The following is a 115,343-nucleotide window of genomic DNA, read 5'->3' as shown; positions in this document are numbered from 1 at the left end:
TGGTAACGATCAACCTGGGTGGAACCATTCCTGGCGTTCGTCGAAGGTGTGGTGAATGAGGTCGAGCAGGGTTTGTACTTCGGCGATGTGTTGCGAATCGGCATTCACCGCCAGCCACGCCTGCAATCGCATCGGCTCCTCGAACAACCCTGGCAGCGCCACCAGTCCACGGTCATAGCGGCTCATGTACATCGGCAGCAAACCAATGCAGGCACTGCACCGGATCATCTCCAGCATCAGCTCGTAGGATTGCATCTGCACCACGCCGGCAAGGCGCTGTTCGACCAGATTGTTCCAAGGGCGAAAACTGTCGATCTGCTGATCATGTTGCCATTGCACCAGCATGAAATCGGCGAGGTCGTCAGGGCTTTCGGGGCGCGCGGTAACGCGAGAGTAGCGTTTGGCGATGTGTGGCAGGTAGTCGAGGCTCGCGAGTCGCTGTGGTTCGCTGGTGGCGAAGGTCGGGCCGGGATGCGGGGTTTCGCCGTGGGCCAGCCACAGGACGACATCGGCGCTGACGGCGCGCAGCGACAGTTCGCTGTCGAGGGCGATGATTTCCAGACGCACGCTGGCGTTACGCCGCAGCAGCGCAATCAGGTCGCGGCCGAGGATGTCGTGCAGGATCGATTCGGCGACCGCCAGGCGAATCAACGGTTGTTCGACCACTGGCAGTTTGCGCTCATTGGCCAGAGCAACTAGTTTGGCCTGAAGTTGCTGGCCTTCGCGGGTCAGGCTCAAGGCGCTGCCATGAAAGCTGAACAGGGAATGTTGAAGTTCTTGCTCCAGCTGCGCCAGTTGTTTGCGCAGCAGGGTCGATCGAACGTTAAGGCTGCGCGCCGCTTGCATGAAGCAGCCGCAGCGGGCGCTGACCAGAAAGTATTGCGCGATTTCGGTGTCGATCATCGCGGCTTGCCCGAGCCAGGGTTCACTTTCGTCCTGCGCCCAGCGAAATTCGGCGCTGCCCTGTCGTCCTGCGGGTTCGGTGAATGACATCGATGACTCCCTGTCGATCTTTGTACTGGAAACGCCTCGGTTTAAATGTGGGAGCGAGCCTGCTCGCGAATACGGTGCGTCAGGTACCAACGATATTGGATTGACCGACGCTTTCGCGAGCAGGCTCGCTCCCACAGGGGATCTGCGGTGAATCAGGACTATTGTTTTTCCTCGAGAATTTTGTTCAGTTCAGCCCCATCAATACTCAACGTCGCGGTATTGAGCATCCCATCCAGATACGCCTGGGCAATCTGCTCCTGACGCTGGGCTCGTAAAGCCTGGGTCAGTTGATCACGCAGTTCATCGAGGGTCGCGGTACGCGCCGGTTGCTGCTCGGTGAGTTTGATCACATGAAACCCGGCCGCGCTTTGCACCGGATCGGAAATCGCACCAACCTTCAGTCGCGCCACCGTGCCGCGCACTTCCGGTACCAGTTGCTGCAAGGGTTGCAGACCGGTATCGCCGCCACGTTCAGCCGTCACGCGATCCTGCGAATACTGGGTCGCCAGCGCCGCAAAATCCCCCGGTGTCGCCTGAGCCTTTTTGCTCAGTTCCGCCGCCAGTTTGCGTACTGCTTCAAAATTCTGCGGTTCATTCACTCCAAGGAAAATCTGGCTGACCCGATACAAAGCCGGGGTCTGCCAGTTCGCCTTGCCCGCGTCATAGGCTTTCTGCAAATCGGCCGCACTCGGGTAATCCGCCGGCACTTCGCTGACCGAACGCAAATAATCGCGAAAGACAATCTGCTCAGTCGCCGCACGGGTCTGTCGCGCGACGTCCGGACGCTGTGCCCAACCCTGGGCATCGGCCTGTTCCAGCACCGCTTTCTCGGCCAGACGCGCACGAATCCAGCGCTCCAGCGCTTCACGATTACCGCGCAGTTGTTCACGGGTTTCTAGCGGGACAGTGGCCAGCAATGTCTGCAATTCCTGCGGCGACACCTGCTGATTACCCAACCGCGCCACCGCTGGCCCCGTAGCAACCGCCGCCACCGGCGACGATTGCTGGGCGGCGACCGGGTCACTGCCCGGTCGCACCACCAGCGCCACGGCCACCACCAACAGCGCCACTGCTCCAGCGCCGATCACCATGGCAGGCTTTTTCACAGGGCGACTTCCTCTTGCTCGGCGACGGCCACTTTTGCAGCCGAGGCTTGAGCGGCCTGACTGAAGTCACGCAGGTAAACGATGAACTCCTGCAACAGGCGATCCCACAACTCCAGATTGCCGCGCAGGTGATCGTTGCTGACGCCAGCGGCCAGCACCACGTCCATTTCCATCACCAGAAACTCGCCCTGCAACGACAACCGGGCAAAACGTCGAGTCGCGTTCCACTGCTCGGCCACACCGACTGGCAACTCACCCTGCACCCGCAGCGCACAGCTGAAAGTGAAATCGACATAGCTACCCTGCTCCGCCGCCGGGTTGCCGAAGCGCACGGCGTAGCCGATGCCCTGGCTGGCGCTGAGCAACTGGACGATGCCGTTCTGTTCGGTCTGATTGACGCGATAACCGGCCGCTTGCAGGACGTCGGTCAAAGATTGCGGGGAAACGTGGCTGATCAATTGAGTCATTGTTTCTTCCTTGTTTATCAGTCTTTTAAATCAGGCTTTTTAATCAGTGCGAGAGCGCGGCTTGCGGCGCGTCGAATTGAGTCTTGTAGAGGTCGTCACCCAACCCCTGGGCCAGTTCATCGAACTTGACCCGGGCGCTGCCAGCGAAGGGCTGGCGGATCTTCATCACCTCGGCCACATCGATGTTTTCGTAGGCAGTGAGGATCTGTTTGGCGACGCCGTACATCTGCTGATTCTTGACTGAACATTGCTGCACTTGTGTGTCACGTTCAGCCAATTGCGCTTGAAGCTTAGACCGTTCTGTCTCTTTGGCACGGGCCATGACCAACAGCTCGTCATAGGCCTTTTTGAACTTGCCGGTTTGCTCGTTACTGGCCGCCACTTGCGCCTGAGCCTGGCTGTGCAGGCTCTGCTGCTGCCCGGCGAGTTGCTCGGCGACGCCTTTGGCCTTGGCCAGTTCGGCGCTCAATTGCTTGATTTGCGCCTGGGCGGCTTTGGCCTCGTTCTGCGCCGCCAGTTGCGCGGCGCTGGCCTGGGCCTGCTGACTTTGCAGGGCCTGTAACTGCTGGGTAGTGCTGCGCAACTGGGTGCGCAGGCGCTCTTCCATGCCTTCGGCGCTCGCCCCGTGCGCGATGAAAAAACTCAGCCCCAACAGTAAAACTCGTGCGTGCATGATTGTTCTCCCGGCGCCTTAGAAGCGCGTGTTGATCTCAAGCTGCAAGACGTCGATGTCGAAAGGCGCGCCGTACACCGCCTCGGTGCTCATCCAGCGACCGGTGGCGTAGACGTTCTTCGCCAAGCCGTAATTGCCACCGATGAAATAGCCCTTGGCATTGGTGCCGCCGAGGTGGAACGACGAGTCGTTAAAGCCGTCCGGCAAGGCATCCGGCTGGATGTACTTGTAGCCGGCGAACATATTCCAGTCGCCCTGCTTCTTCAGGTCCAGCGCGTTGCCGAGGGTGAACTGCACCATCCATGCATTGGCGCCGCTTTCGATGTCGCCGTTGCTGTCGAGGTTGTTGACGATCTGCCCGGCGGACCGCTTGCGCATGTCGCCTTCGTCGTAGCTGAGGTTGTGGATGTAGTTGCCTTGGCTGCGCAGTTTGAAGTCTTGCGGCAGATCGGCATCCCAGACCATGTTCAAGTCGAGCAGGTTGAACTCCGACGCCAGACCGACGAATTGCGGTTGCGGCGTGGTGGTCGGGTTAAGCGGGTTCGGCGTGATGTCCCGTAGCAGGAACACGCTGTTGCCCTTTTGCATGAACGCCGCGCGGCTGCCATCGCTGTCGCAGCCAGGTGCGCCGGCCCACGGCTCGCAGGGGCCGGAGCGCTGGCCTTCGATGTCGTCGAAGCGGTAATAAGCCAGTGCGCCCTTCAAGCGGTTGTTGCTGTTGATCGCCCATTTGGCGCCGATCTGCGCGCCGTATAGCCATTTGTTGTCGCTCTCTTCCTTGTCGAAGCCATTGCTGCTGGTGGTGTCGTTGGTGTAATCCACCGGGAACGCGCCGACGGTGCCGAACACGCCCCAATCACGGTTGAGCTTGTGATCGAAAATCGCCGCCACGCCGTCGAAGTTGAGGTCATGGGAATAGAGCATGTCGGTGGACATGAACGGGTTGGCAAAGCGGCCACCGGTCAGGGTCAACTCGTCCGTCGGCTTCCAGTTCAGGTAACCCTGATCGAGCCAGATGTCTTTCTTGGCGAAACCGCCGCCCAGGCTTTGCGTGGTCGATACAGGGTTGTTGTCGGAGCCGGTGCCGATGCGAATGCCGGCGGTCCATTCCGGCGAGATTACCGCTTTCATGCCCAGCCGAGCACGAATGCGGAACTGGTTGGTGCGGTCTTCACGGGTGTTGAGCAGCGGTGGCAGGCTGGTGCTGCTGTTGGGGTTTACGTCGTACGGGCCGTTGTTGTTGAGTTTCGCAAAGTCGACGATTTCGTTGCTGTTGCTGTCCGAGTAATAGCGCGACTCGTTACGCAGGCGAATGTCGCCGTCAAAGCTGATGCGCGACGCCCAGTCCGGGAAAGTGTTGGGCGCTGCCCAGTTTTCCTGCTTGGCGGTGGCCATGACTTCGGCTTTGACCTGATCGCGGATCTGGTCGCGTACTGCGGCTGGCACGTATTGCACACGCACATCGCCCGGTGCAGCAACAGGCCCTGCCGCCACGGCTGTGGTGGCGGCAGCCTGTTTGGCTTGGGCCGCTTCGTTCTGCGCCTGAGCGATCAGCGCATCAGCCTTGTCCTGTTTCAAAATGCCCTGCTCGACCAGCAAGCGGATCAGATTGATCGTGGCGTTCTCCGAGGGCGCAGGCGCTGCCACGGCCTGACCGACCAGGGTCGCGATGACCATGCCGACCGCCAGGGACAATCGATTCACGTTGGAAATCATCTGCACACAACTCCTTTTGGCAAAACTTTAAGAATTCGGTTAACCCGGACGCCGCCCTTGCAGGGACAGGCGCACAGGCAAAGTCATGGAGGCCGGTGGCCGTTCGCTTAAGTGCGGCGCATTGCGCAGCGCCGCCAAAACCTGGGTATCAATCTCGGGATTGCCGCTGGACTTGATCAGCTCGACCCGGGTGATCTCGCCAACGCTGCTCAGCCACACATCGGCCTGCAAGGTGAAGGCGAGGTTGCGCAGCTCCGGGTTCTCGCGCAGCAGCTTCTGAAAGGTGAACGCAAGGAACTGGCTGTAAGTGCCGTTACCCACGCGCCCGCCTCCAGCGCCGGCCATGCCGCCGCCCTTGCCCGCACCGATGTTGAAGGCGTCGTTGCCCGACTGTGCATCGCCGTCCATTTGCATCGGGTTGGCCAGATCGTCCGCTGGCGATGGCGGCGCCTCTTCTTCAGGCTTGACCTCCTGCGGCTCGGGCGTTGGTTCCGGTTCGACGATTTTTTCTTCCACCGGGGTTTCCGGCTCCGGCGGTTTCTCGGGTGGCGGCGGTGGCGGTGGCGGCAACGGAATGATCGTCGGCACCTTCGGCGCTTCGCGGCGGATGCCACTCATGTCGTTGGCCCACTGCCACAGGAACCATGCGGCGAGCGCGCCAACCAATAGCCCGGCGCCCCACTTCACAAAGCGCATCGGCGACTTTTTCACCGGCAGCGGCTCGATCGGGAGTTGTGCGGTCATGACTCAGCCCTGACTCGGTTTGCCGGTCACAAGACCGACCTGGGACAGTTCGAGCCGGCGCAGCAGATCCAGCACTTCGATGACTTTCTGGTACTGCACCGTCGCATCACCGCGCACGATCACCGGGAAGTCCGGGCTCTGTGCTTTCTCGATGCGCAGGCGCTCTTCCAGCTCGGCCAGCGTCACCGGGTAGGCATCGAGGAACACCTGGCCGCCGTCGTTGACCGAAATCGCCTTGGTCTTGGCTTCCGACAGCGACACCGATGCACTGGCCTTGGGCAGATTGATCTGGATGCCGGAAACCTGCGCGGTGGCGGTGAGGATGAACATCACCAGCACCACCATCAGCACGTCGACCAGCGGGGTGATGTTGATGCTGTCCACCGCGGCATCTTCTTCATCGTCGTGGGAGGCATTTACGGACGCCATGTCAGTGCTCCTCAGGCCGGTACGGAATGGTTGGCGTGATGGCCGCGCGAGTGCGATGCCTCACTGAACTGGCTCTCGCCGTGCATCTCCGCCAGACGGGTGATGAACTCGTCGACGAACACGCGCATGTCGGCGCTGACTTCCTTGTTACGCGTGATCAGGCGGTTGTAGCCAAACAGCGCCGGGATCGCGACGAACAGGCCCATGGCAGTGGCGAGCAGCGCGGCGGCCATGCCGGGAGCGATCGCATTGATGTTGACGTCGCCGGCCATCGCCGTGCCGAGGAACACCACCATGATCCCCAGCACGGTGCCGAGCAGACCGATGTAAGGACCGCCGGCGATGGCGTTGGACAGGGTCGAAAGCTTCGAGCTGAGGGCCTGGTTTTCCCGGGTGCGCACGCCGTCCATCGAGCAACGGATCGCTTCGATGGTCGCCGCTGAAACCGAGGAGGTGTCGGCACCCTGCTCGCGGCGGGTGCGGATTTCTTTCACCGCCACCAGATACAGGCGCCACAGCGATGAATGCTGCAAACGCTGAGCGAGCTGCGTGTCATCGGCAAACATTTCCAGGCGTGTACCGACCTTGGCGAACTGCTCGCGGAAGGCTTCGTTGGCCTTGCTGACGCGGCCGAGGGTACGGTTCTTGCGCAGCATGATGATCCACGACTGGAACATCATCAGCACCAGCACCGCGATGATCACCCAAGCGTCGACTGGCACCGCGTTGAGCAGGAAACCGAGGCTGCCGAAACCGTAACCGGACTGTTCTTCATCAACGCCGTAGGCCACCAGTTTCGACTCGGCGCCTTGCGAGGTGGCGTCGGCCAGAATCAGCGGCGCAGCACGCGCGACTTTCGACAGACGCAGCTCGTCGACAGCGCCCACGAATGGCTGCAAGGCGCTCGCGGAAAGGTCCGCGCCGATGGCCATGACCGAGTTGAACGCCGGCATCGCTACCGCCAGTGTCGTGCCTTCGCGACCATTGATGTACAGCGTGACTTTCGAGCCTTCGGCAGTCAGCGCGACGTGCTGCCATTGACCTGGATTCAGCGGCTGTGTGGCGACTGCGCGTTGGCCGTCAATTTCCACGAACGGCACACCCTGATTCACACCGACCAACAGACTGTTGGCACCTTCACGGCGGGCCAGAATCAGTTGCTCGCCATTAGCCTGATCCAGACGCAGCCAGGCACTGAAGGTGAATGCGCTGCCGGCGTTGTGTTGCAACGAGGGGCTGGCCGGCAGTAGCAATGGCTGACCGCTGAACTGCAAGGCACGCCCCACTACGCCGTCAATCGCCGCGCCGGTCGCGCTTTGCGCGGTGTTGCCATACGCGGTGGTGTCTTTGGCCGGCGTGCCGGTGGCGCCGTCGAAGTGATACAGCGCGGTGTAATTCGGGTCGAAGGTCAGTTGACCGTTGCCGGTGGCCGGGGCTTTTTGGTTGCCGTAATACATCCAGATGTCCTGACGCTGACCGCCCTCGACATTCGGCACATCAACCCAGATCAGCGCCATGCCCATCAGCGCATCGAAGCTTTCGATCTGGTGATTGAGCACGGTCTTGTCATCGGCGCCGACAAAGCGCAGATCCGAGCCGTCTTCTTTAACGCCATCGAAGGTGAAATTGCCGGTGTGCAGGCGCACCAGCAGCGCAGTGCGGCCCAATGCCTGATTGATCGCCGCGCCCTGCGGCGTGGTGTCGACGGTGATCTGTTTGCGGTAGTGCCAGTCGTCCTGCCACCAGGCCTGAGCCGTGGCCGGGAGCACGAAGCCCAGGCAGATCAACAACGAAAGGAAGAGGCGCTGCATGTACGTGCTCCTTTAGAAAGTGGCTTGAAGGTTGAAGTGCAGGCGCGATTCCTGTTTCGAGGTGTTCGGCCCTTCGAGTAGCGGATAGCCCCAGTCGAGGCTGCCGGACAGCCATTTGCTCAGGCTGGCGCGGGTGCCGAGGCCGACGCTGGCCAGGGCGTAATTGGCGTCCTGATCCGGCAGTTCGTCGCGCAGGTACAGTTGCGCGCCTTCGGCGAAGGCGTAGAAGCGCCAATCCTGCATCCAGGTGCCGGTGTACTTGGCGAGCGACGGCGTGCGCAGTTCCTGGCTCAGCAGGTAACCGTCATCAGCCGTGCGTTCGGCGGCCAGATAGCCGCGCACCGACGTCGCACCGCCGGCGGAGAATTGCTCGTTGGAAACCAGCGGCCCTGAAGCCAACTGGAACGCCGCTTTGCTCGCGCTCTGCCAGTCGTTGGCGAAGGTCCAGGTGAAACTGGTGTCGCCCTTGAGCACGGCGAAACTCGGGTTGGCGCGGTAGCGTTTGTAGTCGAAGTCTTCGTCGGAGCTGCCATAACCGAAGAGGCTGCGGGTGGCCGCGACCAGGCTCAGGCCGAGGCCGAGCTGGCTCTTTTCGGTGTAGCGATAGCCGTTGTAGGCGAAGGTGAACGGCGCGTATTGCAGCGGCACCTTGTCGCTTTCGCCGGACAGGGTCAGGCGTTCGTCGAAGTCCTTGAAGTCGATGCCCGCTGACAGCGAATTCGACCAACTGCCGCTGGACGGCAGTGTGTAGATCGCCGATACCCCATAGGAATGGCCCTTGCCCAGCACGTTGCTGCCGCCGATGGTGGCGACGTTGCTGTCGGACTGATAACCGGAGAACTGCACGCTCCAGCGATCAGTCAGCGGCGCGGTATACGAGCCGGACCAGACCTTGGCGTTGTCGGTGTCCTGCGGCGCAGTGAAGTAGGTCAGCGAGATGCTGTGGCCGAGTTGCCAGAGGTTGTTGTAGCCGAGGCTGGTGACGGCCCGCAGTTTTTCGGTGTCGGCGCTGTAGTCGTTGTTGAGGCCGACGCTGGCCGTCCAAGGGTTCTGGTCTTCGACCTGCAAATCGACGTCCATGGTGCCGGGGCGCTGACCTTCGCGAACCAGTGGCATGACCTGGCGGCCCGGGGTTTTGTTGAGTTGCGCCAGTTCACCCTGAACCTTGGCGAAGTCCGGGACCTCGCCCTCCTTGAGCGCCGGGACTTCGTCGCGGATGTCCAGTGGCGAATAGTGCTTGGCGCCCACCACGCGCACGCGGCCGACCTTGGTTTCGCTGACTTGCAGATAGACGATACCGTCCGCCACCGCTTGCTCCGGCAACTCGACGAACACCGATTGATAGCCGCGCTCCTGATAGGTCTTCTGCAACGCGTCGCGCGCGCCTTCGATATCGCTCAGGGCTTTTTGCGGGCCGAGAAACGGGTATACCGCCTCTTCGATCGCCCGAGCATCGAGCACGGTGTTACCACGCACGAAGTATTCGTTGACGTCGACCAGACGCTGCGCGGCGGTGGTTTCGGCGGCCTCTTCGGCCAGCGCCGGCTGCACGCCCGCCGTCACCAGCAGCCAGCCCCACAGCGCCAGCCGTGACGTAAAAATCTGTTCCACACTACCCCCTGAATTCGCGATGACCTGTTGGCGCTGTTGCGCGCCTTGTGTGTTGCTTCAGTTGCTGGCTGTCGAAGCGCAGGCGTGTTTACCGAGCCATGTGTGCAATAGCGCGAAGTTCAACGAGAACTCGGGCATTTGCAGCAAGGCACCGCAGAACACTTCGCCGATGATTTTCTGAATGAGTTGCACCGCACGCGGGTTGTTGAGCAGCGTGGCGATATCGCGACTGAGGGCGTTGAAGCTCCAGACTTTCTGTTGCAGGCCGAGGCCGACGAACCAGCGGAACAGCAGGTTGTAGCTGAGCTGTTCATAGAGCTGCTGCTCGCTAGGCACCGAATACAGCAGTTGCAGGAGCAGAATGTGCATGACCGTTTGCGCGGGGATCAGCCGGCCGGGCTCGGCATTGAGGTCGTGCAGAAGGTCGCGATGGGCGTCGAGCAAATCGTCGATCTGCGGGCGTAGCAAGACCAGCGAATGACCTGGCGGAATGTAGCTGGAGACCTCTTTCAAGGCGCCCTGCCAGTCATCCTGCGAGACGATCCAGACCCACGGCGCGCCGTAGCGATACACCGAAACCGGCTTCTTGCGCGCGGCTTCGACGATCTTCGACAGACGTTGATCGAGTTCCTGCATGCCCACTTTCGAGTAGCGTTCCATAGTCCCCACTGCCTCACTCCCGGCGTCCCGCCTCGGCTTGTGAAAAGCGCCCTGTTGGGCCCCTCAAGCGCGTTACATAGGCATGACCGGACTGGCGATGTGCTACCGAACTTTTGTCATAAAAGCTTCATTAGGGGAGCGTTTTGATAGAGGACTAAGGATGTTGTGTGTAGGGGCTAAAGACTTTCTAAGTTGGTGCCATGGGGAAACTCCGATCGCCGACCCGCATGGCGCCAACTGACAAAAAGAAACCTCGTCCGAATATACAATTGTTAAATTGGTTCCCTTCGCCCCCAGTTAAGGGTTCTTCAGATCAAAAGATCCATTAACTTCTACCTTTGCAGGGCCGGAAGGAACGGGACTGCCAACCAACTCCATCCAAATTTTAATAGTACCTTTGGTTTGCCGAGGTGAGTCCTGATACGAGACCGAGACCGTCCCCTTATAGGCAACATATTCATAGCTGTGATCTTCTGCGAACTGCTTGTACGTCGCAACTTCTAGATCACCGACGTCATATTCTGCGGACAATTTATCGGGAAACACTAAATCAAAGAATTTTTTTGTCGGCATGTTCCCATTAGGATTGTCATAAACTGAGACTTGAAAGCCTTCGCCGACCTCCTTGAAACCAAGGGTGAGAGGATGAATTTTTCCAAATTCTTCCAATTCCACATCGAAAGTACCCTCTGTCTTTGTTGCGATTTCCTCAACCATTTTTTTGCCCCTTCTGAAAGAATGTATCTCTCACTCGAAAGAATGAAAGTTGAATAAAATAGCTCACTAAAAACTTAAAAGGTCAGCTAACGCCGCTATTGATAATCCTGATTTAACAAGTTGTCTACTGTCAAAACTGACAGTAGACAACACAAAAAATTGTTCATAAGCAGGAAAAAGTGCTTAGCCATTTAGCTCAGGAATACACAGGCCAGATATCAACGACCCTGCCGCCGCGCACAGCCAACAAATCACCGAATTGCAGCAGCACCGCTTCGGTCTGGGTCGGGCGCAGGAAGACTTGATCTTCCACGGTCAGACCCACGGCATTCGAGCCATTGACCATCTCCTGATTGGAGCTGCGTCCGTAGACCCCATTACTCTGCAAACCGGGTGGCGATTCGAACTCGGCCATCCAGTTGCCGCCATACACGAAAAAGGTCTGCCGCTGGTTCGTATCCCACCACGAAAACAGCTTCGATTTGTCATCCAGCGCCGGAATGTTCACCGCGCCCGTGCTTTTCAAAACGGGCGTGGCGATGTAGGTGGCGGGCACATGATCGACCAGCGATGGCAAGTCGTAATGCGTCGGCTTGAGCATCGCTGTGCCCACCGACACTTCCGTGCTCAGCTTTTCGTTTTCATGGATGCGATAGCTCGGGCTGCCGGCGGTGTTCAGGCACAAGCCGTCATGCCACAACTGCGGAAACTGCTGGCGGGTGAAATCGACGCAGCGCTGATAGATCACCATGACCTTGGCGAACAACTCTTCAGGCGAACCGAGAATCCCCGGCACGCCCATGCCCACGAAAGGGTCGTAGCCCATGAACCCGGCAAACTCCAGATGCTGCGGGTTGGCGCTGATCAGTGTGAGCATCTGCCCTAGCGCTTCAACGTCACTCACGCCGCCACGATGCAGGCCCACATCGAGTTCGATGTTGATGCGCATCCGCGTGCCCAACCCCTTCGCCAGTGCGAGGTATTGCTGCAAACGTTCAGGGCTGTCGAGCAGCCATTGCAGTTGCTTCGCCGGATCAAACGGGCCTTTGTGGGTTTGGTAGAACAGTTCAGCCGAGCGCACCGGCAGCGGCTTGCCGAGCAAGATGTCGGATTGCGGAAACTTCACGGCATCGTGGTTGAGAAACGGCTGATGAAATGACATCAAGTTCTGCGTTCCTGCTTTTTGGGCGATGTAACTGAGCAACCCCGGCGACGGCAGCGACTTTTCCACCAACCTCAGCTGCTTGCCACCGCGTCTCACCGACTGCATCACCACATCAATATTGTGATCGAGGCGATCCAGATCGATCAGCAGCACCGGGCGCATCGGGCCTTTTTCCTTCAGTTCACGGTTCAGTGCCTGGAAGTATTCGCTGTACGGCCCGCCGCGATCCCCCGGTCTCAGCCAGGCACCAACGCCCACCAGCAACGCGCCGACACCCAGTGTGCCAAGCAGAAAATTACGTCGATTGACCGCCATCAGCTCACCCCCAGAATCGACGACAGATGCGCATTCAAAAACTTGCCGCTCGGATCAAGCGCCTGGCGCACCTCGACAAACTCGCGCAAGCGTGGATACAGCGGCTGCAACGTTCGCGCATTGAGCGTGTGCAATTTGCCCCAGTGTGGCCGGCCGTTGTACTTCCAGAAGATCGGCTCGATGGCAGCGAATAGGTTGTGATGGTCCATCTGATAGTGCTGATGCACCGAGATCGAACAACTGTCGCGCCCCTCGAACATGCTCAACGGAATGTCGTCAGCCCTGACGTAGCGGTACTCGATGGGAAACCAGGTGCGCAGGTCCTTGTCCTGAATCAACTTGAGGATTTCGCGCAGGCAGGCCGGGCCTTGTTCGGTGGGCACGGAGTATTCCATCTCGTTGAACCGCACCGTGCGCACGTTGGCGTAGATGTCGAACGAGTCGCCCACCCGGTCATCGAAACTCGCCAGATGCCGCAGGCTGTTGAGCATTGTCCGGCGCAGGTCGGGAAAGTCGCTGCCGTACTTGTCGATCTTCTCGATCAGGTTAACGAACTCGTTGCCGCCCTCCTCTTCAGGGCTGATCGGCGGCGTCGCCGGGTCAGTGGTTTCGTTGAGGGCGATGGACAAGGCGTAGTCGGAATGGGTGACGACGAGCATTTCCCAGTGCTGGTTTTCCCGAGTGTTCTTATCGAGGTCTTCGAGCAATTCTTCGGTCTTGGCGATCCATTGGGTTTCACGCAGGCGATAGGCCGGGCGGTTTTGCAGGCGGATTTTCGTTGCCACGCCGAGTGCACCAAGTGAGACGCGAGCGGCGTTGAACACCTCAGGGTGGCGCTGACTGTCGCAGTCGAGCACCTCACCATTGGCAGTGACCATTTGCAGGCCGCAGACATGGGCCGAGTAGGACTGGAAGTTTTTGCCGGTGCCGTGGGTCGACGTCGCGATTGCTCCGGCGAGGGTCTGGTAGTCGATATCCGCCATGTTTTGCAGGGCCTGGCCGACGTCTTTGAGCGGCACGCCCATGCGCGACATCGGCGTGCCGGCGGCGAATTCGGCTTGCAGGGTTTTCGGGTCGTGGTCGAGCAAACCGTTGAAGTAGCTCAGCGACAACAATGTGCCGTCGGTGGGCACCAAGGCGCTGAAGGAATGTGCCGAACCGACCGGACGAACTTTGCCTTGGGCCTGACGAATCACCGTCGTCAGCTCATCCAGATTTTTCGGCGCCAACCGTGCTGCCGGCAGGCAACTCTGCGCGCCCGACCAGTTGCGCCAGGGAATCAGCCGTGGCGCGCGCATCAATTGACCCAGGGCCGGGTTGCTCGCCAGCGCGCTGAACGCGCCGACGATGCTTGCCCGTTGCAATAACTGACGCCGTGTCAGATCCATCGTCATGCGCGCACCTTATTGAGGGAGAGGCTGGTCGGCCATGAAGCCGATCAATTGCAGGAACTGCTCTTGCGAGCACTCGACGCACTGGCCCATCGGCGGCATGCCGTTGTAGCCGTTAATGGTGTGGTCGAGCAGCGTGTCCACACCCTGCTGGATGCGCGGCGCCCAGGCTTTGCGATCGCCAGTGAGCGGTGCGTTGGCCGCCGGATTGGCGTGACAGAGCTGGCAACTGTTGATGTAGATCTGTGCCAGTGCCGAGTCGGAGGGTGTGGCGCTGCTGGATGTCACTGACGGTTTTGCTTCGTCGCCACAGCCCGCCATCGCAGCGACCAGAGCCAGCAGTAAAGTGAATCGGATTGCCCGCATAACGATCCTCGCGTGGGGTGCGGCTTATTGTTGTGATCACACCTTAAGACAGCGGCACCAGACGACTGAGGGCATTGCGGGACAGTAAGGGGGGCAAACGGGGCCAGCCTTCTCTCCAATGATCGTTCCCACGCTCTGCGTGGGAATGCAGCCCCGGACGCTCTGCGTCCGCTTGGAACGCGGAGCGTCCCTTGAAGCTCTGCTCTGCGCCTTTGCGTGACATTCGGGTGACATTCGCGGGTTTAAATTTCGGCGCATTCAGGCGTATAACCTGTAAAGACTTTTTTGATTGCACGCGGACATCCAACACGGGGTAGCGACATGACCACAGCAAACATCCTTGGCAACCTGTTCCCTTCTGTCAGCGACATCCCGGAAAAATACCGCCCAGGCGCTCAGGTCGAGCAACGCGAATACCTCGTCGACGGCCAGTTGCGCCGCTGGGACGGCCCGCTCGCCACTGTACGCAGCCCGGTTTATCTGCACGGTGAAAATGGCGACGAACAAGTGATTCTCGGCAGCACGCCGCTGCTCGATGCCGACACCGCCCTCACCGCCCTCGACGCCGCCGTCCGCGCCTATGACCGGGGCCAGGGCCTGTGGCCGACCATGCGCGTTGCCGAGCGCATCCAGCACGTCGAAGCCTTCCTTGGCCGCATGCGTCAGCAACGCGACGCTGTGGTGAAGCTGCTGATGTGGGAAATCGGCAAAAACTTAAAAGACTCGGAAAAAGAGTTCGACCGCACCTGCGATTACATCGTCGACACCATCAACGCCCTCAAGGAACTCGACCGCCGCTCCAGCCGTTTCGAGCTGGAGCAGGACACGCTCGGCCAAATCCGCCGCGTACCGCTCGGCGTCGCGCTGTGCATGGGGCCTTACAACTATCCGCTGAACGAAACCTTCACCACGCTGATCCCGGCGCTGATCATGGGCAACACCGTGGTGTTCAAACCGGCCAAGCTCGGCGTGCTGCTGATCCGCCCGTTGCTCGAAGCGTTCCGCGACAGCTTCCCGACCGGCGTCATCAACGTCATCTACGGCAGCGGGCGTGAAACCGTCAGCGCGCTGATGGCCAGCGGCAAGATCGACATTTTCGCGTTCATCGGCACCAACAAGGCCGCCAGCGACCTGAAGAAGCTGCACCCGAAACCGCACCGCTTGCGTGCCGCGCTGGGTCTGGACGCGAAGAACCCCGGCATCGTCCTGCCGGAAGTCGATCTGGACAACGCCGTCAGCGAAGCCGTCACCGGTTCGCTGTCGTTCAACGGCCAACGCTGCACCGCGCTGAAGATCCTCTTCGTCCATGAAGATATCGTTGACAGCTTCATCGAAAAATTCAACGCCAAACTGGCCACGCTCAAACCGGGCATGCCTTGGGACAGCGGTGTATCGCTGACGCCGTTACCGGAATCGGGCAAGGTCGATTATCTGCATGGTCTGGTGGCGGACGCGCGCAGCAAGGGCGCCGAGGTGGTCAACCCGAATGGCGGTGAATCCCGCGAGTCGTTCTTCTATCCGGCGGTGCTGTACCCGGTGAATCCGCAAATGCGCGTCTATCAGGAAGAACAGTTCGGCCCGGTCGTGCCTATCGTTCCGTACCGTCACCTCGATACCGTGATCGATTACGTGCTGGAATCGGACTTCGGCCAACAGTTGAGCATCTTCGGTACCAACCCGGTGGCGGTCGGCCGACTGGTCGACACCTTTGCCAACCAGGTCGGCCGGATTAACCTAAACGCTCAATGCCAGCGCGGCCCTGACACGTACCCGTTCAACGGTCGCAAGAATTCCGCCGAAGGCACGCTGTCGGTACACGATGCGTTGCGGGTTTTTTCAATCCGCACGCTGGTGGCGACCAAGTTCCAGGACAGCAACAAGGATCTGATCAGCGAGATCATTCGCGGACGCGATTCGAGCTTCCTGACCACCGACTACATCTTCTGACGAGGGCCTTGCACTGAGTACGTTCAGCACCCACAGATTGCCTCCGTTGTTGCGCCGAATCCTGCGTCCGCTGCTGGACCCATACCGGCGCTACCGCCACGCCCGACTGATCCATGCGGTGCGGGTGGCATTGGGGTTGCTGGCGACGATTTTGCTGACCACCGGCATCAATCTACCCCACGGTGAATGGGCGTCGGTGACCATGCTGGTAGTAATCGGCGGTTTGCAGCACCACGGCAACATCGGCAAAAAAGCCGCCGAACGCGCTACCGGCACCTTGATCGGTGCCGGCGTCGGATTATTGCTGGTGGCACAGCAGGCCTGGCTCGGCATGCCGTGGCTGACCTACTTCGCCATGGCCGTGGTCTGCGGCTTTTTCTCGTATCACGCGATCGGCAAGGGCGGCTATACCGCGCTGCTCTCGGCGATCACCGTATTCATTGTTGCCGGGCATGGCGACAACCCGATCACCGATGGCTTGTGGCGTGGGGTCGACATCCTGATCGGTATCGCGCTGGCATTGGCTTTTTCCTTCGCCCTGCCGTTGTACGCGGTGTACTCGTGGCGCTACAACCTGGCCGATGCCTTGCGCGACTGCGCCACGGTGTACGGACGGATCATCAGCGGCCAACCGGTCAGCGCTGACGAGCATCTTAAATTGATGAGCCGTTTGGGCGCAGTGATGGTGCAATTGCGTTCGCTGATGCCATCGGTGTCCAAGGAAGTGAAAATCTCCATGACCGAACTCGATGCCATCCAGCGCAACCTGCGCATGTGCATCAGCACCCTGGAGATCCTCGGCAACACCCGCCCCGATGCCAACGACCCAGAGGCCATGGCTCATCTGCAATCTGCGTTGAAGGCCGAGCACCGGGTCATTCGCGTGCAGTTGATCGGTATGGCCCGCGCGCTGAAATCCGGCGCGGCACAGCGACTTGATCGGCCAGTGGAATTGCAGGAGACCAGCCTTGACGCGCCGGTCTACAACGCGCTGGATGGCTATCGTTTGTTGACCCGTCAACTGGCCGCGAACATCGGCGAGATGCGCCAGCGCCTGGCGAAAACCGCCCCGCGCTGGAACATCTGAGGCTTACTGCGCGGCCAGCCGCCGCGCCTTGAAGCCCCAGCCCTGTTGCATGCCGGCCGCCGCCAGCAGAATCGCCGCAACGCCAACCCATTGCAGGATTTCCAGGCGATGACCGAAGGCAAACCAGTCGACGAAAATCGCGGCAATCGGGTAGATGAAGGACAGTGCGCCAGTCAATGCCGTCGGCAGCTTCTGGATCGCGCCGTACAGCAGCACGTACATCAGGCCGGTATGAACAATGCCCAACGTAATCAGACTGGCCCATGCACTCGGTGCCTGCGGCAGTGCAGAAAAGTGTGCGAACGGTGCGAGCAACAGCACACCGGTGCAGACCTGAATCAGTGCGATCAAGTGCGGTGGCGTGCCGGTCAGACGCTTGATGATCAACGCCGCAATCGCATAGAGAAACGCCGCGCCCAACGCCAAGGCAATCCCCACCAGATAGTCGTTACCGCCCTCGCCTTGCTGGCCATGGGCGCTGACGATCGCCAGCATCCCCATGAAAGAAATCGCCAGCCAGAACAGCTTCTGCACAGTGATCTTCTCGCCGAGAAACAGCGCCGCCAATCCGACCAGCATGAACGGCTGCACGTTGTATACGGCTGTACCAATGGCAATCGAGGCCCGAGAGTACGAGGCGAACAACAGCACCCAGTTACCGACAATCGCCACGCCGCTGAGCACGGCCAGCAAAAATGTCGTGCGAGTCAGAATGCCTGGGCGCAGAAAGCCGAATGCTGCGCAGATCAATAACAAGGTGCCGGCACCGAACACGCAGCGCCAGAACACCACATCCAGCACCGGTTGCCCGGACACCAGCACGAACCAGCCGATCGTCCCGGATATGAGCATGGCAGCGGTCATTTCAAATGACCCGCGACGCAGTGTGTTGTCCATCATTATTCTCCTGTGTTTGTGGCAAAAGTATGCCAAGCCGCCACAGGGCCACTCCAGCGCATAAAGCAGGCTAAACTCACTTTCTGCCTTTTTTATCGGGGGTAGTTCTCACCAATCGCCTAATGCGGGAGTTTGTTCATGACCGACGATATCGACCAGATCCTCATCAGCGCATTGATGGAGGATTCGCGGCGTTCGCTCAAGGCGCTGGCGCAGATCAGCGGGCTGTCATCGCCCAGCGTGGCCGAGCGTTTGCGCAGGCTGGAGGAGCGCGGCGTGCTCAAGGGCTACACCGTCGAGATCGATCCCAAGTGCTTCGGCTATCAATTGCAGGCGATCGTCCGGGTACGGCCGCTACCGGGGCAACTGCAGGAAGTCGAGCGTCAGATTCAGTCGATTCCCGAGTTCACCGAGTGCGACAAGGTCACTGGCGAGGACTGCTTTATCGCCCGTCTGCACGTGCGCTCGATGGAACAACTGGACACCCTGCTCGACCGCCTCAATACCTTGGCCGAAACCAATACCGCAATAGTCAAGAAGACCCCGGTCAAACGCCGCTTGCCGCCGATGGCTTAGGTGCTTTTTCTGCAAATTCGGCTTAGATTGACGTTTTTCCAGCGAAGGATTCGCGGTATGAAGATTCAGGCAGTAATTCTGGCGGCGTTGATGCTCGTTGGTTGCGGGACTGTGCAGACAGTCGTTCGCAGCGATCAGGACGCCGCGGCCTATCTGAAAGAGAAAAAATCCCACTGCGGCGCTGTTCCGCGAATCTACAGCGGCGTGACCTATGACTTCTGTTTGCTCCACGCAGAGCGTCCGGATGATGTCGATGCGTTCAATTACAACAACGCGACACCCGGCGTACTGGTAGATGCTGCATTTTCAGGGGTACTCGACACGTTGCTGTTGCCTTATACAATCTACAAGCAAAAGGCCGATGGCAGTATCGTCATCAATTGATAGCCTTTTCTGCAGCCAACAAAAAACCCGCCTAGGCGGGTTTTTTGTTGTTTCAACGAGTGTAATCAGTCGTCGCGGCTCATGATGCCGAAGATCTGCAACAAGCTGACGAACAGGTTGTAGATCGATACATACAGGCTGATGGTCGCCATGATGTAGTTACGCTCACCGCCGTGGATGATGGCGCTGGTCTGGAACAGGATGCAGACGGACGAGAACAGCACGAAACCTGCGCTGATCGCCAGTTGCAGACCGCTGACCTGGAAGAAGAAGCTCGCCAGCGTTGCACCCAGCAGGACGAAGAAACCGGCGGTGATGAAACCACCGAGGAAGCTCATGTCCTTGCGGGTAATCAGCACGTAGGCCGACAGACCACCAAACACCAGTGCAGTCATCGCGAACGCCGAGCTGACCACTTCAGCGCCGCCCTGCATGCCCAGGTAACGGTTGAGTATCGGGCCGAGCAGGAAACCCATGAAACCGGTCAGGGCAAACGCCGACACCAGGCCCCACGCGGAATCACGGAGTTTGTTGGTGAGGAAGAACAGCCCGTAGAAGCCGATCAGCACCACGAAAATGTTCGGGTAGCCAACACGCATCTGCTGGGCAACGAACGCCATCACGCCGCTGAATGCGAGGGTGAGAGCGAGTAGACCGTATGTGTTGCGCAGGACGCGGCTAACCTCTAGCTGCTCAGCCTGCACGCCGTTATTAACTGCGTAATCCTGTTCGCGCATGGCGACACTCCTGTTGGTTTGAAACGTTCAGTCGCAAAGATCATAACAGACGCTCTGTAACAAGCCATGCAGAGAGTTTGACAGTGTGTTTCATTCAGGTATTATGGCGCCCGCAACGCAACGGAGGTGTGGCCGAGTGGTTTAAGGCAACGGTCTTGAAAACCGTCGACTGTAACAGGTCCATGAGTTCGAATCCCATCGCCTCCGCCATCTTATATACGACAAAGCCCTGATTTTTCAGGGCTTTGTCGTTTCTGGCATTCAGAAAATTGGCTCCTCTCTCTACGGATCGTTTCCGCATCTTTTCGGCCATTTCCGCAACCCTGCCCTTCGACACTGGTGCGTACCCTTAAATTTAGTTGATTCGACCACGAAGCTCATGGGGATGCGGTTGCATTCGATACGCAGCTTTCGGCCATAATCGGACAGTGGTCTAAACGCCCAATGGCCAACAGAATCGTCAATGCGTACTAGTCATGTGCCCCAATTGGCTAGAGGCGGCGGTTACTTTCTTGGAAAGGAATCGTTTCTTGTCTGAAATAACGAAATGAACCTGCCGATTGTCATCAACAAAAATACAAACGAACAAGACCCGAATTCAAAGATCCGGGTCCTATTCGCTTTATTTCAAACTGCCTTCAGGAGAGGCTTTTACCAGGCGTAGCGGTAGCCTACGTTCACCGAATAAGGCTGTTCGATGCCATCGCCCTTGGTGTATTCCGCATCGATGAAGAACTTGTGTTTCTCGGCGGTTTGCAGGATCACCCCCCCACCGATTTCCGCCCGCGAACCTGGCAATTTGCTGTCCAGACTTACATCGTTGACGCTCACCTTGCTGTCACCGGCATGTTCGGTAATCCACGATGCTTTGGCGTATGGCTGCACTGACATACCGTTATTCAGTTTCATGTTGCGACCGAACAGGCTGCCAACTCGGCTCTGAACGGAAGTAACGGCGTCCTGTTCGACTTTCAAGCCATTGCTTGCGGTGTAATCGCCACTGCCCACGCGGAACGCTTGCACTTCCAGTTGTGGTTCGACGAACCAGCCTTGTCCAAGATCGATTTGCTTGCCAACCTCTACGCTCGCCGCGATTGCGTGATTCTTGTATTTGCCATCCACCTTCTTACCCATATTGCTGGTGATGTCGACCTTGTTATCCAAGTGGGTATATTTCAGCACGCTGTCAACGTACACGCCGTTTTGGTCGATGTAGGTTGCATAGGTGCCGAGCATGGCGCTGTCGATCTGGCCTTTGCTGCCTTCGCCGAAGTTCTGACGAGCCTCACCTTGTCCGGCCATACCGCCGATGTACAGCTTGCCGTTGTAGAAAGGAATGGCCTTGTCGGCGCCGATCTCGAAACCGTTGACCTGCTGCTCAAAGGCACGGCTGGAACCTGTATCGATGCGCTGCTCCTTGCCGAAGCCACGAGTCCACAGACCACCCTCATCATTGCCCATACGCAACTCGCCCAGTCGTTTGGTCAAGGCATTCATCTGCGCACCGATGAGTCCTGTGGCCGCCGCCTGTTGAGCGATGGCAGCGTTTGCGCCCTTACTCAGGTTCTCTGGTTGAGGATTGCTGATAATGGGGTCAATGGGCGCAACGATACCTCCGGCACCGCCACCGGTATCACCCACTGGACCCTCGCCACCGCCCGCATCCTGTGCAGTGCCGGCCAGGTACCAGTCATCGCCACGCTGCTCGAGGCCATAACGGAAGGCACCCACGTCGACTTTACCGCCGTACAAATCGAACTTCCCCGCGCCACCGTTGGTATCCACCAGCATCAGTGCACCACCTTGTGCCTGGTGGCCGGAATCGGCAACGATCAGCGTGTGCTCCCCGTCAACTTGCCCTTCAACCTTGAGCAAGTCGCCTTGTAGCGTCGCCAGGTCAGTGTTAAGCAAGAAGCTGCCATTGCCGCTCAAATTGCCCACCGTCAGCGTTTTGAACAAGCCGTTGGAGTGGTCGAAATTGACACGGCCGTCGTTCAACGAAAGAGCGCTCACCGAAGAGTCGCCAGTCATATTCCACATACTGCCACCACGGAGGCTCAGATTATGTAAACCAGTCGATGCGCCTTTCCAGGTAGAAGCTTCGTTAAGGTTAAGGCTGCTGTCGAGGGTGTAATCACGGTCGATCTCCACATCCCCTTTAAGTCGGGAGCCGTTAGTGGCGCTCAGTGCTACGCTCACAACTTGCTGTCCTCCCGATTCGGCGGTCCCGCCGGCCATTAATGTTTTACCTTCGATGGTAGAGCTGTCAGCAGTCACATCAAAAGCAACGGAGTCGCTCGCCTTGATAGCTACATTATCGGAACTGACCACAGTATTCTTAAGCAGGACGTTTTTCTGATCCGCTCCGTAAGCGCCAATAGCAGTGGCAAATTTGCCATTCACCTTAATACTTGAATTATCGAAGCTAATATTGGAAACAGGTGAACTAGAGCCCAGAGCCAGGCCTATGTTGTCCTCTTCGTCTCTATCATCAGCAAGACTCATAGCAATATCGACGTTATTGCCCACAACGGTGCCCCCCCAGCGGGCGGCAATCCCCATACCACCTACTTCGCCGTGAATACGAACGTTATCGAGGGTTACATTTCCAGTATCTGCATAGATACCATGCCCCCCCGACATTTCAATATCGCTGTTGACAAGATTCACATATGAATCAGTAAACGCCCAAACCATTGGCGGACGCGCGCCGCTGTTTTTAATACTCACATTGTTCGCATTGACAATGCCTCCACTTGCGACAGTGATGGCAGTACCCGTTGAGTGCAGGTTTGACGACTCAACATTCACCGTCCCTCCAACGTCAGCCCTTATCGCTTCGCTTTTAGAGGCAATGTCCATGTTATTGACATCAACGGTCCCCCCTCCATAAGCATGAACTCCGTAACTAGTACCAGTTCCGCTTGTGGTGATACTGCCGCCGTCCACGCTTATATGAGCAGCCTCTCCGTTGGCCTGCATTCCAATACCATTGGCGCCCGAGGTACTGATCACGATATCGTTCGCCACCACCGTCCCGCCTGGGTTGGCGTATATTCCATAGCCCCTGTTATTGGTGGTTTTAATGGTGGCTCCGCGAACGTTGACGTTACTGGTTCCTAATGCTGCAATTGCAAATCCGAAAGATCCGTGGGTAACAATATCGAGATTGCTGACATCGGCCGTCGAGTTCGTCACGAGCAGGCCCGAGCCTGTGCTGTTGATCTGCACATGGTTACCAAGTAGCTGGCTTGCTTCTTTGACATCCAGCGCGACGCTGTTGCCCAGTGTAGCGACCTGGGTGTTCTGAAGGTTTACCGTAGAGCCGCCAGACGCCATCAAGCCAGACGTATTGGCCATGAGGGAATTTACGGTCATGCCGATCAAATTCAGCGTGGAGTTGGTTTCTACCAGCACAGCGCCCAAGCCAGTGCCTGAAGCGCTGAGAATACCGTTGCTCCAAGTCGCCTCACCGACATTCATAACCCGCAATACAGGGGTGTTGTCACCTGATGTCGTCATTGTCCCGGTACCGTTATAGATCGTACCGTCGACGAGCACAGCAGCGGCGTGCCCCATGCTGGAAAAAGCCAACAACAAGCTGGCAGACAACGTGCTCAAGGGAAAAGCCGGCGCTTTTGAAGATAAGCGCGCAAGGCTGTTGCGCGATTTTAATACGTCAGACGCCGACTCCGACGGCAACATAAAATAGGTACGTGTGCGATTCCATATAGCTCGGTAGATGCTGTTCATAAATCTCTCATTCATTGATTTTTTTCAGGACCGGCTTAAACAAGCCAGAGCTCGAAAGTCATTGAGGAGAGATTTGAACAGGAAATTTAGCGGCAAAAATTCAGGCTTTTCCGACTGGGCTGTAGGAAAATTCCTACGAGCTGGCTGCTCTTTTTGGTACTCAGCAACTCTTGTCTCCGTCTACTTTCAGATGAAACCTAACGGAGTTGAGTAGTAAGTATTGGTCGTTTCCAGCCCTTGGTGATCGGCGCCAATGGGGCGGATCGCGACGGTCTAGCATCGACCGTCGCAACGGGTGGTTAAACTTCCGTCTGTTCAGCCATTCCAAGACATCTTCGTCCTCCGATAAATCAGCGATGCTTTGGTTTTCCGTAGCGAATGAGTACCGTACATCGTTGCGTCAAGGCCAATAGCTGTTACCCACGCTTTGACTATCCGAGCGTACTGTCTGGTGGAGAGATGTTGTTCCAAGGCTGATGGCTGTAAGTAGCAATAGTGCTCATGGCCTGTCCTCCACGTTCAGGGAGGACAAGGGTGGATCACTCACAATGAGTGGTGGTCGCTATTCGACCACTACAATCCGCCCGAAAGCCGCTTCGAAAATCAGCGATGTGGGTGACGCCAGCCTGCTGCTTGGGCACACAAAAGGCGACATTACCGAGCGGGTTTATCGCTGCGCTGGCGGAGTTCGAGCCCCATCGCCTCCGCCATCTTATATACGACAAAGCCCTGATTTTTCGGGGCTTTGTCGTTTCTGAAGTTCGCGATTTTTCGCCTCATACTCTCTGGATCGTCTCAGGCATTTCCGCAACGCTTCCCTTCTGATACCGGCACTGTCTACTCAAATCAAATTGCTCGCGACCAGATGTTCAGGGTGTTTGGCTGTGCTCTGTACGCTGCTCTCGTCCAGATAAAGAGCCAGCGCTTCCCCCAAGGCTTCGAATGTTCTGGCGATGCGCCCAACTTTGCGCAGGTCACTGTGCATGGCAATCCAGACATCAACGTCGAAGCCAAAGCTGTCAGGCAATAACTGGATCAGACCATAGGTCGCTGCGACGGTGGTAGCGCATAAGCCAAATCCGAGGCCATTTCTGAGTGCGGCGAGTTGAGCAAGGTGGTCATCGGTGGCGATAGAGAACGGCTGGTCTACTTCGCACAGACCCACCTCGACCAGTCTGCGTAAGTCAGCGGTACGGCGATCTGGTCCAATCAATGGCGCGCGACGCACCTCTTCGAGATTTGCAGGCTCGCCATAGCGCTCAAGGCAGTGGGCACTTGCGAACAGGCCCACTCGTAAAGCACCAGCGCGTCGCACGACTATTTCAGCTTCTCTCGGGCGTACGAGGCGCACAGCGATGTCTGATTCCTGTCGGGCGATGTCTTCCAGCGAATCGTTGATACTGAGCTCAAGTTTCAATGCTGAATGCTTGTAATGAAACTCACGCATCAACCCCGGGAGCACCTCGACGCCCAGAAAAGCGCTGCTTGCGAGCCTGACGGTGCCACTCGTGACCTGCGTTTCAGCGCTGGCCATGCGATTGAACGCCTCGGCAGCCATCGCCATGGATTCGACATGGTGAACCAGCCCACGTGCCGATGCTGTAGGCACGAGCCCCGAGGAGGTTCGTGTGAATAACTTCACGCCCAGACCCGCTTCAAGGCTGTCGAGACGTCGACGAGCCGTTGCCTGCGCAATTCCCAGCAACCTGGAGGCGCCCGATAGGCTGCCACTGCGCAGAACCGCCAGGAACACTCGCTGGCTTTCCCATTCCAGCCCGCTCATCTATTCCGTACCAACGGTTGCTCCATTAATTGTCTTCTGGTGGATTCGAGAAGCATGGATGATGAACCCCTGACTCGTAGCGCAGCATTATAAGGAGCAACATCATGGGTTTCACCGGCCAATGCCGATGCGGACAAGTGCATCTTCAACTGCAGATTGAAGCACTTGCACCTATATATGCATGCCACTGCCTGAACTGCCAGCGATGGAGCGGCAGTGCGTTCGCATTGCATATGCTCTGTCCCGCTCAGGCGATTGAGGCGTCGGGGAGCATGCTTACATACCTGCATGAAGCAGAAGAGCACTCGTCGACGCAGTACGCCTGCAGTAAGTGTTTCACACGACTATTCAATGAGACCGATGCTGCCCCGGGCATGCGTGTATTGCGGGTTGGCGTACTCAATGGGGCCGACCGCTTGACGCCTTTGGCACACATCTGGACCAAGCGTAAACAGCCCTGGATTTCGTTGCCTGAAGATGTAGCCCAGTGGCCGGAAAGCCCAACTCCCGAAGACTTTGCCTTGGCGATCAGTCAACAGACACCAAAAGCTGCAAAGTAATGTTGGAAATAATATATCTGCTGAGATAAGCGAAAAAGGCGCCAGATTGGCGCCTTGAACATTATCAAGCGATTTTGATCACCACCTTCTCAAATGCTCCCCTCGCGAGATGCTCGTAGGCTTCTCGTTCAATCCAGGCGCCAGGTATCACCGTGGCCGAGCATCTGGACAATGGCGGTTTGGTGGAAATTCTAAAGCCCTATCGCCCAGCCCTTCGGTGGCATGGCGACCCGCTAGCCAAGCAAGCGCAGAAGCGGCGACCAACACGGCTGCGCTGAGCTCGAATGTGGCCTTGTAACCGCTCAGATCAAATGCCAGGCCACCAATGATTGCACCGCCAGCGATAGCCAGTTGGACGATAGCCACAAGCAAGCCTCCTCCGGCTTCCGCATCATCAGGCAGCGTTTTCGCCAGCCATGTCCACCATCCGACCGGAGCGGCCGTAGCGACCAATCCCCAGAGGCCAAGCAGCACAGCGGTCAGTACCGGCGATTCGCCGAAGTTCACCAGAGCCAGTGCGATGCCAGCCATGATCAGCGGGATAACTGTCAGCGTGCGGTACAGGCTGCTCCCCATAAACCTTTCGATCAGAAAGGTGCCGATAAACCCTGCAAGTCCCAGCCCCAGCAGCATGAAGGACAACGTTGAGACACTGACGCCAGTCACGCCCTCAAGAAATGGCCGCAGATAAGTGAACAGCATGAACTGTCCCATGAAAAACACGCTCACCGCGACCATCCCCAATGCGACTGGCAACTGCTTCATCAGCCGCAGAACGTTACCGCTACCTGCCTGGCGCTCAGCACTGAACGACGGCAGGCTGATCAGCAGCCATACGGCTGCAAGCACTGCAACAGGAACCACACAGAAGAAAGCGCCGCGCCAGCCTATCAGCGAGCCAAGGAAGGCGCCCGCCGGTGCGGCGATGACCGTGGCCAGAGCGTTACCGCCATTGACGATGGCCAGCGCTCGGGAAACCTGATCAGGCTTTACCAAACGCATTGCCGTCGCCGCCGACAATGACCAGAAACCGCCGATGGCTATGCCGATCAAAGCACGTCCGATCATGAATGAAGGATAGCCTGGCGCGAGCGCGACGACCGTGCCTGATACGATCATCAGCAAGGTCAGACACAGCAGCAACTTCTTGCGTTCTACGCGAGCGGCGATCGATGCAATGACCAGGCTTGTGATCAATGCAAAGACACCGGACACGGAAATACCCTGCCCTGCCTGGCCTTCCGTGATGTGCAGGTCTGCCGCAATGGGTGTCAGCAGGCTGACGGGCATGAACTCTGAAGCGACCAGGGCGAATGCGGCCAACGACATGGCAAGCACCGCGCTCCAGCCGCGTTTTTCTGTAGAGGGAGAAGTCATGGGAACTACCTTTGGTGCGAAAAACGTGTGGATGTGATGCGCAGGGGTTCAAGCAGTTTGTCGCCCATACGGGCACTCCCCTGTAACAGATAGACACATTCTCCCGGTCGATCCGCCTCTGCCCTAGTGCATTCCTCTTGAATGCTTGCCTGATCCTCTGAGGATGCAGGGTGGTGGATAGGAAACGCCTCTGCAGCGGATTAGAGTTCGGTCAACAGGAGCGACCCGCCATGATGGATACCCCCATGCGCCATGAATCACCTTTGGCGTTGAACATTGACCCGCGCGTGAGCGCACCGGGTGATTTCGTCACGTCCATACCCGGGCTGTCGCTGTTTCGTCGCGACCAGCCGGCACCCCCTGTCGTGTGCATGATCGAGCCAAGCCTCATTCTCGTAGGCCGTGGGGAAAAGCGCTTGTGGGTCGGTGGCGAAGGCTACCGCTACGGCCCTTCGCGGTTTCTGGTCACGTCGCTGGACCTGCCAGCCAATTCCGAAGTGATGCTAGCCAGTCCCGAACAGCCTTGTGTCGGGCTCGTGCTGAAACTGGATGTGAGCATGCTCGCCGAGGTCATCACCAAGGTTGGCATGCCTGCGAAGCGACAACCCTCCACCGGCACAGGCGCAGGCATTGGCACTATGTCGACCGCCCTGGAAGGTGCGCTCGATCGCCTGCTGGCATTGCTCGATGAGCCCGAGGCGATCCCGGTGCTCGCGCCGCTGATCCTGCGGGAAATCCACTATCGGCTGCTCTATACCGATCAAGGGGCACGGCTGCGGCAGATCACGGCTGTCGATGGCCAGGGTTATCGCATCGCCAAAGCCATCGACTGGCTCAAGGTCAACTTCACCGATGCATTGCGCATCGATGATCTGGCGGCGCGAGTGCAAATGAGCGCTCCCACCTTTCACCATCATTTCCGCCAGCTCACCGGCATGAGCCCGCTGCAATACCAGAAGTGGCTGCGGCTGAACGAGGCCCGTCGGCTGATGTTGATGGAGCGTCTGGACGTTTCGCGAGCGGCATTTGCTGTCGGGTATGAAAGTCCTTCGCAGTTCAGCCGCGAATATGGCCGCCTGTTTGGGACCGCGCCCAGTCGTGACATTTCGCTGCTGCGTGGCCAGCCATTCGAGGCGCAAGCGCTCGACAACACGGTCAGTTGAGCGAACGACACGCTTTACCGGTGATGCGCCTCGCAGCGTTTCACCGCTTATAAAAATTCACGTCAACCGATGATCAAGCGGGTGAACCATGGAACTACGAATCAACCAGAAGACCTATCAGGTCGATGCCGACGCCGATACCCCCCTGCTGTGGGTGATCCGCGATGATCTGGGCATGACCGGTACCAAGTACGGCTGCGGACTGGCGCAATGCGGCGCCTGCTCCGTGCTGGTGGACGGCAATGTCGTGCGCTCGTGCGTCACGCCAGTGGCTGGTGTGGTCGGCCGCGAGGTCACCACCATTGAGGCCATCGAAGCCGATGACGTGGGCAAAAGGGTCGTCTCGACCTGGGTCGATCTGCAAGTCGCCCAATGCGGCTACTGCCAGTCCGGCCAGGTGATGGCCGCCACGGCCCTGCTCAAACAAAACCCCAAGCCGAGTGATGCACAGATTGACGCCGTGATGGTCAACCTTTGCCGCTGCGGCACTTACAACGCCATTCATGCCGCGATGCATGAGCTTGCCGGCAAGGGAGAAGCGTGATGAATGTCCGTATCGACCCTCCCCAGGAAGTATCAGCGCTTGATCTGCACGATCCGGTGAATGTGTCGCGCAGACGTTTCTTGACCGGTACCGCTGTGGGCGCACTGGTGCTCGGCTTTGGCCTGCCGCTCGGTTCGACACGTGTGCAAGCAGCAGCGGCGGCGACTGCACCGCTCGAGCGCGGCACACAGGTTCCCGCGTTTCTGGAGATCCGCCCGGACAACCGCGTGCGTCTACTGTGCCCGTTCATGGAAGGCGGCCAAGGTACGTTCACCGCGATGGCGCAGATTGTCGGCGAAGAACTGGATGCGGACCCGTCGACCTTCCTGGTCGAAGCCGCACCGCCCGGCGAGGCCTATGTGGTGATGGAAAACGGCATGCGTGTCACCGGCGGCAGTATGTCGGTGCGCATGAGTTACCCGGTGATGCGGCGCCTCGGCGCACTTGCCCGCGCCATGCTTTTACTGGCGGGTGCAGAAAAGCTTGGCGTGCCGGTCGCCGAGTTGACCACCGAACCTGGCAAAGTCGTACATGCCAAGTCGGGCCGCTCGTTGACGTACGGTGAATTGGCCGAGCGCGCGATGGATCTGCCGGTTCCCGATCCGGCCTCTGTGAAGCTGCGTGATCCGAGCCAGTTTCGCTGGATCGGTAAACCGGTCAAGCGCGTCGATGCCTATGACAAGTCCACGGGCAAGGCGCTTTACAGCATCGATCTGAAGGTCGACGGCATGCTCCATGCCGCCGTTCAGCATGCCCCGCGCCTGGGTATGACGGTGGGCAACCTGCGCAACGAAGATCAGGTCAAGGCAATGAAAGGCGTGCATTCCGTGCATCGTCTGCCAGGTGCCGTGGCGGTAGTCGCCGAGCGTTGGTGGCACGCAAAACGTGCGGTGGAGGCGATTCAAGTCGACTGGCAAGAGCCTATGGCCGACAGCAAAGTGCGGCCGATGCCCGCCGACTTTTCCAGCGATGCGTGGCTCAAGCGACTCGCCGACGACAAAGGGCCAGCCAGAGATGATGAAACCCAAGGGGATGTGGCTTCGATTCTTGGCGATGCCAAGTCCCGCGTCGATGCCACCTACCACAACCAATACCTGAACCACGGACAGTTGGAACCGCCCTCTGCGCTCGCCAGATTCAATCCGGACGGTTCGCTGGAAGTCTGGCTGCCTAATCAGGCACCGGACATGTTCCGTGCGGATATCGCCAAACGCACAGGGCTCGATGCGTCTCGCATTACCTTGCATTCGCCATTGCTGGGCGGATTCTTCGGTCGGCATTTCCTCTACGACTCAGCCAGTCCTTATCCTCAGGCGATCGAATTGTCCAAGGCGGTTGGCCGCCCGGTCAAACTGATCTGGAGTCGAGAAGAAGAGTTCCTGCGAGATGTGCTCCGTCCCGTTGCCGCAGTGAATTTCCGCGCGGCGCTTGATAGCGACGGATGGCCGCTCGCAATCGAAGCGATCAGTGCCACCGAAGGTCCGACCGAAGCCCTCGCCGGCAAGCAAGGTGAAAAGCTCGACCCTACGGCGCTTGAAGGGTTGTCGGGCAAGTCCTACGCAATCCCCAACAAACGGATTGCACAGATCTACGTCAAAGGTCCGGCGATGCTCGGTTACTGGCGTTCGGTGGGCAATTCCCTCAACGACTTCTTCTATGAGTCGTTCCTTGACGAACTGGCCGACAAGGGTGGCAAGGACCCGTTCGAACTGCGCCTGCATTTGCTGCGCGACAACCCGCGCCTGACCACGCTGCTGCAAGCAGTGGGTGAGTTGTCGGGCGGCTGGAAGCGCGGGCCGTTTACTGCCGAGGACGGCAGCAAACGTGCGCGAGGCGTTGCGATGGCTTCGCCGTTCGGTACAGAGACGGCCGTGATCGCCGAGGTGTCCATCGAGAATGGCCAGGTCAAGGTCCACGACATCTGGCAGGCGATTGACCCCGGCAGCATCGTCAACCCGGCGATTGTCGACGCTCAGGTCAATGGCGCGGTGGCGTTGGGACTGTCCCAGACGCTGGTGGAAGAGTCCGTGTGGATTGATGGTAAACCTCGGGCGCGCAACTACGACTTGTATCCGATCCTGCCGCCAGCGCGGATGGCACGGGTACACGTGCGTGTCATCGAGAGCGGGGAAAAAATGGGCGGTATCGGCGAACCACCGTTGCCGGCCGTGGCGCCAGCCGTCGCGAACGCAGTGGCAACGCTGACCGGGCAACGGGTCCGCAGCCTGCCCATGAGCCGACACACCTTCACCTGATCAACGCCGGAGCGTCCATGAATAACAGCCGATTCGCAAGAACCGCTGGCTGGCTGGCAGTGCCGTGCCTGGTCGCGGCAGGCCTGCTGGCCTGGTATGTCACCCGCGAGCCCGCCTCGCCCCTTGAAAGCCAACCGATCGCTGCGGCCGACATCGAACCGACGCTGGTCGCCCGTGGCGAATACGTCGCCAGGCTTAGCGATTGCGTGGCTTGCCACAGCGTGCCAGGTGGTGCGCCGTTCGCCGGCGGCCTGGAAATGGGCACACCGCTGGGCGCGATCCATGCGACCAATATAACCCCGGACACAGAAACCGGCATCGGCCACTACAGCCTGGCGGACTTCGACCGTGCCGTGCGCCACGGCGTGGCATCCGAGAGCCGACGTTTGTACCCGGCAATGCCCTACCCGTCTTACGCCAAGCTCAGTGATGACGACGTGCGAGCGCTGTATGCGTTCTTCATGAAAGGCGTGGCGCCAGTCAAACAGGCGAACATCCCGAGTGCCATTCCCTTTCCGCTGAACCTGCGTTGGCCGATTGCGCTGTGGAACGGTGTGTTTGTCGACGCCGAGCCCTACGTGGCCAAACCGTCGCAGGATGAAGTGTGGAACCGCGGCGCTTACCTCGTTCAGGGCGCCGGGCACTGCGGCAGTTGCCATACGCCGCGTGGCTTGGCGTTCAACGAGAAGGCGCTGGATGAATCCGGTACGCCTTACCTCGCTGGCGCCTTGCTCGATGGCTGGTACGCGCCGAGCCTGCGCGATGACCACAACACAGGCCTGGGTCGATGGAGCGAACCGGAAATCGTGCAGTTCCTCAAGACCGGTCGCAACAGGCACGCGGTGGTCTACGGTTCGATGACCGAGGCTTTCAACAACTCCACGCAGTTCATGAGCGACGAAGACCTGACGGCCATTGCCCGTTATCTCAAGTCGTTGCCTGGGGACCGCCAGCGCGACGGGCAGCCATGGCAGTATCAAGAGGTCTCGGCAGCGACGCGCCTGAATGCGCCGGGCGCCCACACCTACGAGACGCGCTGTGCCTCCTGCCACGGCCTGGACGGCAAGGGACAATCGCAATGGATGCCACCGCTGGCGGGTGCCACTTCTGCGCTGGCCAAAGAAAGCGCCTCGGCGATCAACATCACCCTTAATGGTTCGCAGCGTGTCGTGGCTGCCGGTGTACCGGACGCCTATCGCATGCCGGCATTCCGCGAGCAGTTATCGGATCAGCAGATTGCTGAGGTACTGACATTCATGCGCAGCACCTGGGGTAATCAGGGCAGTGCTGTTGATGCACAGGCGGTTGGCAAGCTGCGCGAACACACCGATCCGGCCAGCAGCAGCCCGATCATCCTGCACATGCGCTAAGAGGAGAGCCTGATGGAAAGCATCGACTTGCTGGTCCTGCGCACGGCGCGGGACTGGCTCGCCGCCGGCGAGCGTGTACTGCTCGCCACGGTGGCGCGCACCTGGGGTTCTTCGCCGCGCCCGACAGGGTCGATGATGGCCTTGCGTAACGACGGTCGAGTGGTGGGCAGCGTGTCCGGGGGCTGTATCGAAGACGATTTGATCCATCGCTATACCACGGCCCATGGCGGCAGTGGTTTTGACGACAGCGCACCGCAAGTGGTGCGCTATGGCGTCAGCGCCGATGAGGCGCATCGATTCGGCTTGCCCTGCGGTGGCACGCTTGAACTGATCCTCGAGTTCAGCCCGTCCTGGCAGTCGCTCGATGAACTGCTGATCCATCTGGATGGCGGGCGGCTGGTGCGCCGCTGCCTGGCAGTGGCGTCCGGCCAGGTGACGCTCGCACCCACGGCGACCCCGGAGCAGTTCACGTTTGACGGCCAACAGATGCTAAATACGCTGGGACCGGGCTATCGGATGCTCATGATCGGTGCCGGCGCATTGTCCGAGTACCTGGCCACCATGGCGTTGTTCAACGGCTTCAAGGTAGCGGTTTGCGATCCACGTCCGGAATACATCGAGACTTGGGCGGTAGACGGCGTGGAGCGCATCGTCGGCATGCCGGATGACGTGGTCCGCGACTTCGCGGTCGATCTGCGAACCTGCATCGTCGCTTTGAGTCATGACCCGAAACTCGACGATCTGGCGCTGCTCGAAGCCCTCCATGGCCCGGCGTTTTACATCGGCGCCATAGGCTCGCGGCGCAACAGCCACCTGCGTCGCGAACGCCTGATCGAACATTTTGGTGAGACCCAAGCCTCGCTGAAGCGTTTGCACGGACCGATCGGCCTCTACATCGGCAGCAAGACGCCTGCGGAAATCGCCGTCAGTGTGATGGCCGAGATTCTTGCGGCCAAGAATGGTGCGAGCTTGCCGAGTGAGCTCAGCATCGCCCAAGCTAAACATGCCATTGAATCTGTGGCCTCATCGGCCGGAAAAGCTCTGGTGACAAAAACCTCACCAGGATGTCTACGCTGAAGATATCAAACCGGGATATTGGATCTCGACATTCAACGTCATCAGCCCCCCTTTCCTCAGTCATCAGATTTGCGGCGACTCTGGCGAGACTGACGACGGGCTCTATCCCAAGGCGGTATCGAGAAACATCATCACCCCGAATCCAAGCATCAAGCCAAGCGTCGCAGGGGTTTCGTGGCCATTGCGGTGGGTCTCGGGAATCACTTCGTGGGACACCACGAAAATCATCGCGCCGGCAGCCAGACCGAGGGCGATGGGATAACCCAGCGCGAAGCTGCTGGATATACCCAGGCCGACAATAGCGCCGATCGGCTCCATCAATCCTGACCCGACGGCGATCAGCGCCGCGCGCAGTGCGGAAATGCCCGTCACGCGTAACGCCAACGCGACAGCCAAACCTTCGGGGATGTCTTGAATGGCAATGGCGGTGGTCAGAGGCAAGCCCACCTGCATGTCACCGTTGGCGAAACTCACACCGATGGCCATGCCTTCCGGCAGGTTGTGCAGCGTGATCGCCAAAACGAACAACCAGACCCGATTGATGCGCTTGGATTCAGGCCCGCGACGGCCACTTTTTTCGTGCTCGTGGGGGACGAAACGATCCAGGCCAACCATCAACCCCACGCCCAGCGCCAACCCTGCAACGACAACACATGCGGCAAGCAGTTGATTGCCGCACAGCGCTTGCGCCGCCTCGATGCCGGGAAGGATCAGCGAAAAAGAACTGGCGGCGAGCATCATGCCGGCGGCAAACCCGAGCATGGTGTCTTGAGTACGTGCAGCGATATTGCGCAACGCAATCGCTGCAACGGCACCGGCCGCTGTCGCGGCGAAGCCGGACATTCCACCGAGGAAGGCAAAATACAGATTTTGTTTGTTGGCACCGACGAAAGCGCCATAGCCGCTGATCAATAGCAAAACAGTTACGCCAATCAGCACTGCCCAGAAAACCCGTCCGCCCCATCCAGGGCCTGAGAATCGGGCGAACCAGGTTCGAAAAGGCGCGTCGGACGAGGTCAACGGTTCGGGCATGACGATCTCCTGTTTTCTTGAATAGCTGCGACGTTCCAGGGTTCCGACATCGCCATGAACGCAAATGCTTCAGTGATAGTCCTCTCCGGCGACCGCTCGCGGACCCAACTGATGAGTCAGCCTCCTATGTCCATGCCGATTTGACCATCCAATGCCTGCCTCACCTACCAGACCAAGCGTCAAGACTTCGAGAGCGCTGTTGCCGAGTTTGCGCTTTTGCATAGGAGATCTCCCTGATGAGCGGGGCTCGCGCACTCACGTAAACCAGAAAAGAAATCGCTCCGCCCTTTCATACCCCTTCTCGCTGGCAAAAAAACACAGCATGTCGAGCATAATGCCCGTCACAGCGAACACGACGCCTTGGCCAACCGCGTCGAAGATAATCAGGAAGATACCCAAAACAGTAAAAGCACAGCCAAGCGCTGCCAGCATCCTGCGGCTGTTGGTTTGACTCGGATACTTGTTCAGCATTTCTCACCGGCTGAAGTCATCAATTCCATGGCTGAAACTGTAGACCACGCTGCTGCGCACCTATCCATACCGTCTTTCAGAAAGGGCCATTGCAAGGCGTCTACTCATGAATGACCTTGATGTAATCGTTCAACTTTGAGCGCCGCAACAGCACCCAGTCGCTACTTTGCAGGCCAAAACATCTAGAAGTGTTTTGCTCGACCAGATCGGGCTGTCATCAAGCGCCAAAGTTGAACGCTATGGAAATCCGCGGTCTCGCCCCTTCATAACGCGTTACTGAGTGCATCAACCACGATGGAAACATGAGGAACGTTCCACTTTGGGCGGCACAAGTAATACTGAAACCGGCGGTAAGGCAATCTTCAACTCGCATGCGCAGCGCCGGGTTGTAGGTCGATGCAACCATGCCGCGCGGGTCGATGAATTCCAGATCTCCGCCAACGCCGGGATCTTCCTCCCGGCCGCCGGCGTCGACCCAGTAAACCCCAGACCAGAACGCACCGGGATGGCCATGAAGTGCATTGCTGTGGCCGGCCTCGTTCACGTTGGCCCATGCATTGAGTTTCCAGTCGAAAGCAGGCTCGGTCAGGCCGTATTGATCGCTGTGCACCGCTGTCAGTTGAGTGGCAAAGTCAGTGGCGAATCTCACCAACGCATTGCACGCCGCCCCTCCCCATGCGGAGAAATCGCTCGACGATTGCCAACCACCGTCATTGCTGTGGTGTGCACCACTGCGATCTTGCGCCATACGACGGGTGACGATGGACTTCAACTCGGCATTTAGTCTTTCTGCATCAGGGTACTGAATACTCGCCAGGGGTGTTGCGAACAGTCGCCGGATCTTTATAAGTTCGGGATCTATCAGATTGTTGCTCGACTGCATTGCACTTTCTCAACTTGCGCTAGTTGCAACGAACTATATCGAGCGAAGTGATAGACCGATGTAAACCTTTGTTAAAACTATAATTGAAAAAGTTAAAAGTGCATTTAAGCACTCTCGCTTTCAACTTCCCGGCGACCGGTCATCGTGCTAAAACTGCACAACTCCGCAAAAACTCGCAGGACAGTCACGCAATGCCCAAGAAACCGCCGGTCAGTAAAGAGGCCGCAACCGCCGCAGAAATCGAGCGCTCCATTCAGGCGTTGAACAAAATGGCCGAACGCCTGTGGGGTGATGGTCGAGAAGCCGAGGCCAAGGCGCTTCTCGACGCGCTTGATGCATTAAACCGGGCGCTCGACCGGATCAGAATTGGCGAGAGTCGCAGGATTGTGACTCTCCATTAACCTACGGTTTGAGAATCAGCAGCGGCTCGCCCTTCTTCACAATGTAAGTCGCCAGTTCAGAAGCCTTCTCTTTGCCGACGTTGCTGGCGACATGCGCAACACCCGCCGGAATAAACAGCGAATCCCCGGCCTTCAGCGTCACTGCCGCCCTGCCCTCAAGTTGATATTCAAATGTCCCGCTGATCACGTAAGCGACTTCCACGCCCGGATGCGCATGCTTGGGCGAGGTCACGCCGGGTTCGAAATCGACCCGTGCCTGAATCACCTCACGGTCGGCAGCGCCGAGATCCTGGCGAACCAGATCCGTGCGGCTCAGGCCTTGTTGCCAGCTCTTGGGTTGCGTGTCAGCGGCGTGTGCGATTGCGGTCATCGAAGCGAGTACTACAGCGGTAGCCAGAAACAGTGGACGGCGCATGATGTTGCCCTCTTGTACGTAGTGGTGTGGTGACCGCTACTTTGCGCGGGGCATGTATGGCTGATGTGTCTTAAACCCGGTGTTTGTTATTGGCGTGTGTACACGGGCGTGATTGATACACGCTTATACAAACCTTTCGCTGTTCTGCTGCTGCGCCAGCAACCATGTCCGCAAGGCGACGATCTTTTTAGAGTCGGCGGTTTCATGAGGTGTCACCAGATAGAAACCCAGATCATCCTTCAAGCGCAGAGCAAAAGGCGCCACCAGTCGCCCGGCCCGCAGGTCGTCGTCGACATAGGTCGAGCGCCCGATGCAAACCCCCTGCCCGTCAACGGCGGCCTGTACGGCCATCATTGCCAGATCGAAGGTCAACCGTGGTCCTTGGGCCAGTTGCGCTGGCTGGCCCGCTGCGCTGAGCCAGACGCTCCAGTCTCCGCCGGTCATACCGCTAACTTGCAGCATCGTGTGATGGGCCAAATCAGCAGGCGTATTCAAGGCCTTTGTCCCGCCGAGTAACGCCGGGCTGCACACGGGAAAAATCTCATCGGACATCAAAAAATCGGCACGCAGGCCCTTCCAGTCACCTCGGCCATAGCGAATCGCGGCATCAATGCCACCCTTGCGAAAATCCACCAGATCGGTAGAAGCGCTGACTCGTACTTCAATCTCAGGAAATGCCTGCTGAAATGAAGGCAGGCGCGGCAGCAACCACTTGGATGCCACCGACACCAAGGTGCTGATGGTCAGCACGCTGTTGTTGCGCGACGCCAGCAATTGCTCCGTTGAATAGCGCAATTCGTGAAACGCCGAACGGATGCCGGGCAAGTAGGCATGCCCGTCTGTCGTGAGCGCCAAACCGTCCTTCAACCGCAGAAACAGAGGCACGCCAAGCTCATCTTCGAGTCGACGTATCTGATGACTGATCGCGGTTTGCGTGACGTTCAGCTCCTGCGCAGCCAAAGTAAAGCTCATGTGCCGAGCAGCAGACTCGAAGGCTCTCAAACCATTCAAGGAGGGCAATCTGGCGACCATATGACGTTCAATACTCATGAGATTTTGTCATACGCTAACACTCGAAATGACCTTTGCGAAACGCTCAGTGACATTGGATCCTGGCGTCCTTTCTCCACAAGGAACTGCCATGAAACTGTATTTCGCACCGATGACCTGTTCTCTATCACCGCACATTGTGCTCCGGGAACTGGGGCTGCCGTTCGAGCTGATTCGCGTCAACAACCAGACCAAACGCACCGCCGACGGGCGTGATTTTCGTGAGATCAATCCCAAGGGGTATGTGGCAGCGTTGGTGCTGGATAACGGCGAGGTGCTGACGGAGGGGCCGGCGATCCTGCAGTTCCTTGTCGACCAAGTTCCAGGTAGTGCGCTGGCGCCGGCCAATGGCACGTGGGAGCGTTCGCGTTTGCAGGAACATCTGAACTTCATCAGCAGCGAAATTCATGGCGGCAGTGCGCCGCTGTTTAACAGTCAGATCCCGGAATCGATCAAGTCGCTCTTCAAACACAAACTGTTTTCGCGTTTGGAGTTACTGAGCCAGATGCTCGCAACACAGGACTATTTGATGAGTACCTTCGGCGTGGCCGACGCCTACCTGTTTACCGTCCTCACCTGGCTACCGACATTCAACATCGATATTGAGAACTGGCCGGTGCTGGCCGCCTACATGAAGCGCATCGCCGACAGGCCAAGTGTGCGGTTGGCGATGGCGGCAGAAGCGGCCACACAGCCGGTCTGATCCGTGCCGTTTGCGCGAACGGGCCATGTCGCCAGTGAATCTGTAAACTGGCGCAAACTTTTACTCACTCAAACAAGAGATCAGCATGGCCAACCAAGACATCACTTTCACTCCGGACCCGGACGCCGACTCGATTTCCTCCGACGTCGCGACCTTTGGCGGGATCATGGTCTCCACGCAGATTCCGACCCGTGCCGATGGCAGCCTGGAACTGGGTGGTATTACCGAGCAAAGCGAATGCACGCTGCAAGCGCTGAAAGTCGCACTGGAAAGTGCCGGCAGTTCGATGGATCGGGTGATGCACCTGACTATCTACCTCACCGACATGGCTGATCGTGCGGCGTTCAACGAAGTGTACAAACGTTTCTTCGCCAAGCCGTGGCCAGTGCGTGCAGCGGTGGGCGTCGCCTCGCTGGCCGTCGAAGGCATGCGTGTGGAAGTGACTGCGATGGCCGCCAAGGCCTGACGTCACACCCTAACGCCCTGTAGGAGCTGTCGAGTGGAACGAGGCTGCGATCTTTTGATCTTTGAAATCAAGATCAAAAGATCGCAGCGTGCCGCAGCTCCTACAAAAGCGAGACCAGGTCTGCAATAGCCATCGGGCAGCACAGGCGTGCCGGGCGCGCGTTTCGCGGGTAGAATGCGCGCCTAACCGTGACAGCCTGACTAAAAAAACTATGTCCTTGCCCAAGCATCATCTGGAATTGCTCAGCCCTGCCCGCGATGTCGCCATCGCCCGTGAGGCGATCCTGCACGGCGCCGACGCCGTGTACATTGGCGGCCCGAGCTTCGGCGCGCGCCACAACGCCTGCAACGAAGTGAGCGAAATCGCCGAACTGGTGGAGTTCGCCCGCAAGTATCACGCGCGGATCTTCACCACCATCAACACCATCCTGCACGACAACGAACTGGAGCCGGCGCGCAAGCTGATCCATCAGTTGTACGACGCGGGCGTCGATGCGCTGATCGTCCAGGATCTGGGCGTGATGGAACTGGACATTCCACCCATCGAACTGCACGCCTCGACCCAGACCGATATCCGCACCCTTGAGCGAGCGAAGTTCCTCGATCAGGCCGGTTTCTCGCAACTGGTACTGGCTCGCGAGCTGAATCTGCAAGAAATCCGCGCCATCGCCGACGAAACCGATGCTGCCATCGAATTCTTCATCCATGGTGCCTTGTGCGTGGCCTTCTCCGGCCAGTGCAACATTTCCCACGCGCAGACCGGCCGCAGCGCCAACCGTGGTGACTGCTCGCAGGCCTGCCGTTTGCCGTACACCCTCAAAGATGAAAAGGGTGGCGTGATCGCCTACGAAAAACACCTTCTGTCGATGAAGGACAACAACCAGAGCGCCAACATCCGCGCCCTGGTCGAAGCCGGTGTGCGTTCGTTCAAGATCGAAGGTCGCTACAAAGACATGGGCTACGTGAAGAACATCACGGCCTATTACCGCCAGCGCCTCGACGACGTACTCGAAGACCGCCCGGATCTGGCCCGCGCTTCCAGCGGCCGTACCGCGCACTTCTTCCTGCCGGACCCGGAAAAGACTTTCCATCGTGGTAGCACCGATTACTTCGTCACCGATCGCAAAATCGACATCGGCGCCTTCGATTCGCCGACCTTCACCGGTTTGCCGGTGGGCACGGTCGAGAAAGTCGGCAAGCGTGACATGCAGGTCGTGACCCACGAGCCGCTGTCCAACGGCGATGGCTTGAACGTGCTGGTCAAGCGTGAAGTGGTCGGTTTCCGCGCCAACATCGCCGAAGCCAAAGGCGAGTTCGATGAAGACGGCGAGAAGCGCTACCGCTATCGCGTCGAGCCGAACGAGATGCCGGAAGGCCTGTTCAAGCTGCGTCCGAATCACCCGTTGAATCGCAACCTCGATCACAACTGGCAGCAGGCACTGCAAAAGACTTCTTCCGAACGCCGCGTGGCGCTGAGCTGGTTTGCACGCTTGCGTGAAGAGCAGCTGGAAATCACCGCCACCAGCGAAGAAGGCATCAGCGCCAGCGTCACCCTGAACGGCCCGTTCGGCGTCGCCAACAAGCCTGAGCAGGCGCTGGAACAACTGCGCGATCTGCTCGGCCAGCTGGGCACCACGCAGTACCACGCCACCGACATCAAACTGGATGCACCACAGGCGTTCTTCATTCCTAACTCGCAGCTCAAAGCCCTGCGCCGTGAAGTGATCGAAGCGCTGACTGCCGCACGCATCGCCGCTCACCCACGTGGTAGCCGTAAAGCTGAAACCAGCCCGCCGCCGGTGTACCCGGATTCGCACCTGACCTTCCTGGCCAACGTCTACAACCAGAAGGCGCGCGACTTCTATCATCGTCACGGCGTGAAGCTGATCGACGCCGCGTACGAAGCGCACGAAGAACCAGGCGAAGTGCCGGTGATGATCACCAAACACTGCCTGCGCTTCTCCTTCAACCTGTGCCCGAAACAGGCCAAAGGCGTGACCGGCGTGCGCACCAAAGTCGCGCCGATGCAGTTGATCCACGGCGATGAAGTGCTGACGCTGAAGTTCGACTGCAAGCCGTGCGAGATGCACATCATTGGCAAGATGAAGGGCCACATCCTCAACCTGCCGCAACCGGGCAGCGTGGTCGGCCACATCAGCCCAGAAGACCTGATGAAAACCATCCCCCGCGCACCGCACTGAGTGGTTGGCGAGTGCGGTGCTTCGGCGCTGTACTCGCCCGCCCTGCTCTACCGGGTCAAATCGCAGGCATAAAAAAACGCCAACTTCTTGCGAAGTTGGCGTTTTTCAATAGATGGCAGGGGCGGCTGGATTCGAACCAACGCATGGCAGGATCAAAACCTGCTGCCTTACCGCTTGGCGACGCCCCTACAGCTCTTGTCAGCGGCTCCGTGAGGATCGCTGCGAGAACGGGGCGCAATTTAACAACATTCGTTACGTTTGTGAAGCGCGAAGTGAAATATTTTTTGTTTTAAAACAGCGACTTATTATTTTGGCCGAATTCGGGCCAGTGATCAGTGGGTTTAGCGCGGTGTATCACACTGTGTACGAACCCCGCCGCGATACAGCGCCTTTCAACAACGCCCCACTTCGACACAGGCCAGATACGTCCCTACGCTTAAATGCACTGAAGATTTCAAGGATTCATACAGAACCCTTGGCCAAAGGCTCGCACAGGAGACGTCACCATGAAGATGGCACTGCACACCCGCAAAACCGGCATCGCGCTCGGCTTGTCGATTCTCGCTTTCTCCTTGTTTGGCGCCTTCGGCACAGCTCAGGCGCAAACCTCTGAACCTGCAGCAGTAAGCTATTCCGCACCCTCGCCCTTCGGCCCGTTGAAACATGTGAAGGCCGGCGTGCTCGACGTCGCTTATGCCGAAACCGGCCCCGCAAACGGCCCGGTGGTAATTCTGTTGCACGGCTGGCCGTACGACATTCACAGCTACAACGAGGTCGCGCCTTTGCTGGCGGCCAAGGGCTATCGGGTATTGATGCCCTATGCGCGCGGTTATGGCGATACGCAGTTCCTCTCCAAGGACACCCTGCGCAATGGCCAACCGGCGGCGCTGGCCAGCGATGTCATCGACTTCATGGATGCCTTGAAGATCAAGCAAGCGGTGCTCGGCGGGTATGACTGGGGCGCACGCTCGGCGGGCATCGTCTCCGCGCTGTGGCCGGAACGGGTCAAGGCACTAGTGGCGGTCAGCGGCTACCTGATCGGCAATCAGGCTGCCGGCCAGAACCCGCTGCCGCCCAAAGCGGAATTGCAGTGGTGGTATCAGTTCTACTTTGCTACCGACCGGGGTCGCGCCGGCTACGCGAAAAACACCCACGACTTCGCCAAGCTGATCTGGCAACTGGCGTCACCGCAGTGGAAGTTTGATGACGCCACGTTCGACCGCTCAGCCAAAGCCCTGGAGAACCCGGATCACGTCGACATCACCGTGTTCAACTACCGCTGGCGTCTGGGCCTGGTGCAGGGCGAAGCGAAATACGCAGCGCTGGAGCAAAAACTGGCCACCGCACCGTCGATCAGCGTGCCGACCATCACGCTGGAAGGCGACGCCAACGGCGCACCGCACCCGGCGCCTGAGGATTACGCCAAGCGCTTCACCGGTAAATATCAGTTCCGTTTGATCAATGGCGGTATTGGCCACAACTTGCCGCAGGAAGATCCGCAGTCGTTTGCCAAGGCTGTGATTGATGCGGATCACCTGTAAAAGCGTCTTATCCTGGCGCAAACAAAAAAGCAGTCAGCCGCAAAGGCTGACTGCTTAATCATTAACGTGAGTGGTTAGTCGATTGGCACAACGTTATCCAACGCCTTGTTCACCGCCAACTCCCCCAACATGACCACTTGTGCAATGCCCAGCAGGGTATTGCGGTTCGACCCCTCCAGCACACCTGCAAAATTACCGAGCATGACCGCGGCGGACGCCAAGGAACCGCTGGCATTGGTCAGCAAGGATTCGGTGTCGGATTGCGGGTTGACCGTAAATAGAGTGCTGGGCGTATAGGGTGTGGCCATGATCACGGCCGCCGGCAGCAGGCAATCCGGATCGGTAACCGGTGGTTCGGGTGTCTTGGACATCAGCTGAAACTCCCAACTAGTGCGGCAAGCGCTGGTTGTCGAGGACTCGACCGACCACCAGCTCACTGAGCATGATCACCTGTTGCAGGATCAGCATCTTTTTGCGCTGTGAAGGGTCGATCGAATCGGCGAGTTCACGCGCCATGTCACTGGCTGACGATAAGGTTTCAGTCGCCTCGACGAGCAGCGTTTCGTTATCGACCGTGGGATCGATGAGGTAGATCTTGCCGGTCTTGCGGGTGGTTATTGAAGTCTTCGGTGCCGCAGGGTTGAGGTAGAAGTTGATCGCGTGTTCTGTAGCCTTTTTGATGTTTTGCACATCAAGGGCAGGATCGTAGGGGATTGGATCGATTTCTGGTGGGTTCGGCGTGATTTTGAACATAAAGGACTCTTTGTCTTAAAAGAATTGAAGAGCCGTCACTTTCGCTACCAAACGAAGGGTGGCGGCCACACGTGGGTTGGTAGACCGGTCAAGACAGAGAAAAACCCCGGCGCCCCCGAAAGGGCCCCACGCATGGCCACCATATAAAAACTGAGCCCCAAAAAAGAGACTGCATAAGGTGTGACGCCATACGGTTGTCGAGAAACGGGCTACCAAACCCGATCACTGTTTTTGCAGTGACAGGGAAACGATACAGCCCGCCTCATAGCGCGTAAGCCGGCGGATTCTGGCGTACGCGTAGGTAACGGCGCAAGGTGTTGTAGCCGTTATGGCGTAACAGCTGGTCTAACTTAAACGCCTGTGCCGAGTGATGTTTAAAGGGGACTATCAGCTTTCAGATGACAAGCACAATGCTGGGTAATCCGTTCACCTGGCGTGTTTATTAATCTGCTTTGAGCACGAATTCGAATCCGATACCCACGCCCTTCAGTGTCTCGGCAACACGATCTATAAGTAACTCGCCTTGCTTGGGTAACGCGTACTGACCTTGAACACGGATGATCGGTGATTTACCGCGTGCACCGGGTATCTCTATGTAGATTTCACCGCTTTCGATAAAGGCGATGTAGTTGTTGATTTTCTCTTGTAGCACCAGCAGGTGCTCGCCTTGTTCGGCCTTGTCGCCCCATTCCAGATGATCAGCGATGCCCAAAATGATCTTGTTGTTGTCCCATTTTGGGATGCCCCACATGTCGATGGTTTTGGCGTCCGACACGGACATTTCAGTTCCTTTATTCCATGTAATTTTACGGTGGTCCGCGCGATTCAATCTCGCCCCGGCGACTAGTTGCAAGCCGCCAAGTCGTCTTTGAGCACAAATTCCATTTGAATGCCCACGCCTTTGAGCACCTCGGTAACGCGATCAATGAAGGTCTCACCTTGTTCGGGTAATTCGTACAGACCGTTGATACGAATTTTGGGATTCTTGCCTTTGGCTGGTGGATAGCTTTCCAACAATTCGCCGCTCTCAATAAAGGCGATGTAAGTGTTGATCTTCTCTTGAAGCAACAACAGGTGCTCACCCTGCTGGGCTTTGTCACCCCATTCCAAATGATCGGTGATAACGAGTACGACATTGTCGGGTTCCCATTCAGGTACTGCGATGATGTCGACGACTTTTGTTTCGGTGATAGACATGTCTGCTCCCTCAGAGGGTCGGGTCAGGTCGAATGATGTCGACTCTGGTAGGTGGAATTCTGGTGCCTCCGGTGAAACCGGGTTTGCCTTTGCCGACGACAGTTGCGCCGGATTTTTCTATCTCTGGAAAGCCACGTTTTTGGTTGCGGGTGAGCGGCGCCGTTTCTGAAGATTTGCATTCGACGCATGAGATATTGCCATCGGAATCGCGGCCCATCATATCAATACGCGTGCGAACACCGCTGTCGGTTTTGACGGTGACCTCACGGGCGGCTTCAGGTTTAGTCTTGCTGAATTCTTCAAAGGACGCTTCTTCAAAAGCCTTGCCCTTTTGTTTGTTCTTCTCTAGCTGCGTGCTGAGCACGATGTAGATCGGTTCGAGACCTGCTTCATCGGGAAACCAGATGATTGCGTCCTGGAACTCGGGAGGATGCGCAGGATTGGCCAGAAGCGTGTCTGACTTTTCTGTCGGGGGGTATACCCACACGGGAGGTAATTGGGGCGCACCCTCCAGCGCTGGAATACCCAGTACACCGTCCGGGTTTGCTGCGGGCGTCCAGGTAAGCCCAATGCCGTTGCCTATGTCGGCGATGTATTTTTCGCCGTCCTTTTCCGCTTTGATGACGGGAACATTTTCCCAGTCCTTTTTGCCACCGGTGTAGAAGCCGTAAGCATTGACAGAGCCATCGGGCAAGGTCTTCACGTTGACGCGGACACGCGTGCGCCCCGTTTCGAGCGTGGCGTATTGGTCGTTTTTGTAGAAGGCGCTGTCCGGCGCAATGCTGGTGTTCGGCATCAGTAGCGCGACGGTGCCTACGGCGGCGCCTGCTGTTAGTGCACCTGCACTTTCGAGCAAACCTAGCGCGAGGGAGCCACCCAATCGTTGAGCGATGGCGCTGCCAGTTGTGGAGCCTCCGACCAGTTGAAGAGACGTACCTTCTGCGGTAATTGCTGCCCCTGTCGCCAGTACGGCCCACAAACCGTAGTCCGCGAGTTTCTCTACGGGGACGAATCCAGTTTGGTTGGAGTGGTTGATTTCGCCGTCGGGCAGGTTGCAGCTTTTGGCGAACACGCAACCCATGGGGTCGGATTTTGTGTCTGGCGCTGCAGGGAGGTCTTTGTATTGCGCCCAGTGTTGGGCGTTTACGTCGACGGGTTCGACGCCGCTGTTGCGGTAACCCTTGGGTGGGTTGGGGACATAGCCACTCAATCCTTGATTCCTTGTCCTGATCCTTTGAACGAGGCGCAGGGTGACAGGTGGGGTTTAGAGTGACAATCGGTGGCACTTTGACGCCATCTTCAACGGCTCGGAGGGACGAATCCACGAGCGTACTACCTGTGACAGGCTGGTGTACTGGAGAAAACGGCGGGGTTCAGTGATGCGGATCATTTTCAATGATTACCCTCACCCTAGCCCTCTCCCGCAGGGAGAGGGGACTGACCGAGTTGAATGGGAGAGGTACGCCGACGTGTGAAACCGCGTTGAATTCGAGTGAATGGACGGTTTGAGTTATTTAACGAGGCGTTTTTCTTTTGACGGTCGATAGCCAAAATACGAGCTGTAGCACTTGCTGAAGTGGCTCGGCGAAACGAACCCGCACGCCACCAGCACTTCCACTTGCGACAACTCGGTGTGTTGCAACAACCGTCGCGCTTCGGTGATGCGCAATTCCAGGTAATAGCGCTGCGGCGTGGTGCCCAGTTGTTCCTTGAACAGGCGCTCCAACTGGCGGCGGGACCGACCGGCGTAGACCGCCAGTTGCTCCAGCTCCAGCGGTTCTTCAAGGTTGGCATCCATCAGCTTCACGACTTCACGCAACGGCGCGCTGACGCAGATGTTTTCATCCGGTTTGATCCGCCGATACCGCGACTCTTCGAACGCCAGAATGTCTTCGACGCCCTCCACCAGCGCCTTGCCGTGCAGGCCTTTGATCCAGTCCAGCGCCATGTGGAAAGCTCCCGACGGGCTGGACGCTGTGAGCCGGTCGCGATCGATCACGTAAGGCTCGCTGCTGACGTGAGTGGACTTGGCGATTTCGGTGAGCGCCGGACGATGCTCCGGGTGGATCGCGCAGCGGTAACCGTCAAGCAATCCGGCGCGCCCGAGAAACCACGCACCATTCCACAGCCCGGCAAGACTGACGCCCCGCTCCGCCGCTGCACGCAACAGCTGGATCAACTCATCCGTCGCTTTCAACTCGGTTCGATAACCACCGCACACCACCAGCAGATCCAGTTCCTGAAGCGCCGCCAGATCAATCCGCGCATCCGGGCGAATGACCAGCCCCAGATCACTGACCACCTCGCCGTCACTCAATGCCAACGTACGCGAAGAAAACAGGCCCGGACGGAGCAGGTTGCTGGTGATGATCGTGTCCAGCGCCTGGGTAAAGGCCGGCAGTGAAAAGTGTTCGAGCAGCAGAAAACCGGTGCGGGTCAAGCGGGTGTCAGCCGATTGCTCATTCAGATAGCGGAGGTTTTTGCCCTTCATGCCCCCGCTGAATTGGCGTCGTTCGATCAAGGTCTGGTCCATCGGTCATGTTGTTATTCGCCGATAGTTGGCCTGAAGCGCCGAAGAGTCAATCGCGCCTGCGGCAGGTGTCTGCTTGCACCAGATCCGCTACGCCATCAACTCCACAATCCAATCAATAAAAACCCGCAACTTCCGGCTGACATGACGGTTCGGCGGATACGCCACGTAGAGCGGCATCGGTTCCAGTTGCCAGTCTTCGAACAAGGGCACCAACTCGCCCTGAGCCACGTGCGCATCGGACATGTATTTGGGCAGCCATAACACTCCCATTCCGGCCAAGCCTGCTGCGAGATAGGCATTACCGTCGTCGACGGCCAGCACATGACGCCCCTTGATTTGCAAACGTTCACGCTCGTTATGCAAGGCATACGGCACGGGTTTGCCGGTGCGCGCCCACAAGAAAGCAACGACGCGGTGATGTGAATCTTCCAGCTCCTGTGGATGCAGCGGTGTGCCTGCACGCGCCAGGTAGTCAGGCGCGGCAAACACACCCAGTGGAAGATCCGCGACTTTGCGAGCCATCAATGACTGATCCAGCAGTTCACCTCCGCGCACCACGCAATCGACGTTCTCATCGATGATGTCGACGATACGATCACTGACGCCCATGTCGATCTGGATGTCCGGGTAGCGCGCGTGAAACCCGGGCAATGCCGGCACAAGAATATGGCGCGCCAGAGGACTGGGTACATCCACGCGTAACCGGCCACTGGGCAAAGCGGCAGCGCCGGACAGGCTGGTTTCGGCATCTTCCATGTCGGCCAGCAGCTTGATCACTCGCTCGTAATACAGCGCGCCGTCCGCCGTGACGTTGACCTTGCGTGTGGTGCGATTGAGCAATCTGACCCGCAACCTGGCTTCCAATTGCTGGACGAGCTGGGTCACGGTGGTCTTGCTCATGTGCAGGGTTTCGGCGGCTTTGGTGAAACTCCCCGCCTCGACCACCCGGGCGAAGGCCTGCATTGCATCAAAACGGTCCACTTTTCGCCCTCTGATTGTTTGTATATTGCAAACAGTGAGCGCCAAGATTGCGCGTTTATCGCCCCACTGCAAACCCCTAATGTTGCTCCATCAACTCACTGATGGAGACACCCCATGACTCAGCGCGATGTTGTTTTTCCACCTGGACGCCAGGCCCTTTACGAACGTCATCAATACTCCCCTGCCGTGCGTTCCAACGGTTTTCTGTTTGTCTCGGGACAAGTCGGTAGCACCGAGGACGGCTCGCCCGAGCCGGACCTGAAGAACCAGATGCGTCAGGCTTTCACCAATTTGAATGCGATCCTCAATGAAGCCGGTTGCACGTTCGACGACGTGGTCGACGTCACCGTGTTCATTGTTGATCCGAAGTCGAAGTTCGAAACGATCTGGAATCTAGTGCTGACGGAATTCTGGGGTGAGGCGCCCCACCCAACCGCCACCGCTATTGGTGTAACGTGGCTGTATGGCTTTGATTTCGAGATCAAGGTGATCGCCAAACTGCATGAAGCGATCTGATCAACCAGGAAACCCGCACACGGCCGACCCCGTTAGTTGAAGTCATTGCGTTGTTTTATGGCGTTTTTATGTTCAAGGGCTGGGTCGCGTTCCGTTGACGTGCAGAGCAGGCGTAGCTTGGCGGACTTTTAATATCAGAAAAAACCATCCCGCAGAGCACTTTGACCCCACTCCGTTGATGGTCTATATCAGTTGTTAGCCGCCAACAACCCGCCTGCTCGCAAGGAAGATCACATGGTGCTCCGACGGATCGGCCTGATAAGTACATTCGTCGCCTTGGCGTCGTTTCAATCAGGCTGCACTTCGCAGCATGTTCACCAATTGGAAATCAAGAAATATGTAGCGCAGCCCAATAGCCTGATCAAACAGATGGATGGCAACGCTTCTATACTTTATGAGAGGGATGGGCACTTCTATACCGCCGGATACATCGCCTACCTCGCAGGGTACGATAAAGAAAGCGTTCAGGATTTTTCCTGTTATACCCAGACACCCGACGAAATCACGACCCTCAATGCAATCTGGGTTTCACTGTATGCCTCGTTTCCAACGATGTGGGACTATCGACACGAAATCACCAGTAGCCTTCACTCCTTGCATGGCGGCGATGCGCAAGCGGTTTACGAGCGCAGAAAACGTCTGAAAGCACTGATCATCGAATCGATACAACCGGGATCCGGAGCGCAATCCTGGCAGACAGGTTTTCTGATCCACGCTTTTGGCGACAGTTACGCCCATGTACACGGTGAACCTCCAGAAGCTTATGGTCAGCTAATTGGCCACACTATCCCGACGCTTTTCGGCAACAGTCCTGACGCGATATTTCTAGCGAATAATCATGTTCGATACCTCGAATTCGTCACCGAACTTTTTGATGCGCTATCACAAGGTCAAACGACATTTCCTGCAGACAAAGATGCACTTGTGCACTTTAAAAAGGAGATTTCGAAGCAAGCCGAACTGGGAAGTGATGGAGATAAAAAAGTCACGATCATCGTCAAGCAAGGTAACGTCAGTTACGACTGGGAAAAGAATGAGGAAATCTGTGGCGTCAAGGACAGCGAGATCGACCGATCGGCAGTAAGGCTCTTCTTGAAAAAAATGTCTGGACAACTGGACGAGGCCATCTGAAATGAAGTGGCTCGCAGTGTTTTTTTTCCTGCTGGTCGGATGCACTCATACCCCACAGAAACAAGGCATTGCCGTATGGAATCAGCCTCGTGCTGAAAGTCCGAAAATCCAGTTCCTGGGTGTCGGTGGCTGGCTGATCACCTGGGAAAAAGAACAACTTGTTTTTGCGCCTTTTTTCTCCCGGACATCGATCTACAAACTACCGTTCAACACCACCCCTGATGTAGCAAAGATCGATCAATCGATGCCTGTCGCTCCGCAGGCGACCATGATGCTGGTAGGACATGGCCATTACGACCACCTGTTGGATGTTGCTTATATCGCCAGGCACCAGGCTAAGGAAACGACCATCTATGGTTCCGCAAATGTAAAACATATCCTCACCGCGGAACTCCCGGATGAAAGAGTCGTTGATGTGCAGCCGATGCTCGGCCCTGCATTTTCCACTCCGGGCCAATGGATTTCCTCTCGCGGGGGACGTATGCGCGCCATGCCTTTGAAAAGCCAGCACGCTCCGCATTTACTTGGATTCCACTTAGTCCCGGAAGATGGCTATCGGCGAGATTTGCAACGCCTGCCCCGGTCTGCCTGGACCTGGAAAGCCGGCCAGCCAATCGCTTGGCTGGTGGATTTACTGGATGAAAACCAAAGGCCTGTATACAGGATTCACTATCAGGATTCGGCCGCCACGCCACCTTACGGATTTCCACCTGTACTGGAGGACGGCAAAGCGATAGACCTGGAGATACTGTGCGCCGGCAATTGGAATCAAGTACGCGACTATCCGAAAAAGTTACTTCAAGTCACAAAACCAAAGAGAGTGCTGGTGGGGCATTGGGAGAACTTTTTCGGTGGCGATATCAACGCCCCGACCAGCATTCCTTTTTTGGATTTCAAAAGGCTGATCGCGGTTGTAAAAGCGGCTGCACCCCAGGCGACGGTAAGCGTCATGGCACCGCTCTCAGAAATGAGCCTGCCCGTTCATTGAGGCGTCAGCGCCCACTGGCAAGCTTCCGACAGTTAGTTTTTCCAGAGTTTCGACCGCGACTTGTATCTGCCGAGGGCCTGAGGGGTAGCCTTTGCCTCGTTCAATGAGTATAACCTCGCCGATTCGTCTACCCTGAGTTCGCGCCTCACGCCGCCTCTTCAGCCATTTTGACGCTCACGAAACGGAGATTCCCATGCTCAAACGAACCCTGGCTCTGACAGCCGGCCTGGCCCTGTCCTTTTCTGCGCTGGTGTCGCAAGCCGCTGATGTATTGCGGGTCAGTGCGATCCCCGATGAAGCCCCGACCGAGTTGCTGCGCAAGTTCGAGCCACTGGGTGCGTATCTGGAACAGCAATTGGGCATGAAGGTGCAGTTCGTTCCGGTAGCCGACTACCCGGCGGTGGTTGAAGCGCTGGCCACCGACCGTCTCGACATGGCCTGGCTGGGCGGTTTCACCTTTGTTCAGGCGCGTTTGAAGACCGACGCCACCTCCCCGGTGATTCCGCTGGTGCAACGTGAGCAGGACGCGCAGTTCACCAGCAAATTCATCACTGCTGATCCGAGCGTCAAGAGCCTGGCTGACCTCAAAGGCAAGACCTTCGCCTTCGGTTCGGTATCGTCCACCTCCGGCAGTTTGATGCCGCGTTACTTCATGCTGAAAAATGACAACATCAAGCCTGAAGCGTATTTCAGTCGTGTCGCTTATTCCGGCGCTCATGACGCTACCGTCGCCTGGGTGCAGGCCGGCAAGGTCGATGCTGGTGTGTTGAACGCCAGTGTCTGGCAGAAACTGGTAGATGCCGGCAAGGTCGACACCACTAAAGTGAAAGTCTTCGCCACCACCCCGACCTACTTCGATTACAACTGGACCGTGCGTGGCACGCTCGATCCGGCATTGGCGGCGAAGATCAAAAAAGCCTTCCTTGATCTCGACCCGGCCAACCCTGAGCAGAAGAAGATTCTCGATCTGCAAGCAGCCAGCCGTTTCATCGATACCAAGCCTGAAAACTACAAGGGCATCGAGGAAGCCGCCCGCGCTGCCGAACTGCTGAAATGACCTTACGCCTCACCCAAGGCAGCCTGCGCCACGCCAATGGAGTCGACGCCCTGCGCGGCGTCGACTTGAAGATCGGCGTCGGCGAACAGGTCGCCATCATCGGCCCGTCCGGGGCTGGAAAATCGAGTTTGCTCAACCTGCTGGCCACCGCGTTACGGCCCAGCAGCGGTGACATTGAAGTGCTCGGCGAGCGTACCTGGCACTTGTCCGCCCGGCAGCGACAGCGTCTGCGCGCGCGAATCGGCCTGGTGCATCAGGCGCCGCCCCTGCCACCGCGTCAGCGCGTGGTCACGGCGGTATTGGCCGGCAAACTCGGCCAATGGAGTCTGGGCAAAAGCCTGCTGAATCTGTTGCATCCGCTGGACGTGCCCGGCGCTCGCGCGGCGTTGGCGCGCCTGGATCTTGCCGACAAGCTGTTCGCCCCTTGCCAGCAATTGTCCGGCGGCCAATTGCAGCGTGTCGGCATTGCCCGGGTGCTGTATCAGGCGCCGGAGATTCTGCTGGCCGACGAACCGGTTTCGGCGATGGACCCGGTCATGGCCGGGCACACACTGACGATCCTGTCGCGCCACGCCCGCGAACACAACGTCACGTTGGTGGCGAGCCTGCATGCGGTGGATCTGGCGCTGTCGCACTTCCCACGTATCATCGGTTTGCGTGACGGGCAGATTCTGTTCGACAGCCCTTCTGATCAAGTCAGCCACGAGATGCTCGACGCGCTGTACGCCAACGAACAACTGCAATCGCCGACCGCTGCGGTGACGCCTTTGACTGTGCAGATACCACGATGCTGAGCGCCGATTCACGCGACCCCGCTGCGTGGCCGCGACTGCTGCTGACAATCGTGGCGATTGCCTTGTTGTGGCCGGGGATCCAGCTCAGTGAACTGAACCTGGGCGTGCTGCTGCCCGACAGCCAGAATGAAATGGGCCGGTTTGTGGCGCAGTTCTGGCCGCCGGCACACGATGAAGCGTTTTTGCAGTTGTTGTTCAAAGCCACCTTGCAAACTCTGGCGATTGCCACTGCCGGCATGGCGTTGGCGCTGCTGTTGGCCGTCCCCGCCAGCCTGCTCGCCAGTCGCGCCTTGTCGCTGTCTGCGGCCTCACGGGGTGGCGTGCCAAGCCGTTGGGGCCGGTTGCTGCGCTGGCCGGTTCGCGGTGTGTTGATCTTCCTGCGCAGCGTGCCGGAGATCGTCTGGGCATTGCTGTTTGTGCGCGCGGTCGGCCTCGGGCCGGCGGCGGGTGTGCTGGCAATCGCCATCACCTACAGCGGCATGCTCGGCAAGGTCTACGCAGAAATTTTCGAATCCACCGACCAACGTCCGGCCCATGCCTTGTTGCAATCGGGCAGCGGCCGGCTGGCGAGTTTTGCTTACGGCATTCTGCCTAATGTCGGTGCCGAACTGCTGTCGTACACGGTCTATCGCTGGGAATGCGCAATCCGTGCTTCGGTAGTGATGGGGTTTGTCGGTGCCGGCGGCCTGGGCCAGCAGATCGACCTGTCGATCCGCATGTTCGCCGGCGGTGAAGTCGCGAGCATTCTGCTGACCTTCCTGCTGCTGGTGCTGGCGGCCGATCAACTCAGCCGCTTGCTGCGCTGGAGGCTGACGTGAATCGCCTGATCAATCTGTTGCTCATCACGGGTATCGGCGTGGCGGTTTTCGCTTCGTTTGCTTATCTGAGCCTTGATCTTGGCGAACTTGGCAGTGCCACCAGCCTCAAGCAAATGGGCGCATATGTGCAGCGCTTTCTCAGCCCGGATCTGAGCGCCGGTTACCTGAAGGCGATCTTCCACGGTTCGATGGAAACCCTGGCCATGTCGGCCCTCGGCACCCTGCTCGCGGCTGTGTTTGGCATCGTTCTCGCCCTGCCCGCCGCCGGGCGTTTCGGCTGGCCGCTGCAAAGTGCCTCGCGCCTGCTGCTTAACGGCCTGCGGGCGATTCCGGAATTGGTCTGGGCCGCGCTGATGGTGCTCGCCGCCGGCCTCGGCCCGAACGCCGGCACCCTCGCCCTCGCCCTGCACACCACCGGCGTGCTGGGCCGATTGTTCGCCGAAGCACTGGAAAACACCCCGCCGCAGCCCGCCGAAGCGATCCGCTTGCAGGGCGGCAACCCGATCCTCGCCTTCTGCTACGGCACCCTGCCCAACCTCGCCCCGCAACTGCTCGCCTATATGCTGTATCGCTGGGAAAACAATATCCGCATGGCCAGCGTGCTGGGCTTCGTCGGCGCGGGCGGTTTGGGGCAGATGTTGTATGTGAGCCTGAGCCTGTTTCAGGAAGCGCAGGCCAGCACGGTGATTCTGGCGATGCTGGCGCTGGTGTTTGCGGTGGACTGGTTCAGTGCGTGGAGCCGCCAGCGCTGGGTTAAAGCGTAAAAGCAGATGATGGCGAGTGGATATCTAGTAAAAGCTGATTATGCTTCAGGAAACCGCGCACCAATGCGCGGCGGTCAGACTGTGCACGCTTCACCCGACAGCAATGGCGACAGATGCCACAAGGCCAGAGTGCAATAAGCGATATGTGGAACTCCGGCCTACAACAATAAGCACGACGGAGAACACCTATGGCCACAATCGACACAGCATCCACCGGCAGTCCACCCCGCAGCGGCGGCATCACCAAGGAGGAGCGCAAGGTCATCTTTGCCTCGTCCCTTGGCACGGTGTTCGAGTGGTACGACTTTTACCTCTACGGCTCACTCGCGGCGATCATCGCCAAACACTTCTTCGCCGGCGTCAACGAGACCACGGCGTTTATCTTTGCCCTGCTCGCCTTCGCCGCCGGATTCGCCGTGCGGCCGTTTGGCGCGATCGTGTTTGGTCGCCTCGGCGACATGATCGGGCGCAAACACACGTTCCTGATCACCATCGTCATCATGGGTGTCTCTACGGCTATCGTTGGTTTGCTACCGGGCTACGCGACCATCGGTGTCGCCGCGCCCGTGATCCTCATCACCCTGCGATTGCTGCAAGGCCTGGCGCTGGGCGGTGAGTACGGCGGCGCGGCCACTTACGTCGCCGAACATGCGCCACCGGGCAGACGCGGTTTCTTCACTTCATGGATTCAAACTACCGCGACCCTCGGCCTGTTTCTCTCGCTGCTGGTGATCCTGGCCTGCCGCACCGCGCTGGGTACCGAAGCGTTCGAAGCCTGGGGCTGGCGGATTCCGTTTCTGCTGTCGATCCTGCTGTTGATCGTCTCGGTGTATATCCGCCTGCAACTGAGCGAGTCGCCGGTCTTCCAGAAAATGAAGGCCGAAGGCAAGGCGTCCAAGGCGCCGCTGACCGAGTCGTTCGCCCGCTGGGACAACCTCAAAGTGGTGATCATGTCGTTGCTCGGCGGCACGGCCGGCCAAGCCGTGGTCTGGTACACCGGGCAGTTCTACGCGTTGTTCTTCCTCCTGCAGACGCTGAAGATCGACCCGCAAACCGCCAACCTGCTGATCGCCGGCTCACTGCTGATCGGCACACCGTTCTTCGTGATCTTCGGCAGCCTGTCCGACCGTATCGGCCGCAAACCGATCATCATGGTCGGCTGCATTCTGGCCGCGCTGACTTACTTTCCGATCTTTCATGCGCTGACCCAGTACGGTAATCCCGACGTGTTCATCGCTCAGGAGAAAAACCCGGTCAAGGTGATCGCCAATTCCGATCAGTGTTCGTTCCAGTTCGATCCGGTGGGCAAGGCCAAATTCACCAGTTCCTGTGACCTCGCGAAAACGCTACTGGCGAAACGGGCGATCCCTTATGAAAACATCGAGGCCGAACCCGGCACCGTGGCGCAGGTGCGCATTGGCGACAAAGTGATCGAGAGTTTCGAGGGCAGCGCCCTGCCGGCCGCCGACTTCAAGACCCGCAACGATGCCTTTACCGCCAGCCTCGGCACGGCGCTGAAGGACGCCGGTTACCCGGAAAAAGCCGATCCGGCGAAAACCAACTACCCGATGGTGCTGCTCCTGCTGACCATTCTGGTGATCTACGTGACCATGGTTTATGGGCCAATCGCGGCATGGCTGGTCGAACTGTTCCCGACCCGCATCCGCTACACCTCCATGTCACTGCCCTATCACATCGGCAACGGCTGGTTTGGCGGTTTCCTGCCGACCGTGGCGTTCGCGATGGTCGCGGCCACCGGGGATATTTACTACGGCTTGTGGTACCCGATCGTGATTGCGGTGATGACCGCGATACTCGGTACGTTCTTCCTGCCGGAAACCAAGGATCGCGACATTCTCAAAGACTGAGTCCAGCGCTCCGCCCTCTTGTATGGAGGGCGGAGCACAGGCCTCAACGCAGCAACCAGCGTGACAGCAGGCGAGCACTCAACGGCAACATCCAGTAGACCATGTTGAAAGAAATCATCCCGGCCACTGCCACCTTGAACAGCCATCCCGGCCACTGTAGATCTGCCAGTTCCAGCAGCGTCGCCAATCCCCAAGGCATGCTCACCGTTAGCGGCAAGACGACCAGCCATGACAACACCCATTGCTTCCAGCGAACGCCCGTGTGACTGCTCATGGTCGCTGTCGCCTGAGTACCGCCCGTTGATAAATACGATCACGCGCCAACGTCATCGGGTCGTTACTGAGGCTGATACCGTCGAGTAAACGTCCCGGGCTAAATGCCATACGCTGCTGAGCCTCGGCCGGTTCCAGTGCATCAAGACTGAAAATCCCCAGTTCAACTTCCTCGTTCTGACGCGACCACGGGATTGAGCCATCATCGACGGCGTCTCCCGACGCCGCCAGTTGCAGCACCAACCGAATCTTCAACGAGCCCTTGCTCAGTCGCGCGCTGATTTCCTCCTGCAAGTAATCAGCTGGCATCGCAGCCGCTTGGGCATCACTCAACGTTGGCTGCGTTTGCAGGGGTTCGATGCGATAACGGCCAATCAGCTCATCGCCCTCACGATTGATGAACACCAGCGCGTTAACACCGAAGTACTCGAGTGCCACATAGCTACGCGGCGCCGGTTTGGGCGCTTCCAGGAAATGCTGAGCCCGTGGATGGTTCGCCAGAAAGGTTTGCAGTGGCTGGGGATCCGGCGGCGTGGCGACATTGGCGGCAATGCCTTGCAGAAAGCTCAGAAAATCTGCTGGCGTGGACACCGGAAAGCCGTCGAACGAGTGCGCCACGATATCGGTGGACTCGCCGTTCGGCAGGGCAAAACGCACGGCTACCCCCCTCGGGCTGGCCATCGGATCCCCGTCAGCGGTCGCCGGTACACCGCTGAAGTTGGAGAACCGCAGCACCACCGGCACCGTTTGCCCTTGCAGGTGGGCAGCTCGGCTGATGGAGCCGGCGACGCCTGAAGCCTTGAACGTGCCGCTCACCAACAGCCCTTTGGCATGGGTTGCCCTGAATCCGGGGTGACGACCGAACGTTGCATTGAGCGCATCGAGCAAAGCGTCGTACAACCGCTCCTGGGGCATAGCGTGATTCCTTGCTTCAGTGGCGAACACGGCCGAGGACGTTGTCAGCGTCCCGGCCAATACTGTCCCGATCAGTAAGTGTTGCAATCCCATGGCATTCACCCCTGACGCAGGCCGGGATTGAGTGCGATGTGTTTGTACTCGATGAAATCGTCCATCGCCGCCACACCGTTGAGCCGTCCCTGCCCCGATTGCTTGAAACCACCCTCTTCGAACTCGTCGAACACCATAGCCCAATCGTTGACCCAGACAGTGCCGGCCTCCAACTCGCGTGCTACTCGTAGCGAGCGATCGACATCGCGGGTCCACACGCTGGCCGCCAGGCCAAACTCACTGTTGTTGGCCAGTTCGATCGCCTCGGCCTCACTGTCGAAAACCTGCAAGGTCAGTACCGGGCCAAAGGTTTCACGCTGGACGATGGCCATGTCGGCATCACTGACGCGCAACAGCGTTGGCCGATAAAACGCGCCTTTGGCCAAAGGTCCCTGCGTGATAGGACCGCCGCGCACGATGACTTGCGCACCGGCAGCAATCGCCTCATCGACCACTTGGTTGACGCGCTGCACGTTAGCTTTGTCGATCAATGGACCCATTTCGCTGGCGGGATCCGCCGCAGGCCCTACGCGTACAGCCTCAAGGCGTGCTGCCAGGCGCTCAATCAGCGCGGCGGCGATATCGCGCTGAACCAATAACCGCGAACCCGTCATGCAGAATTGACCGGCAAACACCGTCAGGGCTTTGATTAACACCGGCACCGCCATATCAAGGTCGGCGTCGTTGAATACCAGCATCGGGGTCTTGCCACCCAGTTCAAGGCCAAAGCGTTTGAGGTGTTGGGCACCCGCCGCACTGATCGCACGCCCCGTGGTTGTGCTGCCGGTAAAACTGATGACCGGGACCTTTGGTGACTCGACCAGATGGATCGAACCGGCCGCCCCCAACTCGCTGAACAGATTGATGACACCCTTGGGCAGCGACGGCGCCTGGCTCATGATCCACGCGACCAGCGCGTTGGTCTGGGCAGTTTGCCCGGGCACTTTGATCACCGTCGTGCAACCTGCAGCCAACGCCGGGGCCAATGATCGAATCATCAATACCACCGGTGAATTCCACGGCACGATGATCCCCGCAACACCGACGGGCTGGCGCAGCACCAGGGAAATCCTCCCCGGCTTCGGCTCGGCCGCCCGGCCATACTCGGCGCGCACCAATGCGGCGTAGTAACGCAGTTTGGAAGGCACCATGCTCACTTCAAACTCGGCTTCGGGGCGGATCTTGCCGTTCTCCAGCGCCAGTGTGTCGATCAGTTGCCCGGCGTTGCGTTCAAACGCGTCCGCCAGCTCCAGCAGAACCTTGGCGCGCAGGGTGCGATCGTCTTTCCAGGGCGACTCGACGAACGCACGCCGGGCCGCCTCGACGGCTAGTTGTGCTTCTAGCAGACCGCCCTCGGCGTAACGGCCGATCAGCTCATAGGTTGCAGGGTCGATGGAATCGTTGTGAACACCGGAATCGAGCCACAGGCCGTCGATCCAGTTCAAAACCATAGTGTTGTTCATAGAGGCAGCGTCCTGAAGGTTAGGCGTAGAGGCCGGCAATTTTCTCGGCGGTGGCAATCACGGTGAGGTTGGTGGCTACCGACGGCACATCAGGAAAAATCGACGCATCGACAATGCGCAGTCCCTGCACACCGAGTACCCGCGCCTGCAAGTCGACCACTGCACGTGCATCACCCGGGCGCCCCATCGGCGCGGTTGACGTCGGATGGTGATAGGTGTCCAGACTGGCCCTGACGCTGGCCAGTAATGCTTCGTCGGACTCGCTGTCCGCGCCCGGATTAAGCTCGCTGTGGATCAAGGTGTTCAGCGGCGCCGTTGCTCCGATCTTGCGGGCCAGGCGAATACCGTCCAGCAAGCGTTGGCGATCCTCAGGCACGGCGAGGAAATTCAGGTCGATGTTTGGTGCCACCAGCGGATCGCGGCTGGCCAGCGTGACGCTGCCGCGTGATTGCGGTCGGGTCAGTGCGACCGCGAGTACGAAGCCCACGTTTGTAGGGCTTTGATCGTGAGGAAACAGGTGCGTAGCAGTGATGTGCAGATCTAGATCCCCCTTCTCGGCACTGCGGCTGTGGGTCCACAACTTGGCACCGATCACCGGCGATTGCCGACCGATCAGCTCTGCGCGGGCGGCATAGGCGTTGTAGTAGAACGGGTGATCCATCAGGCTTTGGCCCACCGGCAAATCCGCGACCAGGGGAATCTGCAGCGCGTGCAGATCCTCGGCCGGGCCGATGCCGGAGCGCAGCAGAATCGCCGCACTGCCATAGCTGCCCGCGCAAAGAATCACCTCGCGGGCCAGCAACTGCGAGCCATCGCTCAACTGCACACCGATGGCTTGCTGACCCTCGAAGAGGACTTTGTCCACCAGACTGTCCGCGCGGATCTGCAGGTTGCTGCGGACACGCACCTGCTCCGTGAGATAAGCCATACCGGTGTTGATGCGCACGCCATCGACGATATTCATCGGGTACGGACCGACGCCATTGGCATCAGCGCCGTCAAAGTCATCGATGATCTTGTAGCCGTAAGCGAACGTGGCCTGAATAAACGCCCGCTGCATCGGCGTGACGTCCAGGTTGTTCAGTTGATGAACCGGCAGCGGTCCCTCACTACCATGCAAATCGCTGGCACCCCGGCTGTGGCTTTCCAGTTTTTTGAAGGCGGGCAACAAGTCTTCATAGCTCCACCCCGGCAGGTCCCAGCGCTCGAAATCGCTGGCACGGGCACGGATGGCCACGGCGCCATTGATCGCCGAACTGCCCCCCAGCACCTTGCCGCGCAAGGCGCCGATGGGATGTTCGATGTAGCCGGGGCGAGTCTTGTAACCCCACTCGAACTGCGCACTGCCGTTGGCCCCGACAATGTCGCTGCTGGCCACAACGTCGGGGTACTCGCTCGGTACGAAGCTGTGGCCCGCCTCCAGCAACAACACCTGGCGCTGCTTGTTCTCACTGAGCCGACGCGCCATTACCGCGCCAGCCGAGCCGCCGCCGACAATAAGCACGTCAACTGTATCAAGGGTGTTCTTCATGCATGTCTTCCCTGTCAGGCGCTCGAGATGGCGCCTTTCAGGGAAAGCATAGGGAACGGCAAGAGGCCTCATAAGCAGGCAAAAAACGAATCAGGGTTTCGTGAATTGCGAACGACTCAGCCCGCTTGTCGTGCATGCGCGGCAAGCATTTGCTCCCACTCCGGCGGACTACCGATCTGTTCCGCGAGAAAACTCGCCAGTGCCTGTAGCTTGGGCGACGCGCGCTGCGATTGTCGGTACACCGTCGAGATATTGCCGCCACGTGGCGCGTAAGGCGCCAACACCTCTTGCAACTCGCCGGCGACAATCGATTGTGCAGCCAGAAACGTTGGCAGAATCGCCAGGCCCATGCCGGCTTTGGCCGCTTCCATGAGTTGATGAGCATTGTTGGTACGCAGGCGGCAACGCACGCGAAACGACTCAAGCGTGTTGTTCACGGGCAAGGTCCACATGCCATGCGGCTCGCGGTTCACATACAGCATCGCGAAATGTCGAGACAGTTCCTGAGGGGTTTGCGGCGTGCCATGCGCCGCCAGATAGTCAGGACTGGCGCAAATGATGTGGCGATTGGGCGTGATGGTTTTCGCCACCAGCGAGGAGTCTGGCAACTCACCGATGCGAATGGCCGCGTCGAAACGCTCTTCGTGCAGATTGACATGGCGGTCGTCAAACTCTACGTCAAGTTGCAACTGCGGATAGCGCACGGCAAACGACGACAGAATGGGCGTCAGATAGCGAATACTGAACGCCATGGGTGCGGCCAGTCGCAGGCTTCCGTGCAACCTCGACTGGAACGCCAGAACCGCGTCTTCAGCATCATCGACCTCCGACAGGATGCGCACGCAATAGCGGTAGAACACCTCGCCCGACTCAGTCAGGCGTGCGTGCCGTCCGCGTTCCAGCAAAATACTGCCCAGACGTTTTTCCAGTTGCTGCAGCCGCTGGCTGACCATTGATTTGGCCGTGCCCAGGCGCCGGGCGGCTTCGGAAATACTGCCGGTGTCGACCACCGTCACAAAAGAATGCATCTCACAGAGTTTGTTCAAGTTATAGATCCAGAGAGACAGAAAAAACCTGCGCAACCGGTGCGCAGGCCTCCATGACGGTTCAGGCTGATGCACGATATTGTTTGAGGGTATCGGACAACTTTTCCGCCATCATGATGACGGTCGGATTGAGGTTGATCAGCGGGATCTCCGGGAATATTGACGCATCAATGACGCGCAACCCCGCTACCCCGTAAACCCGGCCCTGTTCATCAACCACCGCGTCGGGGTCATCCGGCAAACCCATCGGCGCGGTTGAACACGGATGCTGCAACGTGCCCACACCAGTCGCCAGTGCACGGCGAATTTGCTCGTCGCTGTTGTCCACCGACGGGCCGGGATACAACTCTTCCACGATCAGGCTTTTTAGCGGCTCGGTCCGGGCCAGTTGCCGGGCCAGGCGAAAACACTCGACCATGCGGTTCATGTCCTCCTCAGTGGTCAGGTGGTTGAGCTCAATGATCGGCGCCACATTCGGGTCGCGACTGTTCAGGCGAATACGGCCGTGGGAGGTGCAGTGCATCAGTTCCAGCCCCAGCGAAAAAGCAACGCCGGTCGGGCTGCTGGCAGGGTCAAGCAAGTGCGAGGGTGAAATACCAATGTCGAGTTCTTTGTCGGAGCCGGCAAAGCAAGAGTGGGTCCACAGTTGCGCGCCGATCACTGGATGATCCTGACCTTTCAACGATGACTGGCCACTGAAGTTCATCCAGTAAAAAGCGTGATCCAGCAATCGCATGCCCACCGGGGCGTCCTTGACCACCGAAATCTCCAACTTTTGCAAATCGGCACGGGGCCCGATCCCTGACCGCAGCAGGATGGCCGCCGAGCCGTAAGCACCCGCGCTTAGAATCACCTCCTGGCCGTGGACATGCTGCCCGTCAGCCAATTTCACCGACTGAACCTTGCCGTGGTTGATCTCGATTTTATCGACCAGTGTTTCATCCAGAATGTGCAGGTTCTCACGGGCGCGCACTTCACGGGTGAGGTACGCCATGCCGGTATTGACCCGGACACCATTGATCACGTTCATCGGGTTGGGACCCGCGCCGTTGTTGGCCAAGGGGTTATTGAAATCATCCACTTTGTTAGCGCCACAGGCCCATGCGGCCTCAAGCATCGCGCGCTGTACCGGGGTGATATAGTCCAGGGACATCTGGTGAATAGGCAACGGCCCACTACGACCATGCCATCTATCGTCGCCGTGGGGCGCGCGCTCCATCTTTTTGTAGTACGGCAGCACCTCGTCAAAGCTCCAACCCTTCAGACCTTTGGCGGTAAAACGGGCGAAGTCGAAAGGCAACGCTCGACAAGCGACCGCGCCGTTGATCGCCGAACTACCGCCGAGCAGTTTGCCCCGTGGTGCATAAACGGCCTGCGGCTGCTCGATCGGTGTCGCGAAATAGCCCCATTCATAGCGGGCATCGCCATTGGCGGCGATGACGTTGCTGCTGTAGCTTTGTTCCGGGTACTCATCCGGCGCAAACGCCCGCCCCGCCTCGACCAACAGCACATTACACTGGCGGTCTTCCGACAGCCGCGCCGCCAACACGGCGCCGGCAGAACCGCCGCCCAGAATCACGAAGTCGAAAACCTTTTCATCGATCGTCATTTAACGTCCATTTTCTACGGGTGACTTGAGTGGATACCGCTTGCCGGCCACGCCGAGGCGGTCGTTCAACGGCCGCAATCTAAAGCCCCCGTTGCCAGGCGCGGTAGTCGCAAAAAACGGGCTGCTGATTCCCATACAAGGAACGATCAGCCTTGTATAGTTGGCGCCTTCTGACTGAATGGATTTCGACCGTGCTGGATCTCAATGACCTTCAGTACTTCGTTATGGTGGTGGACCACGGCGGTTTCGCGCCCACCGCACGTGCGCTGGGTATTCCTAAATCCAACCTGAGCCGGCGCATCGCGCAGCTCGAAGAACGGCTTGGTGTGCGTCTGATCATCCGTAACACCCGAAACTTCTCGGTGACGGAACTGGGGCAGACCTATTACGACCGTTGCCGCGCAATGCTCAAGGAAGCCGAAGCCGCAGAAGCAGCGATTGCCATGACCCACACCGAGCCGGGTGGCGTGCTGCGTGTCACCTGTCCGACGGTGCTGCTGGAGGAATGTGTTGGCGCGATCATTACGCGGTTCATGGCCATGTACCCACGCATGGAAGTGCACCTGGAAGCCAGTGATCGCCAGGTCGATGTGGTTGCCGAGGGTATTGATCTGGCATTGAGGGTTCGTCCCCTGCCACTTCAGGACTCCAATCTGGTAAGCCGCGTCATGTCGCAACGGCCGCAATGCCTGGTCGCCAGTCCAACGCTTTTGAACCGCTTGGGCACACCAGACGGACCAGAAGATCTAGCGCGCTTTCCCAGCGTTCATCACGGCAGTCCACAGCGAGACTACAACTGGACGCTGTTCCATGACGATGGCTCGGAATTCACCCTGCAACATCGACCACAGCTCATTACCAAAGGCCTGCCGATGTTGCGCTGCGCGGCTATCGACAGCATCGGCGTCGCACAAATGCCAATGTCACTGGTACACGACTACATCGAGCGCGGGGAACTGGCCGTGGTTTTGCCGGACTGGGCACCCAGAACAGAAATGATTCACGCCGTATTTGCGACAAGGCAAGGGATGCTGCCTTCAACACGGTTACTGCTGGATTTCATGCTTGAGCAGTTTCGTCTCTTAGATGATCCGATGCGAGGCATGAAAAAAATGCCCACTGCTTGAAGGGCTGATTGTGAATAGGAGTCGCTATGACCGCACCCGGGAACTCGGCTGCGCCACCAGCCCGCCGTCAACATAGACCTGTTGCACACCCTGTTGCGCCAGTTCTCCCATCAATTGTTCGGGAGTGAGATTCGAAAATCGCACCCTCCCCTGCAACGTCTCGGGAACTTGGGGATTGGACAGATTGGGCCATTGGTCTCGCGCAAAGTTTATATGCCGTTAATTCACTGCCCCTGAAAAAGATCGAACGCTCGCCGCGGCCCCTCCTCCAATGTTTACACCCACGGAGGTCAACGATATGAACAGCAACGACAACAAACCCCCGAACGCCCCGCCTACCGATACGTCCGGCAGACCAGTGAATGTGGTAGAGCGAGATCTTGAGGACAGGGACGATGACACCAAGACGGTGGATGATATCGTCACGCCATCGTCGACTCCTGTCAAAGAGCAGGATGCCGAGGAGTTGCAGCGCAAGATCGATGAGATTGAGCGCAAGGTGGCGGATGGGAATTGAGGTTCGCGGACTCAATTGGATTTCCCCCCTCACCCCAGTCCAAGACTCCAGCCTGCACAGCCGATGAAAAACAAATGGGTATCTCCGTTTTCCAATGTAGGAGCTGCCGCAGGCTGCGATCTTTGTTTTTCAAGATCAAAAGATCGCAGCCTGCGGCAGCTCCTATAGAGGTCGTGTCCCGGTGCTGGGGGTTATTTTTTGCGGGTATCCAAAAATCCGCGTGACGCTCCATTGGCTGAGCCGCTCAACCAGAAAATCTCCTACTGTCGTCGTCATCTTGTTCCTCGTCCTTCACCGGTGCATGAAGCATTCCCGGCAGCGCATCCGCCGGGAGGTGTAAGGGTCTGGACAGTTGGGCTGACGGCGAAGTTTCGATTGATTGTCCGGGAACAGGTCAGCGCGGGAGGTGCGGATGCACAGTCAACGCCACCAGTTTGATCACGATGGGCCGCACGACGAGGATGCACAGGAATGCCACCGGCATCGCCAGCTTATAGGCATGCAACGTATTACTCAGGTAGTTGTTATCAATGCCGGAGTTGGAGGCCGTGATCACCAACGACATGAGGAACGCCATGATTGTCGCCATATACAACGCGAACACATAGGGTGTCGCACGCGCTGACAGCTTGCGCCGGTTGACGTACAAGGCATCGGAGCTCGTTCTTTGATTCATATGGCTTTTCCATCCATTGACAGGGAGCGGGCACCTTAGCAAAGCCGATTGCCCTCAACTAGACGGCTACCCGTAGGTGCTTTATAAAGCAGAACTTACGAATCAACCCCTATTGCGCAGGCCATGGATGAATCTGTTTGCGGCGATTGCCAGTTTTATCAAAGTGGTGGAATCGGGTTCCATCGTCGGCGCCGCGAAAACTCTGGGCGTCAGTGCGGCAGCGGTGAGCCAGACGATCAATCGGCTGGAAGCACACCTGGGCGTGCGCCTGTTGCAACGCACGACGCGCAGCATGGCGCTGACTGAAAACGGCGCGGTGTATTACGACAAGGTCAAGCGCATCGCGGCGGATCTGGAGTCGGCGCAAAGCTCGATCAGCGATGAAGAAACCGAACTGCAAGGCAGACTGAGTATCGCTTCCACCGCTGCGTTTGGACGCCATGTGCTGGCACCTCTGATCGCCGGCTTCGCCGCACAACACCCGCGTCTGCTCATTGAGTTGTCGACCACCGACGGCAAGATCAACCACATCCAGGACGGCATCGATCTGAGCCTGCGGATCAAGCCACAACTGGAAGATGGCATCGTTGCGCGCAAGATCGTCTCCTTGCCCTTCATCTTCTGCGCAGCCCCTGCTTATCTGGAGCGCGCCGGCGTACCGCAATCGCCGGACGATCTGCAAAACCACGCGTGCCTGGCGTTTCGTTACCCGCTGGACGGACGCTTTTTGCGCTGGAGTTTTCTGCGTGACGGCCAGCGTTACGACGCGAGCATCAATGCCACCGCCATCAGCGACGACATCGACGCACTGACGCAGATGGCAATCAGCGGCGCGGGGATTACTCGGCTGGCAGAATTCGTCGCTGCACCTTATCTGGCAAGCGGCCAACTGCTGCCGCTGTTCGAACAGCGCGATAACGCAACACACGCGGTGGTCGAGCCGATGGAGATTTACGCCTGTGTGCAGGAGCGTGCGGCGATGACCGGCAAGGCCAAGGCCTTCATGGATTATTTGACGGAGCATTTGAACGTACGCTGGCCGATAGAGGAAATTGTCGCCGGGGCGCTCGAAGACACTCGCTGAAACGCTCGGGTTGAGGCAAAGTCCACCTCGCCAATCGGCCCCATCACGGAAGATAAAAACAATGAAAAAAGCCCTCGGTTCTCTGCTGCTCATTTGCCTGAGCACCAGCGCATTCGCTGACGAAAACCCGATCGGTTTCCAGAGCCTCAAGTTGCCGGACGCGAACAATGAACGCCCGCTGGAAATGGTCGTCTGGTACCCCGCCGGTGCAAGCACTGCCACACCAAAACTGATCGCCGACAATCCGGCGTTTGTCGGTGTCCTGGCTGTCGACAATGCGCCACCCGTCAGCGGCGAGCATCCATTGGTGGTGCTCTCCCACGGTTACCGCGGCAATTGGGGCAACCAGGCGTGGCTGGCCAGTTCACTGGCGCAGCAGGGTTACATCGTCGCGGCAGTCAATCATCCCGGCAGTACCACCCATGACCGCAGCCCTGAAGCGGCGGCGCAGTTATGGCAGCGCCCCGTGGACATCAGCCGAGCCATCGATGCGGTGACGGCTCAACCGGAAAAGTTCGGCGCAGTCGCGCAGCGTCGTATTGCCGTCGCGGGCCACTCACTGGGCGGCTGGACCGGCCTGGAAATCGCCGGCGCTCGTTTCGACACAGAGCTTTATGCACGGGAATGCAAAGTCCATTCGCAACTGGCCAGTTGCTCGGTTTACCAACAGATGAATCCCGCCAGCAACCCGGCATCGAAGGCTCGACTGGCCGCCGATTTACGCGATAAGCGCGTGACGGCCGTGGTTTCGCTGGATCTGGGCCTGTCACGCGGCTTCACCGATGACAGCCTCGCGGCGCTGCAAGTGCCGGTGTTGGTGATTGCCGCAGGCGTGCCGTCCCAAGACTTACCCGCCGAGTTGGAATCCGCCGACCTGGCCAAGCGTCTGCCGAAAACCTCCAGCCAGTATGTCGAGATCAGCGACGCCAGCCATTTCAGTTTTCTGTCGCTGTGCAAACCCGGCGCGATCGCAATGCTCGAAGAAGACGCCCCCGGTGACGGCATCATCTGCACCGATGGCGACGGCGGACGTCCACGCCCGGTGATCCAGGCGCAGACGATTGCGCTGATTACCGAGTTTTTGGACAGGTCTGCCGGCAACGTGAAATAACCGGACTTCACTGGCACCCGCCAACATTTTTCCATACGGTATCTATCTCACTCCATCTCAGCCAGCAATCGACGAGGCCAATTTCATGAGTAAAGCGCCCTACGTTCCGCCCAAGGTCTGGAAAAACGAAGCGCCGTCCGGCGGCCAGTTCGCCAGCATCAACCGCCCGATTGCCGGGCCGACGCATGAGAAAACGCTGCCAGTCGGCAAGCACCCGTTGCAGCTCTATTCGCTGGCCACCCCCAATGGCGTGAAGGTGACCATCCTGCTTGAGGAGTTGCTGGCGCTGGGGCATACCGCCGCCGAATACGACGCATGGCTGATCCGCATTGGCGAGGGCGATCAGTTCTCCAGCGGTTTTGTCGATATCAATCCGAACTCGAAAATTCCCGCGCTGCTCGACCACAGCGTCGAGCCACCGGTTCGTGTCTTCGAGTCGGGTTCGATCCTGCTTTATCTCGCGGAGAAGTTCGGCGCCTTCCTGCCCAAGGATCCGGCTGGACGCACCGAAACCCTCAACTGGCTGTTCTGGCAGATGGGCTCGGCGCCTTATCTGGGCGGGGGGTTTGGGCACTTCTATGCCTATGCACCAGAGAAAATGGAATACCCCATCAATCGCTTCACCATGGAAACCAAGCGACAACTGGATGTGCTCAATCGGCGCCTCGCCGAAAGCCCTTACCTTGCCGGTGACAGCTACACCATTGCCGACATTGCGGTCTGGTCGTGGTATGGCCAACTGGTGCGCAACAATGTGTATTCGGCGGCAGAGTTCCTTTCGGCGCAGGAGTACACCCATGTACAGCGCTGGGCAGAGGAGATAGCCAATCGGCCTGCGGTCGTTCGCGGGTTGCGCGTCAATCGGACATGGGGCGATGAGGCGACTCAGGTGCCTGAACGTCATCAGGCCGATGACCTGAACGCCCCTCTCTCCCACTCGTAACGCCATCTCAATAGCAGCGCCATTTCAGGCGCTGCGTTGACCCTCGATCCAGACCTCCCCAGCCTGCCAACACCCGCCGACCGCTCTAGCTCGGTGGACTTCCCGATGTTGCGCACCCGCGCAGATGTGAAAATCTTGTTAACTATCTGAGCCGTACAGCTTTCTTCGAGCGGAACCATCTGACACACTAATGCGAATAATTCCTACAAGCACTTGCACTGGATTCGTTTTCGTATCATTTGGGGAAGCAGATTGATGTCGTTTCACACCATTCACCGCCGCTCGAATCTTTCACCTAACCTGTTGGCACTGGCTATCTGCGCGGCCAGCATCGCGCCTGCCATGGCTGACGAGGCTGCGACATCCACGCCTGAAAACGCCGTTGCACCGACCACGCTGGAACTCGGCGCGACCGAAATCGGCGCCACGCAGATGAGCAGCACCACTGAGGGTTCGCAGTCCTACACCACCGGCCCGATGCAGACCGCGACCAAGCTGTCGCTGACCCTGCGCGAAACGCCTCAGGCAGTGACCGTCATCACCCGCCAGCGCATGGACGATCAGGCCATGACCAGCATCAACGATGTGGTGCGGGCAACGCCGGGGTTATTCCTCAGTCAGGCCGGCGGTCCGGGCCGACAGACCTACAAGTCTCGCGGTTTCGACATCGATAACATCATGTACGACGGCCTGCCGAGTTCTTATTCGCCGTACACGATGGCGGTGCAACCGAACCTGGCAATGTTCGACCGGGTTGAAATCGTGCGCGGTGCGACCGGTCTCGTCACCGGTGCTGGCAACCCGTCTGCCGCAATCAACATGGTGCGCAAACGCCCGACATTCACGCCGCAAGTGACGCTGACCGGCGCAGCGGGCAGTTGGGATGATTACCGCGGCGAGATCGACGCCTCCGGCCCACTGAACGAAAGCGGCACGTTGCGTGGCCGTGTTGTGGGTTCCTATCAGGGCGCCGACAGCTTCCGCGACAAAGAAGAAAACGATCACGGTTTGTTCTATGCCATCGGTGAAGCCGACCTGAGCGACAGCACCACCGCGACCCTGGGTTTCTCCCGTCAGAACGAACAGACCAACTATTTCTGGGGCGGCTTGCCGATCGGCACCAACGGCCACCACCTCGATCTGCCCCGCTCCACCTACGGTGGCTCCGATTGGGAGAACAAGAAGCTGCAGATCGACACGGTCTTCGGTGAAGTCGAACACCGCTTCGACAACGACTGGAAACTCCACGTAGCCGGTTCGTCCTCGACACTGAACGGTGAATTCTCAGGCACTTACCTGTCGCGTTACGCCGGTCCTCTGGAAACCACGGCGTACCAATCGCACAACACCGACAAGCAGACCGCTTTCGATGCGTTCGCCAGCGGCCCGTTCGAAGCCTTCGGCCGCACCCACGAACTGGTCGTGGGTGCCAGCAACCGTGTCTACGATGCGACCTCCAAGGAATACGATCCCTACACCACCGCGTGGCCAATCGGGGCGCCGAAACCCGATTTTGTGCGTGACGGCAAAACCCGCAACGTCACCACACAAGATGCCGTTTACCTGACCACCCGCCTGAGTCTGGCCGATCCGCTGACGCTGATCCTCGGCAGCCGCCTGGACTGGTATGACAACGATGACCGCACTGGCGATGGCGACTACAAAGTCACCCGCAACCTGACGCGATATGCCGGCCTGATCTACAAACTCGACGACCACTACTCCGTTTACGCCAGCTACACCGACATCTTCACGCCACAAACCCAGAAAGATATCTCCGGCAAGCTGCTGGAGCCGATCGTGGGTGAAAACTACGAGGTCGGCATCAAGGGCGAATATTTCAACGGTGCACTTAACGCCAGTCTGGCCGTGTTCCAGATGGATCAGACCAACCGCTCAACCCTGTCGGAAAATCAGTTGGGTTGCCCGGTCATGACCTGCTACAACGCATCTGGCAAAGTCCGCAGCCAAGGCATTGATCTTGAACTGCAAGGCGCACTCACGGAAAACTGGCAGGTCGGCGCCGGCTACACCTACACCCGCGCCCACTACATCAAGGACGCAGACCCAGCTAACAATAATCAGCGTTTCGAAACCGACACGCCTGAGCACTTGTTCAAAGTCTCCACTCTGTACCGCCTCCAGGGGCCACTGGAAAAATTCCGCGTCGGTGGTAACGTCTACTGGCAAAGCCGCATGTACAACGACATCGCGCTGACCAATGGCAGCTATCGCCTTGAACAGGGCAGTTACGCGATTACCGACTTGATGGCTGGCTACGAAGTCAATAAACACCTGGATCTGCAGGTCAACGCGAACAACATCTTTGATCGTGTCTACTACTCCGCCATCGGCACCGACGTCACGTGGGGCTCTACCGAAAACTACGGCAATCCGCGCAGTTACATGCTGACCGCCAAATACAAGTTCTGAGTGGTTTAACACCCTCGGCACAGCCGCAAAGGGCGCCCGGGAAATCCGCGGCACCCTTTTTTGCCTCACCAATTAGTCATGTTCGGCAATTAGAGATAGTCTCTGAGCGAGATCATTTCGAAGTGCCGCCCCATGCCCCCTCCAGAATTTGCCGCAGACATCGACGCCATCCGCAGCATTGACGCGGTGCCCGTGATCCTGAGCATGGTCAAACACCTCACTGGCATGCGCTTCGCTGCGGTTGCTCGCGTAACCGATAAGAACTGGGTCGCGTGCGCAGTCGACGACTCGATCGATTTCGGACTCAAGCCTGGCGGCGAGCTGGTCCTCGAATCGACCATCTGTCACGAGATCCGGCAACACCAACAGCCGGTGATTTTTGGCCATGCCAGTGCCCACCCGGTGTTTTCACAGCATCACACGCCAAAAACCTATGGACTGGAGAGCTATATTTCCATTCCGATAGTGAAAGCCAACGGTGATTTTTTCGGCACGCTTTGCGCCATCGACTCGGTCCCGGCGAATATTGAAGAACCCGCCATCGCCAAGACGCTCACGCTCTTTGCCCAACTGATTGCCATGAGTCTCGACACTCAAAGCCATCTTCAAGCCACCAAAACCGCTCTGGACACGGCCAATGAGCTTGGCCGGCTGCGCGAGCAATTCATCGCGGTACCGGGGCATGACCTGCGCACGCCACTGAGCGCCATTCGCATGAGCGCCGACTTGCTCGAAAGCAAAACCGAAGACAAGCGTTCGCTCAATTTGCTTGCGGCGATCCGCCACAGCTCTGTGCGCATGGGCGTGCTGATCGAGAACATCCTCGACTTTGCCCGGGGACGGCTGGGCGGCGGGATTCCGGTGCAGCGAAAGTTAGTGGATGACTTGCAGAAGACGTTGCTGCTGACACTAGAAGAAGTCCAGGCTTCCCATCCGCAGGCAACGTTCGTGCATGCGCTGGACATACCGGCAGGTGTCTATTGCGATACTTTGCGCATCAGCCAATTGCTCTCCAATTTACTGGGGAACGCGGTCACTCATGGGTCAACCGGCACACCGATCATCCTCAACGCCTGTTCCGAGAACAACGAGATCGTCATCTCGCTGACCAACCAGGGCACGCCGATTCCAGCGCAGTTGATGCCACTGTTGTTCGAGCCTTTTTCCCGATCCGAAGCCGGGCAGCGCGATGAAGGGCTGGGACTGGGGCTCTATATCGCGTCGCAGATCGCGACGGCGCACAACGGCAGCCTGAGCGTCACATCAGACATCCAATCAGGAACCCGCTTCATAGCGCGATTCCCGGCTCAGTTCAAATGGGTTTGAGCTGACGCCCCGCGTTTATGCCGCCTGCCGGCGCATCGTCAGGATCGCCGCACCGAAACCGATGAACGTCGTCCCCACCACCCTGCTCACCCAACGAGACAGCGCCGGGCGAGTCAACACGCCCTTGGCCCGGGACGCCAGCGCCGCATAGACGCTCAACGACGACACTGACAACGCCATGAAGATCGAGGTGAGGATCAGAAATTGCGGCAGCAACGCTGCGCCCTGATCGATGAACTGCGGGAACAGCGCCGTGAAAAACATCGTCGCCTTGGGGTTGGTCACTGCCGTCAGGAAAGCCGACTTGTAGAGCTTGCCGCGAGTCGGTCGTGGCTTGTTCGCGGCACCCTCGATACCTTCCGGCAGCATCGGGCCTTTTCTGAACAACTGCTTGACCCCGAGGTAGAACAGATAACCGGCACCGATGATCTTCACCGCATTGAACAGCCACTCGGAACTGGCCAGCAAAGCACCCAACCCCAACATTGCGGCGGCCGACAGGCAAAACAGGCCACTGGCATTGCCCAGCGATGACCAGATTGTGCTGCGCTGTCCATGGGCAAGACTGTTGTTGATCGCCATGAGTGTCGCGGGGCCCGGGCTGGCGATGGCAATCGCGGCAACCACGGTAAACGCCAGAATCGAGTGAGAGTCCATTTTCAATGCTCGTGGGGAAGTGAGAGATGACATGTTACAGGAGCCAGGCAACCTGTCTTCCTGTGTGTGGAAAATCACCGTATCAAGGGCTCTGTGGCGAGGGGATTTATCCCCGATGGGTTGCGTAGCAGCCCAAAAAGAAAGGGCCGCTGCGCGCCCATCGGGGATAAATCCCCTCGCCACAGGGTTGAGAGGCTACTTCGGGCAAAAAAAAGCCCCGCGACCGAGTGAAGGCGCGGGGCAAAGAATTGGTTGGTTGCGGCCAACCAAAGGAGCTCTGTCAGATACGTTTACCGGGCGAAATCAGATGCAATCCTGAGCTGCCCGTTCAAAACTCGATGGCATGAAGTTCGAGGCCAGCAGGTGACGCTCGTAGAGAAACACCTTGCCGCCATTGCCGGCCTTGTAGGCTTCCAGTACGTTGTCCGCCGCCACCTTGCTCGGCACCACGATCCGGTAGCTGCGCTGGGTTTGCGAGACGGTCGGGTTCATCGCACTGCCCTGCAGTTTCGGCACAACACAATCGGCGTATTGCGCGGGCGTCTTGCTGGTCTGCAAGGTCAGCGTCGGGTCGTTCGGTGCGGAGGCGCAACCGGCGAGCAACAAGGAAGCAAAAGCCATGGCAGGCACGAATAAAGGACGCATCGGTGTAATCCTGAAAATAAAGGTTCGGTTCAACCGGCAACGGTCCAGCTTCACGGCGCCGCCGTCGCCATTTATGTTTTAAGTGTTCAGCTTGCCGACACCAGCGCTTTCAGCGAGCTGTCGAATTGCTTCAGTGCGTTGAGTTGCAAGTCGCGTTGCTTCTCGATCTGCGCGGCGATGTGCGGCGCTGCCTGGTTCTGCACCCAGGCAGAAGGCAGCTGCTTTTCCACGGCACCTTCGGCCTTGCCGATGTATTGCAGGTCGGCGTCGTAGAAGCGAGCGGTGAAACGCGCTTCGACCAGGCTATTGCGTTGGGTCATCAGGCGGTTGAAGGTGTCGAGCTTGACCACCACATCCGGATGAGCCTGGACCAAGGCATCAAGGCTGTCGTAAACGGTCACGGACAAGAACTGCTGCTGCAACGAACTCATCAACCAGTCAATCGCCAGTTCCGGATCGGAACTATTGACGAAGGCTTCACGAATCCGCGAGTCCAGCGCATCTTTCGCGCCGTTGACCGCCATGTCATGGTAGCGCTCGAGGTATTGCAGGTTGTCCAAGGTGTTTTCGCTGTACAGCACACCGACGGTTTGCGAATGCTGCAACGTCGCGCTGCTGCCGGTAATGGTTTGAAAGTGACACGACCGGGCGTCATCTGCGTAGGTCGGTGCAGCGGCAGCGCCCATCAGCAGGGCGACCAGGGCCAGTCGAGTCAGAGTTTTCATCGCGCAAATTCCTTGGCTGCGTGTTCAATGGAGGCGATTTTCCGCCGATTGCCGACAAAGCAGAACTTGCGTTTCTTGATGGTCACTATTACTTCTAGCAATAGTTGCCCGACGTGCAGACTGATACACACTCAATCACAACTAGAAAAAGATGAATGAGGAAGCCTCCTTGAGAACGTTTGACTTGATCCGCGACGCCGTTCTGCCCGATTTCCGCGAGCGAGTGGCTGAATACCTGGTCCAGTACGAAAGCGTGTTGCTGAACAAAGACGGCGCCGATCCACAGCTGATTCGCGACACGGCCCATCAGTTGCGCGGTTATCTACGCGGGCTGAACACCACGCGGGTATTGGGCATGGCGTATTGGGAAGAGCTGGATCGACGGGTCGTCGATACATGGCTTGCGCCCGAGCAATAACGGATCGGCGCGGCGCCGAATGCCGCATGCGCCTGACCGGCCTCACCACACCAGGATGACCACACCCATGTCCAGCCTCGACACCTCACTGCAAGACAGCGCCGCGCCGCAAGGCGTTTGTTACGGCTGCGGCGGTAGCAATCCGCACGGCCTGCATATAAAGAGCCATTGGCATGAAGACGGCGTGCACGTCCTCGCGGAGCATGTGCCGGACGCCAAATACTGCGGCTGGCCAGACCTGGTCTACGGTGGACTGATCGCGATGCTGGTCGACTGCCACTCCAACTGGACGGCAATGGCTTATCACTACCGTGCAGAGAACCGCGAGCCCGGCACCCTGCCCCGCATCGACTGCGTTACCGGCAACCTGGGCATCAAGTTCATCAAACCGACGCCAATGGGTGTAACGCTGACTCTGCGGGCGAAAGTCGAAGGGGAAGTCGGGCGCAAGACCCGGGTGATCTGTGAGGTCTTCGCAGGGGACGTGCTGACGGCGGTGGGCGATTCGGTTTTTGTGCGGGTCGATACCGGGGAACTGGCTAACGCGGCGCACGGGCGCTAAGGCCTGATAGCCAGACCTAGCGCGAGATACGCCGCCACCCATGTTCCTGCGTGAACGCAAGATTACGTTCACTCGAAGTGGCGAGGAAATTTGCCCCTCGCCACAGCTGATGGCGATCAAGCCGTGGCTTTAGCCCGCGCCGAATGCAACTTCTTGTAGCTCTCGATCAGGCGCAAATGCCGATCCAGACCTTCCAGCTTCATGCTCGTCGGCGTCAAGCCGTAGAAGCGCACGCTACCGTTTACCGAGCCAATCGCCGCGTCCATCCGCTCGTTACCAAACATGCGGCGGAAGTTGGCTTCGTAGTCGGCCAGTTCCAGGTCTTCGTCCAGTTCCATCTCCAGCACCACGTTCACGGCCTGATAGAACAAGCCGCGCTCGACGGTGTTGTCGTTGTATTGCAGGAACGCTTCAACCAGGTCTTTGGCCTGATCGTACTTTTGCAGGGCGAGGTAGATCAGCAGGCGCAGCTCGAGGATGGTCAACTTGCCCCACGGCGTGTTGTCGTCGAACTCGATGCCGATCAGCGTGGTGATGTCGGTGTAGTCGTCCAGCTCGCTGTTTTCCAGGCCTTGGGCCAAGTTACGCAAGCCGACTTTGCTCAGGCTGTGCAGGTTGAGGATGTCGGCGCGGAATTGCAGGGCTTTGTTGGTGTTGTCCCAGATCAGGTCGTCGACCGGATAGATCTCCGAGTAGTCCGGCACCAGAATGCGGCAAGCCTTGGCGCCGATGTGCTCGTAAACCGCCATGTAGACTTCTTTGCCCATGTCCTCAAGGATGCCGAACAGTGTCGCGGCTTCGTCGGCGTTGGAGTCTTCGCCTTCGCCTGAGAAGTCCCACTCGACGAATTCGAAGTCGGCCTTGGCACTGAAGAAGCGCCACGACACCACACCGCTGGAGTCGATGAAGTGCTCGACGAAGTTGTTCGGCTCGGTTACGGCCTGCCCCGAGAAGGTCGGCTGCGGCAAGTCGTTCAGGCCTTCAAAACTACGGCCCTGCAACAACTCGGTCAGGCTGCGCTCCAGCGCGACTTCAAGGCTTGGGTGCGCGCCGAACGAGGCGAATACACCGCCGGTACGCGGATTCATCAGGGTCACGCACATCACCGGGAATTCACCGCCCAGAGACGCATCCTTGACCAGCACCGGGAAGCCCTGCTCTTCCAGGCCCTTGATGCCGGCCAGAATGCTTGGGTATTTCTCCAGCACTTCCTGCGGCACGTCCGGCAGCGCCATTTCCCCTTCGAGGATTTCGCGTTTGACCGCCCGCTCGAAGATTTCCGACAGGCACTGCACCTGTGCTTCAGCCAATGTATTACCGGCGCTCATGCCGTTGCTGAGGAACAGGTTTTCGATCAGGTTGGACGGGAAGTACACCACTTCCTGGTCGGACTGGCGCACAAACGGCAGCGAGCAGATGCCGCGCTGGGTGTTGCCGGAGTTGGTGTCGTATAGGTGCGATCCGAGGAGATCGCCTTCGCGGTTATAAATCTTGAGGCAGTATTCGTCGAGGATCTCGGTCGGCAGAGCATCTTTCGGGCCGGGCTTGAACCAGCGCTCGTCCGGGTAATGCACGAACTCTGCGTTGGCGATGTCTTCGCCCCAGAACTGATCGTTGTAGAAGAAGTTGCAGTTAAGACGCTCGATGAACTCGCCCAGCGCCGAGGCCAGTGCGCCTTCTTTGGTCGCGCCCTTGCCATTGGTGAAGCACATCGGCGAGTGCGCGTCGCGGATGTGCAGCGACCATACGTTGGGCACGATGTTGCGCCACGAAGCGATTTCAATCTTCATGCCCAGGTCGGCGAGAATGCCCGACATGTTGGCGATGGTCTGCTCCAGCGGCAGATCCTTGCCGGCAATGTAGGTGCCTGCTTCCGAACCCGAATGCGGCATCAACAGGGCTTGCGCATCGGCGTCGAGGTTTTCCACTTCTTCGATGATGAACTCAGGGCCGGTCTGCACGACCTTCTTTACCGTGCAGCGGTCGATGGAGCGCAGGATGCCCTGGCGATCCTTGTCGGAGATGTCCGCCGGCAGTTCGACCTGAATCTTGAAGATCTGGTTGTAGCGGTTTTCCGGGTCGACGATGTTGTTTTGCGACAGGCGAATATTGTCTGTGGGGATGTTGCGGGTGTCGCAGTACAACTTCACGAAGTAAGCCGCGCACAACGCCGACGATGCCAGGAAGTAGTCGAACGGTCCCGGTGCCGAGCCATCGCCTTTATAGCGGATAGGCTGATCGGCGATCACCGTGAAGTCGTCGAACTTGGCTTCAAGTCGAAGGTTGTCGAGAAAATTGACCTTGATTTCCATGCGGGATTACCAGAATACGGCTAAACGAATGGCGGCCATTATCCGGTTTTTGAGCGGGAAGTCTTGTGCTTTCGGGAATGGCCGCTGACCGGCGCCATGCCATCTGCACGGGCCTCACACTGTGCGCCGGTGCCCATTTCTGCACATAAATTCGAGCAAAGACTCAACACGTTCACTACGCTTTTACAGATTCGGACCACTGCACCACGAAGAATCTGAACGTCGCGCACACGCCATTGTTCTAGATTCAGAAGACTGCGGATCAAGGACGAGCGAATGGATATTTCCAGTTATGCGGCGCCTGCTCCACCCCGGCAAAGCGTGGTCACCCGACGCCTTGCCATTGCCGTCGGCGCATTGTTCGTCACCGGGGTGATGGCCGCGACTGTCGCCCTGCTCGGAATTGCCGATAAGCTGGACAGCGAAGAAATCAACAAAATCAAGTTCTATTCAGCCCGCGCCCTGGAAAACCGTATCACCGCGTCGAAGAACTACATCACCAGTTATGCCTACTGGACAACGGCCTATGAACGCCTGAGCAACCAAGTCGACACAAACTGGGCATACACCGAGCAGAATCTGGGTAAAACCCTGTTCACCAGTGACGGTTATGACGGCGTATTCGTACTCGATCGCGAGCGCACCAAATACACAGTGGTTCGAGGGCAAATGATTGAGGCCGATCTCTCGGCCTTCCTCGAAGTCAGCGCCACATCGCTGCTGGATAACGTACAAACCCAGGCCGACCTGACCCAACCCTTCACTACTTATTCACTGTTTGAAGGCTGGCCAGCGCTGGTGTCAGCGGCGGCAATCATTCCCAACGATCAAAGGCCGGTAGATGCTGCGCAGCAAACCTCTGTGCTGGTATTCGTCGACAAGCTCACTCCCACCAAACTGCGCAAGATCGGCAGTGAGTATGGCCTGAGCAACCTGACGCTGGCGCTGGATGAAACGATTGACCCGGCCCTCCCCCGGGTGCCGCTGGGCAGCACCGGTTACAGCTTGATTGCCGATATGGAGCGGCCGGGACAACAGTTGTTGGGGTCATTGCTGCCTACCCTCGGCGCGACGATGGTGGTGTTAATGCTGCTGACCGCCTATTTCTTTCGGCATGCCTTGCGCTCATCGCAATACGTCGACCAAAGCTTCGCCGTCATGCAGACCTCGAACGAGGCATTGGAAGCCGCCAACCGCGGGCTGGAAGCCAGTGAAGAACGCTTTCGCGCGGTGGCGGAAGCCGCTTCGGACTGGATCTGGGAGGTCGATCGAGATCTGTCGCTGACCTACTTGTCCGCGCGGTTCAGCGAAGTGACCGGTTATCCGCAAACCTTCTGGCTGGGGCAAGATATTGGTGAATTGCTGTTTTGCGACACCACGCCACTGCAATTGTGGCTAAGGAAACTGCCCGAGGAAGGCAACACCAGCGACCTGCGTTGCACCTACCGCGACCACTCCGGCCAGCAGCGTCACTGTCGGTTGTCCGCCCGCTCGATCTTCGACAAGCATGTCGTCATTGGTTATCGGGGTACCGCCAGCGACATCACCGATGAAGTCGCTGCCCATGCGCAGATCCAGCACCTGTCGATGCACGACGCCCTGACCGGACTGCCCAATCGCAACAAACTGGCGCGGTATCTGGATGATGCGCTGTTGCTCAAAGAGCACTCGCCAGCGCTATCGCTGTTGATGATCGATCTGGACAACTTCAAACCGATCAACGACTCCCTCGGCCATCCCGCCGGTGACGCGGTGCTGCAAGAAGTCGCCGTGCGCCTGCGTGAATGCACTCGTGACAACGACATCGTCGCCAGGCTCGGTGGTGACGAGTTTGTGGTGGTGCTCAACGGCATGGACAGCCATCACGAAATCGACAAGTTCTGCACCCGCCTGATCGGCAGCCTGCACCAGCCGGTAATGTTCGAAGACTATCCGCTGCACGTTGGCGCCAGCATCGGCATTGCCTTGAGCCGCCGCCATGGCTTCGCGCCGAGCGAGCTGATTCGCTACGCCGACATCGCGCTCTATCAGGCCAAATCCGACGGCAAGAACACTTGGTGCTATTTCGAAGCGCACATGAGCGACCAGATCCAGACGCGCCGGCAAATGGAAGATGATTTGCGTCATGCACTCAAGCACAACGAATTCGTCCTGCACTATCAGCCACGCTACAAGATTGACGGCAAGCAGATCGTCTCGGTCGAGGCGCTGGTGCGCTGGCAGCATCCGAGCAAAGGCCTGCTAGGACCGGACCTGTTTATTCCGCTGGCCGAGCAGACTGACCTGATCGTCCCTCTTGGGCGCTGGGTGTTGCGTGAAGCCTGCGAAACGGCGCTGACCTGGCCGGAAGACATTTTGCTGTCGGTGAATCTTTCCCCGGCGCAATTTGCCGTGACCGATGTGGTTCAGGATGTCCGCGAAGTGCTGGTCGAGACGCGTTTCCCGGCCAGTCGCCTGGAACTGGAGATCACCGAGAACGTCATGCTCAACGACACCGACGGCGCGCTGACCACCATGAACGCGCTGAAAGAACTGGGCGTGCGCCTGAACATGGACGACTTCGGCACCGGCTATTCATCCCTCGGCTACCTGCGCGCCTACCCGTTCGACGGGATCAAGATCGACAAGCGCTTCATCGCCTCGATCAGCAGCGGCGCCAATGATCGGGCGGTGGTGCAAGCCATCATCGGCCTGGGCAAAGCCATGGGCCTGAACGTTACCGCAGAAGGGGTCGAAACCGAGGAGCAACTGGATATCCTCGGCAAGGATCAATGCAACGAAGTACAGGGTTATTTCATGAGTCGCCCGATCGACAAGGTGGCCTTCGCGCGTCTGTTGCAAACATCAAGAAGCGCACAGCCGAAGCAAAAGAAAGGCCGCGTCACGAGCGGCCTGAATCTTGAGGGTTTATAAGGTGAATCAGCACTGAGCAATAGCGCTGATATCAACCGTGGCTTCGACCTTCGTCGCGGGTGAACACACTGCTCGCATCCCTCACCAACTGACGCCATTCGGCGCTGGTGATCAGTCCCTGCTCCTCCATCTCATCAGCTGCCTTGAGCAACTCGTCGTACTGTTCTTCCGGGTCCATCCGCGGTTGCGACTGCGTCGCCAGTTTGCGCCATGCCGCCAGTAATTCTTTCTTGCGCTGATCGAACATAGGGGTATCTCGTGAAGGACTCACTCGGTAGAAAGACACGGCGTCACGGTGGTTCAGTGAAGTCGACGGATGGAAACCCGAGAAAAGCAAATTCCCATGTGTTTCCTTCGTTCTTTATTACGTCGCACTGTTCATTGCCCGTCCCTGCCTGGAGTTTTCTCGATGCCCGCGTCCAAATCCCTGCCCACCGCGTTGTTGGGGCTGGCCCTTGCCTGTCCGGCCATGGCCGAGACTCAAGGTCTGGAATTGGGGCAGGTGCTGATTTCGGCGCAAGACCGCAGCGGCACGGACGCGGCTGTTGATGACGCCAAGGCCCGCATGGATCAGGTGCCCGGCTGCACGAGCGTGGTCGACATGCGCCAACCGTTGCAGGGTCGCGTGGCCAGTAATCAGGATGTGCTGGCCTATCAGCCGGGGGTCTATGCGCAGTCGGCCGGTAACGAAGGCGTGAAAATTTCGATCCGTGGTTCGGGCATCAACCGGGCGCCCGGCGCGCACGCCTCGGGGCTGTACACCATGCTCGACGGCCTGCCGCTGACTGGTCCCGGCGGCACGCCTTATGAATTGCTCGAACCCCTGTGGGTCGACCACGTTGAAGTGCTGCGCGGCGCCAATGGCTTTGATCGCGGTGCGCTGGCACTGGGCGGCGCCGTCGATTACGTCAGCCACACCGGCTACGACGCGCCGAAACTGCAAGTGCGCTACGCCACCGGCAGCCATGGTTATCAGCAGCGCCAGGTCAGTTCGGGACAAGTGCTGGGCGACTTCGATTATTACGTGTCGCTGACCGATTCGAACGCCGATGGCTATCAGGACCACACCGCCAGCGAGAGCAAAGGCCTGATCGCCAACTTCGGCTATCGCTTCAACCCGAATCTGGAAACGCGCTTCTATATCCGCTACCGCGAGACCGACAACGACCTCGCCGGCCGCGTGACCAAGCACTCCATCGAACACGACCCACGAGCGGCCAACCCGGCTTACGTCTCGCGCGATGACAGCCGCAAGCAACCGGGCAGCACCTTCATCGGCAACAAAACCACGTTCTACATTGACGACGACTCAAGCATCCAGACCGGCCTCGTCTACCACGACTATCCGATGGACCTGCGCGAAGGCCCGAATCGTCTGAAGGTCGCCTACAGCGACGTCAGCGGGACCTTCGATTACAAGCGTCGTGACACGCTTTTCGGCATGGAGAGCCGCAGTAACGTCGGCCTGCGCGTGACCAAACACCTGCCCAACGACGGCGCCAGTGAATTTGTGCGCATCCCCACCGCGCCAAACACCGCCGCCTATGCACCGGGCACGCGCATGCGCAACTTCACTTATCAGGGTTCGGACACCGTTCTGCATTTTGGCAACGACCTGGAAATCTCCGACGACCTGTGGCTGACCACCGGCCTCGCCGCCATCTATACCCGCCGCGAAAATGCAGTCACCTACCCCGAAGGCGGCGGTAAAACCAGCATGAACGACTGGGACTACGCGCCCCGCCTCGGCCTGCGCTACCAGATCACGCCTGACGTGCAAGTGTTCGGTAACCTCAGCCGCTCGGTCGAAGCACCGCACCCGTGGTCGCTGATTTACAGCTCAAACGTGCGTTTCCCGGCTGGCAACGGCGCCGCGACCGGCACTCAGAAGGACCCGATCAAACTGCAAAACCAGACCGCCACCACCCTCGAACTCGGTGGGCGCGGCGACAGCGCACTCGGCGAGTGGAGCCTGGCGTGGTACTACGCGCAAGTGCGTCACGAATTGCTCTCGGTACTGCCGGACGCCAACGCGGTAACGCCCTACGAGTTAAACGCCAGCCCGACCGTGCACCAAGGCATCGAAGCCAGTTTGACCAGCAAACTCTGGTCAGCCGCCGACGGCCGCCAGTTGAGCCTGCGTCAGGCGTACACCTTCAGCGACTTCCACTATCGCGATGATGATCGCTTCGGTGACAACCGCTTGCCGGGCTTGCCGATGCATTACTACCAAGGTGAGCTGCGTTATGACTGGCCGCAGGGGTTCTTTGCGGCGATGAACACACAACTGGTATCCAAAGTTGCCGTGGACTACGCCAATAGCTACTACGCCGATCCTTACGCACTGTTCGGCGCGACGCTGGGCTACAACGCACCCAAAGGCGACTGGCAGACCTGGGTGGATATGCGCAACCTGACCAACAAACACTATGCAGCGACGGTCACGCCTGGGTATGACGACAAGGGACTGGATGCGGCGCGGTCTACGCCGGGTGAAGGGATGGGGGTTTATGTCGGGGTTTCGTGGAGTTTGCTGTGAGGCTACGAGGAACTCCCAACGCAGGTGTGAGCCTGCTCGCGATGGCGGCAGAACCTGCACAATTGCCGGCTTTCACAACAGATCGTCGATTTACGCGATCACCTCAATCCGTGTAATCCCTACCTGCTCCGCCTGCTTGAGGATCTCCTGGGGCGTCGAATCGGCCGTGGGCATGATCAGGCTGTTTTCCGCATCGCCAAGATGCAGCTCCAGAAGATGCATCGCGGCCTCGTAATCGGCCAGTTGTGGTTGCTTGAGTTCGAACACGTGGGAGCGAGGCTCGCCGTTGAAAAGGTATTCCAGGCGATAGGTGTGCATGGTGTCATCCGTATGAGAAAAGAGAGGCACTGAATATCCTGACGCCTCAGTCAGGCTTTTAGTTCAACGGCATGAAGCGCAGGACGCGAGCAGAGAAATCTCACGCTCAATCCAAACTTTTCGCGCCACGGGGCGTCCTCTGCTTACACTCTCAAACAGCTGACCCAAACTAAGGACTGCCGATGACTTTTTTTATTTTCCTTCTGGCCTGCGCGGCTGCCGCGACCACAGGCGTCATGTTCAAACCCGGCGAATGGTACGAATCACTGAGCAAACCCTCGTTCACGCCACCCAACTGGGCGTTCCCGGTGGCCTGGACGCTAATCTATCTGTTACTGGCCTGGGCCGGATACCGACTGAGCCTGATCCCGGGAAGTCAGACGGTGCTGGCGCTATGGGCGGCGCAGATTGCGCTGAATACCTTGTGGACTCCGGTGTTCTTCGGGGCGCATCAGGTTTTTGCCGCGATGGTGATCCTGACGTTGCTCTGGTTGGTGGTCGCGGCGATGGTGGTGATGGCCTTGCAACTTGATCTGGTCACCGGCTTGATCCTGTTTCCTTATCTGGCGTGGCTGTGTGTGGCCGCGGCGTTGAATTTTTCCATCTTGATCAAGAACCGCTGATGACCGATTGCAGCAGCAAAGTGCCGTGGCCACAGGGCGAGCGCGAGTTGGCGCAAGTGCGTGACTTCAACCGGAAGCTCGCCTGGTTGCCGCGCTTTAAAATCCGCAATCGCGTCTTGCCACGGATGATTCAGGCGCTGCTGCGCGTCAGTCAGATCGGCGGCGCGAGCAAGTTGCGCAAGCACGGCCTCAAGGCAGAGCGAAAGGCGATTGCCGGGGGCAGCGTGCGGATCATTCGTCCCAAAGGGTGCGCGAAAGGCGTTGTGCTGGATTTCCATGGCGGCGGCTGGGTGATCGGCAACGCGCAGATGAATGACAATTTCAACATTGCCATCGTCAACGCCTGCGACGTGACAGTTGTCTCGGTGGATTACCGGCTTGCGGTATCGACGCCCATTGAAGGGGTGATGGAAGATTGCATTGCTGCTGCTCGCTGGTTGCTCAATGAGCACGAGTTTGCCGATCTGCCGGTAATTGTCGTTGGCGAATCGGCCGGAGCGCATCTGGCGGCGACATCGTTGTTGGCGCTGAAACAATCGCCCGACTTACTCAGTCGGGTAAGCGGCGCGTTGCTGTATTACGGCGTCTACGACTTGACCGGAACGCCGAGCGTGCGCGCGGCGCCGCCGGAAACGCTGGTGCTGGACGGCCCCGGCATGGTCGAGGCGCTGCGCATGCTCACGCCAGACTTGAATGACCAACAGCGCCGGCAACCACCGTTGTCACCGCTGTACGGTGACTTCAGCGGATTCCCGCCGGCACTGATGTTTGCCGGCGAACTCGATCCGCTGCGCGATGACACCCTCGACATCGCCGAACGCTGGTCGCAGTCGGCGCCTGTCGAGGTGTACCTGCTGCCCTCTTCACCCCATGGTTTTATCCATTTTCCGACAGCCATTGCTGACAGCGTGCTGGCTTACAGTCGGGAATGGATTTCGGCTCGGGTTGGGGGGCAAGCACCGATATCGGATCATTGATCTTTCCCCCCACAACAAGTAAAAAACCTCTTCCCTTTTCCACCCACGCAAGGAGCAGCGGATGCTCGAACTCACCACCGAACGCCTGGACCTGCGCACCCTGGTCGAATCTGACTGGCCGTTGTTCCTCAGGCTGCATTCCGAACCGCAGACCATGCAGTATGTGTTCGGCGAAATTGCCGAGGAGCAAATTCGCAAGGGCTTCGAGCATCGGTTGCCGGCGTGGGGGCCGCAATCGGATCACTGGTTGTGTCTGGCGGTGATTGACAAGGCCAGTCGGCAGGAACTGGGTGTGACCGGGTTCTGTATTCTCTCGCCGGGACATGCCGAAGTGGGTTGCCTGCTGTTGCCGGAGCATCAGGGCAAAGGCTTTGGCACCGAGTCGCGCCGGGCGATCATCGACTATGCCGCCGCCATCGGCCTGGACTCGCTGGAGTCGACCGTGACCGACGGTAATGTCGCATCCTGCAAGGTGCTGGAGAAATGCGGTTTTGTCTTCGAACGCCGTGTGCCGCTGGCCTATCAGATCGGTGACCGGTGGTTTGATGACCTGATCTACCGCTATCAAATCAGCTGATCCTTTTTCTCTGCGAACCGCCAGGAGGCCTCTCGTCGTGAATCCCTATCAATGCCTGCCATCCCGCGCCTTCTGGCGCACGGCCGTGGCCGACAAACCCGCGCTGGACATCGATCAACTGTGGACACCGGAATTCGAGATCGGCAACAAGGACGCCATCGTTACCGCCGGCTCATGTTTCGCCCAGCACATCGGTCGGGCGCTGGTGGAGCGCGGCATGAATTGGCTGGACGCCGAGCCTGCCCCGGCCGGGTTGCCTGAAGTCGACTGGAAGGCCCACAACTATGGGGTGTTTTCTTTCCGCACCGGCAATCTGTACACCCCGGCGATGTTGCGCCAATGGCTCGAATGGGCATTGGGCTTGAGTGTGCCGCACAGCGAAACCTGGGCCCACGACGGGCGTTTCTTCGATCCGTTCCGCCCCGCCGTGGAGCCTGAGGGCTTTGCCAGTGAAGAGGCGTTATTCGCGTCGCGCGAAGCTACTCTGGACGCCATTCGCACCGCCCTGCGCCGCGCCAAGGTGTTTGTGTTCACGCTTGGTCTGACCGAAGGCTGGCAACATCGCCAGACTTCTGCGCTCTATCCGATGTGTCCTGGCACCGTGCGCGGCACCTTCGATCCGCAGCTCCACCAGTTCCGCAACTTCGGGTTTGTCGACACCTATGGCGAGATGGTCAGGGCAGTCGAGTTGATGCGCTCGATCAATCCGCAACTGCGCCTGCTGCTCACCGTTTCGCCAGTGCCCCTGACGGCCACGGCCACCGGGCAGCATGTGTTGAGCGCCACCACCTACTCCAAATCGGTGCTGCGCGCCGTCGCCGGGCAACTGTGTGAAGACCTGCACGACGTCGACTATTTCCCGTCCTACGAAATCATCACCGGCACACCGTTCAAGGGCGGCTTCTACCAGGCCAACCAGCGAGAAGTCACGCCAGAGGGTGTGGCGTTCGTCATGCAGCAGTTTTTCGCCGGGCTCGACGCCGTCCAGTCAGTGCAAGCGCCCGCCTCTGCTCCCTCCACTTGCGTGTCCAGCGAGGATCTTGTCTGTGAAGACGCCGTACTCGATTACTACGCCTAGGTTTCTGCTGTTGGGTGACTCCCATGCCGGCGTCATCGGCAAAGCGGCGCAGGCCCGTGAGGTGCCTTTCGGCGGTGGCCCGCTGGGAACCGGAAGAGATTTCGCCGTCGATTTCTTCAGCATCACCCGCAATGACGTGGTCTTCAGGGATGGCGAGATGGAACGCCTGTATCGCCAGGCCCTCGACATCTTCGAAACGCCGCAATTGGCGAAGGTCGGCGTGCCGCTGGTGAGCACAATCGGCCTGAGTCTGCACTACCTCGCCACAGCGCCGAACTGGACCTGTTACCAGACGCCAGAGGGTGAGTTTGACGCGGGATTTCTTGAAGGACCGTTGTTCGAATCCATCGTCGACACCCTGTCCCGGTCGGCGTTGGCATTCTATGAGCAGGCACTGGCGATGAACCTCAAGGTGTTCGCCGTGTTACCGCCGCAACGGGTACCGGAGCTGTCCGACCCGCGAGTGTTCATGGCCGCTCAGACGCTGCTGATCAAGCGTCTGCAGGGGCTCGGCGTCGAGCTGATCGACGTGCGCGCGGCGGCGAACGATGAGCAGGGTTTCCAGCGTTCGGCGTTCTGCGAAGTGGATGACCCGTTGCACGGCAATCTGGCGTTTGGTGAGTTGATCGTCGAGCAGTTGCTGGAGCATGGCCTCTAGAGGCGGGGACATCTGTGGGAGTGAGCTTGCGCCCACAGACGTGCCTCGGGGGGATCAAGCCTTGGGCTGCGTCCCCAGAATCGTGACCCGCTCGCCGTAGCGCGAATGCGGGAAATAATCCCAGACCGAATGGTGCTGGGTGCAGCGGTTGTCCCAGAACACCAAGGTGTTCGGCGCCCAGCGTACGCGGCAACTGAGGACTGGCTCTCGGGCCACCAAATCAAACAGCATGTTCAGCAGCGCCTGACTTTCGCCACCGGACAACTGCACGATGTGCGAAGTGAACCCGGAATTGACGAATAACGACTTGCGCCCGGTTTCAGGGTGACGAACCACCACCGGGTGCTCAGTCCTCGGCAGGTTGGCCGGCGCCTGATAGCCCTTCCACGGAATCGCCCCGTCATGGATGGCGGTCAATTCACCGAGAAACTGCTGCATTGCCGGCGACAGCATTTCGATCGCCAGGTGCATGTTGGCAAACAACGTATCGCCACCCGTGCCAATGGCCGGAGTTTCCTTGATGTACAGCATCGAGCCGAGGGACGGCGCGACATCGGCCGTGCCGTCGGTGTGCCAGGTTTCACCGGCGACGTAGCGTGATTGGGCATTGGCGCGGATCTCCACCAGTTCCGGGTCATCGCCGTCAATGTCCTCCACCGGCAAGGCACGCAGTTCGCCGAACAGACAGCCGAACGCCTTGTGCTCTTGCACCGTCAAATGCTGATCGCGAAACACCAGCACGTGGTTTTCCAGAAAAGCCCGGCGGATTTCTGAGAGCTGATCGTCACTCAGCGGTTGCGAAAGATCGACGCCGGCGACCTCGGCGCCAATGACCGGCGTGATCCGGTCGACGGTGATGTGATGATACGGCGCGCGCTGTTGTGCGGCGATGCGCTCGATTGCCTTGAGTGCCAATTGATCCATGTTCCCTCACCTTTTTATTGAAGCGCCCTATACCCACTTCCCCAGCGGACGAGTGCGATAACGATTATTGCGACACGCTCTCTCGCAGCGAGCGCGGGCGCATATCGATCCAGTGTTCATTGATGTATTCCAGGCAGATCTGGCGTTCACCGCGCATCCCCGCCTCGCTCCAGCCGTTGGCCATCGGCTTGCCCACGGGCCACAGGGAATACTGACCTTGGCCATTGATCACCACATCGAATTGCAGCTGTGAGTCACTCATGTCGTTCTCCTGTTGAATGGGATTGCAGCGTTGCCATGCGCAGGCACAGCCCTTCGGCGAAGTCGTTGAACAGTGCACGGCGTTGTTCATCGGTCTGCGCGCAGGCCCGGGCATACACCCGCGTCGATGCACCGCAGACATGCGCGTACGCTTGCGCATCGTCAGCGGCGAAGGCCCGGGCTGAAGTTTCGGCGTTGGCGCTGGCGTGGGCCTGGGCAAACGCGGTGGCGTTGGCTTCGGTATTCAATTGCGCGTAATACACGGCAAACGCCTCGGCATCGCCAAAGTGCTCGGCAATCATGGCGACGTTGGCCGGTGCCTGACCGTAAGTCATTGCACTGGCGTGGGCCTGGGCGTATGCCGCGTCGTAGGCATACGCCCGTCGATACAGCGCCAGCAACACCGGTTTGAGCGTCGCCCGCCATTCACCGAGGCGTGCGCGCAGGCCGAGCGCGGCCCGTCGATGCAGGCTCTGCAAATCGAGCAGCGCCTGCCGATGCTCCGGCACGGCTTCGCACAGCAACGGCATGACCACATCGGCGTGCCACAGGTGTACAACCCGAAGCGCTACAGGCTCGTCGAACCCGTGCAACCGCTGACGCAAAATGTCGGTCTGCGCGGTGGGCAGGGTTTCGCACAACACTTGCGTCAATGTGCGCCACCATCGAGGCATTGCGTTCGGCTCATTCATATTGACGGCCCATCCGTGCCAATCACCTCGGCCAGCAACCGCGCCCAGCGACCGGCCACGATGCCATAGTGATCGGTGTCGAGTGGTTGCCAACTGAGCAACTGCGGCAGCAATGCCTGCCAACGGCGGTGCAGGTCATCCATGCTCCAGGCGTTGCCCAAGCCATAAGGGTTAGGTTGCCCGGCGATGAACATCCGCACCGCCGTCGCAGCCAACATTGGCGGCTGGAAGTCAGCCATGCTGTGCATGTTGTTGCGGCAGCAGACTGTCAGCCGTTGCAGATAGGCCTGTCGTTCTTCGGACATTGCCTGCCCTTCGACATTCGGCCAGCGCAGGGCAAACTCGCGCTCGAACACTTGCTCGATTACCTGCTCGTCAATGCCGGCCAGTTCCGCCCCGGCATCCGGTGCGGGTGGGTCGATCAGGTACAGCAGCGGTTGGCGGAACCCGGCAACCTGCGCCTGATGACACAGCGCCTGCGCCACCCACGCGCCGAACGACCACCCGGCCAGCCGCCAGGCGCAGCCTTCAGGGATGTGAGCCTTGATCGCCTGCAAATACAACTGTGCACGCTCGGCAACGCTGATGTTTGGCAACCCCGGAACACGCAACGCCGGATCGGCGATCACGCACACTCCCAGGTCCGCAGGCAGTGCCGAAACCAGTTCCCGGTAGGCCTGAACATCGCCACCCACCGGGTGAATCAGGTACAGCCACTCGCGACCGGCTCCGGCATGCCACTGATCAATCCGCACCGCGTCGCTCCAGCTCGGCTGCGTGACGCAAGGCACCTCCACAGCGCTCGCCTCCACCAGCCCGAGCACCTCGTTTAGGCTGACCTTGTGACTGAACTGCGACAGTTGGAACACCTCACCGGTGGCCGCTTGCAGTTCGTCGATCAGGTCCAGCAACGTCAGCGAATCCGCACTCAGGTCGTACAGCGAATGGTCGTCATCCAGATCGGCAATGCCGAGCCATTTGCACAGGCACTCACCCAGACGCGCCCGCAGATCCACGCCTTGCGGTGCCTCGGACGGAGCGCCCGCGACGCCATGACGAACCGGATAAAACCGCCGCGAAATGTCGATGCCCGTCGTCGAAACGAGCAACTGCGGCAACTGCGTGGCCATCGCCAGATCAAACACCCGGCAACCTTCTTCGGCCGACAGGCCGACCGTCAGATGTTCCTGATGGGCAACGTCTGCGCCATTGCTCGTCGTGGCCATGCCGATGTCACGCCAGATGTCCCAGTTGATCCCCAGGCGCAGGCAAGCGCTCGCAGAATCCGGAAGATAGTGGACGAAGCCGTCGAGCACCGCGCTGGCCGCCGCGTAGTCCAGATGCCCGGCGCCGCCGAACAGTGCTGACATCGACGAGCAGTAGAGGACAAATCCCGGGGTCAGACGCTCGATCAAGGCTTCGACCGCGAGCATGCCGCGCGTCTTGGCCGCCATGGCCTGGGCCATTTGTCCGGCATCGCGCTGGCGAATCAGGCTGCCGGCACCGACACCCGCCGCATGAATTACCCCACTGATTCGCCCGTAACGCTTGGCCAGTTGATCGAGTATCCGTGGCCACCGAGCAAGGTCAGCGATGTCCGCCTGAATGCAGTCGATCCGCGACGCATAAGCCGCCAGAGACGCCGGCAATTCGCCTTGACGCGAGAGCAGCACCACCCGCCGCGCTGGCGCCTGCAACAGGTGTTCGCACAAAGTACGACCGATCCCGCCCGAGCCGCCCAACACCAGGAACGTGCCCTCCTCCGGCAAAAGGTTGGAAGACGTTGCCGAGGTCGGCAATGGCTGGGGCAGCAATCGTGGCTGCCACAGATAACCGTCGCGAATCGCCATGCGCCGTGGCAACGACGCCGGTTCACCCAGCAACGCTGCAAGCTCTTTGGCTTGCGCATCGAGGTGCGGTGACGGCCAATCCAGCCAGTGACAACGCACCGGATACTCCTGAGGTACCACCTCAGTAATCCCCGCCAGTGCGGCCAGTTCGGGGCGGCGTATCTCATCGTTCACGGGGCACGCCTGCCACGACATCAACCACAACCGCAGACTTGTCGTGCGCGCGGTTTGCCCCCAGGCCTGCATCAGGGCGCTGACCGTGTCGAGACAGGCCCACTGCGAGCGGTCGAGACATTGTTCATCGACAGCGCCTACCACCGACAGCGGCAAGGCGTGCAACCAGTCAAGTTCGACGACCGACGCTTCGGCCACCTCACCGAGCAATCGACTCAAGGCCTCGGCGTCGAGCGGGTCAAGTTCGAAACGATCCGTGCCGAGTCGCTTGAAGCCATTGCCGGCGCGCACCTGAACCACGCGTTGATAGACCGCACTCAGGCTCTCCAACAATGCAGCGCCGGGTGCGTCATGGCTACAAAGAATCGCGACTTCACGGGTGGCACCCGCTGCCATCGCGCCCAAGCGCCGGGTACGAACCCATTGCCGTTGGTGGAACCAGTCCGCCAACGGTTGGCGCTCAAGGGTTGGCAACGGCGGCGCAATGGTTTCAGCCACGACCGAGGGTTGGAAGCGATAGGTCTGCAGATCGAACGATGACGGCGGCAAATCCCAGGGCGGCGGTGCCGAGCGCCGCAACCACTGAATGCTCGCCCCTTCGTACCAGGCGGCCAGCAGCTCAGGCACCGCATGATCCGCGGCATTCAGCTGTACGCCCGAAGCACTGACTTCCTTGATCGAGGCACACTGCAACGGGATGTCGTCACCGGGCTGGCAAAGCATCGCAAAGCGCCAACGCAGTTGCTTGCGACCGCTTTGCAGATACCGCAGCAGCGCGGCATGCCGGTCGGGATACGCCAGCAGATAGTCTTTGATAGTGGCGATATCGCGCAGCAATTCGCCTCGGCTGTGAGCCGAGATCATCAGCAGTGGCAGGGTTTCTTCGCTCACGTCCGGCGCCAAAGGTGCAGCACCGACAATCACATGGGCGTTGGTGCCACCAATCCCGAAGCTGCTCACCCCGGCCAGTCGCCGCCGCCCCTGCGGCCACGGCCGGGACGAAGTGGGTACATAGAACGGCGAATGCTCAAGATCGATCTGCGGATTGATCCGGCCAAAGCCAAGGTTCGGCGGCACCACGCCATGGAACACCGCAAGACTGGCGCGAATCAGCCCGACCACCCCGGCCGCCGCGCCCAGGTGACCGATCTGGCTTTTCACCGAAGCCAGCGCGCAACTCTCGGCAGGCGCCTCGCCGAAAACCTGGGTCAATGCCGCGACCTCGATCGGATCACCCAGCAACGTGCCGGTGCCGTGGGCTTCGATGTAGCCGATGTCCGCCCCGGTCAGTCCGGCGCGACTCAACGCCTCGCGAATGACCGCACTCTGCCCGGCCACCGACGGTGCGGTGTAACTCATCTTGGCCCGACCATCGTTGTTCAACGCGCTGCCCTCGACCAGCGCATAGATCCGGTCGCCATCCGCCCGGGCCCTGGCCAGTGGCTTGAGTACCACAACGCCATAACCACTGGCGCCAATGGTTCCGCTGGCATCGTCGCTGAAAGGACGGCACAGACCATCGGCGGAAAAGATGTGCTGTGAGCGATGACGATAGCCATCGGTCAGCGTCGGATCGATCAGCACGCCGGCCGCCAGCATCACGTCGCTGTCACCCTGTTGCAGCATCGAACTGGCCAGGTGCACAGCGATCAACGAACTGCCGCACGCCGCCTGCACACTCAGGGCCGGGCCATTAAGATCGAGGTGATAAGCGGCTTTGGTCGCGAGAAAATCCTTGTCGTGATGCAACGCCATCTGGAAGCCGTCCGGCAGATCGCCGTCAGCGGTTTCACGGAGCATCTGCTGGAAGTATGTGGTTTCGCCGCAACTGGCGATCAGGCCGATACGCGGCCCCTGCGCTGACGGCACGATGGCCGCGTGTTGCAGGGCTTGCACACACGCCATCAGCAAATGCCGCTGTTGCGGGTCCATCAGGCGTGCTTCCTGGCGGCTGATGCCGAAATACTCGGGGTCGAAGTCGAGCATGCCGGCCAGTTGACTGCGGGCACCCACCAAACCTTCGCTCGCACTGAAGCGCTCGATGCCCAATGCGTTGCCCTGCACCATTGCCCAGAACTCGGACAGGTTCTGCGCGCCGGCCACATTGACCGACATGCCGACAATTGCCATCGGTTGATGACCTGCATCGACCTGACGCACGCGCTCGACGACAGCCATCGGTGCCTTCGACAGATGTGCTGCCAAGCGCCGTACCGTGACGTGTTCAAACAGATCGGCCATCGCCACCTGATGCGACAACGCCTGGTTATACCGAACGTGCAAACGCATCAGACCGAGGCTGGTGGCGCCGGCCTCGAAAAAGGTCTGCTCCGGCTCGATGTCACGCCCGATCACTTCCTGGAACAGCTCGCTCAGTTGCCGCTCCAGCGCACTCAACGGCACGCCCGGCGGTGGCGCATTGCGCCGTTCCAGCGCGTCGCCCATCTCCGGCAACGCCTTGCGGTCAATCTTGCCGCTGGGGGTGCGTGGCCAGACGTCAATCCGCCGGTACTCATCAATGCGCACATGGGCCGGCAGTTGCCGCGCCACCTGACGATCCAGTTGTGCGCAGGTTGCTGGCTCGCCGTCGAGTTGCAGCCACGCGGTCAGGCGCGGCGGCTCGGTTTGCACCGCCACCACCGCGTTGACCACCTGCGGCACCTGCATCAGCGCCGCCTCGATCTGCCCAAGCTCCAGACGATGACCACTGAGTTTGACCTGCTGATCATCGCGTCCCAGATAATGCAGACAACCCAGAGCGTCCGCCCACGCCAGATCCCCGGTTCGATAAAACAGGCGACTGCCAACCTCGCCGTCTGCCAATTCGACAAACCGCGCGGCATTCAACGCCGGGTCGGCCAGATAACACCGGGCAACCATCGGCCCCGCGACCAGCAGGTAGCCACTTTTGCCGTTCGGCACCGGGCGATCGTGTTCATCGACCAACAGCAATCGGGCATTGCCAACCGCGTGGCCGATCGGAGCGCGCAGCGGCCAGTCGCGGGCCACGGCCGGCAAACGCAAGGCGCTGACCACATGGGTTTCGGTCGGCCCATAGTGATTGAACAGCGAGGCTTGCGGCATGCCACTGAACCAATTGCGCAGTGCCTCGGTACAGAGCAGTTGCTCCCCGGCAGTCACCACTTCGCGCAACGCCCCCGGATAAATGCCACGGGCCACGGCGGTTTGCGCCAGATGCTGCAACGCCACATACGGCAAGAACAGCCGCTCGATCCGCGCCTCGACCAGATATCCCAGCAGCGCCTCGGCATCCTGGCGCCAGCCCGGCGTGATCAGGTGATAACAACCGCCACCGCACAGGGTGCTGAAGATCTCTTGAAACGACACGTCGAACGACAGCATGGAGAACTGCAACGTCACCGCTTTGGCCGGCAACTGCCCCTCGTTGCGTTGCCATTGCAGCAAGTTGCAAAGAGTACGCTCCGACACCTGCACACCTTTCGGCGTACCGGTGGAGCCGGAGGTGAACAGCGTGTACAGCGGGCGTTCCCCTCCGTGGTGTGGGCGTTCGAATGGCCGAACTTCGGCGTGCAGGTCAACCCGCTGCAAGGCAAACCGCCCCGCATTCAGATCATCCAGCCTCGCCTCGGTCGCCGCACTGAACAGCAGACAATGCGGTTGTGCCTGCGCCAACACTTGGCGCTGGATCGCCACCGGGTATGCAGGATCCAGCGGCACGGCGGTCAGGTTGAGCTTGGCCAGCGCCAGCAATGCGACGATGTGCTCCACCGAAGCCTCGAGGAACAGCACGACCTGCAACGGTGTATTCCCGAGCGGTAACGGATGGCGCTCGATCAAGCTTGCCGCAAGAGCATCGGCCAGCGCATTCAACTCACCATAAGCGAGGCGCTGCTGCCCCTGCACCAGCGCAATGGCGTCGGGTGTGCTGTGCGCCTGATGTTCAAACCAGTCCGCGAGCGTGTTGAACGCCTGTTCGCTGATCGGGCCTTCGCTGGCCGCTGGCAAACCGGATCGATAAGGGTCGAGCAGATGGCCGAGGGTGGCTGCCGGGGATTCCAGCAACAGATCCAGGCCACGGCGGAACAGCGCGTTAACCGCGCTTATTTGCTCGGCATCGAAGTAGCTGCACTGATATTCCCACCAGCACTCCAGTTGCGAGCCGGCGCCCACCATCAGCAATGTCAGCGGGCATTTAGCGTGCAACTCCTCGCTGAATTCCAGCTTGGCACGCAGGCCTGAATCAGCCAGCGCGGCGTACTCGGTGTTTTCCAGCACAAACATGAAATCGAACAGCGCGGTGCTCGACGACAGCCGCAGGTCTTCCACCAGATCAGCCAGTGCGACGTCCTGCAATGCCAACACCTCGCGCACGGTGGCGGCCTGCTTGCGCAACTGTTCGCCCAGCGGCGAAGACTGATCCACGGCGGTGGGAATCAGCACCGTGTTGGCAAACATGCCGACGGTGTCCTCGAATTCCGCCAGTGGCCGGTTGGCGACCGGGCTGGCAATACGCGGCCGCGCAACCCCGGTCAGGGCGTAGAGGCTCCAGGCGAAGACACTGAACAGCACTTCGAAACGGGTCAGCCGCTGTTGCGTGCAGAACCGTTCGAGGGCGGCACTGCGCACGTCGCCCAGCGGTTCCCGGTACAGCCTGGCGTGTGGGCTGACGGCGCGCATCGGCCGCAGCGCTGGCGAGGGTTCTTCCTGACGTCGGTGCAATTCGGCCAGGGCGCGGCGCTGATCGCGATAATACGGATCGACACTCCACTGCCGCTGCCACTGGCCAAATTCCAGCGCGGTCAGGCGTGCTGACGGTACCGGGCTCTCGCGGCCTTGCACGCTATCGGCATAAAACTGAATCAGATCGTCGAACAACAGGTTCACCGACCAACCGTCGACGATGATGTGATGCAGATTCAGCAACAGCCGACAGCTGCCATCGGCAAACGGCAACAGCCACGCTTGAAACAGGTTCGGTGTGCTCAGGTCGAACGGCGTGCCGAACACCAGCTCCGCGAACGCCCGCCAGTTGTGTTCGCTGAAATGCCCCACCGCAAAGGTGCGGCAGACCGGGCCCTGCTCGGCAATCAACTGATCAAGACCTTCAGCACCGGAGACGAACGCCGTGCGCAACCCCGGATGGCGAATCACCAGACGCTCCACGGCCTCGGCCAGCGCCGCGACCTCCACGCCCGGCGCCAGATGCAGAATCAGCGGCACGCTGTACGCCGTCGAGGTGGGCGAACGTTGTTGCAGCAACCACAAGCGACGTTGTTCCGCGGTGGCGGGCAAGCGTCGGGCAGTGCTGATGGACGGCGCGGGTGGATAGATCGAGTCACGGGTCAGTTCATCGGACAGTTGCTCGGCCAGCACCGCGAAGGATTCGTTGAGCAACGTGCCGACAGCGATCTCGCGCTGCCAACGACTGCGAATTGCCGAACGCAGACGCATGGCCTTCAGCGAATCGCCGCCACTGCTCAGCCAGTCATCCTGCGCACTCAGCGTCGGTTGCCCGAGCAGTGAGCGGGCTTGCGACAACAGCCATTCCAGCGCCGGCGAAACGCTGCCGTCTTGCGTGGTGGCCGCTGGATGCCATGGGCTCAGTGCCTGCGCGAGCAAGTTATCGCGATCTATCTTGCCGTTGGCAGTCAACGGCAGACGCTCCAACAGGAACAACTGATGCGGGCGCATGTACGGCGCCAGTTGTGCCCGCAGATGGCTTTCGAAGGCGTGATAGTCCAATTCACCGCGCGGCACGATGAACGCCAGCAACTGATGATCTTCCGCCGCATTGCGCCGGGTGCAGACGTACACCTGCGCCACGCCCGGATGCTCAAGAATCCGTTGCTCGACTTCCGCCGGCTCGATTCGAAAACCGCGAATCTTCACTTGGCGGTCGACCCGCCCCAAGTACTCCAGCAAGCCTTCGGCGTTGCGCCGCACTCGATCGCCAGTGCGGTAATGCACCTGGGCACCGCCATCGATTTCGGGTAACCGCACAAACTGGCGTGCAGTTTCTTCGGGCCGGTTGCGGTAACCCCGGGCGACACCGCTGCCACTCAAATACAGTTCGCCCACCTCACCTGCGGCCACCGGCCGTTGCCGGTCATCCAGCACCTGCAGACCGGTGTCCGGCAACGCACGCCCGATGGGCACGAGGTCGCCGACAAAGTCGCGCGGAATCGGCCAGCACACGGCGAACGTGGTGCATTCGGTGGGACCATAGACGTTGAAAATCCGGCAGGCGCTTTCAGGGTTGGCCCGGTACCAGGCACGCACGGCGACGGCGCTGATTTGTTCTCCACCGATCAGCACCTGACGCAGGCTGGAAAAGCACGCGGGCCACTCGGCGATCAAGCTGTTGAACAGCGAAACCGTCATGAACAGGTTGTCGACCCGGGTTTGCTCCAGAACTTCGGCCAGACGTCGTGCATCCAGCGCGTCTTCATCGGCGATCATCACGCAGCAGCCGCCGTTGAGCAGCGGTGCCCACAGCTCGAAACTGCACGCGTCGAAGGCCGGGTTGGACAGGCAGGCAAAACGATCCGCCGGACGAATCTCGATATAAGCGTCGGTGTGCGCCAGACGCAGCAGACCGCGCTCGCCAACCTCCACCGCTTTCGGAGTGCCGGTGGTGCCCGAGGTGTAAAACAGGAACATCACCTCGGCGAACTCTTCAGTCAGTACTTGCGGCGGATGATCCGGCTGGTCGAGCAATGCCTCGACACTGGTTTGCCATAGCGGCGATGACAATGCCCACGGTTGCTCCTCGCCCAAGGTGATCAGGCCGACACAGGCCGCGTCGGCGCACATCACGTCGCGCCGCTTGAGCGGGCTGGCCCGATCCAGCGGAACCACCACGGCGCCGAGTTTCAAAGCGCCGAGGATGGTCGCCAGCCATTGCCAGGAGCGCGGCATGCACAGCGCCAGCGACTCGCCGGGTTGCACGCCCCGTGCCTGCAATCCTTTGGCGATGCGCTCGCTGGCACTGGCCAGTTGCGCGTAAGTCAGCTGCACCGATTGATCGATGACCGCCAACGCCTGTGGATCTCGCTGCACCTGCGCGGTAAAGCGTGCGAGCAACGTCATCTGATGGGTAGCGCTCATCATTTCGCCTCCTGCGAATCGCAACGTTGCAGTTCCTGCCTGATGATCAGCGACACCCGGTGGATTTCCGCGCTTTCGAGCATGTCCCAGTGGCCGCCGCTGACCAGTTTCGCCAGATAGCCGCTGCCGGCGCGGCGACGCCAAAATCCGCGCAGCTCATGCAATTGATGGCGGCTGAAATCTTCCCGCGCCTGAATCAGCACGACACGCCCGGCGCTTGGCGCGCACTCATAGGCGGCCATGGCCAGGCGGTTATGGTTGTAAAGATGGAAATAGCGCTCGACTTGCGCGTCTTCGATGCCGGGATACATGCCGTTGAAGCGCACCAGCTTGTCGCGGAACTCGGCCATGTCCACCGTACCGATCTGCTCGCGAAAACCCGGATCGTCGCTGCCCTGAGTATCGAGCAACACCACGCTCACCTGACGATGCCCTGCAGCCGTCAACAGCCGCGCCATTTCGTAGGCCACCAGGCCACCGAACGAGAGCCCGGTGAGCACCAGCGGCTGATTGAACAGCGGTTCGATCAGGCGCAGATATGCCTCGGCCATCGCTTCGACCGTCGGCTCGGTGCTCTCTCCCGGATTCAGCCCCGGCGATTGCACACCGTAGACGCCGGCGTCTTCGGGCAGCACCTTGGCCAGGGACAGGTAACAGAACGCCGTACCGCCCGCCGGGTGAATGCACACCACATTGCTGCGGCCTGCGCCCCGGCGAAACTCGATCAGATTGCTTTGCGCGGCGGCCGGGTTGGCCCCGATCCGCAGCCAGCCGCCCAACGCTTCGATGGTCGGGTAGCTGAGCACCACGCGCACCGGTACTTCCACCGCAAACATCTGGCTGATTTCATGGGCCATCTTGATCGCAGCGATGGACGTGCCGCCGACATTGAAAAAATTGTCGCGAATGCCGATCTGCGGCGCCAGCAACAGGCTTTTCCAGATCTGGTACAGCGCCAGTTCGATGTGATCGCGCGGGCTGCTCAGGTTGACCTGTCGATCGGCCAGGTCCTGATCCGCCAGTGCCGTCAACGCTGCGCGATCCACCTTGCCATTGGCGGTCAGCGGCAAGTTGTCGAGCCACAGATAGCTGCCGGGGACAACCGCTTTGGGCAGCGTCGCCGCCAGATGCGCATGCACCGCCGCCTCGTCCGGTTGCGCGGCGACCACGCAGCAAGCCACCAGCCGCTGATCCTGCGCCGTCTCGCCGACCATCAGCACCACAGCGCTGCGAATACCGGCAAACGCTTCGAGCCGAGCCTCGATCTCGCCAAGTTCCAGGCGAACGCCGCGCAACTTGACCTGAAAGTCGTTGCGGCCAAGGAATTCGAGTTGTCCGTCCGCGCGATAACGCGCCAGATCACCACTGCGGTAGAGCCGATCACCCGCCACGAACGGACTGTCGATAAAGCGCTCGGCACTGAGTTGTTCCAGCCCCAGATAACCCCGAGCGACGCCGACACCGCCGATGTGCAAGTGCCCGGTAACGCCCACAGGCACCGGCGCATCGCGTTCATCGAGCACGTAAAAACGGTTGTTGGCGATGGGTCGACCGATCGGCAGTTTCAGCGCCGGCACGTCGGCGCCGGGCTGCAACGTCCAGATGCTGTTGATCACCGTGGTTTCGGTGGGGCCATAGACGTTGTGCAGGCGCACATGCGGCAGGCGCTCCTGGAAACGCCGGGCCAGGGCTGGCGGCAACTCACCGCCGCCGCTGAATACATCGGTGAGCGAAGCACACAGACTGACCTCTTCGACCTCCAGAAACAGCTCAAGCATTGCCGGCACAAACACCAGTGCCGTGACCTGCTGTTCGCGGGTTTCCCGGGCCAGATACGCCGGCTCGTAATGGCCGCCGGGCCGCGCTATCACCAGACGCCCGCCGGTTGCCAGCGGCCAGAATGTCTCCCAGGCCGAGGCGTCGAAACCGAACGGGATCTTGTGCAGCATCGCCCCTGCTTCGCCGCAGACCTGCAAACACCACAGCAGCAGATTGCTCAGGCCACGGTGGGCAACCATCGCGCCTTTGGGCAAACCGGTGGTGCCCGAGGTGTAGATCACGTAGGCGAGATGATCAGGCGTGACGCCGACACTGTGCGGATCGAGATTGTCCGCCGACAACTGCGCCCAACTCGCGGCGTCGTCCTTGAGGTCCAGCACCGGCGCTTCCCAGGTTGAACCTTGCAGGGCCTGACGCAAAATTCCGTGCGCCGAACCGAGGGTCAGCAGCACCGCCGGCGTACTGTCACCGAGCATATGACTCAGGCGCCCCAGCGGATAATCCGGGTCCAGCGGCACATAGGCGCCACCGGCCTTGAGCACCGCCAGCAATGCCACGGGCAACGCCAGCGAGCGCTCGATGCACACCGCCACGCGCACATCCGGGCCGACACCCAGGCTGAGCAAGTGCCGCGCCAGGCGGTTGGCCTGGGCATTCAGTTCGGCGTAACTCAGCGACTCGCCTTCGAACACCACCGCGCAGGCCTGTGGGTTGCGCGCGACTTGGGTTTCGACCAGACGATGAACACAGTCGACCGCTTGCGTCAGCGGAGATGCATGATTGAAGTCGAGCAGAATCTGCTGACGCTCGGCTTCGGCCAATAACGGCAGCGCACCGATCGGTTGCTTGGCGTCCGTGGCGATCTGTTCGAGCAGATGCCGGTAATGTCCGCTCAGGCGTTCGATGGTCGCGACGTCGTACAGGTCGGTGTTGTATTCCACCAACAAGTCCAGACGCCCTTCGCGCTCGACCCATTCAAACGCCAGATCGAACTTGGCCGTGGCACTGCTGGTGCTGTACGGCGCCAGTGCCAGCCCGGGCATTTGCACGGCGCTGCCGGGGGTGTTCTGCAGCACCAGCATCACCTGAAACAGTGGCGAATGACCGGTATCACGCTGTGGGTTGACAGCCTCGACCACGCGGTCGAACGGCACGTCCTGATGGGCGTGGACGTCGAGCATCTGGCCGCGCACCTCGCGCAGCAGTTCGGCGAAGGTCTGCTGCGGGTTAAGGCGTTGACGCAGCACCAGCGTATTGACGAAGTGACCGATCAGCGGCTCGATTTCCGCACGGTTGCGATTGGCGAAAGGCGTGCCGATGCACAAATCCTGCTGGCCGCTGTGGCGCCACAGCAACACGGCCAACGCACCCAGCAGCACGTTGAACAGCGTGCCCTGCGTCTGCCGGGCCAGCGCCGTGAGTTCGCGCAGCGTGCCACCATCGACGGAGGAGCTGAAAGTCGCCCCGACATAACGCTGCACCAACGGTCGCGGCCGGTCGGCGGGCAAGGTCGACAGCGCCGGCGCATCGGCCAGGGCGCGGCGCCAGTAGTCGAGTTGATCGTCCAGCATCGCTCCGCCCACGCGCTGTTGCTGCCAGCAGGCGTAGTCGGCGTATTGCACCGGCAGCGGCGCCAGACTCGACGCCTCGCCACGCTGATAATCGCCATACAACACGGCAACCTCATGCAGGATCACGCCCATCGACCAACCGTCCGCGATGATGTGATGCACGCTGTAAAGCCACAGGTATTCGTCGTCGGCCAGGCGCAGCAAAGACGCGCGCAGCAACGGCCCGCTGACCAGATCGAACGGCGCACGGGCCTCCTGCTCGACGGCGCGGCTGACCTGCTGCTCACGCTCGCTGGCAGACACCTGGCGCAGATCTTTCACCGGCAACGACTGCGCCAGTGGCGGATGCACCACTTGGCGCGGCTCGCCTTCCACGCGGCAGAAAGTGGTGCGCAGGATTTCGTGGCGACTGACCAGTTCATTCAGCGCGCGCTCCAGCAGCGCAACGTCCAGATGCCCCTTGAGCGTCACTGCGCTCGGCACGTTGTAGAACGGATTACCGGGTTCCAGTTGATCGAGAAACCACAGTTGCCGCTGTGAAAACGACAACGGCCAGGCTGTTTGCTCGCCGCCACGACGGGGAATCGCCGCGCTGTCCTGGCCACCGAGCAAGGCAATCAGTTCCTGCTTGTGTTGCTTGAGCGCCTGGGTCAGCTCTTCGGTGAGAAAACCCCGAGGCGCCTTGCAGCGCAGTTTGTCGCCATCCACATCGAGCACCACGCCATGACGAGCGAACAGCGCCAGCAATTGATCGGCATTCATACTTCGAATTCCTCCATGTCATCGTCGTCAAGGCATTCCGTCACCGGCACCGGGGCATACGCCTCGACCGACGCGCGGTGTTGCTCATCGGCCGTGCGCAAACCACCGATCATCGAGTAGATCAGCTCATGGCTCGGCCCGAGGTCGAACAGCGCCGTCAGCGACTGTTCCTCGACCGAACCGATCCCGCACAGGCCCAGGCCTTGTTCGACGGCGGTCATGCTCAGCAACTGCGCCATGGCGCCACTTTCGATGTGGCAGAAGTCACGGCTGCGCTCGCCATACAACGGACGAATCGCCGCCATGTCGGCGATGAAAAACAGCGCGAATGCAGCGTTTTCGTACACCGGACGATTGACGAAATAGTCATAGGTGTCCGGGTCGAGCACACCGCTCTGCAGGGCCAGCAAGCGATGCTGGCGGGGATCGTAGTAATACGCGCCACCGGGCACGCCGAGCACGCGATCCGGCTTGACGTACAGGTATGTCTGCATCGGATACAGCCCGCCCGCCGACGGGAACTGGTATTTCGCCTCCCCGTCCAATTGCCCTTGCGCCAACGCCGCCAACCATTGCGCGAAAACCTCGCCGGCAATCGGCTGCGGGCTGTACTGACGCACCGAGCGATACTCGCTGAAGCGCCGGGCGAACGTCGGGTCTTGTGGCAAGGCCAGTTCCAGCGTCGGCAAGGCTTGAGCGAACTCACGCCGCCCGCGCTGCTCCGCCTTGAACTGCGCCCGTAACTGCGGATCTTCGATGACTTGCGCAGGGGTGTCCGATGGTTGCTGAACGCTGCCGATGACCTCTTGGCGAACCCGGCTCTGGCGGTACATGCCGAGCAGATGCTGAAGTGTCGGCTGAGCCAGCAGTTGCGCCACGTGCGGGCGGAACTGCAAGGCGCTGGACAACGCATTGCTGATCCTGACGATATCGATGGAGGTCGCGCCAAGGTTCAGCAGGTTGGCGTTGGCGGCAATCGCATCGCGCTTGAGCACGCCCTGCACGATCTCCACCAGGTGCTGCTCCTGCGGGCCATCGACTTGCAGTGCCGGCCCTTGTTCCTCGGTTTGAGCCGGCTCCGGCAGACGGTTCTTGTCGACCTTGCCGTTGGACGACAACGGCCAGGCCTCCACGAAAGTGAACGACGACGGAATCATGTAGGCCGGCAGCTTATCCGCCAGGTATTCGCTGAAGTCCCGGGCTTGCAGCTCCGGATCAGCCTTTAGCACGTAACCGGCGAGGCGCTTCTCTCCCAACGTGCTGCCCAGGATGCGCACCACGGCGCTCTGCACGCCCGGATGGCGGTTGAGAGCAGCTTCGATCTCGCCCAGTTCGATGCGATAACCCTGAACTTTGACCTGATTGTCTTCGCGGCCGAGAAACTCGATGTTGCCGTCCGGCAACAAACGCCCCAGATCTCCGGTGCGATACAGGCGTTCGCCGGTCAGTGGATGGGCGAAGAAGCTGCCGGCACTGAGTTTTTCATCGCGCCAGTATCCCTTGGCCAGACCGATTCCGCCGATATACAACTGCCCCGCGACCCAGGTCGGACGCACTTGCAGCGCTTCGTCCAGCACGTAAAAACGCTGGTGATCGAGGGCCTTGCCATAAGGGATGCTGCGCCACGCCGGATCAACGTTTTGCACGGCGTAACCGATCGACCAGATCGACGCTTCCGTCGCGCCGCCCAGACTCATCAACTGCAAGTCCGGCTGTAAGGCCCAGGCCCGTTCGGGCAAGGTCAACGGAATCCAGTCGCCGGACAGCATCGCCAGGCGCAGGTGGGCGGGCAATGCACCACCCTCGCCCTCCACATACTCAAGCAGCATGCCGAGCAGCGCCGGCACCGAGTTCCACAAACTGACCCGGTGACGCTCGATCAACGTCAACCAGTGCGCCGGGTCGAGCGCCAGTTGTGGTTCGAGCACAACCACCGCCGCGCCCACCGCCAGGGTGCCGAAGAAGTCATAGACCGAGAGATCGAAACTCAGCGACGAGATGGCCAACACCCGATCCGTCGGGCCGACGGCAAAGCGTCGGTTGATGTCGAGCAACGTGTTGACCGCACCGCGATGATCAATCACCACGCCTTTTGGCTGGCCGGTGGAACCGGAGGTGTAGATCACGTACGCCAGATCGCTGCTGACCAGCTCTACCGGTCGCAAAGCAACGACCTCAGCAGTGACAGCGTCGGTCACGGCAATCGCCGTCACTGGCGCCGGCCATTCGATCTTGTCGATCAGTGCCGGTTGGGTCAGTGCCAGACTCGCCTCGGCCCGCAGCAGAATATGCCGCAGGCGCTCCGCCGGCTGAGTGGGTTCAATGGGCAGGTAAGCGCCACCGGCATAGAGAATCGCCAGGGTCGCCACCACCTGCTCCCAGCCCCGCTCCATCACCACCGCGACCAACTGATTCGGCACCACGCCCTGCGCTTGCAGCGCGGCGCCGAGTTGCCGAGCCTCTGCACGCAGTTGGCGGTAAGTCAGCTGCCGCGCGCCGATCACCGCCAGCGCATCGGGCGTGGCGAGCGCCTGACGTTCGAACAGTTCGTGCATCAGGGGCAGCGTGTCGTGGCTGTCGACAGGCGCCGGCAGCCGCGCTTGCGGCAGCAGCTGCGGTGTGTCCGCGTCCCACGCTTGGGGTTCGCACAGACGATCGAGCAGCGCGTTATAGGCGACGAACATCTGCTCGATCAGGCCTTCGGGAAACAGTTCGTCGATGCTGTCCCAGTTGAACAACAGGCGTCCTTCCAGTTCCAGCAACGTATGGTCGAGCCACACTTGCGGGGTCTGGGTGATGCTGTGCATGTGCCGGGCGTTCAACGCGTCCGCCAGATTGAACTCGGCCAGTTCCGGCGCTGCTTCCGACAATGTGCTGTTGAACACAATCGGCATCGCCGTCTGCTGCACGCCCCGGGCCTGCGACAACTCACGCAGCACCCGTACACCGCTGACCGCCGAATGATCAATGTCTTGCCACAACCGCGCCTGCACGGCACGGGCCTTTTCGGTAAAACTCAGCGCCCCGTCGATCGCCACTTCCAGCAACACCAGCGAGGTGAAGTCACCAATGATTTCGTCGACGTCAGGGTGCAACGGCATGCGATTGAACAGCGGCAGGCTCAAGGTGAAGCGTGGCGTGCGACTCCACAATGCGAGCACTTCGCTGAACGCTGTCAGGAGCATCACCGAAGGCGTCACCGCAAACTGTTTGGCCACCTCTTTGAGCCGGCTCCACTGCGCCGCTGACATGTCGCGGTCGCGCCGCGTGAAGTGTGGATTGGCAATGCTCTCGGGCTGACGCACCAGCGGCAGATCCGGTGCCGGTGCCAGGGTGGTCACCCGTTCACGCCAGTAACTCAGCGCTTGCTCGTAACGGCTGGCGCTGCGCAGTTGTTGCTCGGCCAGCACATAGTCGCGGAACGTCAGGCCCGGCTCCGCCAGATCAAGGGTCGGATCGACGTAGAACGCCATCAATTCGCGCGCAAGAATCTGCGTGCTCGCAGCATCGACGATCAGCGCATCCAGGCTGATGTGCAAATGGGTAATGCCGTCATCAAGCAGCGACACACTGAACTCGAACAGCGGCCAGCGACTGGCATCCAGCACCTGATGGGACTGGCGTTCACGAGTCGCTTCCAGCGTGCGCAGCGCCACCTCGGCCGGCAGACCGCGCAGGTCGCTGCGCGGCATGCAATACGTCGGCACCTGTGCCAATACCTGCTGCGTGCCGTCACTGAGGAACACCACGCGCAGCATGTCGTGACGCTGGATCATGCGATTCAACGCCTGCTCGAAACGTTCCGCATCGAAGTCGGGAATGCGCAATTCTTCATAGCCGTGGGCACTGACGCCACCAAGGCTGACCGTGGCCTCACGACCGAACCAGTAGGCTTGCTGGATATCGGTCAGAGGGAATGGCTCATGTCGGGCGCCGCGATCCGGTTCGATCTGGCTGAAGGCAGGCTCGATGTAAGTGTCGGCATCACGTGCGCCGTGCACGTGCGCCGCCAGGTCCATCAGCACCGGCTTCTGGAACAGGCTGCTGAGCGACAACTGCGCGCCCATGCGCTGATTGATCGCGTAGATCATCCGCGTCGCCAGCAACGAATGCCCGCCCAGGTCGAAGAAGTTATCGTGGATACCGACCCGCTCGCACTTGAGCACCTGCGCCCAGATATCGGCCATTTGCCGTTCGATGTCGTTACGCGGCGCCACGTATGCGGCCCCGGTACTGCGCTCCGGCGCAGGCAACGCTTGCCGGTCGAGCTTGCCGTTGCGGGTCAGCGGCAGTTGCGACAGCCTGACCCACGCGCTCGGGATCATGTGTTCGGGCAAGTGCCGTTGCAGTTCGGCACGCAGCAACTCGCTGTTCGCGGAGCCGACCACATAAGCCACCAGACGCTTGTCGCCGGCCACGTCTTCACGCAACAGCACGGCGGCTTCCTGCACGCCGGGTTGCTGCTGCAACAGGCTGTCGATCTCGCCGAGTTCGATGCGGAACCCGCGCAGCTTGACCTGTTGGTCGATGCGTCCCAGGTATTGCACGTTGCCGTCGGACTGGAACTTGGCTTGGTCGCCGCTGCGATACATCCGCGCGCCGGGCTCGTCACTGAACGGATCAGGGAGGAAGCGTTCGGCGGTCAGATCCGCGCGGTTCAGATAACCTCGGGCCAGGCATGCACCGGCGATGTACAACTCGCCTGCCACGCCGACCGGCACTGGATTCAGATGCTCATCCAGCACGTACAGCCGCGCATTGGCGATGGGGCGACCGATAGGCGGCGCATCCGGCCAGGCCTCGGCCTCGCTGCACGAAAGGCTGAATTGACTGACCACATGGGTTTCGGTCGGCCCGTATTGGTTGTGCAATTGCGCGCCACCAAGACCTCGGACAAAACCGCGCAACTCATCATTGATTTGCAGGGCTTCACCGGCCGTGATGATCTCGCAGCCGCCGGCCGGCATCGGTGCATCGGCCTCGGTCAGGCCGGCGAGTTGCTGCAACACGGCGAACGGCAGAAACGCCCGCTGCACACCTTCAGCCACCAGCGTCGGACGCAACGCGGCAAGGTCCTTGCGGCTGTCTTCGGTCATCAGCAACAGGCTGCCACCCTGGCAGAGCGTGCTGCAGATTTCCTGGAACGACACATCGAAGTTCAGCGACGCGAATTGCAGCACACGCTGCGGCGTGGTGGCCTGGTCGAGTTGCCAGGCGATCAGGTTATCCAGCGCGCGACGGCTGTGCGCCACGCCTTTGGGGCGTCCGGTTGAGCCGGAGGTGTAAAGCACGTAGCCGAGGTTTTCCGGGTTCACCGCTACCTGTGGCTCGTGGCTCGGATGCTGCGCCCATTGCTGCGCATCAGTGTCCAGGCAGCAGATTTCCATCTCATCGCTGACGGGTAATCCGGCAAGCAGGCTGGCCTGCGTCAGCAACAGGGTCGGCGCGGCATCGCTGAACATGAACGCCAGCCGTTCACTCGGATAGGCCGGATCGAACGGCACGTACGCCGCGCCCGCCTTGAGGATCGCCAACAGGCCGATAACCATCTGCGGCGAGCGTTCCAGGCACAGGCCAACTCGATGCTCGGGGCCAATGTTCTTCTCGATCAGGTAATGGGCGAGCTGGTTGGCGGCGCGGTTCAATTCGCCGTAGCTCAGTTGCTCGCTTTCGGAGAGCAACGCCACAGCGTCGGGCATCTGCCGGGCCAAGGTTTCGAAGCGTGCCACGCAACCGGGTATCGACGAGGTATCGCGGGTGGTGCGGTTCCAGTCATGAACGATTTTGCGCTGCTGTTCGGCGCTCAACAGGTTGATCATCGCCAGCGGCTGATGGCTGTCCTCGACCATCTGCTCCAGCACCCGGCGCAGGTAATCGCCAAACTGCTCGACGGTGTCTCGATTGAACAAGCCCGAGGCGTATTCCAGGCCACCGACAATCTGGCCGTCGCGCTCACTAAGTGCCAGTTGCAGATCGAACTTGGCCACGTGATGACCACTCTCGACCGGAGTGACCTCCAACCCGCTCAACAGCAGGTCCGAATCCTGATCCTGCTCCCAGGCAAACAGCACCTGAAACACCGGACTGTGCGCCAGGCTACGCGGCGGGTTGAGCAACTCCACCACTTGCTCGAACGGCAGATCCTGATGTTCCTGGGCCTCCAGCGCCACCCGCCGCGCCTGTTGCAGCCATTGCGCCACTGACGGTGTGCCTGAGCAAGTCATGCGTAGCGCCAGGGTGTTGACGAAGAAGCCGATCAGCCCGTGCAACTCCTGCTGAGGCCGGTTGGCCGATGGCACGCCGATCACCACATCGCTCTGCCCCGCCAGGCGCGACAACAGCAACGAAAAACCGGCCAGTAAAGTCATGAACAACGTGGTGCCTTGCTGCATGCCCAAGGTCTTCAAGCGAACGGTCAAGGCCTCGTCGAATACCAGCGGCACATAACCGCCGAGGTAGTCCTGCATGGGCGGACGCTTGTGATCGGCTGGCAACTCCAGCAGCACTGGTGCACCCGTTAGCGTTTCGCGCCAATAGCGGTTTTGGCGAGCCAGTTCGTCACCGCACAGCCACTGCTTTTGCCACACGGCATAATCCACGTACTGCACAGGCAATGCCGGCAGCGGATCCTCGCGATCCTGCAACGCCGCTTCGTACAACTCGCCCATTTCGCGGGTAAGCACGCCCATCGACCAGCCATCCGAAATGATGTGGTGCTGGGTCAGCAACAGCACGTGATCGTCCGCCGCCATCCGCACCACGCTGACCCGCATCAACGGGCCACGGCTCAGGTCGAACGGCTTGGCGCCCTCTTCATCGATCAATCGGTTGAGACGCTCTTGCGCGTCAGGCCCCTGAAGGTCAATCACCGTCAGCCGGATGCTGTGTGCTGGTGGCGAAACCCGTTGCCGCCCTTCGCCTTCAACGGAGAGGAAAGTGGTACGCAGCGCCTCATGGCGCGCCACCAGTTGATTGAAACTGCGTTCAAGTGCCGCCACGTCCAGTGAGCCACGCAAGCGCAGGTTCAACGGCATGTGATAAGCCGCGTTACCGCCCTCCATTTGTGCCAGAAACCACAAGCGCTGCTGAGCAGACGACAACGTTTGCGCGTCCGACCGTGCAACAGCCGTAATGGCTGGACGAGCCGCAGCCTGACTGGCTTGCAGCCGTTTGGCAAACTCTACGAGCACGGGTGCAGCGAACAGCGCTGAAGCTGTCACTTCCAGCCCAAGATTGTGGCGAACTCGGGCCAGCACCCGCATCACCAACAACGAGTGGCCACCCAACGCGAAGAACTGATCCTGACGACCTATCCGCTCGACGCCGAGCACTTCGGCCCAGATCGCAGCGAGCGCAGTTTCCAGCGAACCTTGCGGCGCCTGGTAATCCTGTTGATCAAATGCTTCGACGTTCGGGGCCGGTAAATTGGGGCGATCCACCTTGCCGTTGGCGGTCAAAGGCAACGCATCGAGACGCACGAACGCTGTCGGCACCATGAAATCCGGCAGGCTCAATTGCAGTTGCTCACGCAGTGAGCGGGAGGTCAGCGCGGTGGCTGGGTCGGCGCAGAAATAAGCGACCAGTCGCGGCTCATGCGCGCCGTCCTGACGCAGCAGCACCACGCTTTCACGCACGCCCGGTATGTCCGCCAGGCGCGTCTCAATTTCCCCCAGTTCCAGGCGCAGGCCGCGCAACTTCGCCTGGGAGTCGTTGCGCCCAAGGAACTCCAGTTGCCCATCGGCCCGATATCGCGCCAGATCACCCGTGCGGTACAGACGCTCGCCCGCCACGAACGGGCTATCGACGAAACGCTCGGCGGTGAGTGTCGGCAGGTTCAGATAGCCTCGCGCCACACCGATGCCACCGATGTGCAATTCACCCGCGACACCCACGGCGACAGGCGCACCTTGAGTGTCGAGCAGGTAAATCCGGGTGTTGGGCAGCGCCCGACCGATGGGCAGCACGCCATCAACCTGGCTTGCGTCGCTGAGTTCAAAACAGGTGCTATCGATGCTCGCTTCGGTGACACCGTAGGCCTGGACGATTTGCACGCGGTCACCACAAAGCCTGCGCAATTGCAGTGCGCTGTGGGCGGTCCAGATGTCCGAGCCGCAGACCACGTTGCGCAGGAACGACAGGTCGTGACCATTTTCTTCGACCCAGGCCAGCAAAGGGTTGAGCAGCGCTGGCACGAAGTCGGCAAAACCGATATGCGCTTCGTTCATCAGGCGATACAGCGCCGGCGGGTCAATCAGGGTTTCCCGTGGGCACAACACCAGCGTGCCGCCAAACCCCAGCGCCCGAATCAGATCGGCACTGAACACGTCGAATGAAAAACCCGCCATTTGCAGGTGATTGATTGGCTCGTCCAAGGCATAGAGCTGCTCCCAAGCGGCGCTCACAGCGATAAGCCCGCGGTGCTCGACCATCACGCCTTTCGGGGTGCCAGTCGAACCGGAGGTGTAGATGACGTAGGCCAGATGCCGTGGTGTCAGGCCGACAGCGTGCGGATCGGGATTGTCTGGCGAGAGCGAAGCCCAATGGCTGGAATCGGCCAGATCAAGGATGGTCGGCGCAGTGACCGAATGCTCGAGCGCCGCCGACAATGCAAGCTTCGCCGCGCCGTGGGTGAGCACCACCGGCGGTGCGCTGTCAGCCAGCATGTGTGCCAGCCGCGCCTGCGGATACGCCGGATCCAACGGCACATAAGCGCCGCCGGCCTTGAGCACCGCAAGCACGCCAATCAGGGTGTCGAGCGAACGCTCAAGGCACAACCCGACGCGCACGTCCGGCCCGACCCCGAAACTGCGCAGGTGATGGGCCAGGCGATTGGCGCGGGTATTGAGATCACGGTAACTGATCGCCTCTGTCTGCCAACGTGCCGCAATAGCATCGGGATGGCGCAGCACCTGCGCTTCAAACAGGCCGTGCACGCACATGTTTTCATCGAACGACTGCGTCGCGCTGTTCCAGTCGTGGATCAGTCGCTGGTAGTCGGAATCGGTCAATGCCGAAGCGGCTGGCGATTTTCTGGATGAAAGGTCGGGCTGCGCAGGCGTCGTCCCGCGCAAGGAAGTGTTGTCGAGCATCGGAGGCTACCGTCCATGACTACTTTATTTTTTTGATCAGACGGCGACAGTACGTCCCCGTCAGTCAGGCCCCGGCCTCAAGTGCCGGTTCGGTGATTCGAATTCAGGGAGATGGCGCGGCGCGCGCGTGCAGAGCTAAGTCCGACGCGGGCACACACATGAAATCCGGGGGAGATGAGCAGGCGAAAAAAACCGCAACGCGGTCAGCACAAACAGCTGGAGAATTGACTGGCGCACTGGCGAGATCTTTCGCCTTGGCCATTACATCGTCGATTGCAAACCGCGTGACCAATTGAAACCTCGCCTTCCATTTGAGGGTCAACGACGAGGAACAACCTGTGCGGGGATAACAGCGCCAGGGTGGTCCCGATCGGCTGCGATTACCGGGTCTGTGGACACACGGCAATCTTCTGGCGCCGGGCTTATGACCCGAAACGCCGTCGGATAATAACCCTGTTTTTTACTGGCGAGGCAAACAAAATGTAGGAAATTTGCGAAATAAGTATCGGACGCTTCCTGCGCCATTGCGCTTTTGAATGCTCTCCGAACTTTCCTGCGGGCAAAACAAAACCCCAATTGCTTTCGCAATTGGGGTTTCGGAATTTAATCTTGACGATGACCTACTCTCACATGGGGAAACCCCACACTACCATCGGCGATGCATCGTTTCACTGCTGAGTTCGGGATGGGATCAGGTGGTTCCAACGCTCTATGGTCGTCAAGAAATTCGGGTACTGAGTCGTGACCGGTTGGCCTCGCTTCAGCAAATTGGGTATGTGGCAGCTATCGGTGTTTTGTGAACATCGAACTTTCGGTTCGTTTCGTCTTCACACACCGCAATCTGGCCTTTCGACGCAAATTGCTTGGGTGTTATATGGTCAAGCCTCACGGGCAATTAGTATTGGTTAGCTCAACGCCTCACAGCGCTTACACACCCAACCTATCAACGTCGTAGTCTTCGACGGCCCTTCAGGGAACTCAAGGTTCCAGTGAGATCTCATCTTGAGGCAAGTTTCCCGCTTAGATGCTTTCAGCGGTTATCTTTCCCGAACATAGCTACCCGGCAATGCCACTGGCGTGACAACCGGAACACCAGAGGTTCGTCCACTCCGGTCCTCTCGTACTAGGAGCAGCCCCTCTCAAATCTCAAACGTCCACGGCAGATAGGGACCGAACTGTCTCACGACGTTCTAAACCCAGCTCGCGTACCACTTTAAATGGCGAACAGCCATACCCTTGGGACCGGCTTCAGCCCCAGGATGTGATGAGCCGACATCGAGGTGCCAAACACCGCCGTCGATATGAACTCTTGGGCGGTATCAGCCTGTTATCCCCGGAGTACCTTTTATCCGTTGAGCGATGGCCCTTCCATACAGAACCACCGGATCACTAAGACCTACTTTCGTACCTGCTCGACGTGTCTGTCTCGCAGTCAAGCGCGCTTTTGCCTTTATACTCTACGACCGATTTCCGACCGGTCTGAGCGCACCTTCGTACTCCTCCGTTACTCTTTAGGAGGAGACCGCCCCAGTCAAACTACCCACCATACACTGTCCTCGATCCGGATAACGGACCTGAGTTAGAACCTCAAAGTTGCCAGGGTGGTATTTCAAGGTTGGCTCCACGCGAACTGGCGTCCACGCTTCAAAGCCTCCCACCTATCCTACACAAGCAAATTCAAAGTCCAGTGCAAAGCTATAGTAAAGGTTCACGGGGTCTTTCCGTCTAGCCGCGGATACACTGCATCTTCACAGCGATTTCAATTTCACTGAGTCTCGGGTGGAGACAGCGCCGCCATCGTTACGCCATTCGTGCAGGTCGGAACTTACCCGACAAGGAATTTCGCTACCTTAGGACCGTTATAGTTACGGCCGCCGTTTACCGGGGCTTCGATCAAGAGCTTCGCGTTAGCTAACCCCATCAATTAACCTTCCGGCACCGGGCAGGCGTCACACCCTATACGTCCACTTTCGTGTTTGCAGAGTGCTGTGTTTTTAATAAACAGTCGCAGCGGCCTGGTATCTTCGACCGGCATGAGCTTACGGAGCAAGTCCTTCACCCTCACCGGCGCACCTTCTCCCGAAGTTACGGTGCCATTTTGCCTAGTTCCTTCACCCGAGTTCTCTCAAGCGCCTTGGTATTCTCTACCCAACCACCTGTGTCGGTTTGGGGTACGGTTCCTGGTTACCTGAAGCTTAGAAGCTTTTCTTGGAAGCATGGCATCAACCACTTCGTCATCTAAAAGATGACTCGTCATCAGCTCTCGGCCTTAGAATCCCGGATTTACCTAAGATTCCAGCCTACCACCTTAAACTTGGACAACCAACGCCAAGCTGGCCTAGCCTTCTCCGTCCCTCCATCGCAATAACCAGAAGTACAGGAATATTAACCTGTTTTCCATCGACTACGCTTTTCAGCCTCGCCTTAGGGACCGACTAACCCTGCGTCGATTAACGTTGCGCAGGAAACCTTGGTCTTTCGGCGTGGGTGTTTTTCACACCCATTGTCGTTACTCATGTCAGCATTCGCACTTCTGATACCTCCAGCAAGCTTCTCAACTCACCTTCACAGGCTTACAGAACGCTCCTCTACCGCATCACCCGAAGGTGATACCCGTAGCTTCGGTGTATGGTTTGAGCCCCGTTACATCTTCCGCGCAGGCCGACTCGACTAGTGAGCTATTACGCTTTCTTTAAAGGGTGGCTGCTTCTAAGCCAACCTCCTAGCTGTCTAAGCCTTCCCACATCGTTTCCCACTTAACCATAACTTTGGGACCTTAGCTGACGGTCTGGGTTGTTTCCCTTTTCACGACGGACGTTAGCACCCGCCGTGTGTCTCCCATGCTCGGCACTTGTAGGTATTCGGAGTTTGCATCGGTTTGGTAAGTCGGGATGACCCCCTAGCCGAAACAGTGCTCTACCCCCTACAGTGATACATGAGGCGCTACCTAAATAGCTTTCGAGGAGAACCAGCTATCTCCGAGCTTGATTAGCCTTTCACTCCGATCCACAGGTCATCCGCTAACTTTTCAACGGTAGTCGGTTCGGTCCTCCAGTTAGTGTTACCCAACCTTCAACCTGCCCATGGATAGATCGCCCGGTTTCGGGTCTATTCCCAGCGACTAGACGCCCTATTAAGACTCGCTTTCGCTACGCCTCCCCTATTCGGTTAAGCTCGCCACTGAAAATAAGTCGCTGACCCATTATACAAAAGGTACGCAGTCACCCAACAAAGTGGGCTCCCACTGCTTGTACGCATACGGTTTCAGGATCTATTTCACTCCCCTCTCCGGGGTTCTTTTCGCCTTTCCCTCACGGTACTAGTTCACTATCGGTCAGTCAGTAGTATTTAGCCTTGGAGGATGGTCCCCCCATATTCAGACAAAGTTTCTCGTGCTCCGTCCTACTCGATTTCATGACTAAGAGATTTTCGCGTACAGGGCTATCACCCACTATGGCCGCACTTTCCAGAGCGTTCCGCTAATCTCAAAGCCACTTAAGGGCTAGTCCCCGTTCGCTCGCCACTACTAAGGGAATCTCGGTTGATTTCTTTTCCTCAGGGTACTTAGATGTTTCAGTTCCCCTGGTTCGCCTCTTGCACCTATGTATTCAGTACAAGATAACCATCTTATGATGGCTGGGTTCCCCCATTCAGACATCTCCGGATCAAAGTCTGTTTGCCGACTCCCCGAAGCTTTTCGCAGGCTACCACGTCTTTCATCGCCTCTGACTGCCAAGGCATCCACCGTATGCGCTTCTTCACTTGAC

General features: G+C 59.3%; 89 protein-coding genes, 2 tRNA genes, 2 rRNA genes and 1 pseudogene (1 of these 94 running past the window's edge). 41 read left to right on the top strand and 53 right to left on the bottom strand.

The window, feature by feature from the left end; genetic code table 11:
- Window positions 1-9: 9 nt before the first annotated feature.
- The 14 genes from ACA069_RS13760 to ACA069_RS13695 form a co-directional block, all read right to left on the bottom strand.
- Window positions 10-993 carry a LysR substrate-binding domain-containing protein gene (locus ACA069_RS13760; protein ID WP_497618035.1) on the bottom strand — a complete coding sequence of 328 codons (984 nt, stop codon included), beginning with the start codon at window positions 991-993 and terminating at the stop codon, window positions 10-12.
- 158 nt (window positions 994-1,151) lie between these two features.
- The gene (locus ACA069_RS13755; RefSeq protein WP_497618033.1) at window positions 1,152-2,099 is read right to left on the bottom strand and encodes a peptidylprolyl isomerase; all 948 of its coding nucleotides are present in this window, start codon (window positions 2,097-2,099) and stop codon (window positions 1,152-1,154) included.
- Window positions 2,096-2,566 carry a YbjN domain-containing protein gene (locus tag ACA069_RS13750; protein ID WP_187680431.1) on the bottom strand — a complete coding sequence of 157 codons (471 nt, stop codon included), beginning with the start codon at window positions 2,564-2,566 and terminating at the stop codon, window positions 2,096-2,098. Before ACA069_RS13750 ends, ACA069_RS13755 begins: the two co-directional genes overlap by 4 nt.
- Window positions 2,567-2,609: 43 nt before the next feature.
- Complete coding sequence (locus ACA069_RS13745) at window positions 2,610-3,239, bottom strand: DNA repair protein (RefSeq protein WP_497618031.1); 630 nt, start codon at window positions 3,237-3,239, stop codon at window positions 2,610-2,612.
- Between the two features lie 18 nt (window positions 3,240-3,257).
- Window positions 3,258-4,955, bottom strand: coding sequence for a putative porin (locus ACA069_RS13740; RefSeq protein WP_401264991.1), 1,698 nt, complete (start codon window positions 4,953-4,955; stop codon window positions 3,258-3,260).
- 39 nt (window positions 4,956-4,994) lie between these two features.
- Window positions 4,995-5,699 (bottom strand): energy transducer TonB family protein, encoded by a 705-nt coding sequence (locus tag ACA069_RS13735; protein ID WP_401264989.1) that lies wholly within the window; start codon window positions 5,697-5,699, stop codon window positions 4,995-4,997.
- Between the two features lie 3 nt (window positions 5,700-5,702).
- On the bottom strand, window positions 5,703-6,128 hold the full coding sequence (locus tag ACA069_RS13730; protein ID WP_186551381.1) for an ExbD/TolR family protein: 426 nt from the start codon (window positions 6,126-6,128) through the stop codon (window positions 5,703-5,705).
- An 11-nt stretch (window positions 6,129-6,139) separates the two neighbouring features.
- Window positions 6,140-7,939 carry a DUF2341 domain-containing protein gene (locus ACA069_RS13725; RefSeq protein WP_497618028.1) on the bottom strand — a complete coding sequence of 600 codons (1,800 nt, stop codon included), beginning with the start codon at window positions 7,937-7,939 and terminating at the stop codon, window positions 6,140-6,142.
- Window positions 7,940-7,951: 12 nt separating this feature from the next.
- Entirely contained in the window at window positions 7,952-9,550 is a 1,599-nt protein-coding gene (locus ACA069_RS13720) for a ShlB/FhaC/HecB family hemolysin secretion/activation protein (RefSeq protein WP_489879789.1), read from the bottom strand.
- A 57-nt stretch (window positions 9,551-9,607) separates the two neighbouring features.
- Window positions 9,608-10,219, bottom strand: a complete 612-nt coding sequence (locus ACA069_RS13715; RefSeq protein ID WP_187680425.1) for a transposase — start codon at window positions 10,217-10,219, stop codon at window positions 9,608-9,610.
- A gap of 288 nt (window positions 10,220-10,507) precedes the next feature.
- Complete coding sequence (locus tag ACA069_RS13710; protein ID WP_489879788.1) at window positions 10,508-10,927, bottom strand: hypothetical protein; 420 nt, start codon at window positions 10,925-10,927, stop codon at window positions 10,508-10,510.
- Between the two features lie 196 nt (window positions 10,928-11,123).
- Window positions 11,124-12,332: a DSD1 family PLP-dependent enzyme gene (locus tag ACA069_RS13705; RefSeq protein WP_497618240.1), complete on the bottom strand. Its 1,209-nt coding sequence runs from the start codon at window positions 12,330-12,332 to the stop codon at window positions 11,124-11,126.
- 74 nt (window positions 12,333-12,406) lie between these two features.
- Window positions 12,407-13,735 carry a D-arabinono-1,4-lactone oxidase gene (locus ACA069_RS13700; protein WP_497618238.1) on the bottom strand — a complete coding sequence of 443 codons (1,329 nt, stop codon included), beginning with the start codon at window positions 13,733-13,735 and terminating at the stop codon, window positions 12,407-12,409.
- Window positions 13,736-13,810: 75 nt separating this feature from the next.
- On the bottom strand, window positions 13,811-14,164 hold the full coding sequence (locus tag ACA069_RS13695; protein ID WP_497618025.1) for a c-type cytochrome: 354 nt from the start codon (window positions 14,162-14,164) through the stop codon (window positions 13,811-13,813).
- Between the two features lie 321 nt (window positions 14,165-14,485).
- On the opposite strand from ACA069_RS13695, the gene ACA069_RS13690 reads away from it, so the two are divergent.
- Both ACA069_RS13690 and ACA069_RS13685 read left to right on the top strand, forming a co-directional pair.
- The gene (locus tag ACA069_RS13690; RefSeq protein WP_497618023.1) at window positions 14,486-16,111 is read left to right on the top strand and encodes an NADP-dependent glyceraldehyde-3-phosphate dehydrogenase; all 1,626 of its coding nucleotides are present in this window, start codon (window positions 14,486-14,488) and stop codon (window positions 16,109-16,111) included.
- Window positions 16,112-16,157: 46 nt separating this feature from the next.
- Window positions 16,158-17,198: an FUSC family protein gene (locus ACA069_RS13685; protein ID WP_489879785.1), complete on the top strand. Its 1,041-nt coding sequence runs from the start codon at window positions 16,158-16,160 to the stop codon at window positions 17,196-17,198.
- Between the two features lie 3 nt (window positions 17,199-17,201).
- Here ACA069_RS13685 and ACA069_RS13680 read toward each other — a convergent pair whose 3' ends face one another.
- Entirely contained in the window at window positions 17,202-18,095 is an 894-nt protein-coding gene (locus ACA069_RS13680) for a DMT family transporter (RefSeq protein ID WP_497618021.1), read from the bottom strand.
- 138 nt (window positions 18,096-18,233) lie between these two features.
- Between ACA069_RS13680 and ACA069_RS13675 the strand changes: the two genes are divergently transcribed.
- Together ACA069_RS13675 and ACA069_RS13670 are read left to right on the top strand one after the other, a co-directional pair.
- The gene (locus ACA069_RS13675; protein ID WP_187680420.1) at window positions 18,234-18,671 is read left to right on the top strand and encodes an Lrp/AsnC family transcriptional regulator; all 438 of its coding nucleotides are present in this window, start codon (window positions 18,234-18,236) and stop codon (window positions 18,669-18,671) included.
- 57 nt (window positions 18,672-18,728) lie between these two features.
- Complete coding sequence (locus ACA069_RS13670) at window positions 18,729-19,055, top strand: YceK/YidQ family lipoprotein (protein WP_401264969.1); 327 nt, start codon at window positions 18,729-18,731, stop codon at window positions 19,053-19,055.
- Between the two features lie 65 nt (window positions 19,056-19,120).
- Here ACA069_RS13670 and ACA069_RS13665 read toward each other — a convergent pair whose 3' ends face one another.
- Window positions 19,121-19,792 (bottom strand): Bax inhibitor-1/YccA family protein, encoded by a 672-nt coding sequence (locus tag ACA069_RS13665; RefSeq protein ID WP_187680418.1) that lies wholly within the window; start codon window positions 19,790-19,792, stop codon window positions 19,121-19,123.
- 122 nt (window positions 19,793-19,914) lie between these two features.
- Between ACA069_RS13665 and ACA069_RS13660 the strand changes: the two genes are divergently transcribed.
- Window positions 19,915-20,002, top strand: a tRNA-Ser gene (locus ACA069_RS13660).
- Window positions 20,003-20,443: 441 nt separating this feature from the next.
- On the opposite strand, the gene ACA069_RS13655 is transcribed toward ACA069_RS13660, so the two are convergent.
- Entirely contained in the window at window positions 20,444-23,545 is a 3,102-nt protein-coding gene (locus tag ACA069_RS13655) for an autotransporter outer membrane beta-barrel domain-containing protein (RefSeq protein WP_497618019.1), read from the bottom strand.
- 578 nt (window positions 23,546-24,123) lie between these two features.
- Between ACA069_RS13655 and ACA069_RS13650 the strand changes: the two are divergent.
- Window positions 24,124-24,303 (top strand): annotated as a pseudogene (locus ACA069_RS13650) (hypothetical protein); the annotation flags it as partial.
- A gap of 83 nt (window positions 24,304-24,386) precedes the next feature.
- Here the strand turns inward: ACA069_RS13650 and ACA069_RS13645 are convergent.
- Window positions 24,387-25,328: a LysR family transcriptional regulator gene (locus ACA069_RS13645; protein WP_497618017.1), complete on the bottom strand. Its 942-nt coding sequence runs from the start codon at window positions 25,326-25,328 to the stop codon at window positions 24,387-24,389.
- 104 nt (window positions 25,329-25,432) lie between these two features.
- On the opposite strand from ACA069_RS13645, the gene ACA069_RS13640 reads away from it, so the two are divergent.
- Window positions 25,433-25,888, top strand: a complete 456-nt coding sequence (locus tag ACA069_RS13640; protein ID WP_497618015.1) for a GFA family protein — start codon at window positions 25,433-25,435, stop codon at window positions 25,886-25,888.
- Between the two features lie 147 nt (window positions 25,889-26,035).
- On the opposite strand, the gene ACA069_RS13635 is transcribed toward ACA069_RS13640, so the two are convergent.
- Complete coding sequence (locus ACA069_RS13635) at window positions 26,036-27,265, bottom strand: MFS transporter (protein WP_497618013.1); 1,230 nt, start codon at window positions 27,263-27,265, stop codon at window positions 26,036-26,038.
- Window positions 27,266-27,495: 230 nt separating this feature from the next.
- Here ACA069_RS13635 and ACA069_RS13630 point away from each other — a divergent pair, with 230 nt between their 5' ends.
- The 5 genes from ACA069_RS13630 (at window position 27,496) to ACA069_RS13610 (ending at window position 33,674) form a co-directional block, all read left to right on the top strand.
- Window positions 27,496-28,428, top strand: a complete 933-nt coding sequence (locus ACA069_RS13630; protein ID WP_497618011.1) for an AraC family transcriptional regulator — start codon at window positions 27,496-27,498, stop codon at window positions 28,426-28,428.
- Between the two features lie 88 nt (window positions 28,429-28,516).
- Window positions 28,517-28,972 carry a (2Fe-2S)-binding protein gene (locus tag ACA069_RS13625; RefSeq protein WP_497618009.1) on the top strand — a complete coding sequence of 152 codons (456 nt, stop codon included), beginning with the start codon at window positions 28,517-28,519 and terminating at the stop codon, window positions 28,970-28,972.
- A complete protein-coding gene (locus ACA069_RS13620) occupies window positions 28,972-31,227 on the top strand; it encodes a xanthine dehydrogenase family protein molybdopterin-binding subunit (protein WP_497618007.1) in 2,256 nt (751 codons plus the stop codon). Before ACA069_RS13625 ends, ACA069_RS13620 begins: the two co-directional genes overlap by 1 nt.
- 17 nt (window positions 31,228-31,244) lie before the next feature.
- Window positions 31,245-32,597 carry a cytochrome c gene (locus tag ACA069_RS13615; protein ID WP_497618006.1) on the top strand — a complete coding sequence of 451 codons (1,353 nt, stop codon included), beginning with the start codon at window positions 31,245-31,247 and terminating at the stop codon, window positions 32,595-32,597.
- 12 nt (window positions 32,598-32,609) lie between these two features.
- A complete protein-coding gene (locus ACA069_RS13610) occupies window positions 32,610-33,674 on the top strand; it encodes an XdhC family protein (RefSeq protein WP_497618004.1) in 1,065 nt (354 codons plus the stop codon).
- Window positions 33,675-33,776: 102 nt separating this feature from the next.
- Here ACA069_RS13610 and ACA069_RS13605 read toward each other — a convergent pair whose 3' ends face one another.
- The 3 genes from ACA069_RS13605 to ACA069_RS13595 all read right to left on the bottom strand — a co-directional run bounded on the left by ACA069_RS13605 (window position 33,777) and on the right by ACA069_RS13595 (window position 36,060).
- On the bottom strand, window positions 33,777-34,706 hold the full coding sequence (locus tag ACA069_RS13605; protein ID WP_401264947.1) for a ZIP family metal transporter: 930 nt from the start codon (window positions 34,704-34,706) through the stop codon (window positions 33,777-33,779).
- A gap of 255 nt (window positions 34,707-34,961) precedes the next feature.
- Window positions 34,962-35,177, bottom strand: coding sequence for a hypothetical protein (locus ACA069_RS13600; protein WP_401264944.1), 216 nt, complete (start codon window positions 35,175-35,177; stop codon window positions 34,962-34,964).
- A gap of 217 nt (window positions 35,178-35,394) precedes the next feature.
- Window positions 35,395-36,060: a TIGR02466 family protein gene (locus tag ACA069_RS13595; protein ID WP_497618001.1), complete on the bottom strand. Its 666-nt coding sequence runs from the start codon at window positions 36,058-36,060 to the stop codon at window positions 35,395-35,397.
- A gap of 191 nt (window positions 36,061-36,251) precedes the next feature.
- Between ACA069_RS13595 and ACA069_RS13590 the strand changes: the two genes are divergently transcribed.
- On the top strand, window positions 36,252-36,461 hold the full coding sequence (locus tag ACA069_RS13590; RefSeq protein WP_401264939.1) for a hypothetical protein: 210 nt from the start codon (window positions 36,252-36,254) through the stop codon (window positions 36,459-36,461).
- 1 nt (window position 36,462) lies between these two features.
- On the opposite strand, the gene ACA069_RS13585 is transcribed toward ACA069_RS13590, so the two are convergent.
- A complete protein-coding gene (locus tag ACA069_RS13585; protein WP_497617999.1) occupies window positions 36,463-36,876 on the bottom strand; it encodes a cupin domain-containing protein in 414 nt (137 codons plus the stop codon).
- A 123-nt stretch (window positions 36,877-36,999) separates the two neighbouring features.
- Window positions 37,000-37,908: a transcriptional regulator GcvA gene (locus ACA069_RS13580; protein ID WP_497618237.1), complete on the bottom strand. Its 909-nt coding sequence runs from the start codon at window positions 37,906-37,908 to the stop codon at window positions 37,000-37,002.
- Window positions 37,909-38,017: 109 nt separating this feature from the next.
- On the opposite strand from ACA069_RS13580, the gene gstA reads away from it, so the two are divergent.
- The 3 genes from gstA to ACA069_RS13565 all read left to right on the top strand — a co-directional run bounded on the left by gstA (window position 38,018) and on the right by ACA069_RS13565 (window position 41,295).
- A complete protein-coding gene (gstA, locus tag ACA069_RS13575; protein WP_401264934.1) occupies window positions 38,018-38,629 on the top strand; it encodes a glutathione transferase GstA in 612 nt (203 codons plus the stop codon).
- Between the two features lie 85 nt (window positions 38,630-38,714).
- Window positions 38,715-39,095, top strand: a complete 381-nt coding sequence (locus ACA069_RS13570; protein WP_497617996.1) for a RidA family protein — start codon at window positions 38,715-38,717, stop codon at window positions 39,093-39,095.
- Between the two features lie 211 nt (window positions 39,096-39,306).
- Entirely contained in the window at window positions 39,307-41,295 is a 1,989-nt protein-coding gene (locus ACA069_RS13565) for a peptidase U32 family protein (RefSeq protein ID WP_497617994.1), read from the top strand.
- A 113-nt stretch (window positions 41,296-41,408) separates the two neighbouring features.
- On the opposite strand, the gene ACA069_RS13560 is transcribed toward ACA069_RS13565, so the two are convergent.
- Window positions 41,409-41,483: transfer RNA gene (locus ACA069_RS13560), tRNA-Gln, on the bottom strand.
- 318 nt (window positions 41,484-41,801) lie between these two features.
- Between ACA069_RS13560 and ACA069_RS13555 the strand changes: the two genes are divergently transcribed.
- Window positions 41,802-42,836: an alpha/beta fold hydrolase gene (locus tag ACA069_RS13555; RefSeq protein ID WP_497617992.1), complete on the top strand. Its 1,035-nt coding sequence runs from the start codon at window positions 41,802-41,804 to the stop codon at window positions 42,834-42,836.
- 74 nt (window positions 42,837-42,910) lie between these two features.
- Here the strand turns inward: ACA069_RS13555 and ACA069_RS13550 are convergent, their stop codons facing one another.
- The 7 genes from ACA069_RS13550 to ACA069_RS13520 all read right to left on the bottom strand — a co-directional run bounded on the left by ACA069_RS13550 (window position 42,911) and on the right by ACA069_RS13520 (window position 48,300).
- The gene (locus tag ACA069_RS13550) at window positions 42,911-43,207 is read right to left on the bottom strand and encodes a DUF6124 family protein (RefSeq protein ID WP_401264927.1); all 297 of its coding nucleotides are present in this window, start codon (window positions 43,205-43,207) and stop codon (window positions 42,911-42,913) included.
- Between the two features lie 16 nt (window positions 43,208-43,223).
- On the bottom strand, window positions 43,224-43,589 hold the full coding sequence (locus tag ACA069_RS13545; protein ID WP_497617990.1) for a DUF6124 family protein: 366 nt from the start codon (window positions 43,587-43,589) through the stop codon (window positions 43,224-43,226).
- Window positions 43,590-44,031: 442 nt separating this feature from the next.
- On the bottom strand, window positions 44,032-44,370 hold the full coding sequence (locus ACA069_RS13540) for a DUF6572 domain-containing protein (RefSeq protein ID WP_489879766.1): 339 nt from the start codon (window positions 44,368-44,370) through the stop codon (window positions 44,032-44,034).
- A 62-nt stretch (window positions 44,371-44,432) separates the two neighbouring features.
- Window positions 44,433-44,786 (bottom strand): DUF6572 domain-containing protein, encoded by a 354-nt coding sequence (locus tag ACA069_RS13535; RefSeq protein ID WP_187680391.1) that lies wholly within the window; start codon window positions 44,784-44,786, stop codon window positions 44,433-44,435.
- A gap of 10 nt (window positions 44,787-44,796) precedes the next feature.
- The gene (locus tag ACA069_RS13530; protein ID WP_497617987.1) at window positions 44,797-45,996 is read right to left on the bottom strand and encodes an S-type pyocin domain-containing protein; all 1,200 of its coding nucleotides are present in this window, start codon (window positions 45,994-45,996) and stop codon (window positions 44,797-44,799) included.
- A 300-nt stretch (window positions 45,997-46,296) separates the two neighbouring features.
- Window positions 46,297-47,319 carry a GlxA family transcriptional regulator gene (locus tag ACA069_RS13525; protein ID WP_497617986.1) on the bottom strand — a complete coding sequence of 341 codons (1,023 nt, stop codon included), beginning with the start codon at window positions 47,317-47,319 and terminating at the stop codon, window positions 46,297-46,299.
- A gap of 87 nt (window positions 47,320-47,406) precedes the next feature.
- Window positions 47,407-48,300 carry a LysR family transcriptional regulator gene (locus ACA069_RS13520; RefSeq protein WP_187680388.1) on the bottom strand — a complete coding sequence of 298 codons (894 nt, stop codon included), beginning with the start codon at window positions 48,298-48,300 and terminating at the stop codon, window positions 47,407-47,409.
- A gap of 114 nt (window positions 48,301-48,414) precedes the next feature.
- Between ACA069_RS13520 and ACA069_RS13515 the strand changes: the two genes are divergently transcribed.
- The 8 genes from ACA069_RS13515 (at window position 48,415) to ACA069_RS13480 (ending at window position 56,236) form a co-directional block, all read left to right on the top strand.
- Entirely contained in the window at window positions 48,415-48,816 is a 402-nt protein-coding gene (locus tag ACA069_RS13515) for a RidA family protein (protein WP_497617985.1), read from the top strand.
- 192 nt (window positions 48,817-49,008) lie between these two features.
- Entirely contained in the window at window positions 49,009-49,947 is a 939-nt protein-coding gene (locus ACA069_RS13510; RefSeq protein WP_497617984.1) for a hypothetical protein, read from the top strand.
- 1 nt (window position 49,948) lies between these two features.
- The gene (locus tag ACA069_RS13505) at window positions 49,949-50,935 is read left to right on the top strand and encodes an MBL fold metallo-hydrolase (protein WP_497617983.1); all 987 of its coding nucleotides are present in this window, start codon (window positions 49,949-49,951) and stop codon (window positions 50,933-50,935) included.
- Window positions 50,936-51,128: 193 nt separating this feature from the next.
- Window positions 51,129-51,992: a putative selenate ABC transporter substrate-binding protein gene (locus tag ACA069_RS13500; protein WP_497617982.1), complete on the top strand. Its 864-nt coding sequence runs from the start codon at window positions 51,129-51,131 to the stop codon at window positions 51,990-51,992.
- Window positions 51,989-52,786: a phosphonate ABC transporter ATP-binding protein gene (locus ACA069_RS13495; RefSeq protein WP_497617981.1), complete on the top strand. Its 798-nt coding sequence runs from the start codon at window positions 51,989-51,991 to the stop codon at window positions 52,784-52,786. The genes ACA069_RS13500 and ACA069_RS13495 overlap by 4 nt, the downstream gene beginning before the upstream one ends.
- The gene (locus ACA069_RS13490) at window positions 52,780-53,604 is read left to right on the top strand and encodes a PhnE/PtxC family ABC transporter permease (protein WP_497617980.1); all 825 of its coding nucleotides are present in this window, start codon (window positions 52,780-52,782) and stop codon (window positions 53,602-53,604) included. The genes ACA069_RS13495 and ACA069_RS13490 overlap by 7 nt, the downstream gene beginning before the upstream one ends.
- Window positions 53,601-54,368 carry a phosphonate ABC transporter, permease protein PhnE gene (phnE, locus tag ACA069_RS13485; RefSeq protein ID WP_497617979.1) on the top strand — a complete coding sequence of 256 codons (768 nt, stop codon included), beginning with the start codon at window positions 53,601-53,603 and terminating at the stop codon, window positions 54,366-54,368. Before ACA069_RS13490 ends, phnE begins: the two co-directional genes overlap by 4 nt.
- 188 nt (window positions 54,369-54,556) lie before the next feature.
- Window positions 54,557-56,236 carry an MFS transporter gene (locus tag ACA069_RS13480; protein ID WP_401264904.1) on the top strand — a complete coding sequence of 560 codons (1,680 nt, stop codon included), beginning with the start codon at window positions 54,557-54,559 and terminating at the stop codon, window positions 56,234-56,236.
- A 43-nt stretch (window positions 56,237-56,279) separates the two neighbouring features.
- Here ACA069_RS13480 and ACA069_RS13475 read toward each other — a convergent pair whose 3' ends face one another.
- From ACA069_RS13475 to ACA069_RS13450, 6 genes are all read right to left on the bottom strand, one after another.
- Window positions 56,280-56,510: a putative antibiotic biosynthesis monooxygenase gene (locus ACA069_RS13475; RefSeq protein WP_489879757.1), complete on the bottom strand. Its 231-nt coding sequence runs from the start codon at window positions 56,508-56,510 to the stop codon at window positions 56,280-56,282.
- On the bottom strand, window positions 56,507-57,424 hold the full coding sequence (locus ACA069_RS13470) for a catalase family peroxidase (protein ID WP_497617978.1): 918 nt from the start codon (window positions 57,422-57,424) through the stop codon (window positions 56,507-56,509). Before ACA069_RS13470 ends, ACA069_RS13475 begins: the two co-directional genes overlap by 4 nt.
- 98 nt (window positions 57,425-57,522) lie before the next feature.
- On the bottom strand, window positions 57,523-58,980 hold the full coding sequence (locus ACA069_RS13465) for an aldehyde dehydrogenase family protein (protein WP_497617977.1): 1,458 nt from the start codon (window positions 58,978-58,980) through the stop codon (window positions 57,523-57,525).
- 19 nt (window positions 58,981-58,999) lie between these two features.
- On the bottom strand, window positions 59,000-60,511 hold the full coding sequence (locus ACA069_RS13460; RefSeq protein WP_497617976.1) for a GMC family oxidoreductase: 1,512 nt from the start codon (window positions 60,509-60,511) through the stop codon (window positions 59,000-59,002).
- A 116-nt stretch (window positions 60,512-60,627) separates the two neighbouring features.
- Window positions 60,628-61,557: a LysR family transcriptional regulator gene (locus ACA069_RS13455; protein ID WP_497617975.1), complete on the bottom strand. Its 930-nt coding sequence runs from the start codon at window positions 61,555-61,557 to the stop codon at window positions 60,628-60,630.
- Window positions 61,558-61,618: 61 nt separating this feature from the next.
- Window positions 61,619-63,166: a GMC family oxidoreductase gene (locus tag ACA069_RS13450; RefSeq protein ID WP_489879752.1), complete on the bottom strand. Its 1,548-nt coding sequence runs from the start codon at window positions 63,164-63,166 to the stop codon at window positions 61,619-61,621.
- Window positions 63,167-63,357: 191 nt separating this feature from the next.
- On the opposite strand from ACA069_RS13450, the gene ACA069_RS13445 reads away from it, so the two are divergent.
- Complete coding sequence (locus tag ACA069_RS13445; RefSeq protein WP_489879751.1) at window positions 63,358-64,293, top strand: LysR substrate-binding domain-containing protein; 936 nt, start codon at window positions 63,358-63,360, stop codon at window positions 64,291-64,293.
- Between the two features lie 298 nt (window positions 64,294-64,591).
- The gene (locus tag ACA069_RS13440; protein ID WP_489879750.1) at window positions 64,592-64,810 is read left to right on the top strand and encodes a hypothetical protein; all 219 of its coding nucleotides are present in this window, start codon (window positions 64,592-64,594) and stop codon (window positions 64,808-64,810) included.
- Window positions 64,811-65,204: 394 nt separating this feature from the next.
- Here the strand turns inward: ACA069_RS13440 and ACA069_RS13435 are convergent, their stop codons facing one another.
- Window positions 65,205-65,486, bottom strand: coding sequence for a DUF2798 domain-containing protein (locus tag ACA069_RS13435; RefSeq protein WP_401264899.1), 282 nt, complete (start codon window positions 65,484-65,486; stop codon window positions 65,205-65,207).
- 127 nt (window positions 65,487-65,613) lie between these two features.
- Between ACA069_RS13435 and ACA069_RS13430 the strand changes: the two genes are divergently transcribed.
- The 5 genes from ACA069_RS13430 to ACA069_RS13410 all read left to right on the top strand — a co-directional run bounded on the left by ACA069_RS13430 (window position 65,614) and on the right by ACA069_RS13410 (window position 72,383).
- Window positions 65,614-66,570, top strand: coding sequence for a LysR family transcriptional regulator (locus tag ACA069_RS13430; RefSeq protein ID WP_497617973.1), 957 nt, complete (start codon window positions 65,614-65,616; stop codon window positions 66,568-66,570).
- A 61-nt stretch (window positions 66,571-66,631) separates the two neighbouring features.
- Window positions 66,632-67,681 (top strand): alpha/beta hydrolase family protein, encoded by a 1,050-nt coding sequence (locus tag ACA069_RS13425; RefSeq protein WP_497617971.1) that lies wholly within the window; start codon window positions 66,632-66,634, stop codon window positions 67,679-67,681.
- An 85-nt stretch (window positions 67,682-67,766) separates the two neighbouring features.
- Window positions 67,767-68,624, top strand: coding sequence for a glutathione-dependent disulfide-bond oxidoreductase (gene yghU / locus ACA069_RS13420; protein ID WP_497617970.1), 858 nt, complete (start codon window positions 67,767-67,769; stop codon window positions 68,622-68,624).
- A gap of 255 nt (window positions 68,625-68,879) precedes the next feature.
- On the top strand, window positions 68,880-71,057 hold the full coding sequence (locus ACA069_RS13415) for a TonB-dependent siderophore receptor (RefSeq protein WP_497617968.1): 2,178 nt from the start codon (window positions 68,880-68,882) through the stop codon (window positions 71,055-71,057).
- Window positions 71,058-71,189: 132 nt separating this feature from the next.
- A complete protein-coding gene (locus tag ACA069_RS13410; protein ID WP_497617966.1) occupies window positions 71,190-72,383 on the top strand; it encodes a GAF domain-containing sensor histidine kinase in 1,194 nt (397 codons plus the stop codon).
- A gap of 15 nt (window positions 72,384-72,398) precedes the next feature.
- Here ACA069_RS13410 and ACA069_RS13405 read toward each other — a convergent pair whose 3' ends face one another.
- From ACA069_RS13405 to ACA069_RS13395, 3 genes are all read right to left on the bottom strand, one after another.
- Window positions 72,399-73,040: a LysE family translocator gene (locus ACA069_RS13405; protein ID WP_489879745.1), complete on the bottom strand. Its 642-nt coding sequence runs from the start codon at window positions 73,038-73,040 to the stop codon at window positions 72,399-72,401.
- A gap of 303 nt (window positions 73,041-73,343) precedes the next feature.
- Window positions 73,344-73,685: a hypothetical protein gene (locus tag ACA069_RS13400; RefSeq protein ID WP_187680807.1), complete on the bottom strand. Its 342-nt coding sequence runs from the start codon at window positions 73,683-73,685 to the stop codon at window positions 73,344-73,346.
- An 86-nt stretch (window positions 73,686-73,771) separates the two neighbouring features.
- Complete coding sequence (locus ACA069_RS13395; protein WP_187680808.1) at window positions 73,772-74,410, bottom strand: ATPase; 639 nt, start codon at window positions 74,408-74,410, stop codon at window positions 73,772-73,774.
- 169 nt (window positions 74,411-74,579) lie between these two features.
- Between ACA069_RS13395 and ACA069_RS13390 the strand changes: the two genes are divergently transcribed.
- Together ACA069_RS13390 and ACA069_RS13385 are read left to right on the top strand one after the other, a co-directional pair.
- Window positions 74,580-74,828 (top strand): hypothetical protein, encoded by a 249-nt coding sequence (locus ACA069_RS13390; protein ID WP_187680809.1) that lies wholly within the window; start codon window positions 74,580-74,582, stop codon window positions 74,826-74,828.
- Between the two features lie 67 nt (window positions 74,829-74,895).
- Entirely contained in the window at window positions 74,896-75,390 is a 495-nt protein-coding gene (locus ACA069_RS13385) for a PaaI family thioesterase (protein ID WP_489879874.1), read from the top strand.
- 116 nt (window positions 75,391-75,506) lie between these two features.
- On the opposite strand, the gene ACA069_RS13380 is transcribed toward ACA069_RS13385, so the two are convergent.
- The gene (locus ACA069_RS13380; RefSeq protein WP_497617963.1) at window positions 75,507-77,702 is read right to left on the bottom strand and encodes an OsmC domain/YcaO domain-containing protein; all 2,196 of its coding nucleotides are present in this window, start codon (window positions 77,700-77,702) and stop codon (window positions 75,507-75,509) included.
- A gap of 276 nt (window positions 77,703-77,978) precedes the next feature.
- Here ACA069_RS13380 and ACA069_RS13375 point away from each other — a divergent pair, with 276 nt between their 5' ends.
- The gene (locus ACA069_RS13375; protein ID WP_497617961.1) at window positions 77,979-80,615 is read left to right on the top strand and encodes a bifunctional diguanylate cyclase/phosphodiesterase; all 2,637 of its coding nucleotides are present in this window, start codon (window positions 77,979-77,981) and stop codon (window positions 80,613-80,615) included.
- Window positions 80,616-80,646: 31 nt separating this feature from the next.
- Here ACA069_RS13375 and ACA069_RS13370 read toward each other — a convergent pair whose 3' ends face one another.
- Window positions 80,647-80,862 carry a hypothetical protein gene (locus ACA069_RS13370; protein ID WP_187680813.1) on the bottom strand — a complete coding sequence of 72 codons (216 nt, stop codon included), beginning with the start codon at window positions 80,860-80,862 and terminating at the stop codon, window positions 80,647-80,649.
- 162 nt (window positions 80,863-81,024) lie between these two features.
- On the opposite strand from ACA069_RS13370, the gene ACA069_RS13365 reads away from it, so the two are divergent.
- On the top strand, window positions 81,025-83,154 hold the full coding sequence (locus ACA069_RS13365) for a TonB-dependent receptor family protein (RefSeq protein WP_497617959.1): 2,130 nt from the start codon (window positions 81,025-81,027) through the stop codon (window positions 83,152-83,154).
- Between the two features lie 90 nt (window positions 83,155-83,244).
- Here the strand turns inward: ACA069_RS13365 and ACA069_RS13360 are convergent, their stop codons facing one another.
- Complete coding sequence (locus tag ACA069_RS13360; protein WP_489879739.1) at window positions 83,245-83,472, bottom strand: hypothetical protein; 228 nt, start codon at window positions 83,470-83,472, stop codon at window positions 83,245-83,247.
- Between the two features lie 182 nt (window positions 83,473-83,654).
- Between ACA069_RS13360 and tspO the strand changes: the two genes are divergently transcribed.
- From tspO to ACA069_RS13335, 5 genes are all read left to right on the top strand, one after another.
- Complete coding sequence (gene tspO, locus ACA069_RS13355) at window positions 83,655-84,095, top strand: tryptophan-rich sensory protein TspO (protein ID WP_187680816.1); 441 nt, start codon at window positions 83,655-83,657, stop codon at window positions 84,093-84,095.
- On the top strand, window positions 84,095-85,072 hold the full coding sequence (locus ACA069_RS13350) for an alpha/beta hydrolase (RefSeq protein WP_497617956.1): 978 nt from the start codon (window positions 84,095-84,097) through the stop codon (window positions 85,070-85,072). The genes tspO and ACA069_RS13350 overlap by 1 nt, the downstream gene beginning before the upstream one ends.
- A 61-nt stretch (window positions 85,073-85,133) precedes the next feature.
- On the top strand, window positions 85,134-85,649 hold the full coding sequence (locus ACA069_RS13345; RefSeq protein ID WP_497617954.1) for a GNAT family N-acetyltransferase: 516 nt from the start codon (window positions 85,134-85,136) through the stop codon (window positions 85,647-85,649).
- Window positions 85,650-85,686: 37 nt separating this feature from the next.
- Window positions 85,687-86,727, top strand: coding sequence for a GSCFA domain-containing protein (locus ACA069_RS13340; protein ID WP_497617952.1), 1,041 nt, complete (start codon window positions 85,687-85,689; stop codon window positions 86,725-86,727).
- Window positions 86,696-87,385 carry a hypothetical protein gene (locus tag ACA069_RS13335; protein ID WP_497617950.1) on the top strand — a complete coding sequence of 230 codons (690 nt, stop codon included), beginning with the start codon at window positions 86,696-86,698 and terminating at the stop codon, window positions 87,383-87,385. The genes ACA069_RS13340 and ACA069_RS13335 overlap by 32 nt, the downstream gene beginning before the upstream one ends.
- 54 nt (window positions 87,386-87,439) lie before the next feature.
- Here ACA069_RS13335 and ACA069_RS13330 read toward each other — a convergent pair whose 3' ends face one another.
- The 8 genes from ACA069_RS13330 to ACA069_RS13295 all read right to left on the bottom strand — a co-directional run.
- Entirely contained in the window at window positions 87,440-88,309 is an 870-nt protein-coding gene (locus tag ACA069_RS13330) for a TauD/TfdA dioxygenase family protein (protein WP_497617948.1), read from the bottom strand.
- Between the two features lie 64 nt (window positions 88,310-88,373).
- Complete coding sequence (locus ACA069_RS13325; protein ID WP_305443233.1) at window positions 88,374-88,571, bottom strand: MbtH family protein; 198 nt, start codon at window positions 88,569-88,571, stop codon at window positions 88,374-88,376.
- Complete coding sequence (locus tag ACA069_RS13320; protein WP_497617945.1) at window positions 88,564-89,244, bottom strand: hypothetical protein; 681 nt, start codon at window positions 89,242-89,244, stop codon at window positions 88,564-88,566. The genes ACA069_RS13325 and ACA069_RS13320 overlap by 8 nt, the downstream gene beginning before the upstream one ends.
- A 14-nt stretch (window positions 89,245-89,258) precedes the next feature.
- A complete protein-coding gene (locus ACA069_RS13315) occupies window positions 89,259-98,378 on the bottom strand; it encodes a hybrid non-ribosomal peptide synthetase/type I polyketide synthase (RefSeq protein ID WP_497617943.1) in 9,120 nt (3,039 codons plus the stop codon).
- Complete coding sequence (locus ACA069_RS13310; protein ID WP_497617941.1) at window positions 98,375-102,487, bottom strand: non-ribosomal peptide synthetase; 4,113 nt, start codon at window positions 102,485-102,487, stop codon at window positions 98,375-98,377. The genes ACA069_RS13315 and ACA069_RS13310 overlap by 4 nt, the downstream gene beginning before the upstream one ends.
- Window positions 102,484-111,576, bottom strand: coding sequence for a non-ribosomal peptide synthetase (locus ACA069_RS13305; protein WP_497617939.1), 9,093 nt, complete (start codon window positions 111,574-111,576; stop codon window positions 102,484-102,486). The genes ACA069_RS13310 and ACA069_RS13305 overlap by 4 nt, the downstream gene beginning before the upstream one ends.
- Window positions 111,577-112,183: 607 nt before the next feature.
- A 5S ribosomal RNA gene (gene rrf / locus ACA069_RS13300) occupies window positions 112,184-112,299 on the bottom strand.
- 151 nt (window positions 112,300-112,450) lie between these two features.
- A 23S ribosomal RNA gene (locus ACA069_RS13295) occupies window positions 112,451-115,343 on the bottom strand; it runs 1 nt beyond the window's last position.

The organism is Pseudomonas sp. LBUM1652, assembly GCF_059716105.1.
This window is presented reverse-complemented; position numbering and strand designations above follow the sequence as displayed.

Bases quoted from the DNA above. Each gene is read 5' to 3' on its own strand.
- ACA069_RS13480 (WP_401264904.1), top strand. From the start codon at position 54,557: ATGGCCACAATCGACACAGCATCCACCGGCAGTCCACCCCGCAGCGGC.
- ACA069_RS13640 (WP_497618015.1), top strand. From the start codon at position 25,433: ATGGGTTTCACCGGCCAATGCCGATGCGGACAAGTGCATCTTCAACTG.
- gstA (WP_401264934.1), top strand. From the start codon at position 38,018: ATGAAACTGTATTTCGCACCGATGACCTGTTCTCTATCACCGCACATT.
- ACA069_RS13725 (WP_497618028.1), bottom strand. From the start codon at position 7,939: ATGCAGCGCCTCTTCCTTTCGTTGTTGATCTGCCTGGGCTTCGTGCTC.
- ACA069_RS13595 (WP_497618001.1), bottom strand. From the start codon at position 36,060: ATGCAGTCGAGCAACAATCTGATAGATCCCGAACTTATAAAGATCCGG.
- ACA069_RS13540 (WP_489879766.1), bottom strand. From the start codon at position 44,370: ATGTCCGTGTCGGACGCCAAAACCATCGACATGTGGGGCATCCCAAAA.
- ACA069_RS13760 (WP_497618035.1), bottom strand. From the start codon at position 993: ATGTCATTCACCGAACCCGCAGGACGACAGGGCAGCGCCGAATTTCGC.
- ACA069_RS13500 (WP_497617982.1), top strand. From the start codon at position 51,129: ATGCTCAAACGAACCCTGGCTCTGACAGCCGGCCTGGCCCTGTCCTTT.
- ACA069_RS13585 (WP_497617999.1), bottom strand. From the start codon at position 36,876: ATGCGCCGTCCACTGTTTCTGGCTACCGCTGTAGTACTCGCTTCGATG.
- ACA069_RS13580 (WP_497618237.1), bottom strand. From the start codon at position 37,908: ATGGTCGCCAGATTGCCCTCCTTGAATGGTTTGAGAGCCTTCGAGTCT.
- ACA069_RS13400 (WP_187680807.1), bottom strand. From the start codon at position 73,685: ATGCGTCCTTTATTCGTGCCTGCCATGGCTTTTGCTTCCTTGTTGCTC.
- ACA069_RS13625 (WP_497618009.1), top strand. From the start codon at position 28,517: ATGGAACTACGAATCAACCAGAAGACCTATCAGGTCGATGCCGACGCC.
- ACA069_RS13730 (WP_186551381.1), bottom strand. From the start codon at position 6,128: ATGGCGTCCGTAAATGCCTCCCACGACGATGAAGAAGATGCCGCGGTG.
- ACA069_RS13600 (WP_401264944.1), bottom strand. From the start codon at position 35,177: ATGCTGAACAAGTATCCGAGTCAAACCAACAGCCGCAGGATGCTGGCA.
- ACA069_RS13665 (WP_187680418.1), bottom strand. From the start codon at position 19,792: ATGCGCGAACAGGATTACGCAGTTAATAACGGCGTGCAGGCTGAGCAG.
- ACA069_RS13310 (WP_497617941.1), bottom strand. From the start codon at position 102,487: ATGAATGCCGATCAATTGCTGGCGCTGTTCGCTCGTCATGGCGTGGTG.
- ACA069_RS13325 (WP_305443233.1), bottom strand. From the start codon at position 88,571: ATGAGTGACTCACAGCTGCAATTCGATGTGGTGATCAATGGCCAAGGT.
- ACA069_RS13330 (WP_497617948.1), bottom strand. From the start codon at position 88,309: ATGGATCAATTGGCACTCAAGGCAATCGAGCGCATCGCCGCACAACAG.
- ACA069_RS13490 (WP_497617980.1), top strand. From the start codon at position 52,780: ATGCTGAGCGCCGATTCACGCGACCCCGCTGCGTGGCCGCGACTGCTG.
- ACA069_RS13635 (WP_497618013.1), bottom strand. From the start codon at position 27,265: ATGACTTCTCCCTCTACAGAAAAACGCGGCTGGAGCGCGGTGCTTGCC.
- ACA069_RS13415 (WP_497617968.1), top strand. From the start codon at position 68,880: ATGTCGTTTCACACCATTCACCGCCGCTCGAATCTTTCACCTAACCTG.
- ACA069_RS13320 (WP_497617945.1), bottom strand. From the start codon at position 89,244: ATGCCTCGATGGTGGCGCACATTGACGCAAGTGTTGTGCGAAACCCTG.
- ACA069_RS13345 (WP_497617954.1), top strand. From the start codon at position 85,134: ATGCTCGAACTCACCACCGAACGCCTGGACCTGCGCACCCTGGTCGAA.
- ACA069_RS13470 (WP_497617978.1), bottom strand. From the start codon at position 57,424: ATGCCCCAGGAGCGGTTGTACGACGCTTTGCTCGATGCGCTCAATGCA.
- ACA069_RS13615 (WP_497618006.1), top strand. From the start codon at position 31,245: ATGAATAACAGCCGATTCGCAAGAACCGCTGGCTGGCTGGCAGTGCCG.
- ACA069_RS13620 (WP_497618007.1), top strand. From the start codon at position 28,972: ATGAATGTCCGTATCGACCCTCCCCAGGAAGTATCAGCGCTTGATCTG.
- ACA069_RS13360 (WP_489879739.1), bottom strand. From the start codon at position 83,472: ATGCACACCTATCGCCTGGAATACCTTTTCAACGGCGAGCCTCGCTCC.
- ACA069_RS13535 (WP_187680391.1), bottom strand. From the start codon at position 44,786: ATGTCTATCACCGAAACAAAAGTCGTCGACATCATCGCAGTACCTGAA.
- ACA069_RS13710 (WP_489879788.1), bottom strand. From the start codon at position 10,927: ATGGTTGAGGAAATCGCAACAAAGACAGAGGGTACTTTCGATGTGGAA.
- ACA069_RS13370 (WP_187680813.1), bottom strand. From the start codon at position 80,862: ATGTTCGATCAGCGCAAGAAAGAATTACTGGCGGCATGGCGCAAACTG.
- ACA069_RS13550 (WP_401264927.1), bottom strand. From the start codon at position 43,207: ATGTCCAAGACACCCGAACCACCGGTTACCGATCCGGATTGCCTGCTG.
- yghU (WP_497617970.1), top strand. From the start codon at position 67,767: ATGAGTAAAGCGCCCTACGTTCCGCCCAAGGTCTGGAAAAACGAAGCG.
- ACA069_RS13450 (WP_489879752.1), bottom strand. From the start codon at position 63,166: ATGACGATCGATGAAAAGGTTTTCGACTTCGTGATTCTGGGCGGCGGT.
- tspO (WP_187680816.1), top strand. From the start codon at position 83,655: ATGACTTTTTTTATTTTCCTTCTGGCCTGCGCGGCTGCCGCGACCACA.
- ACA069_RS13745 (WP_497618031.1), bottom strand. From the start codon at position 3,239: ATGCACGCACGAGTTTTACTGTTGGGGCTGAGTTTTTTCATCGCGCAC.
- ACA069_RS13645 (WP_497618017.1), bottom strand. From the start codon at position 25,328: ATGAGCGGGCTGGAATGGGAAAGCCAGCGAGTGTTCCTGGCGGTTCTG.
- ACA069_RS13465 (WP_497617977.1), bottom strand. From the start codon at position 58,980: ATGAACAACACTATGGTTTTGAACTGGATCGACGGCCTGTGGCTCGAT.
- ACA069_RS13610 (WP_497618004.1), top strand. From the start codon at position 32,610: ATGGAAAGCATCGACTTGCTGGTCCTGCGCACGGCGCGGGACTGGCTC.
- ACA069_RS13670 (WP_401264969.1), top strand. From the start codon at position 18,729: ATGAAGATTCAGGCAGTAATTCTGGCGGCGTTGATGCTCGTTGGTTGC.
- ACA069_RS13430 (WP_497617973.1), top strand. From the start codon at position 65,614: ATGAATCTGTTTGCGGCGATTGCCAGTTTTATCAAAGTGGTGGAATCG.
- ACA069_RS13545 (WP_497617990.1), bottom strand. From the start codon at position 43,589: ATGTTCAAAATCACGCCGAACCCACCAGAAATCGATCCAATCCCCTAC.
- ACA069_RS13505 (WP_497617983.1), top strand. From the start codon at position 49,949: ATGAAGTGGCTCGCAGTGTTTTTTTTCCTGCTGGTCGGATGCACTCAT.
- ACA069_RS13555 (WP_497617992.1), top strand. From the start codon at position 41,802: ATGAAGATGGCACTGCACACCCGCAAAACCGGCATCGCGCTCGGCTTG.
- ACA069_RS13515 (WP_497617985.1), top strand. From the start codon at position 48,415: ATGACTCAGCGCGATGTTGTTTTTCCACCTGGACGCCAGGCCCTTTAC.
- ACA069_RS13605 (WP_401264947.1), bottom strand. From the start codon at position 34,706: ATGCCCGAACCGTTGACCTCGTCCGACGCGCCTTTTCGAACCTGGTTC.
- ACA069_RS13570 (WP_497617996.1), top strand. From the start codon at position 38,715: ATGGCCAACCAAGACATCACTTTCACTCCGGACCCGGACGCCGACTCG.
- ACA069_RS13495 (WP_497617981.1), top strand. From the start codon at position 51,989: ATGACCTTACGCCTCACCCAAGGCAGCCTGCGCCACGCCAATGGAGTC.
- ACA069_RS13750 (WP_187680431.1), bottom strand. From the start codon at position 2,566: ATGACTCAATTGATCAGCCACGTTTCCCCGCAATCTTTGACCGACGTC.
- ACA069_RS13350 (WP_497617956.1), top strand. From the start codon at position 84,095: ATGACCGATTGCAGCAGCAAAGTGCCGTGGCCACAGGGCGAGCGCGAG.
- ACA069_RS13740 (WP_401264991.1), bottom strand. From the start codon at position 4,955: ATGATTTCCAACGTGAATCGATTGTCCCTGGCGGTCGGCATGGTCATC.
- ACA069_RS13410 (WP_497617966.1), top strand. From the start codon at position 71,190: ATGCCCCCTCCAGAATTTGCCGCAGACATCGACGCCATCCGCAGCATT.
- ACA069_RS13630 (WP_497618011.1), top strand. From the start codon at position 27,496: ATGATGGATACCCCCATGCGCCATGAATCACCTTTGGCGTTGAACATT.
- ACA069_RS13565 (WP_497617994.1), top strand. From the start codon at position 39,307: ATGTCCTTGCCCAAGCATCATCTGGAATTGCTCAGCCCTGCCCGCGAT.
- ACA069_RS13440 (WP_489879750.1), top strand. From the start codon at position 64,592: ATGAACAGCAACGACAACAAACCCCCGAACGCCCCGCCTACCGATACG.
- ACA069_RS13365 (WP_497617959.1), top strand. From the start codon at position 81,025: ATGCCCGCGTCCAAATCCCTGCCCACCGCGTTGTTGGGGCTGGCCCTT.
- ACA069_RS13695 (WP_497618025.1), bottom strand. From the start codon at position 14,164: ATGCGGGCAATCCGATTCACTTTACTGCTGGCTCTGGTCGCTGCGATG.
- ACA069_RS13675 (WP_187680420.1), top strand. From the start codon at position 18,234: ATGACCGACGATATCGACCAGATCCTCATCAGCGCATTGATGGAGGAT.
- ACA069_RS13525 (WP_497617986.1), bottom strand. From the start codon at position 47,319: ATGGACCAGACCTTGATCGAACGACGCCAATTCAGCGGGGGCATGAAG.
- ACA069_RS13475 (WP_489879757.1), bottom strand. From the start codon at position 56,510: ATGAGCAGTCACACGGGCGTTCGCTGGAAGCAATGGGTGTTGTCATGG.
- ACA069_RS13305 (WP_497617939.1), bottom strand. From the start codon at position 111,576: ATGCTCGACAACACTTCCTTGCGCGGGACGACGCCTGCGCAGCCCGAC.
- ACA069_RS13680 (WP_497618021.1), bottom strand. From the start codon at position 18,095: ATGGACAACACACTGCGTCGCGGGTCATTTGAAATGACCGCTGCCATG.
- ACA069_RS13435 (WP_401264899.1), bottom strand. From the start codon at position 65,486: ATGAATCAAAGAACGAGCTCCGATGCCTTGTACGTCAACCGGCGCAAG.
- ACA069_RS13460 (WP_497617976.1), bottom strand. From the start codon at position 60,511: ATGAAGAACACCCTTGATACAGTTGACGTGCTTATTGTCGGCGGCGGC.
- ACA069_RS13380 (WP_497617963.1), bottom strand. From the start codon at position 77,702: ATGGAAATCAAGGTCAATTTTCTCGACAACCTTCGACTTGAAGCCAAG.
- ACA069_RS13590 (WP_401264939.1), top strand. From the start codon at position 36,252: ATGCCCAAGAAACCGCCGGTCAGTAAAGAGGCCGCAACCGCCGCAGAA.
- ACA069_RS13375 (WP_497617961.1), top strand. From the start codon at position 77,979: ATGGATATTTCCAGTTATGCGGCGCCTGCTCCACCCCGGCAAAGCGTG.
- ACA069_RS13690 (WP_497618023.1), top strand. From the start codon at position 14,486: ATGACCACAGCAAACATCCTTGGCAACCTGTTCCCTTCTGTCAGCGAC.
- ACA069_RS13735 (WP_401264989.1), bottom strand. From the start codon at position 5,699: ATGACCGCACAACTCCCGATCGAGCCGCTGCCGGTGAAAAAGTCGCCG.
- ACA069_RS13425 (WP_497617971.1), top strand. From the start codon at position 66,632: ATGAAAAAAGCCCTCGGTTCTCTGCTGCTCATTTGCCTGAGCACCAGC.
- ACA069_RS13395 (WP_187680808.1), bottom strand. From the start codon at position 74,410: ATGAAAACTCTGACTCGACTGGCCCTGGTCGCCCTGCTGATGGGCGCT.
- ACA069_RS13315 (WP_497617943.1), bottom strand. From the start codon at position 98,378: ATGATGAGCGCTACCCATCAGATGACGTTGCTCGCACGCTTTACCGCG.
- ACA069_RS13655 (WP_497618019.1), bottom strand. From the start codon at position 23,545: ATGAACAGCATCTACCGAGCTATATGGAATCGCACACGTACCTATTTT.
- ACA069_RS13385 (WP_489879874.1), top strand. From the start codon at position 74,896: ATGTCCAGCCTCGACACCTCACTGCAAGACAGCGCCGCGCCGCAAGGC.
- ACA069_RS13405 (WP_489879745.1), bottom strand. From the start codon at position 73,040: ATGGACTCTCACTCGATTCTGGCGTTTACCGTGGTTGCCGCGATTGCC.